General features: G+C 66.0%; 103 protein-coding genes (2 of these 103 only partly in view). 61 read left to right on the forward strand and 42 right to left on the reverse strand.

What is annotated here, in order from left to right:
• On the reverse strand, nucleotides 1-423 hold the start of the coding sequence (locus tag ACUJ46_RS09760; RefSeq protein ID WP_445390291.1) for a LysR substrate-binding domain-containing protein. The gene continues 450 nt to the left of window position 1, outside the view; the window shows 423 of its 873 coding nt (coding positions 1-423); it begins with the start codon at nucleotides 421-423; the stop codon falls past the left edge of the window.
• Nucleotides 424-535: 112 nt separating this feature from the next.
• Here ACUJ46_RS09760 and phnX point away from each other — a divergent pair, with 112 nt between their 5' ends.
• Genes phnX through ACUJ46_RS09775 form a run of 3 tightly spaced genes read left to right on the forward strand, consistent with a single transcriptional unit; the run spans nucleotide 536 to nucleotide 3,824 of the window.
• Entirely contained in the window at nucleotides 536-1,387 is an 852-nt protein-coding gene (gene phnX / locus ACUJ46_RS09765; protein ID WP_445390292.1) for a phosphonoacetaldehyde hydrolase, read from the forward strand.
• Nucleotides 1,384-2,487, forward strand: a complete 1,104-nt coding sequence (gene psrA / locus ACUJ46_RS09770) for an iron-containing alcohol dehydrogenase PsrA (protein WP_445390293.1) — start codon at nucleotides 1,384-1,386, stop codon at nucleotides 2,485-2,487. Before phnX ends, psrA begins: the two co-directional genes overlap by 4 nt.
• A 23-nt stretch (nucleotides 2,488-2,510) precedes the next feature.
• Nucleotides 2,511-3,824: an MFS transporter gene (locus tag ACUJ46_RS09775; RefSeq protein ID WP_445390294.1), complete on the forward strand. Its 1,314-nt coding sequence runs from the start codon at nucleotides 2,511-2,513 to the stop codon at nucleotides 3,822-3,824.
• A 147-nt stretch (nucleotides 3,825-3,971) separates the two neighbouring features.
• Here ACUJ46_RS09775 and ACUJ46_RS09780 read toward each other — a convergent pair whose 3' ends face one another.
• Entirely contained in the window at nucleotides 3,972-4,880 is a 909-nt protein-coding gene (locus ACUJ46_RS09780) for a LysR family transcriptional regulator (RefSeq protein ID WP_445390295.1), read from the reverse strand.
• Between the two features lie 88 nt (nucleotides 4,881-4,968).
• Here ACUJ46_RS09780 and ACUJ46_RS09785 point away from each other — a divergent pair, with 88 nt between their 5' ends.
• The 3 genes from ACUJ46_RS09785 to ACUJ46_RS09795 are packed head-to-tail and all read left to right on the forward strand — an operon-like array spanning nucleotide 4,969 to nucleotide 7,006.
• Entirely contained in the window at nucleotides 4,969-5,763 is a 795-nt protein-coding gene (locus ACUJ46_RS09785) for a DODA-type extradiol aromatic ring-opening family dioxygenase (RefSeq protein WP_445390296.1), read from the forward strand.
• Between the two features lie 31 nt (nucleotides 5,764-5,794).
• The gene (locus tag ACUJ46_RS09790; RefSeq protein WP_445390297.1) at nucleotides 5,795-6,346 is read left to right on the forward strand and encodes an NADPH-dependent FMN reductase; all 552 of its coding nucleotides are present in this window, start codon (nucleotides 5,795-5,797) and stop codon (nucleotides 6,344-6,346) included.
• Nucleotides 6,347-6,379: 33 nt separating this feature from the next.
• Entirely contained in the window at nucleotides 6,380-7,006 is a 627-nt protein-coding gene (locus ACUJ46_RS09795) for a YceI family protein (RefSeq protein ID WP_445390298.1), read from the forward strand.
• Between the two features lie 160 nt (nucleotides 7,007-7,166).
• On the opposite strand, the gene ACUJ46_RS09800 is transcribed toward ACUJ46_RS09795, so the two are convergent.
• A complete protein-coding gene (locus ACUJ46_RS09800; RefSeq protein ID WP_445390299.1) occupies nucleotides 7,167-7,541 on the reverse strand; it encodes a VOC family protein in 375 nt (124 codons plus the stop codon).
• A 147-nt stretch (nucleotides 7,542-7,688) separates the two neighbouring features.
• Here ACUJ46_RS09800 and ACUJ46_RS09805 point away from each other — a divergent pair, with 147 nt between their 5' ends.
• From ACUJ46_RS09805 to ACUJ46_RS09815, 3 genes are all read left to right on the forward strand, one after another.
• Nucleotides 7,689-8,537, forward strand: coding sequence for a phytanoyl-CoA dioxygenase family protein (locus tag ACUJ46_RS09805; RefSeq protein ID WP_445390300.1), 849 nt, complete (start codon nucleotides 7,689-7,691; stop codon nucleotides 8,535-8,537).
• Entirely contained in the window at nucleotides 8,534-9,349 is an 816-nt protein-coding gene (locus ACUJ46_RS09810) for a phytanoyl-CoA dioxygenase family protein (protein ID WP_445390301.1), read from the forward strand. The genes ACUJ46_RS09805 and ACUJ46_RS09810 overlap by 4 nt, the downstream gene beginning before the upstream one ends.
• 139 nt (nucleotides 9,350-9,488) lie before the next feature.
• Nucleotides 9,489-10,178 (forward strand): TetR/AcrR family transcriptional regulator, encoded by a 690-nt coding sequence (locus ACUJ46_RS09815; RefSeq protein WP_445390302.1) that lies wholly within the window; start codon nucleotides 9,489-9,491, stop codon nucleotides 10,176-10,178.
• Nucleotides 10,179-10,270: 92 nt separating this feature from the next.
• Here ACUJ46_RS09815 and ACUJ46_RS09820 read toward each other — a convergent pair whose 3' ends face one another.
• The 5 genes from ACUJ46_RS09820 to ACUJ46_RS09840 all read right to left on the reverse strand — a co-directional run bounded on the left by ACUJ46_RS09820 (nucleotide 10,271) and on the right by ACUJ46_RS09840 (nucleotide 15,796).
• Nucleotides 10,271-11,314, reverse strand: a complete 1,044-nt coding sequence (locus tag ACUJ46_RS09820; RefSeq protein ID WP_445390303.1) for a zinc-binding dehydrogenase — start codon at nucleotides 11,312-11,314, stop codon at nucleotides 10,271-10,273.
• A gap of 37 nt (nucleotides 11,315-11,351) precedes the next feature.
• Entirely contained in the window at nucleotides 11,352-11,879 is a 528-nt protein-coding gene (locus ACUJ46_RS09825) for a cupin domain-containing protein (RefSeq protein ID WP_445390304.1), read from the reverse strand.
• A 10-nt stretch (nucleotides 11,880-11,889) separates the two neighbouring features.
• Nucleotides 11,890-12,681 carry an SDR family NAD(P)-dependent oxidoreductase gene (locus tag ACUJ46_RS09830; RefSeq protein ID WP_445390305.1) on the reverse strand — a complete coding sequence of 264 codons (792 nt, stop codon included), beginning with the start codon at nucleotides 12,679-12,681 and terminating at the stop codon, nucleotides 11,890-11,892.
• 25 nt (nucleotides 12,682-12,706) lie between these two features.
• The gene (locus ACUJ46_RS09835) at nucleotides 12,707-14,995 is read right to left on the reverse strand and encodes a TonB-dependent receptor (RefSeq protein WP_445390306.1); all 2,289 of its coding nucleotides are present in this window, start codon (nucleotides 14,993-14,995) and stop codon (nucleotides 12,707-12,709) included.
• A 135-nt stretch (nucleotides 14,996-15,130) separates the two neighbouring features.
• The gene (locus tag ACUJ46_RS09840) at nucleotides 15,131-15,796 is read right to left on the reverse strand and encodes a TetR/AcrR family transcriptional regulator (protein WP_445390307.1); all 666 of its coding nucleotides are present in this window, start codon (nucleotides 15,794-15,796) and stop codon (nucleotides 15,131-15,133) included.
• A 619-nt stretch (nucleotides 15,797-16,415) separates the two neighbouring features.
• Here ACUJ46_RS09840 and ACUJ46_RS09845 point away from each other — a divergent pair.
• The 10 genes from ACUJ46_RS09845 to ACUJ46_RS09890 all read left to right on the forward strand — a co-directional run bounded on the left by ACUJ46_RS09845 (nucleotide 16,416) and on the right by ACUJ46_RS09890 (nucleotide 27,746).
• The gene (locus tag ACUJ46_RS09845) at nucleotides 16,416-17,282 is read left to right on the forward strand and encodes a LytTR family DNA-binding domain-containing protein (protein WP_445390308.1); all 867 of its coding nucleotides are present in this window, start codon (nucleotides 16,416-16,418) and stop codon (nucleotides 17,280-17,282) included.
• Nucleotides 17,283-17,425: 143 nt separating this feature from the next.
• Entirely contained in the window at nucleotides 17,426-18,928 is a 1,503-nt protein-coding gene (locus tag ACUJ46_RS09850; RefSeq protein ID WP_445390309.1) for a flavin monoamine oxidase family protein, read from the forward strand.
• A complete protein-coding gene (locus ACUJ46_RS09855) occupies nucleotides 18,928-19,857 on the forward strand; it encodes a hypothetical protein (RefSeq protein WP_445390310.1) in 930 nt (309 codons plus the stop codon). The genes ACUJ46_RS09850 and ACUJ46_RS09855 overlap by 1 nt, the downstream gene beginning before the upstream one ends.
• Before the next feature lie 65 nt (nucleotides 19,858-19,922).
• The gene (locus ACUJ46_RS09860; RefSeq protein WP_445390311.1) at nucleotides 19,923-22,181 is read left to right on the forward strand and encodes a TonB-dependent receptor; all 2,259 of its coding nucleotides are present in this window, start codon (nucleotides 19,923-19,925) and stop codon (nucleotides 22,179-22,181) included.
• Between the two features lie 7 nt (nucleotides 22,182-22,188).
• Nucleotides 22,189-22,614 carry a c-type cytochrome gene (locus ACUJ46_RS09865; protein WP_445390312.1) on the forward strand — a complete coding sequence of 142 codons (426 nt, stop codon included), beginning with the start codon at nucleotides 22,189-22,191 and terminating at the stop codon, nucleotides 22,612-22,614.
• Nucleotides 22,611-24,074: a flavin monoamine oxidase family protein gene (locus ACUJ46_RS09870; protein WP_445390313.1), complete on the forward strand. Its 1,464-nt coding sequence runs from the start codon at nucleotides 22,611-22,613 to the stop codon at nucleotides 24,072-24,074. Before ACUJ46_RS09865 ends, ACUJ46_RS09870 begins: the two co-directional genes overlap by 4 nt.
• Complete coding sequence (locus ACUJ46_RS09875; RefSeq protein ID WP_445390314.1) at nucleotides 24,071-24,940, forward strand: DUF1838 family protein; 870 nt, start codon at nucleotides 24,071-24,073, stop codon at nucleotides 24,938-24,940. Before ACUJ46_RS09870 ends, ACUJ46_RS09875 begins: the two co-directional genes overlap by 4 nt.
• Nucleotides 24,941-25,064: 124 nt before the next feature.
• Nucleotides 25,065-25,469 (forward strand): type IIL restriction-modification enzyme MmeI, encoded by a 405-nt coding sequence (locus tag ACUJ46_RS09880; protein WP_445390315.1) that lies wholly within the window; start codon nucleotides 25,065-25,067, stop codon nucleotides 25,467-25,469.
• 266 nt (nucleotides 25,470-25,735) lie between these two features.
• Nucleotides 25,736-25,945, forward strand: a complete 210-nt coding sequence (locus ACUJ46_RS09885; RefSeq protein WP_445390316.1) for a UrcA family protein — start codon at nucleotides 25,736-25,738, stop codon at nucleotides 25,943-25,945.
• 247 nt (nucleotides 25,946-26,192) lie between these two features.
• Nucleotides 26,193-27,746 (forward strand): hypothetical protein, encoded by a 1,554-nt coding sequence (locus ACUJ46_RS09890; protein WP_445390317.1) that lies wholly within the window; start codon nucleotides 26,193-26,195, stop codon nucleotides 27,744-27,746.
• A gap of 69 nt (nucleotides 27,747-27,815) precedes the next feature.
• Here the strand turns inward: ACUJ46_RS09890 and arsB are convergent, their stop codons facing one another.
• Nucleotides 27,816-28,904 carry an ACR3 family arsenite efflux transporter gene (arsB, locus tag ACUJ46_RS09895; protein ID WP_445390318.1) on the reverse strand — a complete coding sequence of 363 codons (1,089 nt, stop codon included), beginning with the start codon at nucleotides 28,902-28,904 and terminating at the stop codon, nucleotides 27,816-27,818.
• Nucleotides 28,905-29,085: 181 nt separating this feature from the next.
• On the opposite strand from arsB, the gene ACUJ46_RS09900 reads away from it, so the two are divergent.
• The 3 genes from ACUJ46_RS09900 (at nucleotide 29,086) to ACUJ46_RS09910 (ending at nucleotide 32,809) form a co-directional block, all read left to right on the forward strand.
• Entirely contained in the window at nucleotides 29,086-30,174 is a 1,089-nt protein-coding gene (locus tag ACUJ46_RS09900) for an alkene reductase (RefSeq protein WP_445390319.1), read from the forward strand.
• 114 nt (nucleotides 30,175-30,288) lie between these two features.
• Nucleotides 30,289-31,218, forward strand: coding sequence for an oxygenase MpaB family protein (locus tag ACUJ46_RS09905; protein WP_445390320.1), 930 nt, complete (start codon nucleotides 30,289-30,291; stop codon nucleotides 31,216-31,218).
• Between the two features lie 34 nt (nucleotides 31,219-31,252).
• Nucleotides 31,253-32,809 (forward strand): fatty acid--CoA ligase, encoded by a 1,557-nt coding sequence (locus ACUJ46_RS09910; RefSeq protein ID WP_445390321.1) that lies wholly within the window; start codon nucleotides 31,253-31,255, stop codon nucleotides 32,807-32,809.
• Between the two features lie 91 nt (nucleotides 32,810-32,900).
• Here ACUJ46_RS09910 and ACUJ46_RS09915 read toward each other — a convergent pair whose 3' ends face one another.
• Nucleotides 32,901-33,266: a carboxymuconolactone decarboxylase family protein gene (locus tag ACUJ46_RS09915; RefSeq protein ID WP_445390322.1), complete on the reverse strand. Its 366-nt coding sequence runs from the start codon at nucleotides 33,264-33,266 to the stop codon at nucleotides 32,901-32,903.
• 149 nt (nucleotides 33,267-33,415) lie between these two features.
• Here ACUJ46_RS09915 and ACUJ46_RS09920 point away from each other — a divergent pair, with 149 nt between their 5' ends.
• From ACUJ46_RS09920 to ACUJ46_RS09930, 3 genes are all read left to right on the forward strand, one after another.
• Nucleotides 33,416-34,225 (forward strand): TlpA family protein disulfide reductase, encoded by an 810-nt coding sequence (locus ACUJ46_RS09920; RefSeq protein ID WP_445390323.1) that lies wholly within the window; start codon nucleotides 33,416-33,418, stop codon nucleotides 34,223-34,225.
• Nucleotides 34,226-34,308: 83 nt separating this feature from the next.
• Entirely contained in the window at nucleotides 34,309-34,758 is a 450-nt protein-coding gene (locus ACUJ46_RS09925; RefSeq protein ID WP_445390324.1) for a (2Fe-2S)-binding protein, read from the forward strand.
• 10 nt (nucleotides 34,759-34,768) lie between these two features.
• On the forward strand, nucleotides 34,769-36,922 hold the full coding sequence (locus ACUJ46_RS09930) for a molybdopterin cofactor-binding domain-containing protein (protein WP_445390325.1): 2,154 nt from the start codon (nucleotides 34,769-34,771) through the stop codon (nucleotides 36,920-36,922).
• A 65-nt stretch (nucleotides 36,923-36,987) separates the two neighbouring features.
• On the opposite strand, the gene ACUJ46_RS09935 is transcribed toward ACUJ46_RS09930, so the two are convergent.
• On the reverse strand, nucleotides 36,988-37,665 hold the full coding sequence (locus ACUJ46_RS09935) for a hypothetical protein (RefSeq protein WP_445390326.1): 678 nt from the start codon (nucleotides 37,663-37,665) through the stop codon (nucleotides 36,988-36,990).
• A gap of 231 nt (nucleotides 37,666-37,896) precedes the next feature.
• Between ACUJ46_RS09935 and ACUJ46_RS09940 the strand changes: the two genes are divergently transcribed.
• From ACUJ46_RS09940 to ACUJ46_RS09955, 4 genes are read left to right on the forward strand one after another with little or no spacing between them, the layout of a single operon-like run.
• On the forward strand, nucleotides 37,897-38,943 hold the full coding sequence (locus tag ACUJ46_RS09940; protein WP_445390327.1) for an efflux RND transporter periplasmic adaptor subunit: 1,047 nt from the start codon (nucleotides 37,897-37,899) through the stop codon (nucleotides 38,941-38,943).
• A 2-nt stretch (nucleotides 38,944-38,945) separates the two neighbouring features.
• Complete coding sequence (locus ACUJ46_RS09945; protein ID WP_445390328.1) at nucleotides 38,946-42,053, forward strand: efflux RND transporter permease subunit; 3,108 nt, start codon at nucleotides 38,946-38,948, stop codon at nucleotides 42,051-42,053.
• Entirely contained in the window at nucleotides 42,050-43,336 is a 1,287-nt protein-coding gene (locus tag ACUJ46_RS09950) for a TolC family protein (RefSeq protein WP_445390329.1), read from the forward strand. The genes ACUJ46_RS09945 and ACUJ46_RS09950 overlap by 4 nt, the downstream gene beginning before the upstream one ends.
• A 52-nt stretch (nucleotides 43,337-43,388) precedes the next feature.
• Nucleotides 43,389-44,255 carry a class I SAM-dependent methyltransferase gene (locus tag ACUJ46_RS09955; RefSeq protein WP_445390330.1) on the forward strand — a complete coding sequence of 289 codons (867 nt, stop codon included), beginning with the start codon at nucleotides 43,389-43,391 and terminating at the stop codon, nucleotides 44,253-44,255.
• Nucleotides 44,256-44,324: 69 nt separating this feature from the next.
• On the opposite strand, the gene ACUJ46_RS09960 is transcribed toward ACUJ46_RS09955, so the two are convergent.
• From ACUJ46_RS09960 to ACUJ46_RS09975, 4 genes are read right to left on the reverse strand one after another with little or no spacing between them, the layout of a single operon-like run.
• Nucleotides 44,325-44,972: a Tll0287-like domain-containing protein gene (locus ACUJ46_RS09960; protein ID WP_445390331.1), complete on the reverse strand. Its 648-nt coding sequence runs from the start codon at nucleotides 44,970-44,972 to the stop codon at nucleotides 44,325-44,327.
• Nucleotides 44,973-45,005: 33 nt separating this feature from the next.
• Complete coding sequence (locus tag ACUJ46_RS09965) at nucleotides 45,006-46,283, reverse strand: TolC family protein (protein WP_445390332.1); 1,278 nt, start codon at nucleotides 46,281-46,283, stop codon at nucleotides 45,006-45,008.
• Complete coding sequence (locus ACUJ46_RS09970) at nucleotides 46,270-46,473, reverse strand: YgaP family membrane protein (protein ID WP_445390333.1); 204 nt, start codon at nucleotides 46,471-46,473, stop codon at nucleotides 46,270-46,272. Before ACUJ46_RS09970 ends, ACUJ46_RS09965 begins: the two co-directional genes overlap by 14 nt.
• Nucleotides 46,474-46,524: 51 nt before the next feature.
• A complete protein-coding gene (locus ACUJ46_RS09975) occupies nucleotides 46,525-47,805 on the reverse strand; it encodes an NAD(P)/FAD-dependent oxidoreductase (protein ID WP_445390334.1) in 1,281 nt (426 codons plus the stop codon).
• A 182-nt stretch (nucleotides 47,806-47,987) separates the two neighbouring features.
• Here ACUJ46_RS09975 and ACUJ46_RS09980 point away from each other — a divergent pair, with 182 nt between their 5' ends.
• The 7 genes from ACUJ46_RS09980 (at nucleotide 47,988) to ACUJ46_RS10010 (ending at nucleotide 55,466) form a co-directional block, all read left to right on the forward strand.
• Nucleotides 47,988-48,329: a rhodanese-like domain-containing protein gene (locus ACUJ46_RS09980; RefSeq protein ID WP_445390335.1), complete on the forward strand. Its 342-nt coding sequence runs from the start codon at nucleotides 47,988-47,990 to the stop codon at nucleotides 48,327-48,329.
• A 15-nt stretch (nucleotides 48,330-48,344) separates the two neighbouring features.
• Nucleotides 48,345-49,403, forward strand: coding sequence for an efflux RND transporter periplasmic adaptor subunit (locus tag ACUJ46_RS09985; RefSeq protein WP_445390336.1), 1,059 nt, complete (start codon nucleotides 48,345-48,347; stop codon nucleotides 49,401-49,403).
• Nucleotides 49,400-52,699 (forward strand): efflux RND transporter permease subunit, encoded by a 3,300-nt coding sequence (locus ACUJ46_RS09990; RefSeq protein WP_445390337.1) that lies wholly within the window; start codon nucleotides 49,400-49,402, stop codon nucleotides 52,697-52,699. Before ACUJ46_RS09985 ends, ACUJ46_RS09990 begins: the two co-directional genes overlap by 4 nt.
• On the forward strand, nucleotides 52,696-53,064 hold the full coding sequence (locus ACUJ46_RS09995) for an ArsR/SmtB family transcription factor (RefSeq protein WP_445390338.1): 369 nt from the start codon (nucleotides 52,696-52,698) through the stop codon (nucleotides 53,062-53,064). Before ACUJ46_RS09990 ends, ACUJ46_RS09995 begins: the two co-directional genes overlap by 4 nt.
• A 26-nt stretch (nucleotides 53,065-53,090) precedes the next feature.
• Nucleotides 53,091-53,543, forward strand: a complete 453-nt coding sequence (gene trxC, locus ACUJ46_RS10000) for a thioredoxin TrxC (protein WP_445390339.1) — start codon at nucleotides 53,091-53,093, stop codon at nucleotides 53,541-53,543.
• The gene (locus ACUJ46_RS10005) at nucleotides 53,533-54,435 is read left to right on the forward strand and encodes an isoaspartyl peptidase/L-asparaginase family protein (protein ID WP_445390340.1); all 903 of its coding nucleotides are present in this window, start codon (nucleotides 53,533-53,535) and stop codon (nucleotides 54,433-54,435) included. The genes trxC and ACUJ46_RS10005 overlap by 11 nt, the downstream gene beginning before the upstream one ends.
• A 155-nt stretch (nucleotides 54,436-54,590) precedes the next feature.
• Nucleotides 54,591-55,466, forward strand: a complete 876-nt coding sequence (locus ACUJ46_RS10010) for a TetR/AcrR family transcriptional regulator (RefSeq protein ID WP_445390341.1) — start codon at nucleotides 54,591-54,593, stop codon at nucleotides 55,464-55,466.
• A gap of 15 nt (nucleotides 55,467-55,481) precedes the next feature.
• Here ACUJ46_RS10010 and ACUJ46_RS10015 read toward each other — a convergent pair whose 3' ends face one another.
• Nucleotides 55,482-56,591 carry a PQQ-dependent sugar dehydrogenase gene (locus ACUJ46_RS10015; RefSeq protein ID WP_445390342.1) on the reverse strand — a complete coding sequence of 370 codons (1,110 nt, stop codon included), beginning with the start codon at nucleotides 56,589-56,591 and terminating at the stop codon, nucleotides 55,482-55,484.
• Between the two features lie 65 nt (nucleotides 56,592-56,656).
• Here ACUJ46_RS10015 and ACUJ46_RS10020 point away from each other — a divergent pair, with 65 nt between their 5' ends.
• Nucleotides 56,657-57,097 (forward strand): hypothetical protein, encoded by a 441-nt coding sequence (locus ACUJ46_RS10020; RefSeq protein ID WP_445390343.1) that lies wholly within the window; start codon nucleotides 56,657-56,659, stop codon nucleotides 57,095-57,097.
• A 13-nt stretch (nucleotides 57,098-57,110) separates the two neighbouring features.
• On the opposite strand, the gene ACUJ46_RS10025 is transcribed toward ACUJ46_RS10020, so the two are convergent.
• Nucleotides 57,111-58,037 (reverse strand): NAD(P)H-dependent flavin oxidoreductase, encoded by a 927-nt coding sequence (locus ACUJ46_RS10025; RefSeq protein WP_445390344.1) that lies wholly within the window; start codon nucleotides 58,035-58,037, stop codon nucleotides 57,111-57,113.
• Between the two features lie 149 nt (nucleotides 58,038-58,186).
• Between ACUJ46_RS10025 and clpB the strand changes: the two genes are divergently transcribed.
• Complete coding sequence (clpB, locus tag ACUJ46_RS10030; RefSeq protein ID WP_445390345.1) at nucleotides 58,187-60,760, forward strand: ATP-dependent chaperone ClpB; 2,574 nt, start codon at nucleotides 58,187-58,189, stop codon at nucleotides 60,758-60,760.
• 118 nt (nucleotides 60,761-60,878) lie between these two features.
• On the opposite strand, the gene ACUJ46_RS10035 is transcribed toward clpB, so the two are convergent.
• The 5 genes from ACUJ46_RS10035 to xseA all read right to left on the reverse strand — a co-directional run bounded on the left by ACUJ46_RS10035 (nucleotide 60,879) and on the right by xseA (nucleotide 67,175).
• Nucleotides 60,879-61,151 carry a hypothetical protein gene (locus ACUJ46_RS10035; protein WP_445390346.1) on the reverse strand — a complete coding sequence of 91 codons (273 nt, stop codon included), beginning with the start codon at nucleotides 61,149-61,151 and terminating at the stop codon, nucleotides 60,879-60,881.
• A 119-nt stretch (nucleotides 61,152-61,270) separates the two neighbouring features.
• On the reverse strand, nucleotides 61,271-64,162 hold the full coding sequence (locus ACUJ46_RS10040; RefSeq protein WP_445390347.1) for a TonB-dependent receptor domain-containing protein: 2,892 nt from the start codon (nucleotides 64,160-64,162) through the stop codon (nucleotides 61,271-61,273).
• 218 nt (nucleotides 64,163-64,380) lie between these two features.
• Complete coding sequence (locus ACUJ46_RS10045) at nucleotides 64,381-65,319, reverse strand: M23 family metallopeptidase (protein ID WP_445390348.1); 939 nt, start codon at nucleotides 65,317-65,319, stop codon at nucleotides 64,381-64,383.
• Between the two features lie 45 nt (nucleotides 65,320-65,364).
• On the reverse strand, nucleotides 65,365-65,583 hold the full coding sequence (locus ACUJ46_RS10050) for a DUF2093 domain-containing protein (protein ID WP_445390349.1): 219 nt from the start codon (nucleotides 65,581-65,583) through the stop codon (nucleotides 65,365-65,367).
• Between the two features lie 41 nt (nucleotides 65,584-65,624).
• On the reverse strand, nucleotides 65,625-67,175 hold the full coding sequence (gene xseA, locus ACUJ46_RS10055) for an exodeoxyribonuclease VII large subunit (protein WP_445390350.1): 1,551 nt from the start codon (nucleotides 67,173-67,175) through the stop codon (nucleotides 65,625-65,627).
• A 111-nt stretch (nucleotides 67,176-67,286) separates the two neighbouring features.
• Between xseA and purD the strand changes: the two genes are divergently transcribed.
• The gene (purD, locus tag ACUJ46_RS10060) at nucleotides 67,287-68,600 is read left to right on the forward strand and encodes a phosphoribosylamine--glycine ligase (protein ID WP_445390351.1); all 1,314 of its coding nucleotides are present in this window, start codon (nucleotides 67,287-67,289) and stop codon (nucleotides 68,598-68,600) included.
• Between the two features lie 3 nt (nucleotides 68,601-68,603).
• On the forward strand, nucleotides 68,604-69,686 hold the full coding sequence (locus ACUJ46_RS10065; RefSeq protein ID WP_445390352.1) for a phosphotransferase family protein: 1,083 nt from the start codon (nucleotides 68,604-68,606) through the stop codon (nucleotides 69,684-69,686).
• A 205-nt stretch (nucleotides 69,687-69,891) separates the two neighbouring features.
• Here the strand turns inward: ACUJ46_RS10065 and ACUJ46_RS10070 are convergent, their stop codons facing one another.
• Nucleotides 69,892-71,619 carry a right-handed parallel beta-helix repeat-containing protein gene (locus ACUJ46_RS10070; RefSeq protein ID WP_445390353.1) on the reverse strand — a complete coding sequence of 576 codons (1,728 nt, stop codon included), beginning with the start codon at nucleotides 71,617-71,619 and terminating at the stop codon, nucleotides 69,892-69,894.
• Nucleotides 71,620-71,629: 10 nt separating this feature from the next.
• Here ACUJ46_RS10070 and ACUJ46_RS10075 point away from each other — a divergent pair, with 10 nt between their 5' ends.
• Nucleotides 71,630-71,803: a hypothetical protein gene (locus tag ACUJ46_RS10075; RefSeq protein WP_445390354.1), complete on the forward strand. Its 174-nt coding sequence runs from the start codon at nucleotides 71,630-71,632 to the stop codon at nucleotides 71,801-71,803.
• Nucleotides 71,804-72,112: 309 nt separating this feature from the next.
• On the opposite strand, the gene ACUJ46_RS10080 is transcribed toward ACUJ46_RS10075, so the two are convergent.
• Together ACUJ46_RS10080 and ACUJ46_RS10085 are read right to left on the reverse strand one after the other, a co-directional pair.
• On the reverse strand, nucleotides 72,113-72,472 hold the full coding sequence (locus ACUJ46_RS10080) for a hypothetical protein (RefSeq protein ID WP_445390355.1): 360 nt from the start codon (nucleotides 72,470-72,472) through the stop codon (nucleotides 72,113-72,115).
• Nucleotides 72,473-72,498: 26 nt separating this feature from the next.
• Nucleotides 72,499-73,797 (reverse strand): hemolysin family protein, encoded by a 1,299-nt coding sequence (locus ACUJ46_RS10085; RefSeq protein WP_445390356.1) that lies wholly within the window; start codon nucleotides 73,795-73,797, stop codon nucleotides 72,499-72,501.
• Between the two features lie 82 nt (nucleotides 73,798-73,879).
• On the opposite strand from ACUJ46_RS10085, the gene ACUJ46_RS10090 reads away from it, so the two are divergent.
• Nucleotides 73,880-74,659, forward strand: a complete 780-nt coding sequence (locus ACUJ46_RS10090; protein ID WP_445390357.1) for an alpha/beta fold hydrolase — start codon at nucleotides 73,880-73,882, stop codon at nucleotides 74,657-74,659.
• 51 nt (nucleotides 74,660-74,710) lie between these two features.
• Nucleotides 74,711-75,397 (forward strand): OmpA family protein, encoded by a 687-nt coding sequence (locus tag ACUJ46_RS10095; protein ID WP_445390358.1) that lies wholly within the window; start codon nucleotides 74,711-74,713, stop codon nucleotides 75,395-75,397.
• Between the two features lie 91 nt (nucleotides 75,398-75,488).
• On the opposite strand, the gene pheT is transcribed toward ACUJ46_RS10095, so the two are convergent.
• The 5 genes from pheT to ACUJ46_RS10120 all read right to left on the reverse strand — a co-directional run bounded on the left by pheT (nucleotide 75,489) and on the right by ACUJ46_RS10120 (nucleotide 80,367).
• Nucleotides 75,489-77,852, reverse strand: coding sequence for a phenylalanine--tRNA ligase subunit beta (gene pheT / locus ACUJ46_RS10100; RefSeq protein WP_445390359.1), 2,364 nt, complete (start codon nucleotides 77,850-77,852; stop codon nucleotides 75,489-75,491).
• Nucleotides 77,849-78,922, reverse strand: a complete 1,074-nt coding sequence (gene pheS / locus ACUJ46_RS10105) for a phenylalanine--tRNA ligase subunit alpha (protein WP_445390360.1) — start codon at nucleotides 78,920-78,922, stop codon at nucleotides 77,849-77,851. The genes pheT and pheS overlap by 4 nt, the downstream gene beginning before the upstream one ends.
• A 137-nt stretch (nucleotides 78,923-79,059) precedes the next feature.
• A complete protein-coding gene (gene rplT, locus ACUJ46_RS10110; RefSeq protein ID WP_445390361.1) occupies nucleotides 79,060-79,416 on the reverse strand; it encodes a 50S ribosomal protein L20 in 357 nt (118 codons plus the stop codon).
• A gap of 13 nt (nucleotides 79,417-79,429) precedes the next feature.
• The gene (rpmI, locus tag ACUJ46_RS10115; RefSeq protein ID WP_445390362.1) at nucleotides 79,430-79,633 is read right to left on the reverse strand and encodes a 50S ribosomal protein L35; all 204 of its coding nucleotides are present in this window, start codon (nucleotides 79,631-79,633) and stop codon (nucleotides 79,430-79,432) included.
• A 173-nt stretch (nucleotides 79,634-79,806) separates the two neighbouring features.
• Complete coding sequence (locus ACUJ46_RS10120; RefSeq protein ID WP_445390363.1) at nucleotides 79,807-80,367, reverse strand: YqgE/AlgH family protein; 561 nt, start codon at nucleotides 80,365-80,367, stop codon at nucleotides 79,807-79,809.
• A 105-nt stretch (nucleotides 80,368-80,472) separates the two neighbouring features.
• On the opposite strand from ACUJ46_RS10120, the gene ACUJ46_RS10125 reads away from it, so the two are divergent.
• Both ACUJ46_RS10125 and ACUJ46_RS10130 read left to right on the forward strand, forming a co-directional pair.
• The gene (locus ACUJ46_RS10125) at nucleotides 80,473-80,955 is read left to right on the forward strand and encodes a peroxiredoxin (RefSeq protein WP_445390364.1); all 483 of its coding nucleotides are present in this window, start codon (nucleotides 80,473-80,475) and stop codon (nucleotides 80,953-80,955) included.
• Between the two features lie 10 nt (nucleotides 80,956-80,965).
• Entirely contained in the window at nucleotides 80,966-81,679 is a 714-nt protein-coding gene (locus tag ACUJ46_RS10130; protein ID WP_445390365.1) for a dienelactone hydrolase family protein, read from the forward strand.
• A gap of 92 nt (nucleotides 81,680-81,771) precedes the next feature.
• Here the strand turns inward: ACUJ46_RS10130 and dapD are convergent, their stop codons facing one another.
• Together dapD and ACUJ46_RS10140 are read right to left on the reverse strand one after the other, a co-directional pair.
• Nucleotides 81,772-82,614, reverse strand: coding sequence for a 2,3,4,5-tetrahydropyridine-2,6-dicarboxylate N-succinyltransferase (gene dapD, locus ACUJ46_RS10135; RefSeq protein ID WP_445390366.1), 843 nt, complete (start codon nucleotides 82,612-82,614; stop codon nucleotides 81,772-81,774).
• Nucleotides 82,611-83,303, reverse strand: a complete 693-nt coding sequence (locus ACUJ46_RS10140; protein WP_445390367.1) for a pyrimidine 5'-nucleotidase — start codon at nucleotides 83,301-83,303, stop codon at nucleotides 82,611-82,613. The genes dapD and ACUJ46_RS10140 overlap by 4 nt, the downstream gene beginning before the upstream one ends.
• A gap of 27 nt (nucleotides 83,304-83,330) precedes the next feature.
• Here ACUJ46_RS10140 and ACUJ46_RS10145 point away from each other — a divergent pair, with 27 nt between their 5' ends.
• From ACUJ46_RS10145 to ACUJ46_RS10165, 5 genes are all read left to right on the forward strand, one after another.
• Nucleotides 83,331-85,598: a S8 family peptidase gene (locus ACUJ46_RS10145; RefSeq protein WP_445390368.1), complete on the forward strand. Its 2,268-nt coding sequence runs from the start codon at nucleotides 83,331-83,333 to the stop codon at nucleotides 85,596-85,598.
• Between the two features lie 110 nt (nucleotides 85,599-85,708).
• Nucleotides 85,709-87,208, forward strand: a complete 1,500-nt coding sequence (locus ACUJ46_RS10150) for a replicative DNA helicase (RefSeq protein ID WP_445390369.1) — start codon at nucleotides 85,709-85,711, stop codon at nucleotides 87,206-87,208.
• A 112-nt stretch (nucleotides 87,209-87,320) separates the two neighbouring features.
• On the forward strand, nucleotides 87,321-88,337 hold the full coding sequence (locus tag ACUJ46_RS10155; protein WP_445390370.1) for a threonine aldolase family protein: 1,017 nt from the start codon (nucleotides 87,321-87,323) through the stop codon (nucleotides 88,335-88,337).
• Entirely contained in the window at nucleotides 88,334-89,269 is a 936-nt protein-coding gene (locus tag ACUJ46_RS10160) for a DMT family transporter (RefSeq protein WP_445390371.1), read from the forward strand. The genes ACUJ46_RS10155 and ACUJ46_RS10160 overlap by 4 nt, the downstream gene beginning before the upstream one ends.
• A gap of 3 nt (nucleotides 89,270-89,272) precedes the next feature.
• A complete protein-coding gene (locus tag ACUJ46_RS10165) occupies nucleotides 89,273-90,022 on the forward strand; it encodes a TonB family protein (RefSeq protein ID WP_445390372.1) in 750 nt (249 codons plus the stop codon).
• A 4-nt stretch (nucleotides 90,023-90,026) separates the two neighbouring features.
• On the opposite strand, the gene ACUJ46_RS10170 is transcribed toward ACUJ46_RS10165, so the two are convergent.
• The 5 genes from ACUJ46_RS10170 to ACUJ46_RS10190 all read right to left on the reverse strand — a co-directional run bounded on the left by ACUJ46_RS10170 (nucleotide 90,027) and on the right by ACUJ46_RS10190 (nucleotide 97,242).
• A complete protein-coding gene (locus ACUJ46_RS10170) occupies nucleotides 90,027-90,830 on the reverse strand; it encodes an enoyl-CoA hydratase-related protein (protein WP_445390373.1) in 804 nt (267 codons plus the stop codon).
• 114 nt (nucleotides 90,831-90,944) lie between these two features.
• The gene (locus ACUJ46_RS10175; protein WP_445390374.1) at nucleotides 90,945-92,522 is read right to left on the reverse strand and encodes a DEAD/DEAH box helicase; all 1,578 of its coding nucleotides are present in this window, start codon (nucleotides 92,520-92,522) and stop codon (nucleotides 90,945-90,947) included.
• A 145-nt stretch (nucleotides 92,523-92,667) separates the two neighbouring features.
• Nucleotides 92,668-95,526, reverse strand: coding sequence for a TonB-dependent receptor (locus ACUJ46_RS10180; RefSeq protein ID WP_445390375.1), 2,859 nt, complete (start codon nucleotides 95,524-95,526; stop codon nucleotides 92,668-92,670).
• Nucleotides 95,527-95,822: 296 nt separating this feature from the next.
• A complete protein-coding gene (locus tag ACUJ46_RS10185; RefSeq protein WP_445390376.1) occupies nucleotides 95,823-96,215 on the reverse strand; it encodes a DUF6491 family protein in 393 nt (130 codons plus the stop codon).
• 163 nt (nucleotides 96,216-96,378) lie between these two features.
• Nucleotides 96,379-97,242 (reverse strand): class I SAM-dependent methyltransferase, encoded by an 864-nt coding sequence (locus ACUJ46_RS10190; RefSeq protein ID WP_445390377.1) that lies wholly within the window; start codon nucleotides 97,240-97,242, stop codon nucleotides 96,379-96,381.
• A gap of 114 nt (nucleotides 97,243-97,356) precedes the next feature.
• Between ACUJ46_RS10190 and ACUJ46_RS10195 the strand changes: the two genes are divergently transcribed.
• Nucleotides 97,357-97,551 (forward strand): hypothetical protein, encoded by a 195-nt coding sequence (locus ACUJ46_RS10195; RefSeq protein ID WP_445390378.1) that lies wholly within the window; start codon nucleotides 97,357-97,359, stop codon nucleotides 97,549-97,551.
• Between the two features lie 33 nt (nucleotides 97,552-97,584).
• Here ACUJ46_RS10195 and ACUJ46_RS10200 read toward each other — a convergent pair whose 3' ends face one another.
• Nucleotides 97,585-98,298 carry an SIMPL domain-containing protein gene (locus ACUJ46_RS10200; protein WP_445390379.1) on the reverse strand — a complete coding sequence of 238 codons (714 nt, stop codon included), beginning with the start codon at nucleotides 98,296-98,298 and terminating at the stop codon, nucleotides 97,585-97,587.
• Between the two features lie 115 nt (nucleotides 98,299-98,413).
• Between ACUJ46_RS10200 and ACUJ46_RS10205 the strand changes: the two genes are divergently transcribed.
• The 5 genes from ACUJ46_RS10205 (at nucleotide 98,414) to gltX (ending at nucleotide 101,865) form a co-directional block, all read left to right on the forward strand.
• Nucleotides 98,414-98,857, forward strand: a complete 444-nt coding sequence (locus tag ACUJ46_RS10205; protein ID WP_445390380.1) for an acyl-CoA thioesterase — start codon at nucleotides 98,414-98,416, stop codon at nucleotides 98,855-98,857.
• Between the two features lie 56 nt (nucleotides 98,858-98,913).
• A complete protein-coding gene (locus ACUJ46_RS10210) occupies nucleotides 98,914-99,330 on the forward strand; it encodes a VOC family protein (RefSeq protein WP_445390381.1) in 417 nt (138 codons plus the stop codon).
• A complete protein-coding gene (gene gloB, locus ACUJ46_RS10215; RefSeq protein WP_445390382.1) occupies nucleotides 99,297-100,052 on the forward strand; it encodes a hydroxyacylglutathione hydrolase in 756 nt (251 codons plus the stop codon). Before ACUJ46_RS10210 ends, gloB begins: the two co-directional genes overlap by 34 nt.
• A complete protein-coding gene (locus tag ACUJ46_RS10220) occupies nucleotides 100,042-100,482 on the forward strand; it encodes a DUF6491 family protein (RefSeq protein ID WP_445390383.1) in 441 nt (146 codons plus the stop codon). The genes gloB and ACUJ46_RS10220 overlap by 11 nt, the downstream gene beginning before the upstream one ends.
• 63 nt (nucleotides 100,483-100,545) lie before the next feature.
• Nucleotides 100,546-101,865: a glutamate--tRNA ligase gene (gene gltX, locus ACUJ46_RS10225; RefSeq protein WP_445390384.1), complete on the forward strand. Its 1,320-nt coding sequence runs from the start codon at nucleotides 100,546-100,548 to the stop codon at nucleotides 101,863-101,865.
• Between the two features lie 67 nt (nucleotides 101,866-101,932).
• On the opposite strand, the gene ACUJ46_RS10230 is transcribed toward gltX, so the two are convergent.
• Genes ACUJ46_RS10230 through ACUJ46_RS10245 form a run of 4 tightly spaced genes read right to left on the reverse strand, consistent with a single transcriptional unit; the run spans nucleotide 101,933 to nucleotide 106,458 of the window.
• On the reverse strand, nucleotides 101,933-103,195 hold the full coding sequence (locus ACUJ46_RS10230) for a cytochrome P450 (protein WP_445390385.1): 1,263 nt from the start codon (nucleotides 103,193-103,195) through the stop codon (nucleotides 101,933-101,935).
• On the reverse strand, nucleotides 103,192-104,790 hold the full coding sequence (locus ACUJ46_RS10235; protein WP_445390386.1) for a Dyp-type peroxidase: 1,599 nt from the start codon (nucleotides 104,788-104,790) through the stop codon (nucleotides 103,192-103,194). Before ACUJ46_RS10235 ends, ACUJ46_RS10230 begins: the two co-directional genes overlap by 4 nt.
• Nucleotides 104,787-105,809, reverse strand: a complete 1,023-nt coding sequence (locus tag ACUJ46_RS10240) for a hypothetical protein (RefSeq protein WP_445390387.1) — start codon at nucleotides 105,807-105,809, stop codon at nucleotides 104,787-104,789. Before ACUJ46_RS10240 ends, ACUJ46_RS10235 begins: the two co-directional genes overlap by 4 nt.
• Nucleotides 105,802-106,458 (reverse strand): hypothetical protein, encoded by a 657-nt coding sequence (locus ACUJ46_RS10245; RefSeq protein ID WP_445390388.1) that lies wholly within the window; start codon nucleotides 106,456-106,458, stop codon nucleotides 105,802-105,804. Before ACUJ46_RS10245 ends, ACUJ46_RS10240 begins: the two co-directional genes overlap by 8 nt.
• A 126-nt stretch (nucleotides 106,459-106,584) precedes the next feature.
• Here ACUJ46_RS10245 and ACUJ46_RS10250 point away from each other — a divergent pair, with 126 nt between their 5' ends.
• From ACUJ46_RS10250 to ACUJ46_RS10270, 5 genes are all read left to right on the forward strand, one after another.
• Nucleotides 106,585-107,370: a prepilin peptidase gene (locus ACUJ46_RS10250; protein WP_445390389.1), complete on the forward strand. Its 786-nt coding sequence runs from the start codon at nucleotides 106,585-106,587 to the stop codon at nucleotides 107,368-107,370.
• A 192-nt stretch (nucleotides 107,371-107,562) separates the two neighbouring features.
• On the forward strand, nucleotides 107,563-108,177 hold the full coding sequence (locus tag ACUJ46_RS10255; RefSeq protein WP_445390390.1) for a type II secretion system protein N: 615 nt from the start codon (nucleotides 107,563-107,565) through the stop codon (nucleotides 108,175-108,177).
• Entirely contained in the window at nucleotides 108,177-110,270 is a 2,094-nt protein-coding gene (gene gspD / locus ACUJ46_RS10260; RefSeq protein ID WP_445390391.1) for a type II secretion system secretin GspD, read from the forward strand. Before ACUJ46_RS10255 ends, gspD begins: the two co-directional genes overlap by 1 nt.
• Entirely contained in the window at nucleotides 110,267-111,886 is a 1,620-nt protein-coding gene (locus ACUJ46_RS10265; RefSeq protein ID WP_445390392.1) for a GspE/PulE family protein, read from the forward strand. The genes gspD and ACUJ46_RS10265 overlap by 4 nt, the downstream gene beginning before the upstream one ends.
• On the forward strand, nucleotides 111,883-111,973 hold the 5' portion of the coding sequence (locus ACUJ46_RS10270) for a type II secretion system F family protein (RefSeq protein ID WP_445390393.1). The gene runs 1,058 nt beyond the window's last position; only the first 91 of its 1,149 coding nucleotides appear in the window; it begins with the start codon at nucleotides 111,883-111,885; its stop codon lies beyond the right edge, outside the window. Before ACUJ46_RS10265 ends, ACUJ46_RS10270 begins: the two co-directional genes overlap by 4 nt.

A 111,973-nucleotide genomic window follows, 5' to 3' on the forward strand; every position in this document is an offset into this window, starting at 1 on the left:
CGACACATATTCAGCAAGATCCTTCATGACCTTGTCAGAATTCCCCAGGGTCATGGAGGTGTAGATGTCAGGGTAGCGCCCGTGAAACGCCTCGATCATCTCGATCACATGGAAAGGGCTTACCGCCCCGATCTTGATCGTCCCCTGGCGCAAGGCGCCGCTGTCTTTCAGCATGATGGCTGCGTCATATTCCAGTTCCACCATCTGGCGGGCGAACTGCAGAAACTCCGAACCCACAGGGGTCAGATCGATACGCCGCCCACGCCGTTCGAAAAGCCGTACCCCATGCTCTTCCTCCAGCGCCTGGATCTGGGATGTGATCGTCGTCTGACTGGTCTGGAGGGCGCGGGCGGCAGCCGTAAATCCATTGTACCGGGCAACCGCAATAAAGCTGCGAAGCTGTGTGAGCGTCACATTCGACATCCAACGAAATTTCCGATGGGTTAAACGTAGTCACACGGATGTTTCAGAACCATGACTGTCACGAAACTGCTTTAATCAGAGCTCAGAAAAGAATTTTGAGCCTGAATAAAAAATGAAATCAGTTACTTATAAAAATGTTAGCGCCGTTGAGGCGGTCATTTTCGACTGGGCCGGCACTGTGCTCGATTTCGGGTGCATCGCGCCCGTTGCCGCCTTCCGCGAGGCCTTCGCCAACGCCGGCGTCAGCATTACCGAGGCTGAGGCGCGGGGACCGATGGGCGCCGCCAAGCGCGTGCATATCGAGCAGATCCTGGCCCAGCCGGATGTGCAGGGCCGCTGGCAGAAAACACATGGAAAACCATCCGGCCATGCTGATGTCGACGCCCTCTACGCCGATTTCCTCGCGATCGATGCCGTCAATTGCGCGCGCTACAGTGACCTGATTCCGGGCGCCCTGGCCTGCATCACCGGCCTGCGCCAACGGGGCATCGCGATCGGAAGCACCACCGGCTATCCGCGCAGCATCATGGATGGCCTGATCCCGCTGGCCGCCGCGCAGGGCTATGAGCCGGACTGCTGCATCACCGTCAGCGAAGTCGAGCGCGGACGCCCGTTCCCCGACATGATCTGGGCCAATGCGCTTGCGCTGGGCGTCGCCGATGTGCGCGGCGCCGTGGTGGTCGATGACAGTCCCACCGGCCTGACCGCCGGCCGTGCCGCGGGCATGTGGTCGATAGGGATTGTCGCCAGCGGAAACGAAGTCGGCCTCTCGCTGGCCCGGTGGGAAGCGCTTGATGAAGGCGAGCGCGCCCAATATCGCCAGAAGGCGTCAGCTGCCCTGCTGGCGTCAGGTGCGCATTATGTGATCGACACCGTCGCGGATCTTCTGCCCGTGATCGACAGGATCGAAGCCCGACTGATCGCCGGAGAAGCGCCCGGATCAGCGCCCGGAGAAGCGCCATGAGCCAATGGCGCTATTACAATCCGGTCGATGTGCGCTTCGGCCCATCGATCCTCGATCAGGTCGGCAAGAGCATCGGCCAGCGTGGCTGGATATTGGTCACGCATCCGGATGCGGCCCTTTTGCCATGGCGGGAAATCCTGCTGGCCCACAGCCCCAGGCCGCTCGCGATCATCGAGGGTGTGCAGCCCAACCCCTCCCTGAACATGCTGCGCGAGATCTGCCATGGCCTGGCCGACATCTGTGAACAGATCGAAGTTGTCGTGGCGCTTGGCGGTGGCTCGGCCATGGATACGGCCAAGTTCCTGGCCGCAGGCCACGGACGTTTCGAACCCGTTCACCTGTTCATGGAAGGCGCCACGCGCCTCGACCATCCGGCGCTGCCGCTGATCGCCGTGCCGACAACCGCCGGCACGGGCAGCGAACTGACCAAATGGGCGACCATCTGGGATCCGGAACAGGGCAGGAAACTCTCGCTGGTCCGCGAGGATCTCTACCCGGAAATCGCCTTCATCGACCCGCTCATCACGTCAAGCCTGCCCTGGCCGATTACCCTGGCCAGTGGACTGGATGCGCTGTCCCATGCCCTCGAAAGCATCTGGAACCTCAACGCCAACCCGCTGACCCGCGGCTACGCCGTTGCGGCGGCATGCGATGTGCTGGCTAGCCTGCCACGATTGCAGGCAGACCTTTCGGATGGGGATGCGCGCATCCAACTGGCCCGTGGCGCAATGCTGGCCGGCCTTGCCTTCTCAAACACGCAGACCGCACTGGCGCACAATATTTCCTACCCGATCACCCTCGATCATGGCGTGCCGCATGGCATCGCCTGCTCCTTCTGCCTGCCGGAAGTCATGGCCGCATCCATCGGCGTGGATGCCGCATGTGACGCGGCCCTCGAAAGCCTCTTCGGGGCAGATCTGGCATCGGCGCCGGCACGCCTGCGGGCCACCCTTAATCAACTGGGTCTGGCCAGCAGCCCTCAGGCCCTTGGAGTCTGTGATGCCGAATGGCGCAGGATCGTGGCCGACGCCTTTGCCGGACCGCGCGGCCGCAACTTCCTTGGCAGCGCGCAGCGCTTCCCGAGCAGCCCAATCCTCTGAACCCAGGCGCAGGAACACAGACCGTGAAAACCGACGCCAAGGCGCTGCAGACCGGCCCGACAGCGATTGTGCCCGCATATTCCGAAATGTCCTACAAATGGGCAAGGCGCAGGATTCTGTTTGCCGCCATGTTCTGTTACCTGTTCTTCTATACCGGGCGGCAGACCTTCGGCTTTGCCATTCCCGGCATTCAGGCAGAATTCAACGTCAGCAAGGAAGCGCTCGGCTGGGTCAGTGCCGGCATGCTGTGGTGCTATGCCATCGGGCAGGCCATCAATGGCAATCTCGCCGACAAATTCGGCGGCCGGCGTGTCATGAGCGCGGGCGCTATCCTGTCCTGCATGGCCAACTGGGTCGTCAGCTTCTCCACCGGCATCCTCAGCCTCGGCGCCTTCTGGAGCTTGAATGGCTATTTCCAGGCGATGGGCTGGGCGCCCGGCAGCCGCATCCTGTCCAACTGGTTCGGCAAGCATGAGCGCGGAAAGGTCTTTGGCTTCTACGTCTTTGCCGCTGGCATGGCGTCTGTCCTCAGCTTCGTCACCTCGATTCTCATCGTGCATATCTTCCAGCTGGACTGGCGCTGGATCTTCCGCCTGCCGGTCCTGCTGATGCTCCTTGGGGGCATCACCTTCTATCTGGTGGCCCGGGAATATCCGGAAGACCTCGGCTTCCCCTCGCCCCACTCGGACACGGATGACACCGAACATGCGCACGTGCCTGATGGTGAAAGTTCGGCAAGCCGGTACAGGGCGGTGCTCTCCAACTGGCGTATCTGGATGGGCGGGCTTGCCATCGGGTTCCAGAATGCCGCGCGCTACGGTCTGCTCGTCTGGGTTCCAGTGCATTTCCTTGGCGGAGACGGCAGCTCGAACGGCGAGACCGAAAGCCTGATCGCACCCGAGTGGATCAGCCTTGCCCTGCCGATCGGCATGGCCCTGGGGGCTGCCACCAATGGCTGGGTTTCAGATCGTTTCTTCGGGTCGAAACGCTACATCGCCATCGCCCTTTACATGGCACTGGCAACCGTCACCTCGCTCGCCATGTACACAATTCCTTCTAGCGAAGTGTATCTTGGCCTTTCGGTCCTGTTTCTGTGCGGCTTCTTCGTCTATGGCCCGCAATCCTCCTTCTGGGCCCTGTGCCCGGACCTCGTCGGCCACAAACGTGCCGGCACGGCCATCGGGGTGATGAACTTCTTTGCCTATCTTTTCGCAGGCCTGGGCGAACCCACCATCGGAATGTTCATGGACAGCTACGACAGCACGTCGATCATCTTCCTGCTGGTGGCGATTGCAAGCGCGGCGAGCGCAACCGTCGCACTATTCATCCGCCGCTGACCATAATCGTCAGCTGCTCCGCTTCGCCGGCCTGTCCCGGGGCTGTCCATGCGCATGGTATCGGCACCGACCATCTGCCCCGGGCCAACAGGGCGCCACGTTCAGCCTGAACTGGCGATAGTCGAACGGCCGATGGCGTTGGCCCTGCTACCAGTCCGCGCCCATCGCGCCGATCTCACGCACCAGGAAATCGACCCAGGCGCGGGTTTTCGCGGCCGGGCGTCGGCTGGGGTGCGTGATGGCGTGAATGGCGCCCAGATCCATCATGGGCTGATCCAGGGTGATCGCCATGAGGCGGCCATCCGACAAGGCTTCGGCCGTGAGGAAGCGCGGCGCATAGACAAGGCCCTGACCGGCGATCGCCGCCTGCACCAGCAATTCACCGCTGTTGACGCGCAGCACGGTACGCACCGCTACCCGGATGCGGCCGTCGCGACCGAAGCTCCAGTGCGATACGCCGGTATGGGGTGACAATGTGTAGCCAAGGCAATCGCACGTCTGCAGATCATGCAGCGTGCGCGGCAGGCCGTGGGTTGCCAGCCACGACGGGGCAGCGCAGAGGCTGAGACGCACCGGGGCAAGGCGCCGGGCAATCAGGCTGCTGTCGGCAAGATGGCCGATGCGGATGGCCATGTCCCAGCCCTCCTCAAGCAGATCGACATAGCGGTCGTTGAGGCCGAGCTCGATGGTGACGGCCGGGTACTGCCGCGCGAACTTCGCCACAAGGGCGGCAAGATGGCGCGTGCCGAACGCCGCCGGAGCACTGATCCGCAACAGGCCTTCCACCGCCACCGTACGCGCGGCAATTTCGGCTTCCACCTCACCAAGCTCGGCCAGAATGCGCTCGGCCCGGTCGAGATAATCGGCGCCCGCCTCGGTCAGGCTCAGGCGGCGCGTGCTGCGGTGCGCAAGCGTCACGCCCAGCCGGGCCTCCAGCGCGTTGAGGTGCCGCGCCGCCATCGCCGGCGACATGCCCATCGCCCGTGCCGCAGCCGAAAGGCTGCCAAGCCGGCTGGCACGCACGAAGACCTCGATCGCGGTCAGCCTGTCGCTCATGATCTGATACCCTCAGTTGAAACTGATTTCACTTACTGTCTTATTATCAATCATCATCATGCTCTCTAGATGGATTGCGAGCAGGAGGATGAGCCCAATGCAACAACCCGCCTTCTACATACCCCACGGGGGCGGCCCGTGCTTCTTCATGGACGACCCGCAGCGGATCTGGACAGGCATGGGCGATTTCCTGCGTAGCCTGCCCCGCCAGCTGAGCGCTGCCCCAACCGCCATCCTGCTGGTGTCGGCGCATTGGGAGACCGATGGCTTTGCCTTCACCGGAGCACAGAGGCCTTCGCTGATCTTCGATTATTACGGCTTTCCGCCGCACACCTACCAGCTGCGCTGGGAGGCACCGGGGGCACCTGATGTTGCCCGCAAGGCCGCCAGCCTGCTGACCGGAGCCGGGCTTGCAGCACGGGTCGATGCCAGCCGCGGCCTTGATCACGGCGTGTTCGTGCCGATGATGCTGGCTTTTCCGGATGCCGATGTTCCGGTGGTCGAAATGTCGGTGGAGCGCGGGCTTGACCCGTCCTTGCATCTGGCCGCCGGCCGGGCGCTGGCACCGCTGCGCGATGCGGGCGTGCTCATCATTGCGTCGGGCATGAGCTTTCACAACATGCGGGCCTATGGCGACCCGCGCTTCTCCGCACCGTCAGAGGCGTTCGATGCCTGGCTGTCGGATGCCATCGCCCAGCCTGCCCAATCGCGCGCAACGCTTCTGGCAGACTGGGAGGCCGCACCCTTCGCCCGCCTGTGCCACCCTGAAGAAGAGCATCTGATACCATTGATGGTTGCCGCCGGCGCCGCCGCTGCGCCGGGGCGAAGCATCTACCGGGAGCGGGTGCTGGAAACAGCCATCTCCGCCTTCCGTTTCGATTGATCCCACAAGAAGATACAGAAAGAGACACGGAATGACCCACGAAATCGCCGTTATCGCCGGCAGCCTGCGTCGCGAGAGTTTCAACCGCCGCCTCGGGCAGGCGCTGGCCGGTCTGGGCCCGGCCGACATGGCATTTTTCAATGTGCCGATCGGCGATCTGCCTCTTTACAATCAGGATGATGATGGCGCGCCAACGGCTGCCGTATCCGCCTTCAAGGCGGCAGTGGCGCGGGCCAGCGGCGTCATCTTCCTGACGCCGGAGTATAATCGCTCCGTCCCCGGTGTACTGAAGAACGCCATCGATCATGGTTCGCGCCCCTATGGCCAGAGCATATGGGCCGGAAAGCCGGCCGGGATCATAGGCGTATCGCCCGGCAAGGTCGGTGCGGCAATGGCGCAGGCGCATCTGCGCCCCATCCTCGCCTTCCTCGACATGCCCACGCTGGGCCAGCCCGAAGCCTTTGTGCAATGGACCGATGACCTTCTGGAATCGGATGGTTCCATCGGCCCCGGCAGCCGTGAATTCCTGGCGGGATGGATGGAACGCTTTGCCGCCCATGTCCGCCTGCACGCAGCGCGCTGACCAGTAATCCCGCCCTACACCCGGAGACCCGTCATGACCGTTCGCTCAGCCATCATCGCCGCCGTCACACTTGCGGGGCTTTCGCTTCCGGCAGCAGCACAGCCGGCCAGCCCGCTCACCAGCAACCCGGCCGAGGTGCAGCCGGGTCGCTACACGCTGGATGCCTCGCATGGAAAGATCAGCTGGTCGCTCAGCCACCTCGGCTTTTCGACCTATGTCGGACAGTTCCATGACGTGGCCGCCACACTGGTGCTGGATGTGAAGAACCCGGCCGCCAGCCGGCTGGACGCGACGATCGCCATGAACAGCGCCGGCACATTCAACAAGGGCCTTGACCAGCACCTGCAGTCGGCGGACTTCTTCGATGTCGCCAACCACCCCACGGCGCGCTTCACCGCCAGTCGCATCACCCTGCTGGACGCCCGCACCGCCCGTATCGATGGCCAGCTCACCCTGCGCGGCGTTACCCGCCCGGTCAGCATGAAGGCGCAATTCAACCAGGCCGGGGTTAACCCTGTCAGCAAGCTCTATACAATCGGCTTCGATGGCGAGGCGACCATCAGGCGTTCGGAGTTCGGCATGCAATATGGCCTGCCGCTACTGGGCGACGACGTGACGCTGAAGCTGGAAGCCGAATTCGTCGCCGCATCCGGAGACTGAGCCGACAGCCACGACGCCCTCGTGCGTTCCAGCCCGCCAGATGGCGCCAGGACACGCACGGAGGCGATGGTTGCCGCCGAAAGCCCGGCATCAGGGCACGAGGGAGGGCATGGGCGGCGCGCAAACATGCCGGCGCCACGCGATCATCCCAGGCACGCGATCATCCCAGCCACGACAAAGCCTCGATCACATGCCCTTCCGGATCCCTGATCATGGCAAAGCGCAAGCTATGTGCGCTGAGGGTTTGCGGCGCCTGCAGGATCGCGCCGCCAGCCTGCACGGCCCGTTCGACAAACGCATCGACATCGGCTGTCTCGAAGACCGTGACAGCCTCGCCGTGGCCGGGGTCGACGCCGTCTGTCTTCATCAGCACCAAAGCAGCGCCATCTTCGCTATCACGCGGCCGCATGATGCGCTCGGCAAAGCCCGGCGCCTCGAATGCGTTCACGACAACGAAACCGGTGACTGCCTCATAGTAGCGCACCTGCGCGTCAAGGTCCGAAACCGCGATCTTGGTCATTGCCAGCTTCGTCATCGGATAGTCCTCCCCTGTCGCGCCTGCCACTCCAGAGCGCCCTGTTGCACCCCACATATTGGAGCACGCTACAAACTTGTTGACAAGGAAAGACGGCGGGCAGAGCATCGGCCAAGACCCTCGAAGAAGGGCAGCATGGGAGGACTTATGGCGAGTCAGACCGCGTCGACCGACGTGCGTTCCGGCATTGACCGGACGGCATGGGAAGCCGCAGTTCAGCAACTCGGGCAGCAAGGGTTCTGCATCATTCCGGACGTGCTTGACGCCGGGGCCACATCCGCAGCGCTGGCCGCCTTGCACGCCGCCGCCGTGAAGAGCCGGCAGCAGGGCAATCCCACCTTTCTTCCCCAGCTCGACCCCAATGATCGCAATGTCCGGGTCTTCTATCTTCTCGCACTCGATCCGATCTTCCGCGCGCTGATCCAGCACCCGCTGGCGACCCGGCTTGCGGCAGCCCTTCTGGGGGATGCGTTCATCATCTCCAACTTCACGGCCAACACAGCCCTTCCGGGCTCCGGCTCGATGGCAATCCATTCGGATCAGTCGCTTGTCGTGCCGGAGCCATGGGTCTCGCCATGGGCAATGAACGTCATCTGGTGCCTGACCGACACATGTTTCGAGAATGGCGCCACCCTTTACATCCCCGGAAGCCACCGCTGGACAGGGCGTGCCGATGTTCCCGAGGATGCCCATGAGCAGTTGCAGCCCTTCGAGGCGCCCGCCGGCTCCATCATCTGCATGGATGCGCGGCTCTGGCACACATCGGGCCGCAACATCACGAAAGACCAGGAACGCGCGTTGCTCTTCGCTTACTACAGCAAGCCTTTCCTGCGCCCGCAGGTGAACTGGAATGCGCTGCTCGGAGCAGACCTGCAGGCCGGCTTCGATGACATGATGCGCGAACGCCTCGGCCTGAACATCACGGCCAATGTGGGCGAAGGCGTGAAACTTTCAACGAAGGCGCAATCCGGCACGGCGAAGGGACAAGCGGGATGATGATGGATAGCGAAGAACGCGAGGGCCTTGTCGTGCCTACACCGACGAGGGACTTTGAAGAAGGACTGGAAAATCTTCGCCGCTACGGCCTCACCATCGTTCCGGATGCACTCAGTGCGCGTCAATTGATGGAGGCCCGCGATGCCCTTTATCGCGCTGCGGAATCGGATGCGCAACGCAAGCGCAGCACCCGGTTCAGCCTGGACTATGAAACCGACTTGTCCAATCGTCGCGTGTGGAATGTGCTCAGCCGTGACCCGGTCTTCGAGGATCTGGCCTTTCATGACATTGCCGTTTCCCATGTGAAGGCAATGCTGGGCTGGCCTGCCCTTCTGGGCAACCTGTCCGCCAACATCACCGGTCCGGGCGGGGGGGAGATGATCCTCCATGCCGATCAGATCTTCGTGCCGGAGCCCTGGCCCCCTGTGCCCCAGGGGCTGAATGTCGCCTGGTGTCTGGACGATTTCACCGACGAGAATGGCGCCACACGCTTCGTCCCCGGTAGCCACAGGCTCAACCGGGCGCCGCGGGAAGATGAATTGCAGAGTGAAACAGTGGCCATGGAGGCGCCAGCCGGTTCCGCCCTGATCTTTGAAAGCAGAGTGTGGCACAAGACGGGCCACAACCGCAGCAGGAACATATTCCGCGCAGGCGTTTTCGGCTGGTATCACAACCACATATATCGCCCGCAGGAGAACTGGTTCCTGTCTCTAAGGCCAGAAATACGGCAATTCGCAAGCGATGACGCACTCACGCTCCTTGGATGGAAGAGCGAGGGACTGGGGCTCGTCAATGGCATGTCACCCGCTTGAGGGCAGATGCCCGCACCTGCAGGGAAAGGGGGCTGCCCGAACAAGGGTCGCAGCCTTGCGACGCTGCGGCCCATGATCAAAAAATCACTTGTTGGGCATAGGCTTGCCAGCTCAGGGGTTCCACAGATAAGCCCCTGCCATGCACGGTAGTGAGGGAGCGATGGTGCCGAATTCGGATGAGCATCAAGGCCAGACCCGTCGAGAGCAGGGCAAGGCCTCCCGCAAGCAGCACATCATCCGGACAGCCAGACAAATGCTTGAAGAAACGGGCGAGGACGGCTTCTCGATGCGGGTGCTTGCAAAGCGTGCAGGTTGCAGCCCGACAACGCCCTACAATCTCTTCGGCACAAAGACCGGCGTCCTGCTTGAGGTTTACAACGCCGACCTGGAAATGTTCCTGAAGAAATTCGATTCAGTGGAGTCTGAAAACAGGGTTTCGAGAGTATTTGACTTCATCGACATGGTTTGCGCGCTTTATTCCCGGGAGCCCGGTTTCTACAGAACAATGATGCAGCTCATTTCAGCCCCGACGCCTACGGAGCTGCGAAAAGGGCTTATCGAGCCGCGAACAGAGATCTACCATAAGCTGGTATCCGGAATGGCGGCGCAAGGAGCACTGAAGAAATCCGTCAACCTGCACCTTCTGGCGCGAACCATGGCTCACATCATGACGAGCGGAATCCTAGGCTGGTCAAGCGGCGATATCAGTATCGATGAATTGCGCCACGAACTCTTCGGAGGATTTGCGCTGCTTCTTCACACCTGCTGCCTATCAAGCTACAGTTCTTACCTCTCTGAACGATTCGCAGCAACGATATCGCCTCATTAGCAAGACATTATTAGCAAGACATTGGGTGAACCTAAAGCTGGATCCGACAGACATGCGATCCAACACATGATACAGAATCTGCAGATCTGGCTTCATCGCCAGGGCTGAACCATGATCTTCACGTCGTTACCCGGGGATTCAAGCCGGGCGAAGGCGGCAGCTGTTTCTGCCAGCCCCACTTCACCGGTGAGGAAGATGTCAGGATCGATCACGCCCTCCCCAAGTGCCTGCAATGTCTCCGCAAACTCGTCCGGCGTGTAGGCGAAGACAAATGTGAAGCGAAGCTGCTTGTTGATGGCTATAACGGGCAGGATGCGGTCATCTTCCTGGCAGGCGCCGACCACGACCACATGCGCCGTCGGCGGGGCATTCTCGATCAGGTTCTGGAGCATGCCGGGAACGCCGACGCACTCGAATATCAGCGCGTCCCTGAGCGAGCGGCCTGAAAGTTGCGCCAGGCTGAATTCCGCCAGTGTCGCTGGCACGTCAAGCGAAGACCAGTTCGCATGCGGGGAGGAAACCGCCGGATCCACCACGATGTCAGCGCCCAGTTTCTCCGCACGGGCCCTTCGCGCCGGCGAAAAATCCGCTGCGATGATCGGTCCGACTCCGCGACGCCTGAGCGCCACGATCACTGCCAGCCCGATCGGCCCGCACCCGACGACAAGTGCAACCGAATTCCTGTCGGGGTTTGCCACGGCGACAGCGTGTGTACCGACCGATAGCGGCTCGGTCAGGGCTGCTGCTTCTGCCTTCAGGCCATTCGGAACAGGCAGCAGCAAGGCCTCGGTCAGAACCAGCCTTTCAGCGAACGCCCCGCGATAGCGTGTGGAAAAGCCGATCAGTTCCGGACCGATGGGCCCGAAGTTGAAAGGGGTCGAGACAACCCTGGTTCCCGCCCGAAGCCGCCTGTCCGTGCCGGGGCCATGATCCAGGATCTCAGCGCAGAATTCATGTCCCAGCACGAGGTCCATGGATGGATCGATGGTGTCCGCAGCGCCGGAGCGCAGGCTCATTTCCACGCCATGCTCGAGATGATGCACGGCGTGAAGGTCTGATCCACAAATTCCGCAGGCAAGGGTCTTCGCCACCACCTGCCCCTCGCCGGGCACCGCATCCGGGACATCCGCCAGCATCAGCGTCGGTCCCCGCCGTACGACTGCACGCATCGCCTCAGACCCCCGCCGGCAGTTCGGACGGACGAGGTTGCCCGATCCAGTTGGGATGCTCCGCCTTCAGGGCCTGCACGGTCTTGTCCCAGAAGACCTTCGTCTTGCCCAGGAAACGGATGTCGAACCTGTCGGATGTCCGGAACTCGAGCACCTCCACCCCATTGGGCCCGGGCTTGTAGCTGTATGGAACGTCGCTTCCTACAAAGAAGCCGTCACCCGGCCCCAGTTCCTCGGTTCCCATCCGCAGGCTGCCGGCAATGATGTAATAAAGGCAGTCCGCGTTGTGAGTGTGGAGCGGCAGGGGGAATCCGCTCTTGAACCATGCATAGGTAAGGCTCATGCCGGGCATCGAAAAAAGCAGCCTCACCTCCTGCCCGTCACTGTCCCCGGCCTCGCCGGCGCGCGCGATCCCATTCTCGATGATGTCGGTAAGCCCCACCATCTCTATGCATTCGGTCTCGGAATAGGCGGGTGCGTCGGCACGACGAAAGATGCTGAAGCGGGGTGTGTTTTCAGTCCTGGTTTCCATGAGAACCTCCTCAGGCAGATGCAGCGGCCGCCATGCGATCCCGAAGATCTGGCTGGCCGGTATGGGCGGTGAGGCCGCCGTCGACCGGAATAGCGGCGCCAGTGATGGCGCTCGCGTCATCCGAAGCGAGAAAGGCGGCAACGGCCGCAATCTCGTCCGGCGTGGCAAAGCGCCTGGACGGTACTACGGCCTCCCACTCGGCGCGAAGGCCGGGAATTGCGTCCACGCCCGTCGTCAGGATCGGGGTATCGACAGGGCCGGGACAGATGCTGTTGGCGCGAATTCCATCCCGTGCGTGATCGATCGCGAGGCTGCGCGTGTAGTTGATGACACCTGCCTTCGCTGCATTATAGGCTGTAAAGCCATAGTCGGCGGCGAGGCCCGAGGCTGAAGCCGTGTTGACTATGGCTCCGCCTCCGCGGCTGCGCATGTGCGGAATGACAGCGCGGCAGCCGAAAAATACCGCGTCGAGGTTGACAGCAAGACAGCGCCGCCACTGCTCGACAGGCAGGTCCGGTGTCAGGCCGAAATTGCCGATCCCGGCATTGTTGTAGAGGATGTCGATGGCGCCGAACTGCTCGACAGTAGCATCGGCGAGCGCCGCGAGCGCCTCGGCATCGGCCACATCGACAGTGCGAAAGGTGGCCCGGTCGCCAAGGTTCGCGGCCAGCGCCGCACCTTTGGCACCATCGATATCGGCAATCATGACCGACCCACCTTCCCGGTGCACACGCCTCGCGAAGGCTGCCCCTATACCCGAAGCGCCACCTGTCACGATGGCAACCCTGCCTTGAAACCGCATTTCAGTTCTCCCCACCCCTCGTTGATCAGTAACGCCAGCCCAGGCTTATACCGTAGGTGGCCGGCTTCCCGGCCATGCGCCAGACACTGTCGGCCTGGAACGTCGTGTGCCAGTAATAGCTGTTGAAGATGTTGCGCCCCCACAGTTGCAGGCGGAGTTTCCGGTCGGCACTTTCGATGCCGGCACGAAGGTCGACAAGGGTGCGCGCATTGATTGACAGTATGTCCGGGTCGCCGAAGGTGGAACTGGAAGTGCTGTTCACATTGACGCTTGCCCCGACAGTGGCATCCCATTCACCGTTCAGGGACCAGCGATAATCGACATCGGCCATGCCCTGCCATTCAGGCGTGAAAGGCATCGGGGACCCTGACCAGTCCGCGTCGATCCCGACGCCATTGTAGCCCGAGAATGTATCGATCTCTGCCTTGAGCCAGGTGCCGGCGATGTTCGCTGTCAGGCCATTGCCCGGGTTGATCGACACACTCGCCTCTGCCCCCAGAACATGGGATTCCGGAACATTCACAAGGCGTTCAAGCAAGCCGAAGATCGGATCGAGAATGCGGCCCCTGACCTGCTTGTCATTGTAGTCATAGTAAAAAACCGACGCATTCAACTGCACCGCGCGATCTGCCAGGGGCAATTTCACACCCGCTTCATAAGCCAGAAGCGATTCCTGCGTGGCAGCCTCGAATCCGACAAAGGACGAAGCCGGAACTGTAGGAAAACCACCCGCCTTCCAGCCCTGGGAGATGTTGGCGTAGATGATCGCACGGTTCGGGAACGTGTAGGTCAAGCCGCCGCGCCAAGAAACATTGTCCTGCGAGAGACGGTCTTCGATGAGCGATGGCTGAAACTCGGGGCTGAAGGTCAGGCAACTTCCGGGCCCGATTGCATTGATGGGCGGCGCTCCGGTGAAGAGCGTCGTCAATATGTTGAAGCTCAGATGCGTGGTGCCATCGGCGTCATACCCGCACCCTTCGAATTCACGGATGTTGCGGGTGTAACGGATCCCGGCCTGCGCGGTAAGCTGCTCGCTCAGGTCATATTCCAGGTTTGCATATCCGGCATAGGTTCCGATCCGCTGGTCAGTGTAAACACCGGAACGGCTGAGGATCGGCAGACCCGGAATGATGACATTGCTGCTGAGATCATATGTGTCGAGGATCTGCTGCTCATAGGCCGCCTCGCGCCCGTAGTTGGCGCCGACGATCCAGCGTGCCGGCCCCGAATCACCAACCAGGCGCAGTTCCTGATAGAAACTGCGGATTGTCCCGGGCGTATTGCTGTCAAGTTGCCGATACTGCGTCGCGTCCATGTCCTGGGTCGCGTCGGTGGTGAAACGCAGCCAGGAAGAAATGGAGGTCAGCTTGATGTCCGCGTTCAAGGCATAATCCACACGGACGGACGCCTGATAGAAATCGTCATCGCGTCGCATGGGCAGGCTGTCGGTCCAGTTTGACGCCCGAGCATCCTCGGGCGCCAATGGCACCGCCAGAACATAGGGATATGCACCGGCAGGGTTATAGGATGTGTGCCCCAGCAGTTGCGGCGCCTGCACGTCCGAGCGGTCGCGCCAGCCATTGACGTTTGCTGTCACGACAAGCCCGTCCACGGGCTCCCAGACAGCAATTGCCCGACCTGTGAAACGGCGTGAGGCGCCAAGGCTGTCGTCGCGCAGATAATTGCGTTGCCAGACACCGCCCTGCTCGGTTTTCGCAGCAACCCTGATACCCAGCGTGCCCGTGACAGGCGCGCTGACAAATCCGGCTATGTCATAGGCGCCGAAACGGCCGAGGGTGGCATCGATGCCTGCCTCGCGCATGTCGGACGGCTTGGCCGAAATATAATTGATGGCGCCGCCTGTCGCATTCTGGCCGTAGAGCGTGCCTTGTGGCCCCTTGAGCACTTCGACACGCGAAATGTCCAAGCTTGCGCCGGCTGTCAGGATGGCAAAAGGCAGCGGCACTTCATCCACATAGACACTGACCGCTGGCGAAGCGGAAAGGGTCGAATCGTAAAAGCCGACACCTCTGAGCGAGTAGACCGGTGTGGAAACCTGGCTCTGCGTAAAGGTCAGGCCCGGCACCATGCGGACGAGGTCGGCGGTGGAATTGATGCCGCGCGCAATGAGATCATCCCCGCCGATCGCGGTAATGGACATCGGGACGGAGTTCACGGACTGCGCGCGCCTCTGGGCGGTCACGATGATATCTGCCGAGACACCGGAGGCTTCCGCCGTGTCCGCCGGGGTGGTGGCAGTGCTGCCGTCGACCCCAACCGACTCCTGCGCGTACGCCGGGGCCGAAAGAGCCACCAGAGCCGCGCCGACGCACAGATATGCCTTCGAAACTGACACTTGCATCGATTTTTCCTCCCCATGGCCAAACTCCCCTTTGGCCTATTCCGAATGGGGATAAGGATGCGCAGAATTCTAGTCAAGAAAGACTAATCAGGTTTGACCACAGCCTCTCTCTTCCGCCAGTGTTGCCAGCCGCTGGCAGTAACGACGGTGGCTTTCCTTCATCTCGGCAATGGCCTGCTCGATCATGGGGCGCTCGAACCCGAGCCGGCTTTCTATGATCAGGCCGCGCGCGCTCGCCACCAGAAGCCAGCCTCGGGCAATCATCACCTCGGGGTCTGGAATCCCGGCATTCCTTGCAAGCGCAACCAGTTCGATTGCCACCTGTGCCTCGGCTTCCCGGATGATCGGCATGATCGCCAGTGCCAGTGCCTTGTCCCAGCGTGTCGCCTGCAGGATCTCCGTCAGCGCCAGACCTTCCTTCATGGCGTGGGTTTCCCAGACGATCTGGCCATATTCGCAGAGCCTCTGGAACGGATCCTCGATCCGGGACGCCAGTTCGCGCGCCTTGCGGACAACGGCTGCCATCGCGACCTTCGCTGTTTCGACGGACAGTTCGGTGCGATTGGGAAACTGGTGCAGAACAGACCCCCGGCTGATCCCGGCCTCGGCCATCACATCCTCGATTGTCATGGTCGCGAAACCCGACCTGACAATGCATGTGATGGTCGCATCCAGGATGCGGGCGCGCGTATCGGCTCCGCGTGGCGTCAGGCGACGCTCTCGTGACGCTGTGCGGGTTGAGCTGGGAGGCATGAAATACCTATGACTGGCTCAGCCGCATGTGCCAACCATCCAATAAACATGCACGCGCCATCTGAATTCTGCCTCCAGGGAATTCTCGCCAAGGACCGAGGCTGCGTGTTCGACCCAAGCCAGGGCGACGCCATCCGGACCCTATGTCGGACTCTCAATGGCACTGCTCTCGCAGCTGATGACTGGAACTGCCGCTCATACCTGACCTGCCCGATCTGCGCCTGCACGCGCTTAAACAGCGCGCAGTCGACGATGGCTGCAGACTGACCGGCGTACGCGGTCGTTGCCAACTCCTGGAGTCGCTGGATGAAGGCGCTGCGGCGATCGGGGTCGACCCAGATGGCGCGTCACGCTTCTTCAACTGCATCAGGCACTTTTGAACCATCGCAACCCGCTACGACAAGTGCCCCTAAAGCCATTTCGCTGCCGTTCGACCGGGAGCGGGGCATTCCGGGTTTTCGGGAAACAGCAGAAGGGCCATCAGGAGTGTCATCGGATGACCGCCGAGTACGGAGAATTTGTCCAGACAAAACGGCTGTGATATGCAGACGCTTGAGCCGCGGGACTGGCTAGCGGTGAGAAAGTTCAGGCGAACTATCGAGGCATAGTGACGACAGTAATGGGATATGGCGTTGCCGGCCAACTCAGAAAGGTGCCGGATCTGCATCTGAAGATCACCTTCCTGCTGCTCGTCCCGCTGTGCATGGCTCTGATCCTGGGTTGGAACGGCGTGGGGATGCTCAAACCGTGGCCGGCGCGCAGCGTCGGGCTGCTCTACTGGACCCTGATGACCCCGGGAATCTGGCTTTTCACCTATGCGATACAGGTGGCAGGGCGCAGGATCATCGACGCGCCAGTGACCGGGCGGCGCTTCGTGCTGCTGAGCGTGGCGAGCGCTGTGATCTCGCTGAACCTATATCGTCCGATCAACAGCTATTTCGCGTTCGCTTTCGCGCGGCTTTTCGACCTTTCCATAGAACGGGTCGCGCCGCCATTCCCGACCGGGCTGGGCAATTTCATCGACTGGCAACTGGCGTACCTCGCCTTCGTTGCCTTGTGGGTGTTGGCGACCCTGGTGGCGGATCGGCTGAGCAGCGACCGTTTCCTGTCGGGCGAACGCGCAGTTGAAATGCAGGCTGGCGGATCGCGCGCGGCTACATCGCTGCGTAAATATCTGGACGGGCTCCAAGAGGGCGCTCTGATCTCGGCGTCGGCCGAGGACCATTATGTCCGCGTCCATTCGCTGAATGGCAACGCGCGCTTCCATGGCCGCTTCGCGCAGGCGCTTGAGTTGCTGGAACGTTGCGACGGGATGCGGGTTCATCGCTCGCACTGGGCGGCGCGCAGCCACATACGCGGCCTCGAAGGCGGATCGGGCCGGTCGTCGCTGCATCTCAGCGACGGGCGCCGCCTTCCAGTGAGCGCCGCCTATCGCGACGCAGTGCTTCTCGCTGTGGCGAGCACCGAAACGGCCGCGCAGAAATAGCCAAACGGGCCTTCGAAATTCGCGAAAAACAGCTTCGCGAATTTCTAACTCACGAAAATCCGCCGGTTTTACGTGCAAGCCCGGAATAACCTTGCAAGCCTGCTGACACGACATTGTCAGATTTACCTGTCGCCAGAAGGATCATGGACGTGGCCACGTATGAGCTAGACACTGCACCGCAGGTGGAAGGATCGGCAATCGGCCGGCGATCGCTTTTGCAGAGCGGCGCGGCGCTGCTGGCAACAGGGCTGATCAGCACGGGCGCTCAGGCCAAGGGCGGGAAAAAGCGCCATGACGTGATCGTCATCGGCGCGGGGCTTTCGGGCCTCCATGCAGCATTGATGCTGGAAGAACAGGGCGCTGACGTGCTCGTGCTGGAAGGCCGCAAGCGCGTGGGCGGTCGCGTTTATACGCTGATGGACGTGCCGGGCCGCCCCGAGGCCGCAGGCGAGCTGATCGGCAGCAATTATGCACGCATGATCGATCGCGCCCAGTCGCTGGGCATGAAGCTGATCCCGGCGCGGGGCAGCAACATGAAGCGCGAGTGGCTGTTCAACATCCGTGGCGAGACGATCCGTGAGGCGGAATGGGCCGACCACCGGCTCAACCCGCTCCAGGGCGACGATCGCCGCATCCTGCCCAACGTGATGCTGCCGGTGCTTTCCAACCGCAACAATCCGCTGGCCGACCAGCCGCTCGATGCGTGGCTGAGACCGGAAATGGCGAAGTACGACATTCCGCATTCGGACTATCTGCGCCAGCGCGGCTTATCGGACGAGGCGATCCGGCTCATGGACGTGGTAATCCACACCGGGCGGATCGATACGACTTCGGCGCTGCACGAACTGCGCCGATACAATGTCGGCAGCTTCAACTCCAACTTGTCGGCACAGCGCAAAGAGCCCGAAGCCTACATGATCGAGGGCGGAAATTCGCGTCTGCCGGCGCGGATGGCAGAGGCGCTGCAAAAACCGGTGGAACACGGCAAGACCGTGGTCTCCGTCTCGCAGCGCGAAGGCTATGCGATCGTCGGCTGTGCCGACGGCAGCCGCCATGAAGCGAAACGCGTGATCTGTTCGGCGCCGCTGCGGGTGTTGCGCGACATGCTGTTCGATCCCCCCATCAAGGGCGAGCTCTGGCGCGCAATCAACGAGGTTGATTACGGCCTCTCGCTCCAGGTCTTCTTCAAATATCTGCGCCCGTGGTGGCCGCATGCGGACAGCCCGCGGTCGATCTGGACCGACACGCCGATCGAGCGCTTCGCTTCGCTCGAATGGGGTGTCGAGGGCGGCCAGATGCCGCAAGTCGGCATCGCCTTCATCAATGGCGAGCAGGCGCTGAAGTTCAGCTTCATGGACGATCGCCAGGTCTATGACTGGACGATGAAGACGCTGGCCGAAGTGCTGCCGGCGACGGAAGGTGCGCTGGAGCCGATCACCATCCAGGCCTGCCACCGCGATCCGCATGGGTCGGGCGACTGGGTCTATTGGCAGCCCGGCCAGGTAATCCGCTTCGCGCCGTTGATGCGCGACAGCCACGGACTCACCCATTTCTGCGGCGAGCATACCGCTGTGCTCGAGCGCGGCATGGAAGGTGCGTTCGAATCCGGCGAGCGCGTGGCGCTCGAAGTTCTGGACGTCCTGTGATGCTGGCACGCGGTCTTCTGGCTCTGCTGGCGGCAGCACTGGTCCCGGCTGCTTCGACGGCTGGCCCCGAAGGGCTGACCGACGATCGCAACGCGCGCGACCTGACGCTCGCCACCGAATGGTTCGAAGGCGAATTCAACAACGACCTTCAGGTCTGGTTCGAAACCGATCCGCGCTCGAAGATTCCCGCGCAAGCTCGCCGCGGGCGCGTCCACCGCATCCATAGCCGGCTTCCCGAGGGCGTGTTGGGGGGCAGCGCATTCCTCGTCCGGGAATATCCCGACGATGATCGGGCGCAGCCTCCTACGGCATATGTCGTCCTCTTCGAATCGATGAAGCCGGCCGAAGGGATCGCAGTCCGCCATTTCCGGCTGAACGGCGCGGCGGATCCGGCGGTTATCCGGGCGACCATGCTTGCGCCGGAACCGGCCTGCGATATCGTTTTGTACAACCGCGGCGCGCAGCTGGAGGGCACCGCGCCCGGGGCATGCGGAACGGCGACCGGCGTGCAGGCCGACAAGCAGATGTGGCTGGGGCCGGAGACCTATCTGCGCGAGCGAACCACCGGCAAGGCCGAGCTGACGCCGACGGCCTTCTACAAGGCGCGGACCTTTACCTGCACGGCAAACATGTTTGCCGACAGCTATCTGCGCCCCTCGAAAGCGGACAAGGCCTACGTCTTCGAGAACCGGCACGATCTAGGCGACGTGATGGATCTGGATAGCCCGCGCGACGGCAAGCGCTACCAGCTCCAGCTCCGTCGCCAGCGTTATCCCTATTATCAGCGAGACGGTGAATTCCTGCTGCTGCGTCTGCGCGAAGCGGGCGCTGCAAGCTCTGTCGCGCTCGTCACCAGCGACACCGACAACAACAGCATCAGCCTGAATCTCGGCTGGGCAATGATCAACTGCAATTCAAGACCAGCCTGAACGGGCGGAGAGATTCAATAACGAAAACAAAAGACAGGGAACGGGATTATATGCGAACCAGATTCATGCTTTTGACCGCCGCCAACGCGCTGATATTCAGCGCTGCTCCGGCATATGCCCAGAATTCGGAATCGTCTGCGTCGCCTGCTGCGGAAAATAGCGGCTTCGCGCTTGGCGAGATCGTCGTTACTGCCCGCAAGCGTTCGGAATCACTGCAGGATATCCCGCTGACGATCACAGCAGTCGATTCGAAGAAGATCGAGGAAGCCGGCATTGCCAATGTCGAGCAACTCACCCAGTTCACGCCGGGCTGGCACTTCGAGAATGCCGGTTCGCGCCAGGGCAGCGCTGCGCGTATCCGCGGCCTCGACATCAACACCAACAATCCGACGCGCCAGAACGCATCGTTCTTCGTCGACGGAATCTATTTCCCGGGCACGATCCAGTCGCTGGACTTCAACGACATCGCGCAGGTTGAAGTGATCAAGGGGCCGCAGAGCGCCTTCTTCGGGCGCCAGACCTTCGGCGGTGCGATCAACTTCACGACCAAGGATCCTGGCAACCAGATCGAAACGCGCATCACCGCGACGGCGGCAACGATGGGCTATTACGACGTGTCGGGCAGCATCTCGGTGCCGCTGATCGAGGACAGGCTCTTCTTCCGCGGCTCGGCACGCTATTACAGCAACGAGGGTCCGTTCACGAACAGCGTCACCGGCGGTAAGCTTGGTGCGCAGGAGAGCCGGAACTTCAACGCATCGCTGATCGCACGTCCGACCGACACCCTGGAGCTGAAGCTCCGCTACATCAACATCAAGGACGATGACGGCTCCATCGCTTCGGCGCAAATCGGCTCGAACATGCTGAACTGTGGTCCGTTCGGCACCGGCACACGTAAATTCTATTGTGGCGAGTTGCCTGTCATCAAGGCGTTCGCACTCAATACCGTCGTCGCGCCGAACCGCTGGAACGTCGAGGAATTCGGCTTCAATCGTGACGCCGACCTGTTCAGCGCGCAGGGAAGCTGGGACTTCGGGGGCGGCTACACGCTTACCGGCTCCTATGCGCACTACAAGGACAACAACGTCGATACAATCGACGCCGACCTGACCGCGCAGCCGCTCTACGGCCTCGCCACATTCCAGAACTTCCGCGACAATTCGTTTGAAGTTCGCCTGTCCTCGCCCGACGATCAGCGCCTGCGCTGGCTGGTCGGCGCCTATTATTATGACGGCCATTTCTCGCAGAACGCCATCTATTCCTTCGGCCCCGATTTCTCGACGACCCCGGCTTCGCAGATCCCGGATGTCGCGCGAGCGAAGAACCTTGCAATCTTCGGCTCGGCAACGTTCAGGATTCTTGAAAACCTGTCGATGAGCGGCGAACTGCGCTGGCAGAAAGACGAGGTCAGCAACGAAGGTGGCCAGGGCGCGGCGCGGCGTACCCTTTCGGGCGAGAACAAGGTGGTTCTGCCCCGCGTCATCCTCGACTGGAAGCCGACCGAGGACATCATGGCCTATGCCTTGTTCAGCCAGGGCAACAAGCCGCAGCAGTTCAACGCAAACATCGCCGGCCTGACCGCAACACAGCTTGCGTTCATTGCCGATGAATATGGCGTCGGCATCGCGCTGGAGGAAGAGAAGCTGAACAACTATGAGTTCGGCCTCAAGACCAGCTGGCTCGACAATCGCCTGACCGCCAATTTCGCCGTCTATCAGATGAACTGGCAGGATCAGGTGTCGCGCGTGCAGGTGTTCCGTTCGCCTGAGGATGCAGCGGGCCAGATCGGCCAGCTTGATGTGGCGGCGAACAGCGGTTCCTCGCGTATCCGCGGCGTTGAGCTGGAATCGAGCTTCGCGGTCACTCCGCAGCTCAGCCTCGAAGGCAGCTTCGCGTTCACCGATGCGAAGTACACCGAGTTCAACTCGGTCTATATCGAACAGGTCACCGGCAATGCAGACGCGACCGGCAAGCAGGGCCCGCGCTTCCCGAAGGTCCAGGCATCGTTCGGCGCATCGCACACCGCTCCGCTGACCGACGACTGGAACGTCACGACGCGCGCTGACCTGACCTACATGGGCAAGCGCTACACCGACGAGAGCAACCTTGCCTGGATGGGTGACTATGCGCTGGTCAATGCCCGCGTCTCTGCGCACAGCGAAAAGATCCGCGTGAGCCTGTTCGTCGAGAACCTGTTCAACAAACAGGGCTTCGCGTCGGCACAGCGTTACCGCGATCTGACCGCTGGCGGAACGCCGTTCGCGTTCGCCTATACGCTACTCACGCCGCGCCGCGTAGGCATCACCACCTCCGTCAACTTCTGACCATCGAATGCGCCGGGCCTTCCGGCCCGGCGCAGACCAAAGGACAGTGCATATGCGAAAGACCCTCGCGCTCCTGACCCTGCCCGCCTTCTTCGCGGCGCAGCCTGCATCTGCGCAGGTTTCCGCCGATCCCGGCCAGCGCGCCTGGCTGCAATGCCGCGCCTGCCACACGCTGAAGAAGGGCGAGCCCAATAAGGTCGGCCCCAATCTGTACGGGCTGTTCGGCGCGAAGGCAGGCACGCTTCAAAAGCAATTCCGCTATTCGGATGCGCTGAAGGCATCGGGTCTCACCTGGAACGACAAGACGCTCGACGCATGGATTGCGAGCCCCGGCAAGACAGTGAAGGGCAATCGCATGGCCTATGCGGGTATGGCGCGCCCCGAGCAGCGTGCTGCTCTGATCGCCTATCTGCGCGCCGAAACCAGCAAATGAATACGGCAAGCGTCTCGCGCAGGACTGCTCTGAAGCTGGCGGCTGGCACTGCCGCTGCCGTGCCGCTTCTGCGCACGGCGGGTGCGAGCGCAAAGGTGGACGAACGCGCCGACGTCATCGTGCTGGGCGCCGGGCTTGCCGGCCTCAACGCCGCGCTGCTGCTGGAAGAGCAGGGCTACAAGGTGCTGGTGGTAGAAGGCCGAGACCGTGTTGGCGGGCGGCTCTACACCATGGACGACGTGCCTGGCCGCCCCGAGGCCGGCGGCAGCGGCGTTGGCACCGGTTATGCACGGCTTTTCGATCGCTGCAAGCAGCTGAATGTCGCCTTTGAAGAGCATCGGCCGCGCACCGAAGGCACCGCCGCAAATACTGCGATCCACGTCGACGGCAAGACGATCCTTGCCAGGGACTGGCCCTCCTCGCCGCATAATCCCTTTGCCGGCGATACGCGCAAACTGCCGCCCTGGCTGGCCGGCCCCTTGTCGCTTTTGCCCTTCAATCCGCTTCCAGATGCCACAAGCTGGCGCGATCCGGCGTTTGCGAAGCATGACCGCTCGGTTGCCGAAGTGCTCGCCGAGCAGGGCTGGACCCCGGCCCAGATCCGGCTCGCCTATGCCACCAACCCGAGCTACGGAAATTCTGGCCACGACCTCTCCGCGATGATGTGGTGGCATATCGCCCGCAACGCCGAAGTGATGGCCGGTGACGGCAAGGTCCATGCCAGCGTGGGCGGCAACCAGCGCATGCCGGAAGCCATGGCGCGTGCGGTCAAGGGCACTATCCACAAGAACCAGGCCGTGATCGGCATCCGCAGCGATGCGGATGGAATCGAGGCGGTGTGCGAGAATGGCAGCCTGTTCTGCGGGAAGGCGCTGGTCTGCACACTTCCGGCAACGGCGCTGCGCCTGATCCGCATCGATCCGGCCCTGCCGCCCAAGGTGCAGACCGCCGTCGACACCATCAGCTACAACCGTGTCTTTCAGGTGCATTTCGTACCGACGCGGCGCTTCTGGGAAGCTGACGGCCTGCCGCCGTCAATGTGGACTGATACGCTGGCCGGGCGCTTCATGGCGCTGAATTATGGCAGCGACCCTGCCGATGTGACGACCTTCCTCGCATTCGTGAACGGCTTTCAGGCGGACCGGCTGGACCGGATGCCGCCCGAGGCCGCAGCGGTGGCGGTGCTGGCCGAGGTCGAGCGTATCCGTCCATCGGCAAAGGGAGCGCTTCGCCCGATCAAGGTATGGAGCTGGCAGCGCGACCCGTTCGCAGGCGGGGCCTATGCCTGCTGGCAGCCGGGCCATATCGCCACTCAGGCACACGCCTTCGACGAACCCGTCGGCCGCCTGTTCTTCGCCGGTGAGCACACGGCCGCCGTCGCGCGCGGAATGGAGGGCGCAATGGAATCGGGCGAGCGCGCCGCATTGCAGATCATCGAGCGCTTCCAGGAGACACTATGACTATCGATTTCCCGCTCAATCGGCGCAACGCCCTGCTCGGACTGGGTGCAGCCGCAGCAGCCCTGCCCCTTGCCGGCGCTGCACAGGCGCGTGGAGGCCTGACAAGTCCCGCTGCCAAGGATCCGGCCTGCACCATGCGCCTGCTGGCGCGGCTGCAGGGCGATATCTCGGGCCGCACCGTCTATGCCTATTCATCCGGACAGGTCTTTGGCCTGCGTTCGGGGCCGGGGCTGGAGATCGAGGATTATGGCCGCCGCCTCTATGGCTATGAAGGTTGCAGCGTGCGCCGCTCTCAGGTGCTGCCAGACGGCCGGATCGAGACCCGCCAACGCTCCTGGCTGTTCTACAAGGATCTCGACCGCAACACCTTCCTCGACACATTCACCAACCCCTACAGCGGAAAGGTGCTGGACGTGCCGCTGTTCCGGGCGGGAATTACGGGCGAAGTGCTGGGGCCGAACGGGCTGGAGCTGAAGGCCAATTTCGGAATGAAATCGAGCGTATTCGGAAAGCCGGTCGAACTCGACATCGTCCGGATCGGTGATCGTGCGGTGGTAAAACGCCATGGCTTCACGCAGTGGACGCCGGCCGGCACGAATGTGCCGCGCACCGAATTCACCAATGACTGCTGGTCATGCTCGACCGCAGCGCTCGAAGATGCCGATACGCCGGCAATCAAGTCGACGCATTCATGGACCAGCCAGACCGAGTGGCAGACCTGGCTGGAGATGCCCAGGGACATCGAAGGCTCGCTGCTGTGGCGGGCCGAAGGCGGCAATGTCTATTCGATCCAGGAACTGCCGCAGGACTTCGTGCAACATTGCATGGCGCACGACCCGGCATTGCTGACCGCGTCGCTCGACTGACAAGGCCTGCGCTCCCGGGCTGCGACACCAGGAGGGCGGATACGTCTTTTCTCGTGCCGCAATGGCCGGCGATGGCGCCGCAGGCTCTGATGCCAGCGGCATTTGCCCTGTCTATCCCCTCGGCATGGAAGATCTGGCCGGAATAGAGCGCTTCATTGCCCATTGGCGCGAAACGTGCGGGTGTGAGCTTGCGAACACGCAGAGCTTCATCAACGGCCTGTGCACGCTGCTGGGGGTGGAGCCGCCCGCCGGCAGCCGCGCCGACGATGCGCACAATGATTATGTGTTCAAACGCCGCGTCTTCCAGGACAATGGCGACGGCACGCAAAGCTTCGGCCGGATCGATTGCTACAAGCGCAACTGCTTCATCCTTGAGGCGAAGCAAGGCAGCGAGGCTGACCGTGCGGCGGCCGACAAGGACGAGGACGATCTCGACATCTTCGGCCAGACCGCGGCCGCGCTTTCCGTGCTTGAGAAGGTAAGCGTTACCGCTCGCGCCAGAATTGGTCGCCAACAGTTGGCGAAATAGACCAGATTTTTGAATATAATTCATCCCGCATTCAGGGCCATTCAGCGCTGAAAATGCTCAAGCTGCTGATTTAAATAGAATTCGTCTGCTCGCTCGAACCTGGCACGCCCCCTGCATTGCAGGTGGCATCAACCAGGAAACAGGAGCGGACAATGACCAACGGCATCGAAAACAACCTTCGCAACATCTTCCTCGCCACACTCGCCAGCGCCGTCATGCTGGCCCTTGCGGCAGCCCCGGCACAGGCCGCCGGCGTTGAGGTGTAGGTGGCCTCCCACGAACTGCTCAGCGCCGAGGGCAGGGCGGCTGTCGAAGCCCGCGTGGGGCATGCGGCCCGCATGGTTTGCAGCAGCGGCACGGAGTGGAAGGATCTGAGGGCCCGCGCCAGCTATCGTGCCTGCGTCGCCTCGGCGATGGAAAGCGGCAAGACCCGCATCGCGGACCTGCGGGCCAGCAGCCAGATGGCGAGCCGCTGAGAGATTGGCGCCGGCCGGCAGGCACTGCCGGCACGGCCCTCAGCGGAAGGCCCCCTGCACGAAAACACTGCCAGGCGGCACGGCTTCTTCCCTCGGAAGCCGTGCCGTGCCGTATGGCGGAACCGGGCGTGCGCCAGTCGCCAGGGGCATGGGCATGGTCTATTTTCACACATGGTTCGCGAACAGGGCGGAAGCAGCGCCTTATCAGGGCCAGATCAGCCCGGTGAGGGCCTGCGGGGAGGGTGGCATGAGACTATGGCATGCAACAGTGGCAGCAGCGGCACTGGCATGGGGGCTGTCTGCACAGGCGGCATTTTCGCGAACGGGCGAGGACGGGACTGCCGGCCATGTGCTTCTGGAACCAGTCCGGAACGCAAGTGGCGAACCCCTCGTGCGCAACGAACCCGATGGAACAGGCTGGCCTGTCCTGAAGCCGGCGTCGTCCACACCTGTTACCGAAGCTGCCCGCAAGATACTGGCCACGGGCCTGTCCGCCCGCATTTCGGCACTCGACCAGGCGGCACGCAAGGCCGCACCAATTAAAGCGCACTGCCCTGCCCTTCCGGAAGCCGTCTTCATCCTGCTGTCCGACGAGGATGGCGGCTATGCGCGCCATGGATTCCATCTGCAGGGCCCAGATGGCCGGACGAGCCGGTGCAACGATCATTTCATCGACCTGACCGCCGATGAGGCCTCCATTGCCAGCGGTGAATTCGAGGAGGTGCTGGCGCATGAATGGGGACATGTGCTGCTTCGCAGGATGTGGGGGCCTGTTCCGCCTGCGCCATCGCGCAAATTCCACAGCACGAGGGCCATCACCGACCCCATGAGCGCCTTTGACGAGGGCCTGGGTATCGCCCTGCAGCCGCTTTCCGCCCGGATGACCGAAACGCCAGGCTATGCGGCGCGAACCCTGGGGATGCGGGCACCGCAACTGGCGGACATGTGGTTCAGCCGGCAGGAGGGCTGGCTGCGCCAGACATTCGTGCCGCAGAACATGTTCGCCTTCGAAAAGCGCGCGCCGGCTGTGGCCGACCCCCATGCGCGCTGGCTGGCCGATGAAGCCGCTTTCGACATCGACCCATGCCGTCTGAAATCAGGCAACCAGATGGTGGCATCCGAAGCTGTGGTCGCGTCCTTCTTGCACAAGCTGCTTGCCGCCGAGGCGGAACCGCTGGAGGCACGCCACGACAAGCTGCTGCGGACCCTGTCCGCCATGGGCGGCTGGCCGGCGGGGGAAGCCCCCGTCGTCGCGCTTGTGCGCACATGGGGCACAGTGCACCCGGCGGAGCGTGAAGCGGTGACACGCCTTTTCCTGCAGACCACCCATGGCGCAACCGCCTCCGCCAGCACGGCCGCCCTTGCCGCCCGGGCCAGTTGCGCTGGCGCCAGCGGGGACATCGGAGCCTTCATGGCCGCCCGGAAGGACGCGCAGGTCGCGCAGGATGGGCTGCTGGCCGCCATCCTGGAAGGGCGGCAGGGTCTTGGCGATGCGTTGAAACCGGGCATCTGGATCGCCAACGACCGGGTGCGGGTATCGGCAGCGCCATGGCAGAATGCGCGGACCCTGCCTGCCATCACTGATCTCAACAGCGCACGCGAGGCGGAGCTGGAGCTGCTGTTTCAGGGAACCGCCCTCGCCGGACTGGGCGGCGCCTTCATTGCTGAACGCCAGACAGGCGGCGCCTTCCCGGATCTGGCGCAGGCGGCCAGCCGGCTCGGCCTCGCCGCCCCGGCGCGGGAGGCCCTGCTGGAGCTGCAGTGGCAGTGGGAACAGCTGGGACCGGCCCGGCGAAAATAGGCCGGGGAATCCGGCAATTCCGCGAACTGGCCGGTTGACCTGCGCTTGTCGCGATGGGCAGCACGGCCGCTAGGCCGACTGATCGCCTGCATCCCCCTTCGCCGCACGGCCCGCGCGGGCTTCCACCAGCGGACGGGTGCGGTTGGCAAGGGCCACGAGCGACAGCATCACCGGCACTTCCACCAGCACGCCCACCACGGTCGCCAGCGCCGCGCCGGAACCAAGGCCGAACAGCGAAATCGCCACCGCGACGGCCAGTTCGAAGAAGTTGGACGTACCGATGAGGGCGCAGGGAGCGGCCACCGCATGGGGCACCCGCCATGCCCATGCCGCCGCATAGGCCAGCGCGAAGATCAGGTAGGATTGCACGAGGATGGGCGCCGCGATCAGCGCCACCACGAGCGGGCTTTCGATGATGGTGCCCGCCTGAAAACCGAACAGCAGCACCACTGTCAGCAGCAGGCCGAGCATGGACCATGGCCGCACCCTGGCCTTGAAGGCATCGAGCGCCCTGTCCCCGCCGCGCGCCAGCAGACGCCGGCGAACCCATATGCCCGCCAGCAAGGGCAGCAGAACATAAAGGACCGTGGACAGGATCAGCGTTTCCCACGGCACGACGATATCGGTGATGCCCAGCAGCAACCCGACGATGGGCGCAAAGGCAAGCACCATGATGGCATCGTTCACGCCCACCTGCGCCAGCGTGTAGTTGGGGTCGCCACGCACCAGCTGCGACCAGACGAACACCATCGCCGTGCAGGGCGCCGCCCCCAGCAGGATGAGCCCGGCCAGATACTGGTCGGCATCGGCCGGTGGAATGAAATCGGCCAGAAGGTGGCGGAAGAACAGCACGCCCAGAAGCGCCATGGTGAAGGGCTTCACCAGCCAGTTGACGGCAAGAGTGATCACCAGCCCCTTCGGCTGGCGGAAGGCGCGGGCGATGCCGGTGAATTCCACCCCCACCATCATCGGGAACACCATCGCCCAGATGAGAAGGGCGATGGGCAGGTTCACATTGGCAACCTCGAGCGCCGCCATCAGGGAGAAGACCGAAGGGGCCGCCAGCCCCAGCCCGATGCCGGCCAGGATGGCGCCCAGCACCCAGAGGCTGAGGAAGCGTTCGAACAGCGGCAGCCTCGGCCGTGATTCAGTCTGCAAGGTCCGTCTCCTGCGCGGGGGATGCGGGCCTGCCTATTTCAGCGTCTCCCCGCCCGCAAGGCGCCGCCCGGATGCGCCTGCCTATCAACAAGCCCCGTTGTGCCGGGCAGTGGCAGGGGCTTCATTCGGGTGCACAAGGTTTTTCACCCACCCGGAATTTCACCCAGCAAAGGAGCATCGCATGGCCGGAACCGACCTGTTCGCCCCCGTTACCTTCAACGGGCTTTCGCTTCAGAACCGCATCGCCATGTCCCCCCTTACCCGTGCGCGGGCGGACATGGCCGGCCGTGTCGGCCCGCTGCAGGCCACCTATTACGGCCAGCGCGCGTCCGCCGGGCTGATCATCACCGAAGCCACCGCCGTGGTGCCCGAAGGGCGCGGCGGGGCCTTCATTCCGGGCCTGTGGGATGACGGGCAGATCGCCGGCTGGAAACAGGTGACGGATGCCGTCCACGCCCGTGGCGGCCGCATCTTCTGCCAGCTCTGGCATGCAGGCCGCCTCTCGCATTCCTCGCTCGACCTTCAGGGACGCGCCCCCGTCGCGCCCTCGCCCTACAAGCAGGAAGGACAGGTCTTCACCGAAGGCGGAATGGTCGATTTCGAGGAAGCCCGCGCCCTCAGCCTGGAAGAGATCGCCGGGGTCGTCACCGCCTTCGCCGATGCCGCCCGCCGCGCGAAGGACGCCGGCTTCGACGGCGTGGAAGTGCATGGCGCCCACAGCTATCTGCTCGACGCCTTCCTGCGCGACATGACCAACAAGCGCACCGACGCCTATGGCGGCTCCATCGAAAACCGCGCCCGCCTGCTGCTGGAAGTGATGGAAGCGGTGGTGAAGGTCTGGGGGCCGGAACGCACGGCTGTCCGCCTTTCCCCCATCGGCCATGCCTATGGCGCATGGGATTCCAACCCCGAGCCGCTGTTCACCCATGTGGTCGAAAAGCTGAACGACATGAAGATCGGCTGGCTCGACATGGTGGAAGGCGACACCGGCATCACGCGCGAAATCGAGCCTAGCTTCGACCTGCAGAAGCTGCGGCGCCTGTTCAAGGGCGTGCTGATCGCCAACAACCTCTACACCCGCGCGATGGCGATCGAGGCTGTCGAAGCCGGCCGGGCCGACATGATCGCCTTCGGGCGGCCCTTCATCGGCAACCCCGATCTGGTGGAGCGGCTGAAGGCCGACGCGCCGCTCGTGGATGCGGACCTGCGCGCCTATTATGGCGGCGGCGAGCGCGGCTACACCGATTTCCCCGCAATGGACGCCGCCTGAGGGAAAAGATGAATGCCGGGGGCCCGCGCCCCCGGCACATCTGTCAATTGTGCATGCACCCGCACTGCGGCAGACAGCCGCAAACCCCGTCCGGGGCAAGGGGGAGGATGCACCATGAGCCAGACACCGAAAGCGCGCGAGATCAGCGTCGATTTCTCGAAGCCGGCGGGCGAGCCCTGCCTGCTGGAGCCGGATTCGTTGCACTGGCGCATCTATCGCAACCCCATCGCGCTGGGCATCGGCGGGGTGGCCGCAGTGCTGCTGGAATTCGCCGACGCGCGCATCCGCTCGGGCGTGTGGGATCATTCCATCTATAAGGTCGATCCCATCGGACGCTCGAAGCGTACTGGCGCGGTCGCGCAGGTCGGGGTCTATGCGCCGCGCTCGGTGGCGCGGCAGGTGATCGGCGGCGTCAACCGCATGCACGCGAAGGTGAACGGCGAAACGCCGAAGGGCGAAGCCTATCGCGCGCTGGAACCGGAACTTCTGAACTGGGTGAGCGCTACCGCCGCCTATGGCTTTCTGAAGGCCTATCACAACTTTGTCACGCCCCTGAGCGCCGCCGATCAGCTGCGCTTCTGGAACGATGGCGAGAAGATCGGCAGCCTCTATGGCGTGACCGAAAGCCCGAAATCGGAAGCGGATTTCCTCGACATGATGAACCGGCTGCTTCCCCGCTTCGAGCCGCACCCCATCGTTATCGAATTCCTCGACATCATCCAGTCGGGCACGGCGGCGCCCAGCGTGCCGCGCTTCCTGCACCGGGCGCTGGCGCGCGCCGCCGTTTCGCTGCTTCCGCCCATCGTGCGGGAAAAGCTGGAACTGGGCGCGCAATATGACCTCTCCACCTTCGACCGGCTGGCGCTGAAGATGATGGCGCGCGCCGCCGACCGGCGGAAAGACCCGCGATCGCCTCCGGCCATCGCCGCCGGGCGCCTGGGCCTGCCCTGGGATTTTGCCTGGATGAAGCCCGCCGCCCAGCAGCGGCTTCTGGCGGGACAGCAGAACCGACAGGCTGACAGCGCCACCGCACAGGCGGCATGAAGGCTCGGAACCGACATCGGGGAAGAGGGGCCAGATGACGAACCCGGCAGTGAATCTCGACACGTTTGACGACTATGTCCGCCACTGGGCAGCCGACCGGCCGGCGCGCGTCGCGCTCGACCATGAGGACCGGGTGACAACCTATGCCGGGCTGGAGGAAAGGACCGCGCGCCTTCTTGGCCTTCTGCATGCCCATGGCGTTAAGAAGGGCGACCGCATCGCCTGGTTCGGAAAGAACAGTGACCTCTACTTCACGCTGCTGTTCGGCGCGGCGCGCGAAGGCATCGTGATGACGCCCGTGGGCTGGCGCCTGGCGCCAGCCGAGGCCGTCTGGATCGTGGAAAATTCCGGCGCGAAGATCGTCTTCCTGGGCGAAGGCTTCGAGGGCCTGGCCGCCACCTTCGCCGCCGTGCCGGGGGTGCTGAAGGTCTATACCGATACCGAAGCGCGCGTCGCGATCGACCAGTCCCCGCGGGCGGATTTCGTGCCCGCCGGGCCGGATGACCCTGTGCTCCAGCTTTACACCTCGGGCACCACGGGCAAGCCCAAGGGCGCGATCCTCACCAACGCCAACATGTTCGCGCTGCGCAAGAATGCCGTTGGCCTCGAACAGCCCTACAGCACCTGGGACGAGGACGAGGCCGTGCTCGTCGCCATGCCCTGCGCCCACATCGGCGGCACCGGCCTTGGCGTGATGGCGCTGGGCGTCGGCCTGCCGGGCATCGTCCTGACGGAATTCGAGCCGGGCGCCATCTTCGACAGCGTGGAAATGAAGGGCGTGACCCGCTTCTTCATGGTGCCGGCAGCGCTCCAGATGCTGCTGAACCACCCGCGCTGCGCCCAGACGGATTTCAGCCGGCTGAAATACATCCTCTATGGCGCGGCGCCGATTCCACTGGAACTGCTGCGCGAATGCATCGCCATGTTCGGCGCCAGCTTCATCCAGACCTATGGCATGACGGAAACCACCGGCACCATCTGCATGCTGCCGCCCGAAGACCATGACCCGGCCGGCAACCGGCGCATGCGCTCGGCCGGAAAGGCGCTGCCGGGCGTGGAAATCCGGATCTGCGATTCCGAAGGCCGCGAACTGCCCGTGGGCGAAGTGGGCGAAGTGGTCACGCGCTCGTCGAACAACATGGCAGGCTACTGGAGCCTTCCCGAGGCGACGGCCTCCACCCTGTCCGCCGATGGCTGGGTCCGCACCGGCGACGCCGGCTACATGGACGAGGATGGCTATCTCTACATCCACGACCGGGTGAAGGACATGATCATTTCCGGCGGCGAAAACGTCTATCCGGCTGAGGTGGAAAGCGCGATCTATGGCCACCCCGACGTGCTGGAAGTGGCAGTGATCGGCGTTCCCGACGACAAATGGGGCGAAGCGGTGAAGGCCGTGTGCGTGCCGAAGCCCGGCCACAGCATCGACGAAGCCAGCATCATCAGCTGGGCGCGCGACCGCATCGCCGCCTTCAAGTCGCCGAAATCGGTGGACGTGATCGAGGCGCTGCCACGCAACCCTTCCGGCAAGATCCTGCGCCGGGAACTGCGCGCACCCTATTGGGAAGGCCGAGAGCGGCAGGTGAACTGAGCCTCCGCCACGCGGACGGCGGCAGCCTTTTGGCCCCGCGCCCCTTCCGGGGTGCGGGGCCCTTGCCTTCAGGCCCGGCCGGCTTTCCGATTCAGCCTGCTTCAGGCCCTTCCAGTTCCTGCCGCCACTGGCCGGCCGCCTCCAGGGCCTGGGCGGCGTACATGGCCGACGGACCTGCCCCCATATAGACGGCAAGGCCCATCGCCTCCGCCAGTTCGGCATCGGTCGCGCCGGATTTCACCGCCGCCTTGGCATGATAGGTGATGCACGGATCGCAGCGGATGGCGACCGAGATGCCCAGCGCGATCAGCTCCTTCGTCTTCGTGTCGAGTGCCTCGGAGCGGGTGGCCGCCTGCGCCATCTGCCCGAAGGCCTTCATCACATCGGGCTGCGCCTTGCGCAGCGAGGCAACCAGCGGGTTCAGCTTCTCCGCCATTTCGGGCCAGTTCTTCAGCATAGTGCATCTCCCTCAGTCCTGCGATGACCGAAGCTTCGGCCAGACAGAGGATTTCCGCAAGAACCCCGGCCGGGCATGCCAGCCATGCAGGCCGGGCGCCCTGCAAGCCGATGGCTGGCCCCGTCGCGCCGGTCATGCCAGGGGGGGCCATGCTTCCCGCCGTCCTTTCGCTTGGCCCGCTGGCCATCCCCACCGGGCGCGCGGCCGCCCTGCTGCTCATCATGCTGTTCCTTTGGAGCGCCGACAGGCTGGCCGCGCGCCATGGCAGGCCCGCCTCCACGGGCCTGCTGGCACTGGGGGCCGGGCTGCTGGCGGCCCGCATCGCCCATGTGGCAGCCATGCCCGATGCCTATGCCGCCGAGCCGCTGACAGCGCTGATGCTATGGCAGGGCGGGCTGAATGCCCCGGCCGGGGCCGCCGCCGCCGCGCTGGTGCTGGGGCTTGGCTTGCGCGGCACGCCCGGCCTTGCGCCGGCCCTGCTGCTGCCTGCCGCCCTTGCGGCACTGTGGGTGCTCATCCTCGAGCCGGCACTGAAGCCGGAGCCGAGGCCGCTGCAACTGCCGCCGGGGCTGGTCGCGCTGGATGGGCAGACCATGGCGCCGGCGGGCAAGCCGATGGTCATCAACCTGTGGGCGACATGGTGCCCGCCCTGCCGCCGCGAGCTGCCGATGCTGGCATCCGAAGCCGAAACAGCCCCGGTGCCGCTGCTGCTGGTCAATCAGGGAGAGCCGGCCGATAGCGTGCGCCGGCATCTGAAGGCGGCCGGGCTGGCCGAGGCCGGGCACCTGCTCGATCCCGGGGGTCGGCTGGGGGCGGCCATCGGTCAAAAGGCCTTTCCGACTACGCTGTTCGTCAGCGGCGACGGCATGATCCTTGATGAAGTGGCCGGCGAAATCAGCCGCGCGCGCCTGCGGGAAGGAATGAAGCTGCTGGAGGCCGCACGGCAAACGGATCGCTGAACCTGCCGCTTCCGCTTGCAGGCGCCGGGCGCTGCTGCCATCCTTTGCGCCCGCTTGCCCACCCAGCACCGGAAAGGACAGCCATGATCTCCGTCACCATCAACGGCCGGGCCCGCCAGCTCGATGTCGACCCCGAGATGCCGCTCCTGTGGGTGCTGCGGGATGTGCTGCAGCTGAAGGGCGCGAAATATGCCTGCGGCATCGCCCAGTGCGGTGCCTGCACGGTGCTGGTGGATGGCCAGGCCGTGCGCGCCTGCGTGCTGCCGGTGGAAGCGGTTGCCGGGCAGCAGGTCGTGACGATCGAGGGGCTGGGCAAGAATGGCGACCATCCGCTGCAGAAGGCCTGGATCGACATGCAGGTGCCGCAGTGCGGCTATTGCCAGACCGGCCAGATCATGCAGGCGGCAAGCCTGCTGGCGGAAAACCCGAACCCCACGGACGACGAGATCGACGCCCATATGGCGGGCATTCTGTGCCGGTGCGGCACCTACATGCGGATCCGCAAGGCGATCCGCGAAGCAGCGAAAGCCTGAGGAGAGCCGCATGACAGCCATCTCCACCCCCGCCCTCAGCCGCCGACAGCTGCTTGCCGGTTCAGGCGCGCTCGTGATCGCCATGGCCGTTCCCGCGCACAAGGCGCTGGCGGCTGCCGGAATCGCCACGCCCATGCTCACCGCCTATCTGGAAGTGCGGGGCGACGGATCGGTGAAGCTCTGGTCCCCCACGACGGAAATGGGCCAGGGCATCCACACCGGCCACGCCATGCTGATCGCCGAGGAACTGGGCGTGCCTGTCGAGGGCATCCGGATCGAGACAGCCCACCCCGCCCCCGCCTTCCGGCGTGGCGGCAAGGCGCCGATGAGCTCCGGCGGAAGCTGGGGCATGCGCGGCTGGCACGAAACACTGCGCCGAGCTGGCGCTGCCGCGCGCATGATGCTGCTGGCCGAAGCCGCCGAAAGCCGGAGCCTGCCGCTTGCCGAACTCGACATCGCGGATGGCAAGGTCATGCACCGGGACCGTGTGATTGCCCCCATCGGCGCGCTGGCCGCAGGCGCCGCCGCACGGCCCGTGCCGGAAGAGCCGGTGCTGCGCCCGCTGTCCGCCCGCACGCTGACAGGCCGCATCGTGCGCCGCCACGACATCCCGGCCAAGGTGCGCGGCGAGCCGGTCTACAGCATGGACCTGTCCCTTCCCGGTGAGGTCTTTGCCTGCGCCCGGCTGTCCCCGGTCTTCGGGGCGGCGCTCGAAGGCTTCGACGAAGCATCTGCCAGGGCGGTCGCGGGTGTCCTCCAGGTGGTGCCGCTGCCCACGGGCGCGGCTGTTGTCGCCACCAGCATGTGGGCAGCGATGAAGGGCGCAAAGGCGCTCGACATCCGCTTCAGGCCCACGGAAAACGCGACGCTGGACAGCGCCGCCATTACCGCCGGCATGACGGAAGCGCTCGGCTCCGCGACATCGGCCATGGCGCGCGAGGACGGCGATTTCGATGCCGCCCTGAAAGAGGCCGCCAGCACAGTCGAAGCGGATTATGAAGTCCCCTACCTCAGCCACACGCCGATGGAGCCGTGGAACTGCCATGTGCGCTTCAACGCCGATGGCACGCTGGAAGTTTGGGCGCCGACACAGGCGCAGGACAGGCTGATGGGCGCGATCACCGCAGCATCAGGCTTGCCTGCGGAAAAGGTGCGCATCCACACGACGCTGCTGGGCGGTGGCTTCGGCCGGCGCCTGCGCGACAATGAGGGCATGCGCGACGCCGTGCTGGTGGCGCTGGCCGTCGGAAAGCCGGTGCATTTCGTCTGGCCGCGCGAGGAGGAAATCGGCCAGGGCTGGTATCGCCCGGCGCAGATGGCGCGGATGAAGGCCACGCTTTCGTCTGACGGGCGGCTGACGGGCCTGTGGGTGCGAACCGCCGGGCCGTCGATGGCGCTCGACATGGCGGCGCCCGCCACCCCCATCCCCGAAGGCGGGCTGGACGGCAGCAGCGTGCAGTCCCTTGCGGACACACGCTACAAGCCCGGCGCCTACAGGCTCGATTATGTGATGAAGCGCTACCCGGTGCCGACAGCGCCCTGGCGCGCTGTCGGTTCCACGCAGAATGGCTATTTCCTCGAATGCTTCCTCGACGAAGTGGCGAAGGCGGCGGGCAAATGCCCCTACCGGCTGCGGCGCGAGCTTCTCGCCCATGATGCGCGCGCCCTCAACGTGCTGGACACGGCGGCAGTGCAGGCCGGCTGGGGCCAGCCGCTGCCCCCGGGCCGGGCGCGCGGCATCGCCTATGTGGAAAGCTATGGCAGCCTGTGCGCCGAAGTGGCCGAAGTGAGCATCGCGGACGGCCGCCCGCTGGTGCATCGCATGGTCGTGGCGCTCGATTGTGGCTCCATCGTCAGCCGCGACGGCGCCATCAGCCAGATCGAGGGCGGTGTCATCCAGGGCCTGTCATCGGCTTTCGGGGAAGCCGTCGAGATCGCGGGCGGCGCTGCCGTCAACCGCAACCTCGATGGCTATGAGCTGTTGCGCATGCCAGACGCGCCACGCTGGATCGAGGCGCACATCATCGAATCCGGCGCGCCCATGGGCGGCGTTGGCGAACCGCCCCTGCCGCCTGCGGCCCCGGCGGTGGTGAACGCGCTCCATGCGCTGACCGGAAAACCGATCCGCCGCCTGCCGCTTCTGAAGGACGGCCAGCTGGCCTGACCCGAATCCGACATGAGCCGGGCCTGCCACTGTGAAAGCGGCAGGCCCGGAATTGGAATCAGCCATCAGTCGCCGGAAGGCTGGCCATACCAGTCGGGCACGTCGATCCCCATGTCCTGCGCCCGCTTGCGGGCTTCCGTCTGCATTTCCGTGCGCAGGCGGGCACGCTCTTCCTCGGATGTCGCGGCACGGATGCGCTCATGATATTCCAGCCGCTCCCGCTCGGTCAGCATCTGGGACATGCGTTCGGCCTCGCCCGCCGATATGCCGGCGCCCTTGCCGCTTCCTGCCTTGGGCGCACCGACGCCCAGATCCTGCTGCCGCTGGCGGATGGTTTCCTGATGTTCGGCGCGAATGCGGTTGCGCTCCTCGGCCGTCTGGGCGGATTGCATGCGCTGGTGGAACTGCAGCCGTTCGCCATCGCCAAGCATGCGCCAGCCCGACATCTGGCCGTCAATCGCGCTGTTCAGTTTCACCCGGTCCTGGTCCCGAATCTGGCTGCGGGTCTGCGCGCGCGTCTGATCCTTCGCGCCCGTGCCATCCTTCAGGCGGGTCTGGTTCTGCTGGCGCGCCCGGTCCATGTCGCCGGCCCGCTGGCTGCCCATCACCGGCGGGCTGCCCGCCCGGGAACCCATGCCGGCACCTCCTCCACCACCGCCACCATGCTGGGCCACGGCCGGCGTGAGACCGGGCGCCATGGCTACAAGGGCAATGGCAATGATGCGATACATGCCTGTCTGCATAATCCTTCTCCTCCATCCCGCCATGGGCGCGCATATGAAGACCTGCTCGACGCCACGACGAAATGACATTAATGCACATTATGTTTTGATTTCTTGATATGAATCATCAGTGCATGTTCATGTCTCATGCATCATGAAATCCTTGGATTTTCGCAGGCCGTTTCCGGGCCGCCTTGCAAGGCGGCGGAACCCACGTTGACAGCATGTGGCTGTGGCCATGAAAGGAAGTGGATGAAACGCGCCCTGTTGCCCCTTCTTCTGGCCGTTGCGGCCTGCGCACCCGAAGGTGCGCCAGAAACTGAATCCACCGCCAAAGGCGCGGAAGCGGCGGTCCAGTCCGTCCCGCCCGAAACTGCGGTGGCACAAGCCGCGGGCGAAGTGCCGATTGCCGTCGTTCCGGCTACCATCAGCCTGCCACCCGGCGCCCGCATGGCCGTGACCACGCCCTTTTCCGGCTCCATCGCGCAGATCGAGGTGCAGGAAGGCGATGCCGTGCGGCAGGGCCAGCGCCTTGCCACCATGGTAAGCCGCGAAGCGATGGAACTGGCCGCTGCCCGCGCCCGCGCCGATGCCCGGCTGAAGCTGGCCGAAGCCGAGGCAAGGCGAGTCACGCAACTGGCGGAAGCCGGCATCGTTGCTGGCGCACGCAATGATGCGGCACAGGCAGCCCTTGCCGAAGCGCGGGTCGAGGCAGCACAGACTGCGCAGATGATGGCACGCGGCGGTGCGGCAGCCGACGGCCTCGTCCATCTGAAGGCCCCGATTGCCGGCCGGGTCTCCAGGATCTCGGTCGAAACCGGCGGCCCTGTCGAGGCCCATACGGCGCCCTTCGTGATCGATGCCGTCAACCGCTACAGCCTGGAACTGCAACTGCCTGAACGGCTTGCCGGGATTGCACGGCCCGGCATGGCGGTCGAACTGGCCGGCGGTTTCCGCGGCACGCTGGTATCGGTTTCGCCGGGTGTCGATCCTAAAACCCGCTCCGTGCGGGCACGGGCGTCCATCGGCGCCGCGCCCGGGCTTGTTTCGGGGCAGGCGCTCAGCGTCACCCTGATGGGCAACAGCGGCAGCGGGGCTGCAATCGTTCCCTCCGCCGCCCTCACCCGTATCGATGGCCGCGATGCCCTGTTCGTGCAGGCAGCGGAAGGATTCGCGCCGCGCACCGTTCGCGTCGGCAGCAGCGCGGCCGGCAGGGCTGTCATCCTCGAAGGCGTGAAGCCGGGCGAAACCGTTGCGATCTCCGGGCTTCCCGAGCTGAAGATGCAGGCCGGCGGCTGACCATGCTGCGCCAACTCGTCCGCTGGTCGCTGGACAACCGCATCGTCGTCGCCATCCTGTCGCTGCTGGTTGCAGCGGCCGGGCTATGGTCCTTCATCACGCTTCCCATCGACGCCTTTCCCGACATCGCGCCGACACAGGTGAAGCTGATCCTGAAGGCGCCGGGCATGACGCCGGAGGAGGTGGAAGCCCGGGTCATCACCCCGATCGAGCAGGAAATGCTCGGCATCCCCGACCAGCGCATCCTGAGGTCGGTCGCGAAATATGCCATCGCCGACATCACGATCGATTTCGACGACCGGACGGACATCTACTGGGCGCGCAGCCAGGTGGCGGAACGCTTCGCGGCCGTGCAGGCAGACCTGCCCGATACGGTTGAAGGCGGCCTCGCCCCCATTTCCACCCCCTTGAGCGACATGTTCATGTTCACGATCGAGGGGCCGTTGAGCCTGGCGGAAAAGCGCCGCCTGCTCGACTGGACCATCCGCCCGGCCTTGCGCACGGTGCCGGGCGTCGCCGATGTGAACGCACTGGGCGGCCGGGTCGAGACCTTCGAGGTGGTGCCCGATCTCGTCGCCATGGCGGCAGCCGGAATCAGCACGCGCAACCTTGCCGATGCCATCGAAGCCGGAAACCGCAACGACGGCGCCGGCCGGCTGGCCGACGGGGAATCCGCCCTGATCGTGCGGGCAGTGGGCGCTGTCACAACGCTTCAGGATCTCGCCGCCATTCCGCTGGCTGCTGCCAATGGCGCAGTCGTGCGCGTGGGCGATGTCGCCGATGTGCGCAGCGGCAGCCTCACGCGCTATGGCGCCGTCACCCGCGACGGCAAGGGCGAGGCGGTGCAGGGCCTTGTCATCGGCCTTCGCGGCGCCAATGCGGCCGATGTCGTCTCGGGCGTGAAGGCCCGCCTTGCCGAACTGGAACAAAGCCTTCCCGACGGTGTGACGATCGATGTCTTCTACGACCGCTCTGACCTGATAACCCGCGCCGTCCAGACCGTGGAAAAAGCGCTTCTGGAAGCAGTCGTGCTCGTCATCATTCTCCTCCTCCTGTTCCTGGGGGACTGGCGCGCCGCCCTCATCGTCACGGCGGCGCTGCCGCTTGCGGCGCTCATTACCTTCATCCTCATGCAGGGCTTCGGGCTGACTGCAAACCTGATGAGCCTTGGCGGTCTTGCCATTGCCATCGGCCTGCTGGTCGATGGCGCGGTGGTGGTGGTGGAAAATATCGTCGAGCGCCTGTCAGACCCCAGGCACCGTTCCGCCGGACGCCTTCACAACATCCTTGTGGCAACCAGCGAAGTCATCCGTCCCGTCTTCTCGGGCATCGTCATCATCTGCCTCGTTTTCCTGCCGCTCCTCACGCTGGAGGGGCTGGAAGGCAAGCTGTTCGCCCCCGTCGCGCTCACCATCGTGATGGCGCTGGCCGGCTCGCTTCTGCTGGCGCTCACCATCGTGCCCGTCCTGGCGTCCTGGGGGCTGAAGGAGCAGGACGGCCATCATGACAGCTGGGCCATGCGCCGGATCGCACCCGCCTATGCCCGGCTGCTGGATGGGGCCTTTGCCCGCAAGCCGCTCGCTTATGGGCTGGCACTTGCTTCGCTCGCGGTGGCGGGCCTTGCCTATACACAGGTCGGCAAGACCTTCCTGCCCACACTGGATGAAGGCGCGGTGCTGATGCAGACGGCGAAACACCCCTCCATCGGCCTCGATCACAGCGTTGCCGGCGATCTCGCGGTGCAGCGGACCATTCTCGAAAAGGTTCCCGAAGTCCGTTCCGTCATTTCCCGCGTGGGCAGCGACGAACTGGGCCTCGACCCGATGAGCCTGAACGAGACGGATGCCTTCCTGGTGCTGAAACCGCTGGAGGAATGGCGCGTGCCCAGCAAGCCCTGGCTGGTGGAGGAACTTCGCCGGGCGATGGAAGCCCACCCCGGAATCGAGCCCAGCTTCACCCAGCCGATCGAAATGCGCATTTCCGAGATGCTGACCGGCAGCCGTGGCGACCTCGCCGTCAAGATCTTCGGCCCGGATCTGGAAACGCTCGGCCGGCTCGCCGGCGAGATCGAGGCCCGGCTGACGAAGATCGAGGGCGCGACCGAGGTGATCACCGTTGCCGATGACAATGTCGATTACCTGACGCTTGAAATCGACCGCCTCGCGGCCGGGCGCGCCGGCTTCCCGGCCAGCGACCTTCAGGATGCGCTGCGGGCGCAGGTGGAGGGCCTGCCAGCCGGTGTCGTGGCGGAAGGCACGCGGCGCACGCCCATCCTGCTGCGCGGGCCGGATGATGTCGCAGCCGACGCCCGGCTGTTCGCCGACCAGATCCTCCTCAGCCCCACGGGCGCCACCGCCCGGGCAAGCGACCTCGCCCGCGTATCCCGCACGGAAGGGCCGGTGAAGCTCGAACATGAAAACGGCTCGCGCTTCGCCCTTGTGCAGGCCTTCGTCTCGGGCCGGGACATCGTTTCCTATGTGGAAGAAGCACAGCGGCTGATCGGGGCGGAAGTGGTGCTGCCGCAGGGCTACCGCATCGTGTGGGGCGGCCAGTTCGAAAACCAGCAGCGCGCGGCAGACCGCCTGGCCATCGTGCTGCCCGTGGCGCTGGCGATGATCTTCGGCCTTCTCTACCTCAGCTTCGGCGCGGCGCGGCCGGCGATCCTCATTCTGCTGATGATCCCCTTCGCGCTGGTGGGCGGCATTATGGCCCTGTGGCTGTCTGGCGAATATCTGTCGGTTCCGGCCTCCGTCGGCTTCATTGCGCTGCTCGGCATCGCCGTGCTGAACGGGCTGGTTCTGGTAAGCCACATCCGCCACCTGCGCGAAGCAGGCCTGCCGCTGGAGGAAGCGGTGATTTCGGGCGCGAGGCGGCGGCTTCGGCCGGTTCTGATGACAGCCAGCATCGCCGCCTTCGGCCTTGTGCCCCTGCTGTTCCAGACGGGGCCTGGCTCTGAAATCCAGAAACCGCTCGCCATCGTCGTGATCGGCGGGCTGGTCACGGCCACATTCCTCACGCTGGTGCTGCTGCCGCTGCTCTATGCCCGCTTCGGGGAAGACCGGGGATGGGAAGACCGGGGATGGCAGGACCGGATCGGAGAAACCGAATGATGCGCGTGGCGTTCATCCTGATGGCACTGGCCGCGCCCGCCAGCGCAACCCCGGCGGCGGCAGCCACGCTCGAGGCCGGCCTGCCGCCTGCCGAAGCCGTGGAGGCAGCGCTCGACGGCCACCCCGCCGTTCTGGCCGCTCGCGCCCGCCTGGAAGCAGCCCGCGCCGAGGCGCGTGCGCTCAGGGCCGGCCCGCACGAGTTCGAGGCAAGCGTTTCCTTCATGCGCCGCCGGATCGACGGCGAGGGCGAATACAGCGAATATGATGCAGCGCTCACCCGCGCCATCCGCCTGCCGGGGAAGGCAGCCCTTGATCGCAGGATGGGCGCAGCGGGTGTGCGGATGGCCACGGACATGGCCGAGGATGCGCGCCACCAGGCGGCCGTCCAGCTTAACGACCTCTGGTGGGACTGGCTCGGCGCTGCAGCGGAAGCGCGCGTGCTCGATGCAGCCAGCAGCATCGCCGGGGCCGCCCTTGACGCGGCGCGGCAAAGGGTGGCGCTGCGCGATGCAGCCCCGCTGGAAGGCGACCAGGCCGAAATCGCCCTCGGCACGGCCCGCGCAGCCGCGCGCGCGGCGCATGGCCGGGCGGGCGCTGCACGGGCAAGCCTTGCAGCGCAATTTCCGGCCCTGCCCCTGCCCGCGCAAGCGCCGCCCCTGCCCGATCCGGCCCTGCCGCCCGAAGGGCTGGACCATCTGGCCCAACTTGTCGTTGAGCGCAGCCACGAGATCGGCGCGGCAGCCGCCGAGGCCGAGCGCATGGGCGCACGCGCCGAACGGGCAAGGCATGACCGGCTGGCCGACCCGTCGATCGGCGTTCGCGGCTTTTCCGAGCGCGGTGGCGAGGAACGGGGTGTCGGCCTTCTCCTTTCCGTTCCGCTGGGGGGCGCCCATCGCCGTGCGCGCGCCGACGAAGCGGGTGCCAGCGCCAATGCAGCGCAGGCGGACCTGGCTGCCAGACGGCATGACATCGCAGCCCTTGCCGCGCGGGACAGGGCGCTCGCCGAAGCCGCCCTTGCCGCATGGCGCGAAGCAGGCGCGGCAGCGCAGGCGGCGCAATCGGCCGCCCGCCGCATGGCGAAGGGCCATGCGCTGGGCGGGATCGACCTGACCGACCGCCTCTATGCCGAGCGGCAGGCACAGGAGGCAGCCCTCGCCGAAGCGTCTGCCCGCACGGAAGCCCTGCGCGCCATCGCCCGGATCCGGATCGACAGCCACACGCTGTGGATGCACGCCGAAGACAGGCACGAGGCCATGCCGTCACCTACAACCCTTGCACGCTGAAAAGGGCAATCCCGCGATTGCAAGCCGGCTAACCCCGGTGCAAGACAGGCGCATGAGCAAGGACAAGCAGAAAAACCCCGCCCCCGGCGCCGAAGACTGGGCCGGCATCCGTGGCGAGCGCTGGCTCGCCGATCTCGACCGTTTCGAAGCGATGCTCGCCCCGATCGGCGAAAGCCTGCTCGAAGCCGCCGAACTCGCGCCCGGCGCCCATGTGCTTGATGTCGGCTGCGGCGGCGGCTGGACGACACGGCAGATCGCGCGGCAGGTGGGACCTGACGGATCAGCAACCGGGCTTGACATCGCGCCCGTGCTGGTGGCCGAAGCCGCGCGCCGGGCCGCGGCCGAAGGGCTGCAGAACATCCGCTTCCAGCTGGGCGATGCCGCGCATATCGTGCCGGAAGGCGCGCCCTTCGACAGGCTGATGTCACGCTTCGGCGTGATGTTCTTCGAGGATCCGCACGCCGCCTATGCCAGCCTTGCGCAATTGCTGGCGGCGGGTGGCCGCATGGATCTCGCGGTGTGGGCGGCCCCGTCCGAAAACCCGTGGATGACGGAAATGCGCGCCGCTGTCGGCCGCCACCTGCCGCTGCCCAAGCCCGATCCGCGCGCCCCCGGCCCCTTCCAGCTGGCCGACGAAGCCTATCTTCTCGACATCCTGGCCAGTGCCGGGCTCGAATCCGTGTCGCTTGATCTCAGGCGGGCCAAGCAGGTGATCGGCGGACCGGGTCTGAATCCATCGGAAGTCGTCGATTTCGCGCTCAGGGCCTTTGCCGTGGCCGAGCTTCTGGACAATGCCTCGCCAGCCAGGCGCGCCGCCGTGCGCGACGATCTGGAACAGGTCTATGCCCGCCACCACAGGCCCGAAGGGGTGGTGATGGACGCGGCCTGGATCCATGTGAAGGCGCACAAGCCGGGCTGACCACCGGCCGGAAATGCCCTTCCCCGCCGCACAAGCCAGCAGCAGGGGGATCAGGCGGTGAAAGGCCCATCAGGCGGGCGGGATCACCCCGGCCGTCACGGCATCCCCTGTCCAGCGGATGGAAAAGGCGCCCCGCAGGTCGCCGGCCTCGAAGTCGATGGCCTTGTCTTCGGGATAGCGCGCGTCGATGGCCTTCTGCACATCGGGCGCAATGGCCTTGCCATGGCAGGCAAGGCACATGGACTGGGCCGGAATGGCGCGCATCCAGCGATATTCGGCCCCGCCACCACCGGCTTGCCCGGTTGCGGCGCGCACGACGGCCGCACGGACCACGGGCCGGCCTTCGGCATCAACGGGGCCGCGAATCCAGGCGGACATGGTCTCGCGCTCGAAGGCATCGGGTTTGGCGACAGGGTTGCGCGCCTTCAGGGCCGTGCGCCTGACAGTGGCGCCGCTTTCCTCGGAAAGCCGCTCGGCGATCGCGGGGGCGACGCTGGCGCAGGTATCGATGGCGCCGACATGGCCGCCCGCCGCGATGGCGGACTTCAGCGCCACCTGCAGTTCCTGCTGAAAGGCGTTGGCCAGCCCTGCGGAGCGGGCGGCGAGTTCGGCCTCACGCCCTTCGGGCAGGGTCGGAACGGCTTCACCGCACCCGGCAAGGCCACCAAGCAGGATCAGGGCAAGGGAAACGGGCCCGGCGCGTCTTTCTGCAGTCATCGATCCGTCCCCCTTCAGTCCGTCATTCGGTCGTCAGCTGGCCGTCAGTGCCTTCAGGCGCCATCCCGATGCAACGAGATTGCCTTCGGCATGGGCAGAGGCGACGGCGGCTTCCAGCGCCTCGCGCTCGGCATCCAGCAGGGCCAGTTGCGTCTTCATGCCCACCTTCACCTCCAGCCGGGTCGCGCGCAGCGCTTCGGCGGCGGCAGCCTCGCGGCGGCTGACGGCAGCAGCAACCTTGCGGGCTGCCATCACGGCTTCATAGGCGGCAACCGTCTCGGCTTCGAGCTGCGCACGCGCGCCATCACGCGCGGCATCGGCTGCCCGTCGGCCAGCCGAGGCTTCGGCAATCCGCCCGGCGCGGCCGCCATCGAAGAGGGTCCATTTCGCCCGCACGCCGACAATGGCCTGGTCCGCAGTATAATCGGGGAAGAACTGGTCGCGCACGGCAGAGGCTTCGGCAAAGGCGCCGACTGTCGGCAGCCAGTCCGCCCGGGCGGCGCGCTGCTGCGCTGCGGCGGCTTCGGCTGCCTTTTCCGACGCCCTGAGGCCGGGGTTCGCCGCAAGCGCCGCGGCCACGGCATCGGCGCGGCTGGGCGGCGCTTCCGGCGGGGGTGGCAGGGCGGCAAGGCCTTCCGGCTCAAGGCCGGTCAGGGCGCGGAACCGGGCCTTAACGCCCGCTTCCTGCCCGAGGGCCGCTTCCAGCCCGGCCTCGGCCTCGGCAAGGCGGGCGCGCGCCTGCGACAGATCCGTCGAGGCGGCCTCGCCTGCCTTGTAGCGCAAGGTGGCCTGGCGCTCGATTTCGGTCATCTGGGCAAGCTGGGCGCGCCGCAGGGTCACTTCGCGGCCAGTCGTCAGAACCATGGCATAGGTGCCAGCGACTTCGGCCGCCAGCATCGCGCGGGTCATGTCGCGCCCGGCTTCGGCGGCCTCGTGCCCGGCGCGCGCAGCGGCGCGCCCAGCCATGATGCGGCCACCGGCGAACAGGGGCTGTTCCAGCGTCACCTGGCCCATGCGGGGCGTAACATCATCCTCGACAAGGCCGAAATAGCCCTTCGGATCCAGACGGCCGGTGCCCACCATGCCCATGGCGCTGAGCGTCGGCAACGTGGCGCCGCGCGCCTGCGAAAGCCGCGCGCGCGCCGCATCGACACCCGCCTCGGCTTCGCGCGCCGTGGGGGATGACGCGAGCGCCGAAGCCACGGCTTCATCGAGCGTGACGGCCATGGCGGGTGTCGCAGCCAGAAGGGCAGCCAGGCCCGCTCCGAAAGCTGCCTGACGCCGCAGGCGGGCAGGGTCAGCGAAAGGCATTGCCGGACTGGATTCCAAGCTTCTTGAAGACGATGGCGGCAGGGCAGAAGCCCGTGAAGGCCGATTGCAGCAGGTTGAAGCCTGCAAAGGCCGTGAGCGCCAGCCACCAGATGTTGACCGTGACGGCCAGGGCCACGCTGAGCAGCACGACAATGCCCGCAAATGCAAAAACGGCGCGATCGAGATTCATGGCATCAACTCCTGCAAGATCAACAAAGGGAGAAGCCCGCCCGGCAACCGGTCAGCGGTCGCGCAGCTTGTTCACACCCATCACCTGAAGGGCCAGCTTCTCGTAGAAGGGTTCGCTCTCGCCGCGACGCACCTTCATCAGGAAATATTTCTCGAAGGCGATCTTGGCCAGATGGACCCACTTGCCGCTGGACGACCAGTTGGTGTTGCGCGGCGGGATCTGGGGCTGCGCCACGAAGGCGACACCGCCATCGCCGAAATCGGCAAGGCAGATGGCGTTCCAGCTTGCTTCCCAGCTCGGCTCCTTGCCGTCCAGCAGGTCGGAAAGATTGTGGGCGATGGCGGTCACCATCGATTCGATCATGAAGCCGGTTTTCGGAACACCGACCGGCACCGGAGTCGGGCCGGTGGGCGGAATGGCGACACAGACGCCAAGACCGAACACATTGGGGAATGCAGGGTTGCGCTGGTGCTTGTCGATCAGGACAAAGCCGCGCGGGTTCACCAGCCCCTCGATGCCATGGATGGCCGGCACGCCACGGAACGGCGGCATCAGCATGGCCAGACCGAAATCGAGGCTGTGCTCCTTCTTGACCGCGCCGTCCTCGCCCACCTCCTCGATGTGCATGGTGCCGGGCTCAACGGATTTGACGCGGCTGTTGGTGACCCACTTGATGTGGCGGTCGCGCATCTCGCTTTCCAGAAGCGCCTTTGTGTCACCCACGCCATCGAGGCCGAGGTGGCCGATATAGGGTTCGGGCGTGACGAAGGTGATCGGCACGCGGTCACGCACCTTGCGCTTCTTCAGCTCGGTATCGAGCAGCATCGCGAATTCATAGGCCGGGCCGAAACAGGATGCGCCCTGCGCCGCGCCGACAACAACGGGTTTCGGGTCGGCAACGATCCGGTCGAAAAGGTCCGCCGCCTTGTGGGCATGATGCGTCTCGCAAATGGAGACGGTGTTGGCATCCGGTCCGAAGCCCTCGATCTCGTCGAAGGCGAGGTGCGGGCCGGTGGCGATGACCAGCCAGTCATAGGAAACGTCGGTACCGTCGTTCAGCTCGATCCGGTTTTCGGCCGGATGCACGCGCTTCGCGCCGACCGATGTGAAACCGATCTTCTTGCGCTCCATCACGGGCCTCAGCTCGACCCTCAGCGCCTCGGGCTCGCGCATGCGCACAGCGACCCAGGGGTTGGAGGGAACGAACCAGTAATCCTCGCTGTTGGAAACGACCATCACCTCGGCCCGGCCCTTGACGGCATCGGCAATCTCGTAGGCGGCAATCGTGCCCCCGAGACCCGCCCCAAGCACAACGATCTTCGGCAACGCCATCGGAACCCTCCTTACGCTCTTCATTCATCGCCGCACCGAAGGCCGGACCGCGGTTTTCAGCGATGCAGCCTTACGAGCAGTTATGCTTGACTGTATATTAGGAATGTAAGATATAAGCAAGTCATAATTAGTACGGCCTGCCGGATACCGGGCGGCCAGCCAGAGACGAAAGGTTTGCCCCGATGTTCGGCTTCCTGCGCAAGACCTCCGAGCGCGACATCGCCCCCACGACGCTTGCCGGCCTGCTTGATGAAGGCAAGGCGCTGGTGGTGGACGTGCGCGAACCGCATGAATTCACGGCCGGGCACATACCGGGCGCCATCAACCTTCCGCTTTCCCGATTCGCGCCCGACCAGCTGCCGGACCCGCAAGGGCGGCTGCTGGTTCTCGCCTGTGCGGCGGGTGGCCGGTCAGGCCGGGCGATGGCCGCCTGCGACGCGGCCCGCGCCGCGGTCGAGGGGCATCTGGCCGGCGGGCTTGGCGCCTGGGTCTCGGCTGATCTTCCTGTCGAGCGGGGGGCCTGAGAAATGGTGCGGACGATGGCACTCAAGATGACACGCGCCCGCGCGGTTGCCCTGCTGGCCGTGGCGGGCGCCCTGGCGGCATGCGGCACGGATGAACAGCCGGCACAGGAAACGGCTGCCGTCGCGCCCACGGGCGAGCGGCTGACACTGCAGCCCGCCCGAATCGCGGACGTGGCCGAAGTCGGCGCCACAATCACCACGCGCGACATGGCCGAGGCCCGCGCCCGGATTCCGGGCATCCTCAGCGAACTGCGCGTCCGCGAAGGCGACCAGGTCGCCGCCGGCCAGACAATCGCCCGCATCACCGACACGCGCCTCGGCCAGGAACAGTCGGCGGCAGCGGCCATGGCCGCCGCCGCCGAAGCCGGAGCCGCCCGCGCCCGTGCCGATTATGAGCGCATCGCCTTCCTTCACGCCAACGGTGTCTATGCCAAGGCAAGGCTGGATGAAGCGACTGCGGCCGTGAAGGCGGCCGAAGCCCAGCGCGACGCCGCGCGCGCGCAGGCTGGCGCGGTCGGCGCCGTTGCCGGGCAGGGGGCCATCGTGGCGCCGGCCGCCGGCCGGGTGCTGCGCACCGACATTCCGCAAGGCTCGGCCGTGGCGCCGGGCATGGTGATCGCTACCATCACGGCAGGCCCGCCCGTCGTGCGGCTCGATGTGCCGGAGGCGCTCGGCCGTTCGCTGGCGCCAGGTGCCGCCGTGGGCGTTGCCGGTCTTGCCGGCCGCCCGGCAGACGCCAGCTTCGAGGGCCGTGTCACCAAGGTCTATCCCGGCATCTCGGGCGGGCGGCTGACGGCTGACGCCGAGATCCCCGGTATTTCGCCCATGCTGGTCGGTCAGCGCGTGACAGCTAGTGTCGATGTCGGAATCCGCGAGGCGCTGGTGGTGCCCGAACGCTTCATCACCCGCCGCTTCGGCCTGCATTTCGCAACCCTGCTGTCGGCTGATGGCAAGCGCGCCTCAGAGGTTCCGGTCGAGGTGCGCCCGCTTCCCGGTGGCGGCTTCGAACTTCTTTCCGGCCTGAAGGCCGGTGACGTGCTTGTGGCGCCAGCTGCGGCAGGGGCTGCGCAATGATCGCGCGCCCTCCCCTCGGCATCGCCGGGCGGCTCACCGCGGCCACGATCCAGTCACCGCTCACGCCGCTCATTCTGCTGGCCAGCATCCTCGTCGGCCTGCTGGCGCTGCTGTCGATCCCGCGCGAGGAGGAACCGCAGATTTCGGTTCCCATGGTCGATATCGAAATGATGGTGCCGGGCATGTCGGCTTCCCAGGTGGTCGAGCATGTCGGCAAGCCGCTCGAGGAAATCCTCATGGCGACGCCGGGGGTCGAGCATGTCTATGTGCAAGCGCGCGACCATGGCGTGATGGTGACGGCGCGCTTCATCGTCGGCTCCCGCCCCGAGGACGCAGCCGTGCGCGTGCACGAGCGGCTGCAGGCCAATGCCGACCGGGCGCCCCCCGGCACGCAATGGCCCAAGGTGACGGTGCGCGGAATCGACGACGTGCCGATTCTGGTGCTCACCCTGTCCCCTGAAGCCGACGTCTCCGACCGCTGGACAGATCGCGATCTGCGGCGCATCGCCGAGCGCCTGCGCACGGAAATGCTGAAGGTGCCCGACATCGGTCTCACCTTCATCGTCGGCGGGCAGACCGACGCCATCCGCGTCGTGCCCGACCCGGCCCGCCTGGCGGCCCATGGCGTGCCGCTTTCCGCCGTGATGGAAAGCGTCGGGCAGGCCGCCCGGCAGATGCCTGTCGGCACGGTGCGCCAGCAGGGTGATGCCACCATGCTGGTGGCCGGCAACGGCGTTTCATCGGCTGCCGAGCTGGAAAGGCTGATGCTTCGCTCGGTGACGGGCGCACCCGTCTATCTGTCCGACGTCGCCGATGTCTCCCTTGGTGCGTCCGACACACAGGCGCGGGTGTGGCGGCTGGAAGCCCCCGCTACAGGTGAAGGTGCGGGCGAAAAGCGCTGGTCCATGGCCCCGGCGGTATCGGTCGCCATCGCCAAGCGCACGGGCGCCAACGCCGTCACGGTCTCGCAGACGGTGGAGCACCGCCTTGAACAGATGCGCGGCCAGCTCCTGCCCGACGGGCTGAAGGTGGACATCACCCGCAACTATGGCGAAACCGCCAACGAGAAGGCGAACGAGCTTCTCTTCCACCTGGCCCTTGCCACCGTTTCCATCGTGCTGCTGGTCGGCTTCGCGGTGGGCTGGCGCGAGGCAGCGGTGACGGCGATCGTCATCCCGACGACGATCCTGCTTACGATGTTCGCCTCCAACCTGATGGGCTATACCATCAACCGGGTGAGCCTGTTCGCGCTCATCTTCTCGATCGGCATCCTGGTGGATGACGCGATCGTGATGATCGAGAATATCGCCCGCCACTGGGCGATGCACGACGGCCGGTCGAAGGTGAAGGCCGCGATCGACGGTGTCGCCGAAGTCGGCAACCCGACGATTGTCGCGACGCTGACCGTCGTTGCCGCCCTGCTGCCCATGCTGTTCGTATCCGGGCTGATGGGCCCCTACATGGCGCCCATCCCGATCAATGCGTCGGCGGCGATGATCTTCTCCTTCTTCGTGGCGGTCATCATCGCCCCCTGGCTGATGATCCGCTTCGCGCGCATCGCGCTGTTCGGAAGCGGCAGCCATGCCGATGACGCCCATGGCGGCAAGCTTGGCGCCCTGTACGACCGTTTCGCGCGGCCGCTGATCGAAACGCGCTCCAGGGCGCGCAACTTCCTCATTGCCGTGGGCATCGCCACGCTGGTCGCCGGCTCGATGTTCTACTTCAAGGCTGTCACGGTGAAGCTGCTGCCCTTCGACAACAAGTCGGAACTGCAGCTGGTGCTCGACATGCCGCAGGGCGCAAGCCTCGAGGATACGCAGCGCACGCTTCTCTCGCTAGCCGAGGTCACGCGGGGCCTGCCCGAGGTGACGGCGATGGACGTGCATGCCGGAACCGCTGCGCCCTTCAACTTCAACGGGCTGGTGCGCCATTATTTCCTGCGCCGCGACCCGTCGATGGGCGACGTGATGGTGACGCTGAAGCACAAGTCCGAGCGGGACCGGTCAAGCCACGAGGTGGCGCTGGCCCTGCGAACGGCGCTCAAGGCCGTGCCGCTGCCCGAAGGCGCGACGCTCCAGGTGGTGGAAACGCCGCCCGGCCCGCCGGTGATGGCAACCCTTCTCGCCGAGATATACGGCCCTGATGCGGAGACCCGCCGCAGGACGGCCGAGCAGGTGGAAAAGCTGTTCCGCGAGGTGCCCTTCATCGTCGATGTGCACAACAGCGTCCTGACCCCTGCGCCCGAGCTTCGGCTGCTGCCTGACCGGGCGACGATCGACCAGCTCGGCCTCTCCGAGCGGCAGATCCTCGACAGTGTCGGTGCGCTCATGGGTCGCCAGCTTCTGGGCTATGCCCCGCGCGACGGCGACCAGTCCCCGCTGCCGATCGAGTTCTCGATCGACCAGCAGGACCGGGTGTGGAACCAGACCATGAAGGCAACACCCGTCGCCATGGCGCAGACGGCCGCCGGCCCTCGCCTCGTGGAACTGGGCGAAGTGGTGACGGCTGAAACCGGCAGCGGCAGCCACATGCTGTTCCGCCGCAATGGCCGCTCGGCCGACATGGTGATGGCCGAGCTTGCCGGCGCGCAGGAAGCGCCCATCTACGGCATGCTGGCCGTGCATGACGCCATCGACGGCTTCGACTGGGAGGCCGCCGGCCTCGTGAAACCGGTGGTGCGGCTGAACGGCCAGCCGGAAGATGAAAGCGTGCCCACCCTGTTGTGGGATGGCGAGTGGGAAATCACCTGGGTGACGTTCCGCGACATGGGCGGCGCCTTCATCGTGGCGCTGCTGGGCATCTATGTGCTGGTGGTCGCCCAGTTCCGCAACTTCAAGGTGCCACTGGTGATCCTGACCCCGATCCCGCTGACGCTTGTGGGCATCGTGATCGGCCATATGCTCTTCCGCGCGCCCTTCACGGCCACCTCGATGATCGGCTTCATCGCGCTGGCCGGGATCATCGTGCGGAACTCGATCCTGCTGGTCGATTTCATCAACCATGCCAAGGCGCCCGGAAAGCCGCTTCGCGATGTGCTGCTGGAAGCAGGCCGCATCCGCTTCAAGCCGATCATGTTGACTGCGCTTGCCGCCATGATAGGGGCTGCCGTCATCCTGACCGACCCCATTTTCCAGGGGCTCGCCATCAGCCTCCTGTTCGGCCTTGCGTCCTCGACCCTGCTGACCGTGCTCGTGATCCCGGCAATCTATGTCGTGCTGCGCGATGACGGCCTGCCGGCGACCGGCCCGGGCATGGCGGCGAGCCACGACATGACCAAAGGAGTGCCTGCGCCATGATGCAGGAAAAGATCGCAGCCGGCGAACTGGCCCCTCTTGGCCGGGATGCCGATTCCATGGCCCGGGTGCTGCGCATCCTCGCCAACCCCGATCGCCTGAAGATGCTGTGCCGCATGGGCATGGCGGACGAAGGCGACGCGCCACACCCCACGGTGAGCGAGATGGTGGCCCTGACGGGCCTGTCGCAATCCCGCGTCTCCCAGCATCTCGCGCTGCTGCGGGAAGCCGGGGTGGTCGCGCCGGAGCGCGAGGGCCAGACCGTGCGCTACAGCCTGATCGACCGGCGGATCCGGGCCGTGATGGATGCCCTGTGCGACCTGTGCGAGACCGGCCTGCCGCCAACCAACCTCGAAACGGCAGCCTGAGCGGAGCCGATGAAACGGAGGGCGAAATGACCGAGGGCAAAATGACCGGCGCCGCGATGATCCCCTGCCCTGCCTGCGGAGCCGTGAATCGCGTGCCACAAGCGCGCATGACCGATGCGCCAAGATGCGGCCGCTGCAAGGCGGCGCTCTTCACTGGCCAGCCACTGGCGCTCGATGCCGCCGGCTTCGAGCATCACCTCACGCGCGGAAGCCTGCCGCTTCTCGTCGATTTCTGGGCGCAATGGTGCGGGCCGTGCCGCGCCATGGCCCCTGCCTATGCCGAGGCTGCCGCCGCACTGGAGCCGCATGTGCGTGTCGCCAAGCTCGACATCGATGCAGCACCCGCCATTGCCGCGCGCTTCGGCATACAATCGGTGCCCACCATGGTTCTGTTCCGCGGCGGGCGCGAAGCCGGGCGCGTTTCCGGTGCGCTTCCGGCAAGCCGGATCATCGCCTTTGCACACCAGCATGGCGGCTGAACCCGTGGATGGCGCCCCTGTGCTGCTGCTGCATGGCGGCGCCGGCGTCACCCCCGGCCGGGATTATTCCGAAGTCGAAGCGCATCTCGCCGATGTCGCGACCGGCGGGCGGGCGCGGCTGGAGGCCGGCGCGTCGGCGCTCGACGTGGTTGAATGGGCCGTGGCGCAACTGGAGGCTGCCGGCCTTTATGTCGCCGGGCGCGGCGCCTGCCCCAACCGTGCGGGCTGGTATGAATTCGATGCCTGCATCATGGATGGCGCCGGCCCGCGCGCCGGCGCCGTTGCCGCCATCCGCGATGTCGAAAGCCCGGTGGCGGCAGCGCGCGCGGTGCTGGACCATACGCCGCATGTGCTTCTGGCCGGCGAAGGCGCAACCCTGTTCGCCCGCGAACGGGGCCTGCCCGCCATCACCTCACCGGAACAGTGGTTCCGCCTGCCCGTCGGCGTGACGGCGGCTGAAATGCTGGCCGAAGGGGATGCGCTGTCCCATGGAACGGTGGGGGCGGTCGCCCTCGATCTGCGCGGGCGGCTGGCGGCGGCCACCTCCACCGGGGGTGTTTTCGGCAAGCGGGCCGGCCGCGTGGGGGACACGCCGATCCCCGGTGCCGGCACCTGGGCCGACGGCACAGTGGCCGCCAGCTGCACAGGCATCGGCGAACATTTCATCCTGGCGGGCGGCACCGCCGAGGTGGCCGCGCGCATGCGCCTTCTGGGCGAGGATGTGGAAAGCGCCTCTTCGGCCCTCCTCGACAGGGTGAAGGCGCTGGGCGGCAATGGCGGAATCATCGCCCTCGATCACCGGGGCCGTGCTGCCATCCGCTGGAACTCGGGCGGCATGAAACATGCCATCGCGCGGGCTGGACGCGATGTATTTTCAGGGATTGGCGCCTGAAATCATCACTTGGTGACTTGCCAAGTCTCACGGCCTGTTCCACTAATTGCTCATGAGCAGTGCTCAGTGTTGCGTATTGGGGTTCAAGTGTCTGATATGACAATGTACGTCAGAGTTCATGCTCGCCTCCGCAATTGCGAGGCAATAGCCACCCCATGGTGAATAAGGGTGACAAGCTCCGGGCTGGCGGCAAAGGAAATTCCGGACAGAACAGAGGGGCTGCCGGAAGCCATGAGTCCCGGCCTCCGCAGGAAGACGCCAACCCGCTTCTTCCACCAGACCCGACACGCACGGGCAAGGGCGAACTGGCCAAAAGCGGGCGCACGCGCAGGCGCATTCTGGAAGCCGGAATCGCCGTTCTGGACACGGAGGGTTACAGCGGCTTTTCAACAAGCCTCGTGGCCGAAAAAGCCGGAATCACCCGCCCGGCCATGCTCTACCATTTCCGTTCCCGCTTCGATCTGCTCGCCGCGCTGACACAATATTGCGTGCGCCGGCGGCTGGAAATGTTCGAGGTCGCCATGGCGGCTCTGCCGCCGGTGATGGTTGGCACGGGTGATTATTACCGGGCCAGGGCCACCGAAATCGCGTGGGACCATCTCGACCTTCCGGAATACAGGGCCTTTGTCGAACTGACGCTTGCAGCCCGGACAGATCCGGAGCTGAAGGCCATCGTCGATCCGATCATGCTGACCTTCGATCTGGCACGCCTGAACCTTACGAAACGCACGCTGCCGCCCGAGGTGTTCGATCTGTCCGCCTATTCCCTCACGCGGGATGTGGTTCGCTTCCTTTCGGAAGGGGTGATGATGCAGGACGCTATCCTGCACAGGAAGCAGGAGCGCATCATGGCGCTGCGGCACTTCCTGTTCATGCTCACCTCCACCGAGGCCGGAAAGCGCTTCCAGGATGCGATCGCCACCGACCTGCGCGAACGCATGCGCGCCGTGGACGCAACGGACCAGGACGCGATGCCGGAGGACGGCCCCGCCGGGGAAAAGGCAGGGGCCAGGCCGGGCGCCGGCGCCTGAACCGTCAGCCCGGCTTCACGGCTGGCGGCTGATGCGGATTAGCCGGCCGGAAGCGGAATCGGTTGCCAGCCAGATGGCGCCATCCGGTGCGACGGCCACGTCGCGGATTCGCTCGCCCAGATCGGCGAAAAGGCTTTCCTGCCCGAGCACCCGCCCCTCGGCCGACAAATGCACCCGGCGCACCTCCCGGTCGACCAGTGCGCCAACCAGAAGATCGCCCTGCCATTCCGGGAACATCGCGCCGCGATAGACCGCAAGGCCGGACGGCGCGATCGAGGGAGTCCAGTGCAGGAGCGGCGCCTCCGTCCCGCGGTATCGGCTGTAGGGGCTGATGGTAGCGCCACTGTAATCGCGCCCGAAGGTCGCAACCGGCCAGCCATAGTTGCGGCCTGCCAGCAGCAGGTTCACCTCGTCCCCGCCGCGCGGCCCATGCTCATGCTGGAAGACAACGCCGCGCACCGGGTCATGCGCCAGGCCCTGGGGGTTGCGGTGGCCCAGCGTCCACACTGCGCCCAGTGCATCCGTCCGCCCGGCGAAGGGGTTGTCGGCCGGAATCCGGCCGTCGATGGTGAAGCGCAGCGTCTTGCCGAGGGCGCTTGCCTTGCGCTGCGCCTCCTCGCGCAGGTCGAAGCCGTCGCCAGTCGTCAGCAGCAGCGTGCCATCGGGCAGAAAGGCCATGCGACCGCCGAAATGGGCCGGGCCGCGCTTCATCGGGCTGGCGGTAAAGATTGTCGTCACCGATTCGAGCCGGTTCCCCACCAGCCGCGCCCGCGCCACGCGGGTGGCGTTGGCACGCGCCGTTCCATGCGCATAGGACAGGAAGATCAGGCCATTGGCCTCGAACCCGGGATGGATCCGCACATCGAACAGGCCGGCCTGCCCTTCGGCAAAGGGCCTGGGCACGCCGGAAATCGCCGTGACCTTGCCATTGAGGATGTGTTTCAGCCGGCCGGGCCGCTCGGTGACGAGCGCGCTGCCATCGGGCAGGAAGGCGATGCTCCAGGGGTGATCGAGGCCCGTCGCCACCACCTCCACCCGTGTCGGCGGGCCTGAGGACGCAGCCGGCAGGCTGGTGGCGGGCAATGCCGCCACGATCAGCAGCATCAAGGCCTTGAGCATGTGCATGAACCCCTCCCGCAATGTGAATTTCGCCGCTAGGCTAGCCGCAACTGCCTGAAGGGGACAAGCAGATGAGACGGATCGGGATGTGGCTTGGCAGCCTGCTGCTTGCAGCGCTTCTGACAACAGCACTGGCGAGCCTGGCGCACAGCCTGTTCGTGCAGGCGGAACTGGCAGCCCTTGGCACGGATCTGCCAGCGACAGTGCGTGCCGGGGCGATCCTGCGCGATTTCACCGGCCTGCTGCCGACACTGGGCGGGGTGCTACTGGTGGTTCTTCTCGTCGCCTTTCTCGTGGCTGCCTGGCTGCGGCCGCGTGCCGGGCGGATTGCATCGCTGGCCTATCCGCTGGCGGGCTGGGCGGGGGTCGCGCTTGCGCTCCTCGCCATGAAGCTGGCCTTCGGCTTCTCGCCGCTGGCCGGCGCGCGGACGACAGCCGGTTTCCTCATGATGAGCCTGTCCGGCCTTGCAGGCGGGCTTTTCCATGGCTGGATGCTGCGCGGCCGCCGCTGAGCGATTCCCGGCTTCACCCGGGAAGGCCGGCAACCACCTGTTGATATTCCTCCATGATGTCGTCCAGAATCGCCTTCACGGGCCGCACGCCATCGATTCGACCGGCCACCTGGCCTGAAAGCGCGATCGCTGCCTCCATGTCGCCGCCGAAATAGAGGTCCATGGCGCGCCCGAATTCGGCCATGATGGCGGGGCTTCCCTCCCGGTCCAGCCGGGTCGTGCGTTCGGTGCGCAGCGCGCGAAGGGCCGGCCCCGGGCCATGCCGGTTGAGGAACAGCGTGTCCGTTTCGGCCGCTTCGACGATGGCCTGCTTCCAGTTGTCGTGAACGGGCGATTCTGCCGCGCTCACCATGCGGGTTCCCAGCTGGATGCCATCGGCGCCGAGCGCGAAGGCCGCCGCCATGGTGCGCCCGCACAGCATGCCCCCGGCGGCGATGATCGGCTTGTCCGTATGCGCGCGGACCAGCGGCAGCAGCACCATGGAGGACACGTCGCGCGCATTCTTGAAGCCGCCGCCCTCGCCGCCTTCCACCACCAACCCGTCAACGCCCGCTTCCAGCGCCTTGAGCGCCCCGGCAAGGTTCGGCACCACATGAAAGACCGTAAGCCCCGCCGCCTTCAGCGCCGAGCAGAAGCGGTTCGGGTCTCCGGCCGATGTCGTAACGAAGCGCACGCCCTCGTCGATGATGAACTGCACGATGCCGGGATCCCGCACGAAGGCCTGGGCGATGTTCACGCCGAAGGGCCTGTCCGTCAGGCCGCGCATCGCCAGGATTTCCGCGCGGATCGTGTTGAGCTCGCCCGAGCTGGTTTCGATGATGCCCAGCCCGCCGGCGTTGCAGACGGCCGATGCCAGCCGGGACCGGGCGATCCAGCCCATGGGCGCCTGCACGATCGGTCGCTCGATTCCCAGCATCTGGCACAGGCGGTTGCCTTTCATCTTCATGCTCCCCAATTTCAGTCCAGTTCGATGAAAGACGCTTCCGAAACGGATTCCAGCACTTTGCGCCACCTCGGCATTTTCGGAAGACGCCCCATTGTGTGACATTAAAGACACACTACATCGGTCTGAAAGGAGTGACAGCGGGCATGAACATCGAGAAATTCACCGATCGGGCCAAGGGATTCCTTCAGGCAGCCCAGACTATCGCGCTTCGAGAAACGCACCAGCGGGTGACATCCGCGCATCTGCTGAAGGCGCTGCTGGATGATGAACAGGGCATGGCGGCCGGCCTCATCCGGGCGTCAGGCGGCGATCCGGCGCGCGCCCTGAGCGGCGCCGACGCGGCGCTGGCCCGCCTTCCGAAGGTGACCGGCGGCGGCCAGATGAGCTGGGATCAGGATGTCGCCCGTATTCTCGATCAGGCCGAACAGGTCGCGACAAAGGCCGGTGACAGCTTCGTGACCGTGGAACGGCTGCTGCTGACCATCGTGCTTGCCCCCGAGACCGAAGCCGGCAGGATCCTGGCCGACGCGGGCGTGAAGCCGCAGGCGCTCAATGCAGCCATCGAACAGTTGCGCAAGGGCCGCGCGGCCCATTCCGCATCCGCCGAGGAAAGCTATGACGCGCTGAAGAAATATGGCCGCGACCTTACCGAGGTGGCGCGGGCCGGAAAGCTCGACCCGGTGATCGGCCGCGACGAGGAAATCCGCCGCACCATCCAGGTGCTGGCGCGGCGCACCAAGAACAACCCCGTGCTGATCGGCGAGCCGGGCGTCGGCAAGACCGCGATCGCCGAAGGGCTGGCGCTGCGCATCGTCAATGGTGACGTGCCCGACGGTCTGAAGGAAAAGTCGCTCTTCGCGCTCGACATGGGTTCGCTGATCGCGGGCGCCAAATATCGCGGCGAATTCGAGGAGCGGCTGAAAGCCGTGATCGACGAGATCAAGGCCGCCGAAGGGCAGATCATCCTCTTCATCGACGAGATGCACACGCTTGTCGGCGCCGGAAAGTCCGAAGGGGCAATGGATGCCTCCAACCTGCTGAAGCCGGCGCTGGCGCGGGGCGAGATGCATGTCATCGGCGCGACGACCCTCGATGAATATCGCAAGCATGTCGAAAAGGATGCAGCGCTCGAGCGCCGCTTCCAGCCTGTCTTCGTGGGCGAGCCAAGCGTCGAGGACACCATCTCCATCCTGCGTGGCCTGAAGGAGAAATATGAGCTGCACCATGGCGTGCGGATCACCGACAGCGCCCTCGTTTCGGCGGCAACCCTTTCCAACCGTTATATTTCCGACCGATTCCTGCCCGACAAGGCAATCGACCTCATGGACGAGGCGGCCTCCCGCCTCAGGATGGAGGTGGAATCCAAGCCCGAGGAAATCGAGGCGCTGGACCGCCGCATCATCCAGATGAAGATCGAGCGGGAAGCGCTGAAGAAGGAAAGCGACGCCGCCTCGCGCGACCGGCTGGCCGTGCTGGAAGAGGAGCTGGCCCGGCTGGAAGCCGAGGCCGACGAGCTTGGCACGCGCTGGGCGATGGAGAAGGAAAAGCTTGCCGGCTCCACCCGCATCAAGGAAGCGCTGGACCAAGCCCGTGTCGAGGTGGAACAGGCCCAGCGCCGGGGCGATTATGCCCGCGCGGGCGAACTGACCTATGGCGTCATCCCCGAGCTTGAAGCCAAGCTGGCAGAAGCCGAGCAGGCAACCGGCGAAGCCATGGTACGCGAGGAAGTGACGGCCGAGGATATCGCCGCCGTCGTTTCCCGCTGGACCGGCATTCCGGTTGCCCGAATGCTGGAAGGAGAGCGTGAAAAGCTGCTCCACATGGAAGATGAGCTTGGCCGGCGCGTGATTGGCCAGCAGGATGCCGTGGTGGCCGTTTCAAAGGCGGTGCGCCGTTCGCGCGCCGGCCTGCAGGAACCGGGCAAGCCGCTGGGCAGCTTCCTGTTCCTCGGGCCGACGGGCGTGGGCAAGACGGAGCTGACCAAGGCGCTGGCCGACTTCCTGTTCGACAGTTCGGACGCGATGGTTCGCATCGACATGTCGGAGTTCATGGAAAAGCATTCGGTTGCACGGCTGATCGGCGCGCCTCCGGGCTATGTCGGCTATGATGAAGGCGGGGTGCTGACCGAGGCCGTGCGCCGCCGGCCTTATCAGGTGGTCCTGTTCGACGAAGTGGAAAAGGCCCATGCGGATGTCTTCAACGTGCTGTTGCAGGTGCTGGATGATGGCCGCCTGACGGACGGACAGGGCCGCACGGTCGATTTCTCCAACACCCTCATCATCCTGACATCCAACCTCGGCAGCCAGCATATCGCGGCCCTGCCCGATGGCGCGGATGTGAAACAGGCCGAGCCGCAGGTGATGGAAGCCGTTCGCGCCCATTTCAGGCCCGAATTCCTGAACCGGCTGGACGAAATCATCCTGTTCCACCGGCTGGCGCCCGAGCATATGGGCGCTATCGTCGAGATCCAGGTCAATCATGTGAAGGGCCTGCTGAAGGACCGCAAGATCACGCTGGAGCTGAACGAAGGCGCCAGGCAGTGGCTGGCACGGGTCGGCTACGACCCTGTCTATGGCGCCCGGCCGCTGAAGCGCGCGGTCTCGAAGCATCTCGTGGACCCGCTGGCGGAGCTTCTGCTGTCTGGCGAGGTGCCGGATGGCTCGACTGTGAGGGTGACGGATGGCGACGGCCGGCTGATGCTGGAGCCTGTTGCCTGAACCGGCCCAAGGGTGGTTAAAACGGAAAAGCCCCGGCGCAGACCATGCGCCGGGGCTTTTTCATGTCTGGCACAGGACAATCCGGCCAGCCGGATTATATTCCCGGTTCTGCAGCTGTTTACTGGCCCTGGATCGAGGCAATCCGACCTGCCTCGACAATATCGGTGGCCTGCTTGTTGCCGGCATCCGCAAGGCGGTTCCATTCGGCGTTGGTCTTGCAGACCTTGCTGGCACGCACCCGGCTTCCTGTTTCCGTGATGCGCACGCAACGCACGCGGTCAGGGTCGACATTGGCGGCCGTGCGCGAAACATCACTTTTGGGCGCCTCGTCATTGGCAAGGGCCGGGCTGGCAAAGGCCAGGGCTGCGAACAGCATCAGGCTGCTTTTCATGGGAACTCTCCTTTGCGGCAATGATAACCGCGATTGCCGCCGCGCTCAATCCTGCTGCAGCGCACAAAAAGAAAGGGGGGCAAAAGCCCCCCTTTCCCGTTCCGATGGTCAAGCCAGCACTAGAAGCGCAGGCGGACACCAGCCTGGAAGCGACGGCCCAGCGGGTCGTAGGTCGACGGATAGACGTTACCGCTGTTGTAGGCGGTGGAGCCGATATCCGAACCAACAACCTTCGGCAGCTTGTCGAACATGTTGAGCATGGCGAGGTTGACCGTGAGGTTCTCGTTCACCTCGAAGCGGGCCGACAGGTCGAAGTAGCTGGCCGCACCGATCTTGGTGAACTCGTCGAGCGGAGCACCGCCGGCATCGAGGTCAGCCTGATACTGCAGCGGCTCATACTTCACGCTGCTGATGTAGCGCCACAGCAGCGAGAGGGTGATGCCCGAGTCGAAGTTGAGCGAGGTGCGCTGGTTGAACGAGAACTCCGGCTGGATGGAGCCGCAGTTGATCGAGTAGAAACCGACGCATTCGCGGTTGATCGAACCCGGCGACGCCTTGAACCGCGAACGGTTCGTCCAGTTGCCGTCGAAGCTCAGACCCAGGTTGGCGAAGCCGATGTCACCGTTCCAGCGGGCCGACAGGTCGATACCGTCGGTCTGCAGGCGACCCTGGTTGGAGGTGAGCAGCGGAACGCCCGGGGTGTCAGCCGCAGAGCCGTCCAGCGCCCCGGTGAAGGGGTTCCGGCGAATCGAAAGGCACTCGGCCGAGGCCGGGTCGCGGTTGAACACGAAGCAGCCATCAAGCACGTCACCAACGGTCGGAGCCGTGATCGCGTCGTTCACGATGATGTTGTAATAATCAAGCGTGACGGTCAGCGACGGAACGGCAGCCGGCTGGATGACAACGCCGACAGTCCAAGTGTCGGACGTTTCCGTATCCAGATCCGGGTTTCCACCGTAGGTGATGTTGATCTGGCCGGCAGCCGGCGGGTTGATCGCACCGATCTGCGCGGCAGGTGCGCCCTGCGCGATGCAGATGGCGGTCAGCGTCGCATCACCGACGGGCTCGTCGTTCTGGCAGGGGTCGAACGCCAGGTTGTCGAGGCCGACCAGCTGGGGCTGGAACAGCTCGCCGATGTTCGGGGCGCGCGAACCACGCTGGTAGTTACCACGGAAGCGGAGCGATTCGACCGGAGCCCACTGGGCGCCGAGCTTCCAGGTGAACACCGTGCCAGCCGTCGAGTAATCGGAGTAGCGGGCACCGGCTTCGAGCGTCAGGTCGTGGAAGAACGGACGATCCTGCACGAGCGGCACGATCAGTTCGCCGAACACTTCCTTGACATTGTAGGTACCGTAGACGTTCGGATCGGCGCCGCCGGCACCGAGCACTTCGCCCGGGATCTGGCTGAGCGAGTCCGCGACCTGACGGGCGGTGTATTCGCGATATTCACCACCAAGGGCGAAACCAACGCCATCGCGCGCGGCCGGAATGGTGAAGAGTTCACCCGAAACCGCGCCCGAGACGGTGGCCAGGGTCACCTTCTGGATGCCGCCACTGTCGTTCTTCTGGACGAAGCCAAGCATGTCCGGCGTGATGGAACCGGCCGGGCCAAACAGGTTGATCGGAACGCAACCATTGCTGGTGTCGTGGCAGGCATCGGCGCTGGAAGCGCGCAGGGCCTGCTGCAGGAGGCTGTTCTGGCCCCAGCCCAGGTTGTTGTTGCGCTTGTCGCTCTCACCGTAGCTGCCATAGACGTCGAAGGTCAGGCTGTCGGTGATGTTGCCGCGCACGCCAGCCTTCATGTTGAACATGGTGGTGGCATATTCGGTGTCACGCGTGCCGGATTCGACGAAGCGACGACGGACCTGCGAACGGACTTCGGTGTAGTTGGGATCATCCGGACCGGCGGCGAGGGAGGCCGCAACGCAGGAGGCGGCATCGATGCCGGCGCCGGCGCAGAAGGCGTCACGCACGGCGACGGGCAGATAGGGGTTCGACAGCGGGATCAGGTAGCTGTTGGTGAAGCTGCCGCCCGGGGCGATGATGGTCGCAACCGTGTTCTTCGAGAAGAGCGCCTCGGTGTAGACCTCGACGTTGTCCGTCACTTCATAACGCGCAGCACCGTAGATGTTGAAGCGCTTGAAGGGCGTCTGGAAGATGTTGGTCGGGTTGAAGTTGTAGGGCTCGTAGAATGGCGCCAGGCCACCATCGTTGGTGAGCTGGAGCAGCGGCCCGCCGTAACCGGCGATGACCGAAGGCACGGCCGTGGACGAACCGCCGGCGAGACCCGAGTAGCTGCTGATGTTTTCCTGCGAGAAGTCGCGGTCGCCCTGATAGACCGGCTTGGTGTTCTGGAAGCCGATCGAGAGCACCGCGTTACCGCGGCCGTCATCGAAGTTGGCACCAACGGTGGCTTCGACACGGAAGTTGTGACCATCGCCACGGCCGGTGATGCCGTTGGAGACGTTGAGATCGACACCGGCGAAGTCGCGCTTCGTCACGAAGTTCACGACGCCGGCAACTGCGTCCGCACCATAGGTGGTGGTGGCGCCGCCGGTCAGCACGTCGGTGCGCTCGATCACGGCGAGCGGGATGACGTTGAGGTCGACCCGGGCCGCAAGGTCGGTCGGGACGATACGGACGCCGTTCAGAAGGACCAGGTTCCGGTTGGAGCCGAGGCCGCGCAGGTTGACGTAGGACGAACCACCGTTGCCGTTGTTCACGGCCGAACCGATGGACGGCACAGCGCCGGGCAGTTCGCGCAGGAACTGTTCGGCGTTGGTTGCAGCGCGAAGCTCGACTTCCTCGGCGCCGACGACCGAGACCGGGCTCGAGCTGTCGACGTTCGGGCGGGCAATGCGCGAACCGGTGACGATGATGGTTTCAGCGGGGGCGGCCCCAGCCGTTTCCTGCGCCAGGGCGACAGGGCCCTGCAGCATGGCAACGGTGAGAGCGAACGTCGCGGCGGAGCCTTTCAGCATCGCGCGCGTTTGCCAGTTAAGATTGGTCACGGTGATCAGTCCTTCCGTTCTCGGGCTTCATGAGGACCGGCCAGTTGTCCGGCATCCCCCCGCATGAAGCCACTTCGGTTTTCCGCCTCGCTGCCGGATTCCCTTCCATGCCGGTGGCATGACGAACGGAAGACGCACTGCGGGCGGGGGCCTTGTGGCTTGCCTGAAACCTTCATCAAAAAGACATGAGACTGTAAAGCGAAGGTTCAGCCTCGGCGCTATGTTGTCGGCACATGTTGCATTGGCGCCACAGTCAGCGGCTGCAACAGCAACGCCGGGTCGACAGGCACCGCCCGCACCGCCCCATCCTCATCGCCTTCGCACCAACCGTCTGCAGGAAGAAGGCGCAGGACCTCCCAGTGAAGGTGCGGACCCGTCGAGCGGCCGGTGGAGCCGACCGTGCCGATCGCATCACCCTGCCGCACCTTCTGCCCCGGCTCTGCGGCAAGGGTATCGAGATGCATCAGGCCGGAAACCAGCCCCGCGCCATGATCGAGAAGGATCATCCGCCCTTCTATCAGGAACGGGCCCTCGGCCAGCCGGACCACGCCATCGGCCGGCGCCAGCACGGGGGTGCCGCGCCGGGCAGCGATGTCGATGCCCCTGTGCGGGGGCTGGGGCACGCCGCCAAAGCTGCGCCCGACGCCAAAGCTGGCGGTCTGCCTTCCCTCCACAGGGCGGCGGAAGTGCTGGACATAGCCTGATGCCTCGGCTGGCGCGGCAAGCGCCACTTCCAGTGCCGCGCCGATGGCGGCCTCCTCGGTCGCGCGGCGCGCCTTCCAGGCAGGCGCGGGATCGGCGCTGGTGCCAAGGGCCGGCAACGCCTGCATGGCATAGCGGCGTTCCGGCACCTCCAGCCGCAGGCTTGCAAGCGGGCCAGGGGGAGCCAGAACATCGAGAATCAGCGGGCCGGACTGGTCGCGCCCGATGGCAATGAGAAAGCGGCCGTCAGGCGCGGGTGCCAGCGCTTCGCCATTCACCAGCAGGCCGGACGCGCCATCCGGAAGGCTGACATGCAGAAGCCCGCCCGGCCGGACGGGGCCAAGCAAGGCGATCGCGGCATCTGCCGGAGGGGTCGGGTTTGAAAGGGGCGCGGCGGGCCTGGCCGGCAAGGGCACGGCTGCCGCAAGCACAAGCATGGCGACGGCCTGCCCCATGGATTTCCTGACAGGCTTTGGGGATCGACTGGAAACGGGCACCCTCTACAACAGGCCCTGGTCCTTCGCCTCGGCATAGCGCCTGCTGGCCACTTCCGCCGAGGCATAGGGCTCCTGCAACTCGTGGCTCCAGTAGCGAAGCTGGGTGATCGGGATCTTCTGCCCCGTCACGGCGCAGAGCACATGGTCACCATCGGCGATCAGCCTGTAGCTTCCGGGAAGATATTGGATTCGGGCCGGGCGGCCGGCGGAAAGATTGAGCATCGGGTCGGTCCTGTCAGTCGAATTGCATCTGTTAGCGGCCCTCAGAACAATCGCCCCTGCCGGGTGGCGGCGGGGGCTTTCGGGCCGGATGGAGCGGAAGAAGCAGATGAGCCGGATGGGGGCCGGCCCGCCGGCACGGCGTTCACATCACCATCGGCGAACTGAAGCGTGAGGGCAGCAGCCGCAGCAGCATCGGCGGCGCGCTTGGCATATCGGCCATCGGGCAGGCGCACCAGGGCATAGCCGCGCGCCAGCACGGCCTGTGGTGAAACGCTTTCCGCAAGCCGGAAACCGGCATCGAGCGCCGCGCGGGCAGCCGCCAGCCGCGCCTTCAGCAAGGCCGCATTGGGCGTGACGCGCGGCGCTTCAAGGCGCGCCCTGTCGCGCGCGACGGCACGGACAAGCAGATGCGGCGCGAGGCGGCCGCCCAGGGCCGAAAGCCGGGCGGACTGAAGCGCCGTGCGCCCGGCAAGCGCGCGCGGCAGGCGGGCGGAAAGATCGGCAAGGCGCTGCCGGTGCGGCCGGGCCAGAAGCGCGGCGCGCGGCATTCCGGCGGCAATGGCGGACAGGCGCGCCCGTTGCAGGCCCGTGCGCGCGGCCATGGCGCGGGGCAGGCGTTCTCCGGCGTCATCGAGCCTCTGGCGCGCCAGCCCGGCCAGTGTCGCGGGGCGTGGCAGGCGGGCGGCAAAGGCCTGCAGCCGTTCGCGCCGCAGAAGCCGTGCGCGCCGCTCCCCGCGCGCGGCGCGCAGGCCGAGATCGGCGAGCGCATCAAGCAGGTCGGCGCGGACGGGCACGGCAAGCTCGGCCGCTGCCGTCGGTGTTGGCGCCCTGAGGGCAGCCGCGAAATCGATGAGGGTGGTGTCCGTCTCGTGGCCGACGGCCGAAATCAGCGGGATGGCGCTGGCAGCAGCGGCGCGGACCACGGCTTCCTCGTTGAAGGCCATCAGATCCTCGATGGAACCGCCGCCCCGCGCTACGATCAGCAGGTCGGGGCGCGTCCCTTCCGGCATGGCGTTGAAGCCGGCGATGGCGGCGACGATGCGCGGCGCCGCCGCATCCCCCTGCACCGGCACGGGCCACAATGTTACCCGGCGGGGAAAACGATCCTGCAGGCGGTGCAGGATATCGCGGATGACGGCGCCCGACGGCGAGGTGATGACCCCGATGTGGCCGGGCAGATAGGGCCGCTTCGGCTTGCGCGCCGGGTTGAACAGACCCTCGGCCTCGAGGCGGCGGCGCCGTTCCTCGATCTGCTTCAGCAGCGCGCCGACCCCGGCCACCTCCATCCGCTCGACGATGAGCTGATATTTCGATGTCTTGGGGTAGGACGAAAGCCGGCCCGTCGCCACGACTTCCAGCCCGTCTTCGGGGCGGAAGGCCAGGCGGGCCATGTTCGGCTTCCACATCACGCCGGCGATGTTGGCGTCGGCGTCCTTCAGGTCGAAATAGCCATGGCCCGAGGCATAGCGCTTGAAACCGGAAATCTCGCCGCGCACGCGGACGAGGCCAAACGCCCCTTCCAGCGTGCGGCGCACGCTGAGCGCCAGCTCGGACACGCTGTATTCGGGGACATTCGGAGCAGAGGAGGCCATCGCCAAGGCAGATAGACGCCCCGGCCGCCGACTTCAAACCGCAAAGGCATGAAGATGCCGGGCGCTGCTCCGGGCTGGCACCGGGCGCAGCCTGCCGCTATGCCCCCGCGCATGACCCAGCCCAAGAACGACGATGCGCTCTCCATCCTCCTCATCGGCTCCGGCGGGCGCGAGCATGCGCTGGCCTGGAAGCTGGCCAGCTCGCCGCGTTGCGCCAGACTGCATGCAGCGCCCGGAAACCCCGGCATCGCACGGCATGCCGACTGTGTGCCGGATCTCGACATTCTCGACGGCGCGGCCGTGGTTGGCTGGGCAAAGGCGCATGGCATTGGCCTTGTCGTGATCGGGCCGGAAGCGCCGCTGGCCGCCGGTGTCGCCAATGCGCTGCGCGACGCCGGCATTGCCGTTTTCGGCCCGGATGCAGCTGCCGCGCGACTCGAGGCCTCGAAGGGCTTCACCAAGGCGCTGTGCGACGAAGCCGGGATCCCCACGGCCGCCTGGCGGCGCTTCGATGCGCTGGAACCGGCACTTGCCTATGCATCCGCTCACCCGCTTCCCGTGGTGGTGAAGGCCGATGGCCTCGCAGCCGGCAAGGGCGTGACCGTGGCGGCAAGCCATGCGGAAGCCGAAGAAGCGCTGCGCGCGCTTTTCGCCGAACCCGGCGCCGAAGTCGTGATCGAGGAATGCCTCGTGGGCGAGGAAGTCAGCTTTTTCCTGCTGTGCGACGGCGCCACCGCCCTGCCCCTTCTGGCAGCGCAGGATCACAAGCGCGTCGGCGACGGGGATAAAGGCCCCAACACCGGCGGCATGGGCGCCTATGCCCCGGCGCGCGTGTTCACGCCCGCCATCGAGGCCGAGACGATTGAGCGGATCGTGCGCCCGACGCTGGCCGCCATGGCGGCGCGTGGCACGCCCTTCACCGGCGTGCTGTTCACCGGCCTGATGCTGACGGCGGATGGCCCCAAGCTCATCGAATATAATGTCCGCTTCGGCGATCCGGAATGCCAGGTGCTGATGGCGCTTCTCGACAGCGACCTCGTGGAGCTTCTGCTTGCAGGCGCGACCGGCGGGCTGGCGGGCCATGCGGCACGCTGGAAGCCGGGTGCGGCCGCCACCGTCGTCATGGCGGCGCGCGGCTATCCGGGCACGCCGGCCAGGGGATGTGCGATCGAGGGGCTGGAAGACGCCGAGAGCGAAGGCGCCCTCGTCTTCCATGCCGGGACCGCCCGTGATGCGTCGGGCCGTCTGGTGGCCAGCGGCGGCCGTGTTCTTGCAGTTACGGCCAGCGGTTCGAGCGTGCGCGAGGCTGCCGCCCGCGTCTATGGTGCAATCGAAAAGATCAGCTTTGCCGATGGCTTCTGCAGAGCCGATATCGGCTGGCGTGAGATCGCGCGCGAGCGCGCTGCGGAACAGACAGGAGAATAGGTCATGGCAAGCCGCCAGGAACAGTTTTCGGGCACAACCGAAGTCCGCGAGGCCCACCGTATCGACGAGGCCGCGCTCGCGGCCTGGATGGAAGCCAATGTGCGCGATTATGAAGGGCCGCTCGATGTCCGGCAGTTCAAGGGCGGGCAGTCGAACCCGACCTACAAGCTGATCACGCCGAAGCGTTCCTATGTGCTGCGCCGCAAGCCGCCCGGCCTGCTGCTGAAATCGGCCCATGCCGTCGATCGCGAATATCGCGTCATCAACGCGCTGTTCAAGGCCGGCTTCCCCGTGGCCGAGGCCTTCGGTCTGTGCATGGACGAAAGCGTCATCGGCACCATCTTCTATGTGATGGATTGCGTAGAAGGCCGCATCATCTGGGACGGCACCTTCCCCGACGTGCCGACGCCCGGGCGCCGCGCCTATTTCGAGGCCATGAACGACACCATGGCGAAGCTGCACATGATCGACCCGGAAAGTATCGGCCTTGGCGATTATGGCAAGCCCGGCAATTATTTTGCCCGCCAGATCGCGCGCTGGTCGAAACAATATGTGGAAGACGAAGCCGCCGGCCGCGTGGAGGCCATGGACCGCCTGATGGAATGGCTGCCAGCCAACATCCCGGCGGGCGATGAATCCTCCATCGTCCATGGCGACTATCGCTGCGACAACATGATATTCCACCCGACCGAGCCGCGCGTCCTCGCCGTGCTCGACTGGGAGCTGTCCACCCTCGGCCATCCGCTGGCCGACTTCTCCTACCATCTGATGATGTACCGGATGCCGCCCGGCACCGGTTCGGCTGCGCTTTCGGAAGTGGACTGCGCGGCGATGAACATCCCGACAGAGCAGGAGTATATCGAGCTTTACTGCCGCAAGACCGGGCGTGACACGGCCGAAGTGACGGCGAACATGGATTTCTACATCGCCTACAACATGTTCCGCCTGGCCGGCATTCTCCACGGCATCCGTGGTCGGGTGATCCGTGGAACGGCGTCGAGCGCCCATGCCAGGACGCAGGCTGCCAATGTCGAGCCGCTGGCGAACCTCGCCTGGGAACAGGCGAAAAAGGCGGGCGCCCGCTAAACCGGGCTGGCAGCACAGGGCTGGCAGCAACGGCCAACCAGCCACGAAAAGGCCGCACGGCGCCATGGCTGTGCGGCCTTTTTCATGGCTAGAATGTGATGAAGGCGCATCGCGCCCGACAGCCCCCCTGCCCCCACAAAGCTGGCGCCGGACCCGCATGGCTGCGGATCCGGCGCTGTTGCTTACAGGGATGTCTCCTGGAAGCTCAGATCGGGTTGACAGTCACCTGGCCCGAATAGCCCGAGGCGGAACAGCCGTTGAGCGAAAGCTGGGCGCCTTCGGCATCGGCGAGATCGGCCGCATTGTTGTTGGAGGCAACCAGCCAGCTGGACGGCTGCACGCCGGAGAGCAGGATGCCCGAAGTCTTGTTCTGCGACATGGTGACATTGCTGTCGCTGGCGTTCATCAAGATGCCGCCCCGGCCACCGAGCAGGATGTTCGACTGGATGGTGACGCCATCGGTCTTGGACCCCCAGCTGCTGAGCGCTGCCTGGCTGCCGCTCGTCCCGATGAAGATGTTGCGCAGGAACTTCAGGTTGTTCACCGTTTCGCCCACGCGATCTCCATGGAAGGTGGCCGGTCGTGTCGTATTGTAGACGCAGTTGTCCGAAACCGTGATGTTGGTGTTGGCGAGGTAGAAGCTCATGCCGTTGCCGTGCACGCCCTGGAGATCGGCGAGCACATTGTTCCTGACGGTCGCGGTCTTCACACCCTGCAGATAGATGCCGGTGCGGCCCAGCCGCTGGAAGCGGTTGCCATCGACCACGATGTTCGTGACGCCCGTGCCGAACCGCGCGCCGGACCCCTTTTCGAGATCGGTGAAGCGGTTGCCGCGCACCACATAGCCATTGCCCGCATTGAGCTGGACGATACCATAGCCGTTCGCGAGCGAGGCCGGGCCAAACCGGTTGTTCTCGATGCGGATGGCGTTGGGCGTTCCGCCCCAGTTGCCGATGGCAAGGCCTTCGCGGGTGGTGCCGTTGTTGGCGGTGCCGCGAGCGAAGTGGAAACCGCGGATGGTAACGTTCGACATGCCGGCGAGGTTGATCGCATGGCGGCCGGTGCCGATGTGGAACTGGGTGCCGCCACCCGAACGCGGATAGACTACCGCCTTGCCGGGCGCGGTGATGGCGAAGAGGCCCGGCTTCGTGACCGCCTTCACGCTGCCGACGATGGCGGCCCGGCCATCACGATCCGGATAGGGGCGGACACCTGTGGGATCGAAATAGATCGTCCCGCCCGAGACGGACTGGATCTCACGCTCGATCACGACATTGCCATAGTTCCAGATGGCGATGCGGGCCGAAGGCTGGCCGGCGGCGGCGGCGGCGAGCGCCGGATTGTAGAGACGGCCTGCCGCAAGCTGCTCGGCCTGGGACAGCGGCACCACGGCGAAGCTCGACACATCGTCGCTGAAGAAGGGGTTGGAAACCGTCGGCGCCTGGGCTTCGTGCAGGGCGCCAAGGGCGTCGAAGAGCTTGCGCGCGCCCGTCGAAGGCTCGGTAAAGCTGACAAGGCGCAGGCTCTGCCAGTTGCTTGCGCCGCCGCAGGCGATCTGGCTGGGACAGGGGATGGAGCTCTGGACAGGGTCGGCGCCATCGAGAATGGCGTTGCCCGAACCATAACCGGTGCCCTGATAGATGATGGGGGCGCCGCTTTCGCCGCTGAACTTCAGGTTGATGCTGCCACGATAGGGAACGCCGCCGCGGAAAAGCACGGTATCGCCACCGGCCAGCCGGATGGAGGCCGGCCCGCCCGTGGCCGCCGGATCGCCCGGCGCATGCTTCCAGGGCGCCGAGGCCGAGGTGCCGGCATTGGCGTTGTTGCCCGAGGCAAAGTCCACATAGAAGGTCCGGCCGTCACCAGCAGGCTGGCTTTCGGGCACGCTGACGGAGCCACCGGCATCGCCGACAGGCGTGATGCTTTCCGGCATCGAAGCCAGGATGAGACCCGAGGAGAGCGTGGGCCTGCTCGTGGTCGTGGTGACATTTGTCGTCGAAAGGCTCGGGGAAGAGGTGCCCGTGACAGTCGTCGTGCTCGTCGCCGGCTGCGTCACCGTGCTGATGATCGTTTCCGGAAGCGATGAGAAACTGGCGACAAGCAGCCTGCTCGTTTGAACGAAACGCGCAACGAGCGAATCCCAGCTGCTGGTCGTTGTGGAGGCGATGGCGGGGCTGCTGGCAGAGACCAGGAGCCCGCAGATTGCGAGACCTTTTGCGAGTTTCATTGTGCAACCCTTTGTTTTTATGTTGCGACCCACAAACTGGATCGCCGACAGACATTAAGGTTACAAGTTTGAAAGATTGTTACTTCGATGAAGCGTGCAAAACTGGCGATGAGTTGAGCCAAATGCCACGGAACAGGGCGCGCAAGCCGCCGCGGCGCAAATTTGCGCCGATTCAATGTGAAAATTTTTTCGTTATTTTCTAGTTATTTGGCGGTGTTTTTGTGATTCGTTTATCAGTTATTTCGCCAGAAATGGTGTCATTATCCGGCTGAATCCGCCCCCAGCGCGTATTTTCCGCCTGTTGCGCCAGATCGTTAACCGAGCCGATGGTTTTGCTGGCCAGCATGGCAAGAACGACAAGCACGCCAAGCCCGATCGCCCAGACCAGCAGGATGAACCATTGGGCGACACCGCCGGCAAAGGCCATGGTGTCGGCGATCCACTGGGTGCTGGCCGGATCGATGTCGAGCCAGTGGCTCACGCGCACCACGGCAACGCTGCCGGTGCCGGCTGCTGCATGCAGAAGCCAGGCCAGGGCCGACCATGCGAGGCCGAGCATACCGAAACAGCCCCAGGCAAGCGGTCTCATTCGGCCTCCAGCCTTGTCACCAGCAGCTTGTCGATCTTGCGGCCATCCATGTCGATCACCTCGAACCGGTAACCATGCGCCTCGAAGATTTCGCCGGTTTCGGGAATATGCTCCAGCTCCGCAAGCACGAAGCCGGCAACGGTCTGGTAATCCCGCTCCTCCTCCAGCCGGAAACCGAGAAGCTCCGCCAGTTCGTCGGCCGCCAGCCCGCCTGATACCAGGAAGGAACCATCCTCCCGCATCAGGAAGGCCGGATCATTGCCGATATCCATGTCCGACCGGAATTCGCCGGCAATGGCCGAAAGCAGGTCGGCCGGGGTGACGATCCCCTCGAAATGCCCATATTCATCGACGACGATCGCCATCGGCACATCGGAATCCCGAAGTGCCGCGAGGGCAACGGTCGAATCCGCAACATCCGGCAGCACGGGCGCCTTGCGCACCAGATCGCGCAGGCTGATCTCGCGCCCCTCGAGGATTGCGGCAAGCGCATCGCGCGCCTGGATGACCCCGACAATCCTGTCGATCGACCCTTCGCCCACCGCCAGCCGGCTGTGCGGCGTGGAAACGAGGCGCGCGCGAACATCCTCCGGCGGCGCATCGATGTCGATCCAGTCGACTTCCCGGCGCGGCGTCATCACGCCACGCACCTGCCGGTCCGCCATGCGCATGATGCCGGAAATCAGCTCCCGCTCCCTTTCCTCGATCACCCCGGCCACCTCGGCCTCGGCGACAACGTGGCGAAGCTCTTCCTCCGTCACGCTGATGTCGCCTGTCCGCTCCAGCCGGAGCATGCGGAAGATGAGGGCGGTGGAGGCGTCGAGCACGCTGACAAAGGGGCTGGTGATGCGCGTGACGACAACCATCACGGGCGCCACTGCCACTGCAATCGCCTCGGGTGAGCGCAGGGCCAGCTGCTTGGGCACCAGTTCCCCGATGATGAGCGAGAGATAGGTGACGACAAGGATGACAAGGCCGAAGCCGATCTCGCCGGCATAGGCGGCCGGCAGGCCCATCTGCTCCAGCATGTAGGCGGCCGGGCCGGACAGGCTGGCGCCGGAAAAGGCGCCGTTCGCCACGCCGACAAGAGTGATGCCGATCTGCACGGCAGACAGGAAGCGCCCCTGTTCGGACTGAAGGGCAAGGGCGGTGGTGGCGCCACGGCTTCCAGCCCGTTCCAGCACCTGAAGGCGCACCCGGCGGGCCGAGACGATTGCAAGTTCCGCGCCCGCGAAAAAACCGTTCAGCGCGATCAGGGCGAGGATGATCGCGACATCGGTCCAGGGAATGGCCATGGCTGTTGCCTCTATGCCCACAAGAGGCGCAAGTCTCAAGCGTTCAGAATGCGCCCGGAAACCCATTGGAAAGGGTATTGGAATGACAGGAACCCACAGGCTTCACATCGTCGATGTTCCCGGCGACGAAGCCCTTCCCTTTCTCCTCGTCCATGGCTGGTGCTGCAGCCACGAGGCCATGCTTCCGGTGGCCGAGGCCCTGCCGGAAGCGCCGCACCGTCTCGTGGATCTGCTGGGCCATGGGCAAAGCCCGAAAGCCGCGGATATTTCCATTCCGGCGCAGGCGAGGGCCGTTCTCGATGCCGCACCGGATCGCTTCATCGTCGTTGGCCACTCCATGGGCGGCCAGATCGCGCTGGAAATCGCTGCCCGCGCGCCCGACCGCGTGGCAGGCGCCGTCCTCCTCGATGCCGCCCATATCGTGGCGACGGACAAGGTCCGCGCCACGGGCGAGGGGCTGATGCGCCAGCTCGATGCGCGCGACCCGGTGGAAATCGTCGGCGCCTTCGCCCGCGCGCAGCTGGCCGGGCCGGTCGACGCGGCGCGCTACGACAGGCTGGTTGAGATCATGACCAGGACAGACCCGCAGGTGATCCGCGAGGCCTTCCGGCAGATTCTCGCCTGGAACGGCGCGCCAGCGCTCGCGGCCCTCGCCCGCCCGCTTCTCGCCATCGCCATCGACAAGCCGGTGAACCGCCTGACGGATCTCGCCCGCGCCAGCCGCCATGTCACCACTGGTCAGGTGGCCGCTTCCGGCCACATGGTTCAGTATGAAGCAATGGATCAGGTGGCAGCCATGATCCGACGCTGGCTGACGGTTAAGGCCGAAGCCATCGGAACAGCAGGCAGGCTTGACAGTTAGTTATTAAAGCAGATCATCCAGAAACATAGTCCAAGAAGGAGCACTCAGCCCATGCGCACGAAATTCACCATGGCCGCCGCCCTTTCCGCCCTCATCATCACGACAGGCTGCACGACCGACCCGGTGACAGGCGAGAAGAAGATGTCGAGCGCGGGCACGGGCGCGCTTATCGGCTCAGGCGCCGGGGCGCTTCTGGGCACCATCCTCGGCGGCCGCAACAGCCGCACGGAAACCATCCTCGGCGCCGGCATCGGCGCGATCGCAGGCGCCGGCATCGGAACCTACATGGACCGTCAGGAAAAGAAGCTGCGCGAGGAAACCGCCGGCACTGGCATCGAAGTCGACCGGGTGGGCGATGAGATCCTTCTGAAAATGCCGGACAATGTCACCTTCGACACCGGCTCCGCCATCCTGAAGCCCGAGTTCCGCCCGGCAATCCAGACCGTGGCGGACACGCTACGCCAATATCCCTCCACCTTCGTGGACGTGCTGGGCCATACCGATTCCGTCGGCTCGGCGGATTTCAACCAGCGCCTGTCCGAACAGCGGGCGCAATCCGTGGCGGGCGCGCTGATGGGCTTTGGCGTGCAGTCCGCCCGCATCGCTACGCGCGGCTTCGGCTTCACCTCGCCCGTCGCCTCGAACGACACGCCGGAAGGCCGGGCGCAGAACCGCCGCGTCGAAATCCGCATCTCCCCGGTTTCCGAGGGCGATGTGGCAGCCGCAAAGGCCAACTGACCAGGCCCGGCACCTGAACAGGAAAGGGGGGGCGAAGCACCGGCTTCGCCCCCCCTTTTTACTTGGGCATCATGGACGACCCGCCGGGGCATCAGCCCCGCAGCGTCGCCCCGAGCTTCGCGGCCGCCTTCACGATGGCCGCACCCACGGCTTCGATATCGGCATCCGTCAATGTCTTGTCCGCCGGTTGCAGGGTCACGGCATAGGCAAGGCTGATCTTGCCTTCGGGAACGCCCTGCCCCGCGAAGCGATCGAAAAGCTGCACATCGACAATGAGCGCCTTGTCCGCCCCACGGATGGCGCGGGCCAGGGCCTCGGCCGGCTGGTCTTCCGGCACAAGGAAAGCGAAATCGCGGTGGACAGGCTGCAGGCTGGATGGATTGAAGACCGGCCGTGCCCGCCTGGCCCGCCGTTCCGGCAGGCTGTCGAGGAAGATTTCCGCCGCCACCGCCCGGTCGAGATCACCCAGCACATCGGGGTGAAGTTCCCCATATTCAGCCAGAACGGCCTTGCCGAGAACCAGCCGTGCCGAACGGCCCGGATGATAATGGGCCGAGGCGGGCTGGATGGTCTGCAGCCGGTCAACCGGCGCACCGGCCGCCTGCAGGGCCGCCAGCACCTCGGCCTTCACGTCGAAGGCATCGAAGGGGCGCGCCTTGCCTGCGCGCCAGTCGCGCGGCCGGGCATCGCCTGCCAGCAGGATGGAAAGCGTCGGCCGTTCCCCATCCGCCAGATAACGGCGCCCATGCTGGAACAGCCGCACCGACTGCGCGCCGCGCGCCATGTTGCGCCCGGCAGCCGCCACCAGCCCGGGAAGGAGCGAGGGGCGCATCACGGCCAGCTCGGCCGAAAGCGGGTTTTCCAGACGCCAGTGATGGCCGCCGAACCGCGCGGCTTCGTCTTCGGCGATGAAGCTCCAGGTGATGGCTTCGTCGAGCCCGCGCGCCGCCATCAGCCGCTTCAGCCGCCGTTCCAGCTTCTGCGCCGGCGTTGCCGTCGGGGTCGCGACACCCTCGGCGCGCGGCAGCGGCACGGACCGGACCTTTTCCAGCCCGTGCAGCCGGACGACTTCCTCGACCAGATCGGCAGCGCCATCCACATCGCGCCGCCAGCTCGGCACTGTTACCTGCCAGGGCAGGCCATCGGCGGAGACGGAAAAGCCCAGCCGTTCCAGAATGGCCTTCTGTTCGTCGGCGGCAACCTCCAGTCCGCCCAGCGCCAGCGTGCGCGCCGGGTCGAAGGCGATGCGCCTTTCGGCGACCGGTGCTTGGCCGGCCTGCAGCGTTTCCGTGATGGTGCCGCCGCACAGGGCGTGCACCATGGCAGCCGCCAGATCGAGGCCCGGCTGCAGGAAAGCAGGGTCGACGCCCCGTTCGAAGCGCGCCCGGGCGTCGGATGTGATGCCGAGCGCGCGGCCGGTTTCCCCGATCCGCGCCGGGTCGAAATAGGCAGCCTCGATCAGCACGTCGGTCGTGGTTTCGGAAACGCCCGAATCCATGCCCCCCATGATCCCGCCAATGTCGTGAACCGCCGCATCGTCGGCGATCACCGTCATTTCGGGCGAAAGAGCATAGCTCTTGCCGTTGAGCGCCGCGATCGTCTCACCCGGCTTCGCCCGGCGGGCGACAAGGCCGCCCTTGAGCTTCGCGATGTCATAGACGTGCAGCGGCCGGCCGAAACCGATGGAGAAATAGTTGGTGACATCGACCAGCGCCGAAATCGGCCTGAGGCCCGCCTTTGTCAGCAATTGCTGCAGCCATTCCGGCGACTGGCCATTGGCAACGCCCAGAACGGCGCGCGCATGAAAGGCCGGGCAGCCATCGGGATCCTCTGTCGCGATGGAGACAGGCGATTGCGGCCCGGGGGCAATCACCGGCAGGGCCGGCGCCTTCAGCGTGCCGAGGCCGGCCGCCGCCAGATCGCGCGCCACGCCGTAAACGCCCATGCAATCCTGCCGGTTGGGCGTGATGGCGATATCGAACACCGGGTCGTCATGGCCGGCCCAGGCGGCATAGCCGGCGCCCACCGGCGCATCGGCCGGCAGGTCGAGAATGCCGTCATGGTCTTCGCCAAGTTGCAGCTCGCGGGCCGAGCACATCATGCCGTTGGACTGCACACCCCGGATCTCGGCCACCTTCAACGTGACATCGAGGCCCGGCACATGCGCGCCCGGAGGGCCGAACACGCCCACCAGCCCGGCGCGCGCATTGGGCGCGCCGCACACGACCTGCAGCGGCACACCGTCCCCGGCATCGACCGTCAGCACCTGCAGCTTGTCGGCCCCGGGGTGCCGCGCGGCGGTGAGCACGCGGGCGATGCGGAAGGGCGCGAGCGCCTCGGCCGGGTTGTCGATGCCTTCCACCTCAAGCCCGAGGCGGGTCATCGCCTCGGCCAGTTCGGCAGCGCCGGCATCCGTATCGAGGTAGCGCTTCAACCAGGACAGAGGAAATTTCATGCGCCCACTCCCGCCGAAAGCGTCGGCACGTCGAGCGCGGCGAAGCCGAAGTGCTTCAGCCACCTGAGATCCGCATCGAAAAAGGCGCGCAAGTCCGTCATCCCGTATTTCAGCATCGCAAGCCTGTCGATCCCGCAGCCGAAGGCAAAGCCCTGCCACTCGTCCGGGTCGAGGCCGCAGTTGGCGATCACGCGGGGGTGGACCATGCCCGCCCCCAGAATTTCGAGCCAGCTGGCGGTGCCGCCGACCTTCAGCGTGCCCCCTTCCCAGCTGCAGCCCACATCGACCTCCACCGAAGGCTCGGTGAAGGGGAAGAAGCTGGGCCTGAGCCGCAGCGTCACGTCATCCACTTCGAAAAAGGCCTTCACGAAGGTCTCCAGCGTCCATTTCAGGTGGCCGAGGTGGATGTTCCGGTCGATCACCAGCCCCTCCACCTGGTGGAACATCGGCGTGTGGGTGGCATCGGAATCGGAACGATAGACACGGCCCGGCGCAATGATGCGGATGGGCGGCTTCTGACTCATCATCGTGCGGATCTGCACCGGCGAGGTGTGCGTGCGCAGGACCATGCGTTCGCCGCCGGCTTCCGGGCGTGCGTAGAAGGTGTCGTGCATCGCCCGGGCGGGATGCTCGGGCGGGATGTTGAGGGCGGTGAAATTGTGCCAGTCCGTCTCGATCTCGGGGCCTTCGGCCACCGCGAAGCCGAGGTCGGCGAAGATTTCGGATAGCTCGTCCATCACCTGGCTGATGGGGTGGACGGTTCCCGGCTCGACTGGGGTGGCCGGAAGGCTCATGTCGACCCGCTCGGCGGCGAGGCGCGCCTCGAGCGCGGCGCGGCCAAGCGCTGCCTTCTTCGCTTCGATTTCGGCCGAAACGGTTTCGCGCAGGGCCTGATAGAGGGGTGCTGTTCGCAGCCGTTCGTCGGCGTCCATCCTGCCGAGCGATTTCATGAGCTGGGTGATGCTGCCGCTCTTGCCCAGGGCAGCCACGCGCACGGCCTCCACGGCCTCGGGGCTGGCGGCATCCGCCAGCGCTGCCAGAATTTCGCCTTTCAGGGCTTCGGTCGTCATCGGGGTCTCCGTCCGGGGCGGGGGCGCATTTTCACGGGGGCGGGCCTAGCGACTGGGGGCCGAAAACGCAAAGGGCGCGGAAGGGTCCTGCCCCACCGCGCCCGATTGCATCGGCATGCTGTGCCGGTGGCGGCGGATCAGGCCTTGGCGGCCATCACCTGGTCAAACACCGCCTTGAAGGCTGCCGGTTCGTTCATGGCGAGATCGGCAAGCATCTTGCGATCCAGCTGCAGGCCCGAATCGGCCAGCGCATGCATGAACTGCGAATAGGTCACGCCCAGTTCGCGGGTGGCAGCGTTGATACGCTGGATCCACAGCGCCCGGAACGACCGCTTTTTGACCTTGCGGTCGCGATAGGCGTACTGGCCGGCCTTCTCGACGGCCTGACGCGCAATGCGGATGGTGTTCTTGCGACGGCCATAATAGCCCTTCGCCTGTTCGAGAACGCGCTTGTGACGCGCACGGGCGGTAACGCCCCTCTTGACACGTGCCATAGGTCCGCTTCTCCTACTTCAGCCCGTAGGGCGCCCAGAGCTTGATCGTCGGCGTATCGGCCTCGGAAAGCACGCTGGTACCGCGGTTCTGGCGAATATATTTGCTGTTGTGGCTGATGAGGCGGTGGCGCTTGCCGGCCACGCCATGCTTCACCTTGCCGGTGGCGGTGATCTTGAAACGCTTCTTGACCCCGCTCTTGGTCTTCAACTTGGGCATTTTGGCTCCTTTCTGGCCGGGTTTCCCCGGAGGATGCGAGAGGAAGCGGCCACGGCAGCCCATTCAGCCGGGCGGCTTCGGTTTCTCTTGCGTGAAGGGCGGCCCCTTATCCCGTAGCCGCCGGCTTTGCAAGACACGGCTCGAATGGCGGGATCAGGTCAGGTCAGGTCAGCTCAGGCCCGGCCCGCCTCGCCCGACAGTAGCGACACATCCACCCCGGCGATGGCATAGCCGCGTTTCCAGCGTTCGGCCGGGGGGGTTTCCCACAGAAGGTCGATGGTGGCGGGCGTGGTGAACCAGCCGTTGTGCGCCAGTTCCTCTTCCAGCTGCCCCTCGCCCCAGCCGGCATAGCCCAGCGCCGCCATCCAGCGGCGCGGCCCCCGGCCACGGGCGATGGCTTCCAGAACGTCGCGCGTGCCGGTCAGCGCCCAGCGGCCCGATACATGGCGGGTATCCTGGCCGGCCCAGTCCGGCGTGTGAAGGACGAAGCCGCGTTGCGGCTCCACCGGGCCGCCCATCATCACCGGAATCTCGGGCGTGTCGCCGGGGTCGATCTCCAGCTGGCGCATCAGTTCGGGAACGCTGATGTCGTCCATCGGCAGGTGAAGGCAAAGGCCCAGCGCGCCGGCCGGATCATGCGCGCACATGGCAACGACGCTGCGCTCGAAACGCGGGTCGCCGATGCCGGGCATGGCCAGCAGGAACTGGCCGGAAAGATAGGGAATGCTCTGCACGCCCTTTAATCTAGGCGCTTCGGCCTCACATGAACAGTGCTGGACGCGAAGGTCCGCCGGGTTATACCCCGAAGCCAGAACCGAACACCGGAGAAGGAGGATCACATGACGATCAAGGTTGGAGATCAGGTTCCGCACGCAGTCCTGATGAAGATGACGCAGGACGGCCCCGCCCCCGTCGATACGAACGACCTCTTCAGGGGCCGCACCGTCGCCCTGTTCGCCGTGCCCGGCGCCTTCACGCCCACCTGCTCGGCCAAGCACCTGCCCGGCTTCATCGAGAAGGCCGGGGAATTCGCCGGCAAGGGCGTGGACGAAATCGTCTGCCTCTCGGTCAATGACGCGTTCGTGATGGGCGCCTGGGGCAAGTCCTCAGGGGCAGAGGACAAGATCAGCATGCTGGCCGACGGCAATGGCGATTTCTCGAAAGCGCTCGGCCTCACCATGGACGGCTCGAAGTTCGGCATGGGCACCCGCTCGCAGCGTTTCTCGATGCTGGTGAAGGACGGCAAGGTCGCCGAACTCAATGTCGAGGAACCGGGTGCGTTCAAGGTCTCTTCCGCCGAGCATCTGCTGGCCCAGCTGTAAGGACGGAGCCATGGATTTCGAATATTTCGACGGCGCGCAGCGCTGTCTCGGCGTGCTGGAACTGCCCGACGAATCGAAGTTTCCCGGCCCGCGCCCGGGCGTCGTGGCCGTGCATGAGGCCTGGGGCCTAGGCGCGCAGGTGCAGCGCCGTGCGAAGATGCTGGCCGAACTCGGCTATGTGGCGCTCGCCGCCGACATCTTCGGCGACCGCTACATCCCCGCCGACCCGCCGGCCGGCATGGCGAAGATCGGCGAGTTCCTCGACGACCGGCCGACCCTGCGCCGGCGCGCGGCGGCTGCCGTTTCGGCGCTGAAGGCCCACCCGCGCTGCAACGGCAAGGTCGCGGCCATCGGCTACTGCTTCGGCGGATCGACGGTGCTGGAACTGGCGCGCTCCGGAAACCCGGACGTGCTTGGCGTGGTCAGCTTCCACGGCGCGCTGGAAACGCCGATGCCGGCTGAAAAGGGCAAGGTCACGGCCCGCATCCTGGTCTGCCACGGCGCCGAGGACCCGCTGGCTCCGCACGACAAGCTGAACGCCTTCCTGTCGGAAATGGCGGATGCCGTGGCCGACTGCCAGACCATCGCCTACACCGGCGCCATGCACAGCTTCACCAACCCGGAAGCCAATGGCGCGATCATGCCCGGCATCATCTATCATGAACGCACCGACCGCCGTTCATGGGTGGCGATGCAGACGCATCTGGCCGAGGTGTTCGGCTGAAGCCGGCCCGAAGAGGAACTGAAACGCGAAAGGCCGGGGTCTCCCCCGGCCTTTCCTTTTGGGGCTGATGCCCCTTTCAGTCCCTGCGCGCCTCAGTCGCGCAGCAGGTCGTTGATGCTCGTCTTGGAACGGGTCTGGGCGTCCACCCGCTTCACGATGACAGCGCAGGCCAGCGACGGCCCCGGCGTGCCATCGGGCAGCGGCTTGCCCGGCAGGCTGCCCGGCACCACCACGGAATAGGCCGGCACCTCGCCGATGAAGACCTCGCCGGTCGCCCGGTCGATGATCTTGGTGCTGGCGCCAAGGAACACGCCCATCGACAACACCGCGCCTTCGCGCACGATCACGCCTTCGGCCACTTCCGAGCGCGCGCCGATGAAGGCGCCATCCTCGATCACCACCGGCCCGGCCTGCAGCGGCTCCAGCACGCCGCCGATGCCCGCCCCGCCCGAAATATGCACATTGGCGCCGATCTGGGCGCAGCTGCCCACGGTCGCCCAGGTATCCACCATGGTGCCGGAGCCGACATGGGCGCCGATGTTCACGAAACTGGGCATCAGCACGACGCCGGGGGCGATGTAGCTGCCGCGCCGGGCGACGGCGCCCGGAACCATGCGGAAACCGGCCTCGGCAAAGCGCTCTGCCGTCCAGCCTGCCGTCTTCTGGGGCACCTTGTCCCATGCCGGGGCGCAGGCGCCCTCGACAAGGCCGTTGGGCGTCAGCCGGAAGCTGAGCAGCACGGCCTTCTTCAGCCACTGGTTCACCGTCCAGCGGCCATCGGCGGCCCGCTCGGCCACGCGCACGGCGCCGGCGTCGAGCGCCGCAATCACTGCCTCCACGGCGTCAGCCGTCTCGCGGTCATCCGCTGTCAGGGTGTCGCGCCGGTCCCAGGCGGCTTCGATCGCGGCTTCAAGGCCGCGCCATTCGGTCGTCATGCAGTCAGTTCCTCCAGCCAGTCAGTAAGGTCGGCAAGTTCATGGTCGATGAAATCGGGCGAATGCCCATGGTCTCCGCGTTCGGATCCGTTGTTCACCCAGGCCGTCTTCATGCCCAGCGCATGGGCCGGCTTCAGATTATGGGCCATGTCGTCCACGAAGAGCGCTCGGGCCGGGTCGATCCCGTGGGCGGCGACCACACCGGCATAGGCGCGCGGATCGGGCTTGGGGTGGTAGGCCATGGCGTGAATGTCGTGGATCGCCTCGAACCGGTCGAGGATGCCGATGGCGGCCAGCACCTTTTCGGCATAGGCGAGGTCGCCGTTGGTGAAGACGATGCGCCGGCCCGGCAGGCTGTCGAGCGCCGATGCAAGCCGCGCATCCGGATCGAGGACGGACATGTCGATGTCGTGCACGTCGGCGAGGAAATGGTGCGGATCGACGCCATGGCTCAGCATCAGGCCCCGCAGCGTCGTTCCATGCTCGTGGAAATAGCGTTTCTGGACAAGGCGCGCTTCTTCACGGCCAAGGCCCAGCAGCCGTGCGACATAGGCTTCCATCCGCCGGTCGATCTGGGCGAAGAGATTGGCCCGCGCCGGGTAGAGGGTGTTGTCCATGTCGAACAGCCAGGCATCGACGCTTGCAAGAAGCGGCGCGGACTGCTTGGCAGGGGGACGAGGATGTTCCATGCGCCGCCCATAGACGAGGTTTCCCGAATGTGGCCAGTTAGCTTTGCACCGATCCGGCTTCCGGCCTCGCTTAGGGCCGCAGCTGGCCGGGCCGCCGGGCGTGCCGCGCTGCTGGCGGCGGGCCTTGCGCTTGCGGCCTGCGGCGGCGCGGGCGGCAGTGGCCCGGTGGCGCCCTCGGCCGTGCGGCCGCCCCCTGCCCCGCCCGCACCGGCGCCGGCGCCTGATTATGATACGGCCGAATACCGCCGCTCGACCGCCGCGGTTGCCGCCAATGTCCTCCCGGCATGGTCGGCCGGGGCAAGCGGCGCGGGTGTCGTCATGGGCTTCGTGGACAGCGGAATCGACGCGACGAGCGCGGAATTCGCCGGGCGCATCCTGCCCGCCAGCCGCGATGTCTCGGGCCTGGGGCGCGGCATCCTGGATGAAACGGGCCATGGCACGGCGGTGGCTGGCGTGGCGGCGGCGGCCCGCAACGCCTCCGGCCCTGTCGGAATCGCGCCGGAAGCCTCGCTGGCGGTAATGCGGGCCGACAATGGCGATTGCACGGACGGCTGCCGCTACAATGACAGCGCGATCGCCGCCGGGCTGGACGCCGCCGTCGCCGCCGGGGCGCGGGTCATCAACCTGTCGCTCGGCGGCACCAGCGGCTCTCCCGTGCTGCGCAACGCCTTTGCCAGGGTCACGGCATCCGATGTCGTGCTCGTCGTGTCAGCGGGCAATGATTCCAGCCCCGAAGTCGATCCGCTCGCCACCGCCGCCCTTGCGGCTGGCGGCAGGGGCGCGGTCCTTGTGGCAGGCTCGGTCAACAGCGACGGCAGCATCGCCGATTTCAGCAATCGCGCAGGCGCTGCCGCCACGAACTATATCGCAGCACTGGGCACAGCCGTCCGCAGCTTCGATCATCTGGGCACGGCCTATCTTTATTCCGGCACATCCTTTTCGGCGCCGGCCGTCAGCGCCGGCATAGCGCTTCTCGCCCAGCTTTTCCCCGATCTCGGCGCGAGCCAGCTCGTCTCCATCCTGCTCGATTCAGCCGATGACGCCGGCGCGCCGGGCACGGACGCGGTCCATGGCCGTGGCCTCCTCAACATCGGCCGCGCCATAGCGCCCGCCGGGCAGGCGATGCTGGCCGGCACGGCGGTTCAGGTTCCGCTGGGAGCGGGCGGGGCGCTTGGCAGCGCCTTCGGCACCGGGCTTGCCGGCGGCCGCGGCCTTGGCACTGTCGACATCACCGACCGCTACGGCCGCCAGTATCGCGTGGCGCTCGGCATGGGGCTGCGCCCGGCCACACGGGCGCGGCTTTCCGCCCAGCTGGAACGCCCGGCCATGGAATCAGCGTCCCTGGCGGCAAGCCTGGGCGGTCTTTCCGCCAGCATGGATCTGCGCGCGGCGCACAGGGCGACCGGCCTTGCCGCTGCGGGCTTTGCCCCGGACGATGTGGCGCACCTGGGCCTTGCCCAGCGTGGCCTCGATGCCCGGGCCGGGCTGCGCACGCCCCTGAGCGAAGCGCGGCTTCGCATCGCCCATGGCGGGATGACGATTTCGGCGGCCAGCGGCCAGCTTTCCGGCGCCCTGCTGCCCGGAAGCGCAGCTGGCGGATTCGTCACGCCCGATGCCTATGCAGCCGACGACGGTGCGGCGCGGGCGGGCAGCCGCGCGGTCGCCGCCGAAAGCCGGCATGGCGCCTTCACCCTTGCCTTTTCGGCCAGCGCTGCCCGGCTGATGCTGCCGCTTTCCCCCGGCCTTTCCCGCATCGCGCACCAGAGCCGTATGGCTATCGGTGCCCGCTATGCCGAAGGCCCGGTGGCGATGGGCCTGATGCTCGCGGACACGAACGACGATGGCGCATTCATGGGCACGCGCCTCGCCCCGGAATATGGCCTGAAGGGCGGACGCAGCCAGCAAATCGGCGTCGCGGCCGATATCGCGTTGTCGGGCCTGACGCTGCGGCTGGCGGCCACGCGCGGCTGGCACCGGCCCGACCTGTCAGCCGGCGGCCTGCTCGTCGCCGACGGCAGGCTCATTTCACAGGCCTGGTCCGCCATGGCCGAAACGCCGCTGGCGGGCGGGCTTGTCTCGCTTCGGGCATCGGGGCCGCTGGTGGTGGAATCGGGCCGGTTCCGCCTGGCGAACGGCGCCGGGGTGACAGCCGCCGCCGATGGCCGCGAACAGGCGTTCGAACTGGGCTGGGAACGCCATGGTCTCAGGCTCGCGGCCTATCACCGCGCCGATGCCGGCCATGTGGCGGGCCTGTCAGACAGCGGCGGCGCCATCACGCTGAGCCGCCGATTCTGACAACACCATCGGCCGGGACGGGGCCGGCGCGGAAGAGGGCCATCCATCCCCGTTATCCACAGGCAAGGCCCCTTCCATGGCGGGCGGATAAGGCGCAATAGGGTCGGCCCATGGCAACGCTTCCTTCCAGCACCATCAACCTCGCGCTTGTGCCCGGCGGCCAGGAACCCGCGCGCCTGCCGTTCAACCTCGAAGCGGAAAAGGCCCTGCTGGGCGCCCTGCTGCTGGAAAACCGGCTGCTCGAGGAAATCATCCTGCAACTGCGGGAAGAGCATTTCCATGAGCCGCTGCATGGGCGCATCTTCGGCCAGATCAAGCGGCTGGCCGATCTCAACATGGTGGCGAACCCGGTCACGCTGCGCCCCCTGTTCGAAACGGACACGGCGCTCACCGAGCTGGGCGGCCCCGCCTATCTCCTGCACCTGACCGAAGACCCCTCGGCCATGATCGCGGCCAGGGATTGCGCGCGCCAGATCTATGATCTCGCGCTGCTGCGCGCGCTGGTGCGGGTGGGCGCCGATCTCGTTCAGGCAGCAACCGACACGTCGGGCGAAGTCGCGCCGCAGAAACAGATCGAGGCGGCCGAGGAAGCGCTCTACCAGGTCGCCGAAACGGGCGACACCGCAAGCGGCGCCCAGGATTTCGCCGGCGCCGCCGCCAAGGCCGTGGCCATGGCCGCCAACGCCATGAAATCGGGCGGCCATCTTTCGGGCCTCACGACCGGGCTTGAAGGCATCAACAGCAAGATCGGCGGCCTTCACAATTCCGACCTTCTGATCCTTGCCGGGCGCCCGGCCATGGGCAAGACGGCGCTTGCCACCAACATCGCCTTTTCCACCGCCTATCAGTTCAAGAAGGACCAGCGCGACGGCATCCAGCCATCGACCGGCGCGCCTGTTGCCTTCTTCAGCCTGGAAATGTCGGCCGACCAGCTGGCCAACCGCATTCTTTCCGAACAGGCGCGCATCAGCTCGGAAAATCTGCGCATGGGCCGCATCAACCAGTCCGAGTTCAACGAACTCGCCCGTGCCGCGCAGGATCTGCACGACCTTCCGCTCTACATCGACGATACGCCGGCCCTGTCGATCGCGGCCTTGCGGGCGCGCGCGCGCCGGCTGAAGCGGCAGAAGAAGATCGGCCTCATCGTGGTCGACTATCTTCAGCTTCTGCAGGGAACGGGGCGCAGCGTATCCGATGGCCGGGTGGCCGAAATCAGCGAAATCACGCGCGGCCTGAAAACGCTGGCGAAGGAACTGGACCTGCCCGTCATCGCCCTCTCGCAGCTGTCGCGGCAGGTCGAAAACCGGGATGACAAGCGCCCGCAGCTTTCCGACCTGCGGGAATCCGGCTCGATCGAACAGGATGCCGACATCGTTCTCTTCGTGTTCCGCGAGGAATATTATCACGAATCGAAGAAGCCCGAGGACGGCAGCGAGAAGTTCCAGGCCTGGCTTGAAAAGGCCGACCGCCTGCGCGGCCGCGCCGAAGTGATCGTGGCAAAGCAGCGCCATGGCGCAACCGGCACGGTGCCCCTTGTCTTCGAGCGTGAATTCACCCGCTTCGCCGACCCTGCCGATGGCGCCTGGACAGGCGGCGACTGGGGCGAATGACAGGCCGCCGGATGAAGCCCGGCCTGCAACCGCCGCGACTGTGGGGTAAAAGCGCGCATGGCCGCGCGAAGCGGGCTGGCGCGCACCGCTTCCGGCGCTAAGGATCGCCCCCATGGACTTCACTTCCGACAATGCGGCAGGCGTTCACCCTGCCCTGATGCACGCCCTGGCAGCAGCCCAGGACGCCGAACCGCAAGGCTATGATTCCGACCGCTGGTCTTCCCGGCTGGATGGCGCCTTTTCCGACCTGTTCGGCACAGCCTGCCGTGTTTTCCCGGTTCCGTCCGGCACAGCAGCCAACGCCCTTTCCATCGCGGCCCTCGTTCCGCCCTATGGCGGGCTGTGGTGCCATGCCGAAGCCCATGTGGAAGTGGATGAAGCGGGCGCCATTCCCTTCTTCACCGGCGGGGCCAGCCTGATGCTGGTTCCGGGCGCGAACGGCAAGCTGACACCGGCAGGGCTGGACGAGGCCGCCGCCCGCCGCCGTGGCGACGTGCACCAGGTGCAGCCGGCAGCCCTCAGCCTGACGCAGGCAACCGAATCGGGCACCGTCTACACGGCCGCAGAAGTCGCCGCCCTCGGCCACTGGGCGAAGGGGCGCGGGCTTGCCGTTCACATGGACGGCGCGCGCTTTGCCAATGCCGTGGCCAGCCTCGGATGCCACCCGGCCGACATCAGCTGGCGCGCCGGCGTCGACATCCTGTCCTTCGGCTGCATCAAGAATGGCGGCATGTCGGCAGAAGCCATCATCGTCTTCGATGACCGGCTGGCATCGAGCCTGCCGGTCAGGCGCAAAAGGGCCGGCATGATGCCCTCCAAGGGGCGTTTCGCCGCCGCCCAGCTTCTTGCCATGATCGAAGGCGGGCTGTGGCTGGAAAATGCCCGCGCCGCCAATGCCGGGGCCGCACGGCTTGCCCGCGTGGCGGCAGGGCGGCTCATCCACCCCGTTGAGGCCAACAGCCTGTTCCTGCGCCTCGACGCCGCCGAACGCGAAGCCCTGCGGGCCGAGGGCTTCAGCTTCTACGACTGGGAGCTGGAAGGCCCGGACGCCATCCGCCTCGTCGTCCGCTGGGACCAGAGCGAACAGGCGCTGGCGCGGCTGGAATCGGCGCTGGGCCGGCTTTCATGACCCCCCGCGCCCTGCTGCAGTTTGCCATCGTCGTCCTCATCTGGGGAACGACCTGGATCGTCATCAAGGACCAGCTCGGTGTCGTGAACCCCAGCTGGTCCGTCACCTACCGCTTCACGGCGGGCGGGCTGGCGCTGCTGGGCTGGTGCCTCCTGCGCGGGCTGCCGCTGGCGGTTCCGCGCGCAAGCTGGGGCTTCGTGGCGCTGCTGGGGCTGTTCCAGTTCGTGCTCAATTTCAACTTCGTCTACCGCGCCGAAGAGCATATCCCCTCAGGCATACCGGCCGTCGCCTTCGCGCTTCTGATGGTGCCGAATGCGATCCTTGCCTGGCTGTTCCTCGGCCGGGGCGTCAGCGGCCGTTTCCTGATCGGGGCCATGCTGGGGATCGCGGGTGTCGGCCTGCTCTTTGCCCAGCAACTCGGCCCGGCGGGCGGCCGTGACGCCACGCTTCTGGGCCTTGGCCTCACCATTGCGGGCGTGCTGTGCGCCTCCATCGCCAATGTCATGCAGGCAAGCCCCGCATCCCTGCGCTTTCCGCCGCTGGCGGGCCTTGGCTGGGCAATGCTGACAGGCGCCCTGATCAACGCGCTGGTGGCGCTTGGCCTTTCCGGCCCGCCTCAATGGGACGCGCGACCGGAATATCTTGCCGGCATCCTCTATCTCGGGCTTTTCGCCAGCGCGCTGGCCTTCGGCATCTATTTCGATCTCATCCGCTCGGTAGGCCCGGCCGAGGCGGCCTGGACTGGCGTTCCCATCCCCATCCTCGCCATGGCCATATCGACCTTTGCCGAAGGCTATCGCTGGGACTGGCTGTCGGCGGCAGGGGCGGCATTAGCGCTGGCGGGGCTGGTGGTGGCCCTGATGCCCGGCGGCGGGCGCAAGGCAAACACAAAGCCGGTTCAAACTGCCGAAAGCCCGGTCCTGCGACAATGAGGCGTGACCAAGCCCCTGCCCTCGTCTGATTCGGCGGCGCGACGTCGCCGCGGGCTGTTGCTTGGCCTCGTGCTCGGCGCGCATGCCGGGGCAATCCTGCTGCTCCTGCGTCCCGTGGCGCTTCCGGTTCCCGTTATCGAAGCGGTGATGCTGGTGGTGGATATGCCGGCCCCGCAACCCGGCGAAGACCCGGCGCGCGCCGACATGGCCGGCCTGCCCGACCCGGAAGGCGAGGCCAGCCCGGAAGCGCCCCGCATGGAGCCCGTGCCGGTGTCGGTGCCGGAACCGGACATCCGGATCGAACCGCCAGAGCCCGCCACCCTGCCGCCCGTGCCGGCACAGGGGCAGGACAGGGCCGCAGGCGCAGCCACGGCCGATGCGAGGGGGAGCGGCGGCGGCGGCGTCGGAAAGGGCGCCGGCAGCGGTGCTTCGGGGGCCGGAACAGGCGGCGGTGGCGCTGGCATCAGCCGCGCGCGCTGGCTGTCCGGCAGCATCGAGCGGCGCGATTATCCGCGCAGCGCCAGCCAGGCAGGCCGCGGCGGCACCGTGATCGCCCATTTCGATGTCACGGCCGAAGGGCGCGTCAGAAACTGCCGGGTCGTGCAATCCAGTGGCGACCCTGCCCTCGATGCGACCACCTGCCGGCTGATCGAAGAGCGCTTCCGCTACACGCCCGCACGCAATGCAGCCGGCGAGGCCGTTCCCGACATCGCCGGCTGGAAGCAGGATTGGTGGCTGGCGCCGCGGCGCTGAGCCCTTATTTGCCGGTGAAGCGTGCCGGCCGCTTTTCGAGGAAGGCCATCACGCCCTCGGCGAAATCGGGGCTGCGACCAGCAAGAAGCTGGTGGCGGCGCTCAACCATCAGGCCTTCGGTCAGCGACTTGTCCATGCACTCGCGGATGCCGTGGCGGATGAGGGTGAGGGCGCGCGTCGGGCCGGCGGCCAGCTTCTTGGCCACCTTCATCGTCTCGTCCATCAGGGCTGCATCATCGACCACGCGGGTGACCATGCCCCATTCCAGCGCCTGCTCGGCAGGCACGCGCTCGCCCAGCATCATCATGGCCGTTGCGCGGGCGCGGCCGATCATGCGCGGCAGCATCCAGGTGGAGCCGACATCGGGCACGAGACCGATGTTGACGAAGGCCTGGAGGAAATAGGAGGATTTCGCGGCGATGATGATGTCACCGGCCAGTGCGAACGAGCAGCCGGCGCCGGCCGCAGGGCCATTCACGGCCGTCACGAACGGCACAGGCAGGGCGAACAGTCGCTCGAGCAGCACGTTGAAATGGGTTTCCAGCACCTTGCCCGCATCGATCGGGCCTGCGGCAGTCTCGCTGCCGCCGGCGGTGCCCGGCGCGAGATCCGCGCCCGAGGAAAAGCCGCGCCCGGCGCCCGTGAGCACGAGGCAGCGCGCATCCGACAGGCCGTCACGGATACGGTCGACGGCCTCGATCATCTCCTGGATGACGTCGGTGTTGAGCGAGTTCAGGCGCTCCGGCCTGTTGATGGTCAGGGTGGCGACGCCATCCGATTCCGACCAGGTGATGTTATTGTAGGTCATTCCAGCTCTCCCAGATTGCCGAATGATCTAGCCGCAGCCGGGGCAGCGGTCGTGCTCGGCATATGGGGAGGGTAAGACAGGGGAGGCCAGCCGGCGATGGCAGGCGGGGGCTGCTCAGCCCCGCGCCGAAAACATCAGGAAGGCCGGGATCTCGCCATCGGCGAAGCCCGGGCCGCTTGCGGCTTCGTCACCGTCGCGCCGGTCACGGCCGCCACGGCGCATGTCGCGGCCAGCATTGCCCGCGGTGTCATGGGCCGGACCTTGGCTGCCATCGCGCCTGCCTTCGGCACGGCCGCCGCGGCGTGGCGCACGTGCCTGCTCATGCCCCTCGCGGCTGCGTTCCGTTCTTGTGTCCGGCCTGCTTTCCGGCCGGGCTTCCCGTCTCGACTCCTGTGGCGCTTCCTGTGAGGATTCTGGCCGGGCCTCGGGGCGCGCCGCTACGTCGACACGGGCTTCCGGTCTGGTGGCTTCGGATTTGCGGGGGCGCTCTTCCTTGCGCCTGGATGCCTTGGCGGCCCCTGACTTCCGGCCCTCGGCGGCTTCCGCAGCCGGCTGCTCGGCGGAGCCTGCCTCGAAGGCCAGCGGCGCGCGACGGGGGATGGTCTGGCCCGTCAGCTTTTCGATGTTGGCGATCGATTCGATGTCGTCCGCCGTCACCAGCGAAATGGCGACGCCCTTCTGGCCGGCGCGACCGGTGCGGCCGATGCGGTGGACATAATCGTCCGGGTGCCAGGGAATATCGAAATTGAAGACGTGGCTGACGCCCTTGATGTCGAGCCCGCGGGCTGCAACATCGGATGCGACCAGAAGGTTGATTTCATCGGCCTTGAAGCGATCGAGCTCGCGGATGCGGTCGGCCTGCTCCATGTCTCCGTGGATCTGCCCCACCCGCAGGCGCGCGCGCTTCAGGGCGGCGGCAAGATCCCGCACCGTCGTCTTGCGGTTGCAGAAAATGATGCCGGAACGCACCTCTTCCGACTTCAGCAGATCCTTCAGCAGATCGCGCTTGCCGCGCGCGTCGGCCGGAACGAGAAGCTGGGCGATGTCCTTGTTGGTGGTCGCCGGTCGCGCTACCTCGACCATCTTCGGGTCGCTCATGAACCGGTCCGCCAGCTTCTTGATAGGCGGCGGCATGGTTGCCGAAAACAGCAGCGTCTGGCGCTCGGGGCGAAGCAGGGCGCAGATCTTCTCGACATCGGGGATGAAGCCCATGTCGAGCATGCGGTCCGCCTCGTCGATCACGAGCACGTCCACGCCAGACAGCAGGATCTTGCCGCGCGCATGCTGGTCCATCAGGCGACCGGGCGTGGCGATCAGCACATCGACGCCCTTTTCCAGCGCCCTGTCCTGGTCTCCGAAGGCAACCCCACCGATCAGCAGGGCCATCGAGAGCTTGTGATACTTGCCGTATTTCTCGAAATTCTCGGCTACCTGTGCCGCCAGTTCGCGCGTCGGCTCCAGGATGAGGGAGCGCGGCATGCGCGCACGCGAGCGCCCTTCGGCCAGGATGTCGATCATGGGCAGGACGAAGCTGGCCGTCTTGCCGGTGCCGGTCTGGGCGACGCCGATGAGATCCTTGCCCATCAGAACAGCCGGGATGGCCGCCGCCTGGATGGCGGAGGGCTCGGTGTAACCAGCATCCGCGACCGCTTTCAGAAGCGCGTCGGAGAGGTGAAGATCGGAAAAGGGCAACAGTATTCCTCAAGCCGGCAACCGCGCGCTGATCGCACGGCCCGGAAGCGCGCAATAGCCTGAAGCGGTGCATAAGGAAAGGGGAGCGGTTTCCCGCTCCCCTCCAGTCAGGCGGTATGTCCGCCTGTCCTCCCCATTGTTCCGATCAGAAGCTGAAGCCGACGGCAACGCCGTACCGGCGCGGCTCCAGGGTGAAGATGTTGGTGAAGAGGCCCGACGAGGCATCCGTCACATACTGGCCGCTGATCGAGTCCGAGTCGAAGAGGTTCTGCACGAACGCCTTCACATGGAAGCGGTTGTCAGGTGCGTTCACCTGCAGCTGCAGGTTCACCACCTCGTAGGACGGGATCTTGTCGATCGCCTTGTTGAAGGTGCGGGAATAGGATTCCCCGGTGAAGTGGACATCCCCGCGCAGCACCGCGTTCCAGCCATTCTGGAAATCAGCCGTATACTGGGCGCCCAGGCTCACCTTGAACTGCGGCGCGTTCGGCAGTTCATTGCCCGTCAGGTCGAACGGCACGCCCGAAGGCAGGACCGGGTTGACCGCGGCCGGATCGAACACCACCGGAACATTGGCGGCGGCCGCCGCCCCCGCGAGCTGTTCGCAGAGCGAGAAGGCGCCCGTGGTATTGGTGCCCGGAACCGGAACCGTGCCCTGGAGGCCGGCGCCCGGAACCGCCGCGTTGAAGGCATTGACGAACGCATTGGCGAGCGCCGCATTGCCCGGCACCTGGAAGACGCAGTGCGCCGCGCTGCCCAGATCCTTGATGATGACGGCATCGCTGAGGCCACCGGAAGGATCGCGGGAGTCGACCAGCTGGAGATCGCCCAGCTTCGTCTTCAGGTAGCTGAGGTTCACGTTGAACAGCAGGCTCGGCGTCGGCGCGACGATGAACTCGCCTTCAAGGCCCCAGATTTCGGCGTCGGTGTTGTCGTTGAAGCTGGTGCGGTTGATGATCCGGCTGACCTGAAGATCCTTGTACTTGTAGTAGAAGGCCGACAGGTTCGCCCGGAAGGCGCCACCCAGGAAGGTGTTCTTGGTGCCGATTTCGAAGGCATCGATGAATTCAGACTTGAATTCAGCCGGCGCCGAGAAAAGAGCTTCGTTGAACGGCGGGTTGAGGCCACCCGCCTTGTAGCCCCGCGAGTAGGAGGCATAGACCAGCGTGTCATCCGTGAAGTCGGTGACCGGCTTCCAGTCGATCACGAAACGGCCGGTGATGGCATCGCTCTTGACGACCTTGTTGCGATAACCGGGGAAGCCGGGCAGCACGGTCGCGTCGGGCGTGCCATAGGGCGCGAAGACGTTATAGAGCGGCTGGCGATCGCGGATATATTTGCGGTCGTTGGAATAGCGCAGGCCGGCCGTGAACTTCAGCGAATCCGAAGCCTCGAAATAGGCCTCGCCGAAGAGGCCATAGGCATCGAGCGTGAAGAGGTTTGTTTCGGAGTTGAAGAAGGGCGATGCATAGGCAAGGTTCGGGTCACCCGTGAATGCAGGGCCGATGACCAGGGCGGCATAGTCCAGACCGGACGAGTTCACCCAGTAGTTGACGTTCCGTGCTTCCGTGTTGAGGTAGATACCGCCAATCAGGAAGTTGAAGGGGCCATCGAACTTGGTGTCGATATGGGCTTCAGCCGACCAGGTGGTCACATCCGCGCTGCTCTGGTCATAGTTGGTCAGGCGGACATCGCAGCGCTCGACCTCGTCGTTGATGAAGCCGACATAGTTGAGATTGGCTTCGGAAACGCAGATCTGGTTACCGCTGAACAGGCGAGCGGCGCCCGGCGCGAACAGCGGCGAGTTGAGCACGTTGTAGACGCCGGTGCCCGGGCTGAAATCCAGCGGATTCTGGGCGCCGAGGAAGTAATCCACGCGGGAATCGACGCTGCTGTTCATCCAGCCGCCGGTGACGTTGAGGACCGCCGGGCCAAAATCATGCTCGATCTTGAGCTGTGCCTGCGTCTCGAACGACTTGTAGGTCGGCTCGAACGAGGTGTTGATGGTGCGCAGGTCGCGCGGAACAGTCTGGCCGGCGAAGCCGTCCGGGCCATAGATGTCGGTCAGGCCGAAGGGCGCGAGCGCGCCGCCGGAAATCGACCCCAGGAACTGCTTCGACGGAAACACCGAGCCGAGGGCATTGTTGGCATTGGTGTAGTCATAGCCAAGCCGGTCCGGCTGGCAGCCGAGGATGCCGGTCGGGTCGCGATGGCAGAGCTGCTTCTGGATCCGCGAGCGGTTGCTGTCCTCCTGATAGTGGTAGCCGATCAGGTCGATGGTGGTGTCCGGGCCGGGCTGCAGGCGCAGCGTGCCGCGGATCGACCACTGGTCGCGACCGTCGACATTGTTTCCGGTGAAGAGGTTCTTCGTATAGCCGTCGCGCTTCAGATAGGTGCCGGCGATGCGGATGCCGGCGAAATCGGCAAGCGGCACGTTGACCATGCCCTCGAGGCGCCAGCTGTCGTAATTGCCATATTCGACCGTGCCCTTGGCCTTGATTGCGGTCAGGTCAGGCCGGGCGGTGATGAGGTTGACCGCACCCGAGGTGGCGTTGCGGCCGAAAAGCGTGCCTTGCGGGCCGCGCAGAACCTCGATCCGCTCCATGTCGAAGAATTCGCTCTCGAACAGGCGGGTGCTGGAGAGCGGCACATCGTTCACATGGATGCCCGTCGCCGTATCGCACGAGGTGCCGACGCAGAGGTCGCCGATACCGCGGATGGTGAAGGAGGCCGCCGTGAAGTTGCCCTTGGTGAAAGTGACGTTCGGCAGCGAAAGCTGCAGGTCGGACGAGTTGTTGATCTGCTGCGTCTCGAGCGTTTCCGCCGAGAAGGCCGTGATCGCGATCGGCACGTCCTGAAGGCTCTGCGCCTGGCGCTGGGCGGTGACGACGATGTCGGCCACGCCCGAAGATGCGGTCTGTGCCCAAGCGCTTGCCGAGGCAAGGCTTGCGACGGAAACCGCGGAGATCAGCGCGGCACGCGCCGCCAACCTGGTTGATGTCATTCTGTCATTCCTCCCCATCCTGTGACGAGGCCACCACTCCCTGGGCGGCCCCCGGATCTGGTCTGGGAAGGTGGTACGGAAGCCGATTCCGGCATGACCGCATGAAAGCGGCTCTTTTTATCCCCGCCGGTCCTCCCCAGGCCGACCATTGCATTCAATCAGTCCACCAAGGGCTTGTCCAGCGCGATAGGGCCTTTCCGACCCTCTCGGAAATGATGAGGGGAAACGTGGTTTTCTTGCAACTGTGCCGCGCCGCGCGCGTGGGCCGGCCACCGGGCCAGGCCGTCCTTCCCGCTTCAGCGCCGCCGCTTTTCCACCTTGTGCAGCGGGGCGATACGGCTGACGCGGCAACTGCCGCCGGCGCGGCCGATGATATGGTCCTGGCCGGCGCAGAACTGCCCTGCCGTGCCCGGCTTGTAGTAGAAGCCGCCATAATAGCTGAGCTGCGGGCACTTGCCCGCAAGCGTCAGACGCCAGCGCTTTCCGCCACGCATCACCACATCGACCGTCTTCTGATCGACAACGACAGCAGCGGCGATGCGTGTCGCGTCGATGCAGGCGGTGCGGCTCGACCGGCCGGGCTTCCACTGCTCCGCCATCTCGGGCTCGGCCGGCCTTGCCTGCACCCGGCCCAGCTGCGCCATGGCCGGAGCCGGCAGAAGCCCGGTGGCCAGGACCAGCAGGACCATGGCGCCGGCGACCAGGCTGCGCCGCCGGGCAGCCGCAGGCGGGCAAAGGGCTGATGGCCCCACGCCCGTCACGCTGAAAGACTGTTGTTGAACCACGACACGGCCCCCGCCTGCGGGGTGCAGCTTGAACAGTCGCTGAACCCCGGCCGGGCGGTCTTACCGATTAGTTGGCGGGTTTCACGAACCTGAGCGTCATGCGGTCGCTTTCGCCGATGGCGGCATAGGCATCGCGGTCGGTGTCGCCCAGCGCCATGGTCGGCGGCAGGGTCCAGACACCCTTGGGGTGATCGGCCTTGTCCTTAGGGTTGGCGTTGATCTCGCTCGATGCGTCCAGCCGGAAGCCGGCGGCTTCGGCCATGCGGATCACGTCGCTCTGCTTCACATAGCCGGATCGCCGGCTTGCCTCGCTGTCGCGGTCTTCGGGCAGGCGATGGTCCACAATGCCCAGGACACCGCCGGGCTTCAGGGCGGTGTGGAAGGCGCGAAGGGCCTCCTCGGCGAAGCCCGCGCCCATCCAGTTGTGCAGGTTGCGGAAGGTGAGCACCATGTCGGCCGAGCCGGGGGCGGCGATGTTGTGCTCGATCCCCTTGCCGAAGCTTGTGACGACAGCCTTGCCGAACATGTCCGGGTTGGCGGCCAGGCGTTCCTTGAAGGCGGCGCGCTGGCGCTGCTGGCCGGCCGGGCCATTGGGGTTGTTGTGGGCGGCGATGTAGAGGCCCTTGTCCTTCAGCACGGGGGCGAGGATGTCGGTGTACCAGCCGCCGCCCGGCGAAATTTCCACCACCGTCATGCCGGGCCTGAGGCCGAAGAAGAGCAGCGTTTCCTTCGGGTGGCGATACTGGTCGCGGGCGCGGCTTGCATCGCTGCGATGGGCGCCGGCGATTGCGCTGTCGATCAGGGCCGCCGTTTCAGCCTTGCTGTCGGATACGCTGGCCTTGTGCGTGCCGTGATGGCGTGCATCCACAGCAAACGGCATGGCGAGCGCGGCGGCGGCGGCCAGCAGCGCGGCAATCTTGAAACGGCCCATCAATATCCCCTCTCTTGTTCCTGCCCGCCCTGAAATCCGGTCATCCGGTCCCTGCCCGGGCCTGAAGGAGATAGGGCCTCGAAAGCCGTGCGCAACCCGCCTAAGAGGCCGCGCATGAGCTTCGAAGCCACTATGGCCGCCTGTTTGGCGATGGCGCTTGTGCTGATCCTGTCCGCCTTCATGAACGCGCGGCGGGGAATCGGCCGCTGGTCGCTGGTGCCGTGGGATTATGCGATGCTGCTGTCGGCCCTGCTGCTGATCGTGAGCCTTGCCCATCTTGCCGGCCTGTGGCGGCAGGGCCTGCCCTGAAGAATGGCCTGAGAAATGGCCTGAAGAAGGCGCCTACTCCAGCGAGAAGTCGATCGTGGTGACGACACGGACCTTCTGATAGGGCGTGTCATTACCCATTCCGTAGTCGCCGTCACGCCCGGTGATGGAAAACAGGCCCTGGGTCGCCCGGCGGATTCCGCCCACATCCGTATCGCTGTCGCGGGCGAACTGGTCGGCCGCCTCGCGCGCACTCTTCGTCGCTTCGGCGATCATCTCGGGCTTCACGTCGTTCAGCCGGGTGAAGCTGTAGGCGACGCCGCCGCCGCCATCACTGTCCAGCGCGACACCGTTGCGGATGATTTCCGCCTGGCTGGCAAAGGCCTTCTGCATGCGCGCGATATCGGTGGTGCGGGCGAGGAAGCGCTGGCGGATGGTGATCTGCATCCGCCCGGCGTTCGAATCGAAATATTGCGAAACCGACGATCCGCGCGGCTGGATCTCGTCTTCCGTGAAACCGGTGCCGGCAAGAAAGCGGCGCACGGCCTCGGCATCCGCATCGGCCTTTGCCTGCACCTGCGCCAGATCGCTGCCATTGGCCTGGGTCGCGATGGTCCAGGTGGCCAGATCGGCCACGACATCGCGTTCCGAAAGGCCGCGCACCGTCACCACCGCCTCGGGCTTTCGAATCTGGCCAAGGCCATAGGCGATGAACAGGCCGGCAAGGGCGATGCCGCCGGCCACCAGTGCCGCCGGAACAGGGCCCGCGCTGTTTCCACTATTGGCCATCCGGCTTTCCTCCCTCTCCATCCCGCCGGTTTCATGCTGCGGGAACACGCCTATCCTGCCGCAGGCTGGCCGCCATGGCCAGCCTTCCGGCACGATCATGCCCCGAGGAGCCAGCATGCCCCGATCAGACTTCCGCTTCGCCTGTCGCAAACGTGTCCGCTATGCGGAAATCGACGCGCAGGCGGTGCTCTTCAACAGCCGTTATCTCGAATATTTCGACATCGGCCTCACCGAATACTGGCGCGCGGCCGGCATGTACGAAAAGACCAGCATGAGCGGCGGCGCGGAATTCCATGTCGCCCGCGCCCTGGTCGAGTTCCGCGCGCCCATCCTGCTGGACGAAGAGGTGGACATCTGCGTGCGCTGCGCCCGGATCGGCAATTCCTCCATGACCTTCCTGTTCGAGCTGCACGGCACCTCGGGCGAGGATCTGCGCGCGACAGGAGAGGAAGTGCAGGTGCATGTGGCCGAAGTGCGCGGCGCGCCCGCCCCCGTTCCGGGCTGGATCGTGGACCTGTTCGAGGCGTATGAAGGGCAGACGCTGAAACAGCCGCGCTGACGCTGGCGCGCTGAAATTGGCACGCTGACGATGACATTGATGACGGGACGGACATCTTGAAATATCTGCACACCATGATCCGGGTTTCCGATCCTGAGGAAACCATCCGCTTCTTCGGCCTGCTCGGGCTGAAGGAACTGCGCCGCTACGACAATGAGGCCGGGCGCTTCACCCTCATCTTCCTGGCCGCGCCGGGGGATGAATCCGCCCAGGTGGAACTGACCTGGAACTGGGATGAAAAAGGCTATTCCGGCGGGCGCAACTTCGGCCATCTCGCCTATGAGGTGGAGGACATCTACGCCGCCTGCCAGCGCCTTGCCGATGGCGGCGTCACCATCAACCGGCCGCCCCGCGACGGCCGCATGGCCTTCGTGAAATCCCCCGACGGCATTTCGGTCGAGCTGCTGCAGAAGGGCGCGGCGCTTTCGCCGGCCGAGCCATGGGCTTCGGCCCCGAACATCGGGAGCTGGTGATGGCGGCCCCCGTCCACCGCGTGCCCGCCCTGTCGGACAATTATGTCTGGCTGTTCGAATATGCCCCCGGCAAGGCCGCCGTGGTGGATCCGGCCGAAGCCGGGCCAGTGCTGGAAGCGGCGCGCACCCTCGGGCTTTCCATTACCCACATCCTGAACACCCACTGGCACCCCGACCATGTCGGCGGAAACCGCGCCATCAAGGAAGCCACGGGCTGCACCATCATCGGCCCCGCGCGGGAGGCGGACCGCATCCCGGGCCTCGACCACGCGGTCGACGAGGGTGACTCGGTGAAACTGGGCGAACACAGTGGCGAAATCCTGTTCGTAGGCGCGCACACGGCAGGCCATATCGCCTATCATTTCCCGACGGCAGACGCCCTCTTCCCGGGCGATACGCTGTTCGCCATGGGCTGCGGCCGTCTGTTCGAAGGCACGCCCGAAAACATGTTCGACGCCATGGCGAAGCTGAAGCGCCTGCCGCGCGACACGCGCGTCTTCTGTGCCCATGAATATACGCTGTCGAACGCCCGCTTCGCCATCACGGTGGAACCGGGCAACCTCGCCCTGCAATCGCGGCTGGCCGCAGTCGACGCCGCGCGCGCACGCAGCGAGCCGACCGTTCCCTTCACACTGGCCGAAGAGCTTGCAACCAACCCCTTCCTCCGTGCGGCCAGCGCCGAGGAACTGGGGGCAAGAAGGAGAGCGAAGGATGCGTTCTGACCTTTTCGCGGCAGGCCTTGCCGCAAGCCTGCTGCTGGGGGCCTGCGCCAGCCGGGAGGAAAGCCACGCAGCGGCCGCCGGCGCTCCCCTCAGCACCCCCGCCAGCGATGCCGCAGCGCTGGTGAAGGCCCTGCCGGCCACGGGCGAGGCCCGGCGCTGCCTGACGACCCGCCAGATCACGCAGATGCGCCCGGTCGATGACCAGACGATCCTGTTCCGCACCGGCGCGAACAGACGGTTCCGCAATGACCTGAAGGCAGGCTGCCCCGGCCTCGCCGCCGACAGGACGCTCAGGTTCCGCACCAGCATCGGCCAGCATTGCGAGATGGACATCTTCGACATCATCGACACTTCGACCGGCATGACCTTCGGTTCGTGCAGCCTTGGGGCCTTCACCCCGGTCGATCTGCCGAAGGGCCTGCGCTTCTAGGCCGGCAGCCCGGCTGGGCCGCCCGGCTGGACTGGCGCGCGGCGAGGGACTATCGCGCGCAGCATGATCGTCACCCGCTTCGCTCCGTCGCCCACGGGCCGCCTTCACGTCGGCAATGTCCGCACCGCGCTCCTGAACTGGCTGCTTGCCCGCAAGGAAGGCGGCCGGTTCATCCTCCGCCTCGACGACACCGACACCCAGCGTTCCACCGAGGCCTTCGCCCAGTCCATCCGCGATGACCTCGCATGGCTCGGCATGGCGCCCGACGCGGAAGAGAAGCAGTCGGCCCGCATGGACCGCTACGAGGCGGTGCTGTCCGAACTCGCCGCCGCCGGCCATGTCTATCGCGCCTACGAAACGCCCGAGGAACTGGAGCTCAAGCGCAAGGTGCTGCTGGGCCGGGGTCTGCCTCCCGTCTATGATCGCGCCGCCCTTTCCCTCACCGAGGCGGACCACGCCCGCTACGAGGCCGAAGGCCGGCGACCGCACTGGCGCTTCCGGCTCGACCCTGCGCTGCCACACCAGTGGGACGATCTCGTGCGCGGGCCAAGCCACATCGACCCGGCCTCCCTTTCCGACCCGGTGATCCGCCGCGCCGACGGCAGCTGGCTCTACATGCTGCCGAGCGTGATCGACGATGTGGACATGGGCATCACCCATGTCGTGCGCGGCGAGGATCATGTGACGAACACCGGCGTGCAGCTGCAGATGTTCGCGGCCATGGGCAAGCCGGCCCCGCACTTCGGCCACGCCGCCCTGCTGACCGGGGCTGACGGCGCCCTGTCCAAGCGCCTTGGCTCGATCGGCGTTTCGGAATTCCGCGCCCGCGGCATCGAGCCGCTGGCGGTGAAGGCACTGCTCGCGCGGCTGGGCACGAGCCTGCCTGTCGAGCCGGTCACATCCGACGAGCCGCTGATCGACAGCTTCGACATCGCCAATCTCGGCCGCGCCACCGCGCGCTTCGACGAGACGGAACTGGAACGGCTGAACGCCAGCATCCTGCACCAGACGGACCATGCCGCCATCAGCGGCCGCGTTTCGCTGACCGAAACGGAGTGGCTGGCGGTGCGCGGCAATGTCTCGACCCTTGCCGAAGCCGAAAGCTGGAAAGCCGTGATCACCGGCCCCATCATCGCCTCCGCCCCGGCCGAGGAAGACCGCGCCTATCTCGCCGAGGCCGCGCGGATCCTGGCCGGCCTTGCCTTCGGGCCGGAAGTCTGGGCCGAACTGACGGACGCGCTGAAGGCCGCCACCGGCCGCAAGGGCAAGGGGCTTTTCATGCCCCTGCGCCTGGCGCTGACCGGCAAGGCGAACGGCCCCGACATGGCAGCCCTTCTGCCGCTCATCGGCCGCGAGGAAGCCTTGCGCCGTCTGGCCGCCTGACCATCGGCGCCGGCTGGCGGGGACGGGACTTCATGGCCCCGGTCCTCCGTGGTCCTCCGTGCCCGCCTCAGTCCCAGGCCAGCCTGTAGTGGCGCGGAAAGGGCGTGCCCTCGCCATCGGGCGGGGAAACGGCCCTGAGGCCCGGTCTGGCCAGAAGGGGCAGCAGCATCGCCGGCAGCAGCGCCTTGTTGATCCGATCGCCCCAGCACAGGTGCAGCCCTTCGCCCCACAGCAGATAGACATTCCACGGTCGCCCGGCGATGAAGCGCCAGGGCTTCGGCACGGCCGCCTCGTCGAACATGGCGGAGAGGTTTGACGCCAACACCATGGTGCCGGCTGCGATCTCCGTATCGCCGAGCGTGGCCGCCCGCGCAGCGCGGCGGTAGAGAATGGGGTTCAGCGGGTTGAAGCGCAGCGCCTCCCACAGATGGGCGGCAAGGGCTGCTTCGTCCCCGCTTTCGGCAGCAGCACGCGCCCTGGCGAGGTCGCCCGGGCGGCGCAGCAGCTCCTCGACGGCCAGGCAGGCCGCCTTGGACAAGGTGGGGATTGCACCGATCAGGATTCCGATGATGTTGGCGCGGATTCCATCCGGGTCGAAGGCAGCCTCACCCGCCTTCCCGGCTTCGACCGCCCGGCCGAGCAGCGTTTCGGGCCCTGCATGCGGGATCGACGCATCGATCGCCGCATTCACCCGCGCGGCGGCCTCCAGCGCCCTGTCCGTCACGGCCGGGGCGGCATCGAGGTCGGAAAAGAGGAAGTGGAACATCGCCGTCGCATCCGCGATCAGCTGGTCCGTTTCCATCGCCACCCCGAAATAGCGCTGCACCATCAGCGCCGGTATCCGGGCCGACAGCGCCGGCGGCAGGTCAACCCCGGTGCCGGCGAGCGCGGCCGCCGCCTCGGCCCGCGCCATGGCGAGCACCGGCAGAAGGTCATCCGGGCGGACGATGCGGCGCATCGCATCGGTATCGCGGCGATAGGCGGCGCCATCCTGCATGCCGAGGAAGAAATCCCGCCCGCCCGTCAGCATGCGCATGCGCGGGCCATAGACGACTTCGAATTCGGCCTGCCGCTCGATCACGGCGTGGAAATCCCGCGCGCGGGTCAGCAGCAGCGCCCCTTCGCCTGCATAGCATTTCACCGGGTTCGCCGGCAGCGCAAGACGCGGCCGCCCGAGGCGCAGCACGGCCAGCGCATTGCGCTGGCCCGATGCCGACTGGAGCACGGCGGCAAGACGCGCGCCGAAACCGCCCCGCGCCCTGAGGAAGGCGGCACCCAAGCCCGACACGCCTTCGACGGCGGAAACAAACCGCTTGAGGAACAGGCTCATGTCGGGTCCACCATGCCCTGGCCGATCATGCGCAGGGCGGTCATAGAGGGTGCGAAGAAATAATCCCCGCCGCGCGTCGAAACGAACTGCGGCAGGCCCGATGCGATGAAGGGCGGCTTGCCCTTGCCGGGGGATGCAATGACGAAGCGTGCGCCTGGCGCATGGGCGCCGACGATCGGGCAGGCATCATTGCCGGCATTGAAATCGAGGCCGTAGTTCATCCACTGCTGCTGCACGAATTCGAACTGGCGGAACAGGTTGGCGCAATGGGAAAGCATCACGATCCCGTGCTCGCCATCCGCCCGCCCGCGGCCGCCATAGGGCAGGCCGCGCCGCAGGATCCGCCGCCGGTTGTTGAGCGCCGAGCCCATGCGCTTTTCGGGCGGGCGATCCCACAGCGGGTCCAGCATGTCGCGGGTGTTGGCGCGGCGGATATGGGCGGTGACGGGGCATTTCGCGCCATCCGTGTCATCCAGATAGGTGAAGCTGGTGATCGCCGCGAGCCATTCGGCGCTTCCCTGCGTCATGCGCTGGTTGAAGGCATGCCAGTCGGCCACGGTCGGCGCCAGCGAAAGCGGCACGCCATCGGGCCAGCGCCCGGCCATCTTCGCCTTCAGCATCGCCTCGGCTTCCGCGGGGTTGTCGATGCCCCATGTCACCGCGAGATCGCGGGCGCGTGCGGCGATCCACTGGTCCCAGGCATCCACATGCTGGTGCAGCTTGCGATAGGCGATGAAGCTGCCGTTGCGGCTGAAATCGAGCGGCATGGCGCCGCCCGCCACTTCCTGCGCCTCGTCAGGCCAGCCAAGGATGAACTCCCCCGTGGCGAGCGGACGCCAGTTGCCCCGGCCATCGACAGCCCCCTGCCCGATACAGCGCAGCGTCTCCTCGCCGCCGGGATACTGCCCCTCGAACACGGGGTCGCCGATCGCGTCGACGAAGCCGAAATGCTCGGTGGGTGTGGGGCGTGCCGTTCCATCCGCGTTGGGGGCGTAGATGGCTGTCAGGTCCTGCCAGCGGCTGTCATCGCCCCGATGCCCTTCCAGCAGGCGGACATCGCCGGCAGCTTCGGCTGCCTGCAGCACGAAGCGGGTCATTGCCTCCAGCGCCGGCAGGGGCTGGCCCCGTTCATCCGCGCGGGCATTCAGCATCACCAGCATATGGGGCTTCGGCGCGTCGGGCTGCCACACCGGGTCCCAGTGTTCCGGCTTGTTGTCGAGGATGTCATCGCCCAGGATGGGCGCGCGCGCGGCCATGCCGTCGATGAACTCGTCGGGCATGCCGCGCAGCGTCCGTGTCGGCACGTTCAGCGCCAGCAGGCCCCAGAAGGTGAAGGCGATGTTGAGCGTACAGTCCGGCCGCGCCTGCGGGTTGGCGCCGGTGGAAAGCCCCTTGCTCGACGGCCAGCGCCGGGCAGTGGTGATGCGCGGGCGCAGTGCCTCGACGAAGGCCCGCCCGTCGGCGCCGTTCCCGGCCTCGAACAGCATGTAGCGGGCCTTGGGAAAACCCATCTTCCCATAGGCGGAAATGATGCCCCCCTGGATGTCGCCCAGTTCGAGTTCCACGGGCGGAAATTCGGCCTTGCGCGGCTTCACAGCATCACCTGCCTGTCCTGAATGGTTTCGGGCCGGATTTCGGGGCGGATTTCGGGGCTGACGAGATCGACCCCGTCAGACCGGATGACCCCCGGCGGCTGCGTGGGGGCGGCGGCATCGGCCGGCCGCACGGTGGCGAGAAAGCTGCCGAAGGAGGCATGGAGCGCCCGGTCATCCATGCCCTGCACCACTTCGGCGAAGAAGGCGAAGCGCTGCTGCACGTGCAGCGCCTTCAGGATGCTGGGCAAGTCGCTGTCAGGCGCGGGCGGAAAGGATTTCCCACCCAGCGACCAGAGCCGCCAGATGGCGGCCAGAAGCCCGGCGACCAGCCCCGCCGGGACCAGCGCCAGCAGCCACCAGAGGCTATCTGGCCGCAACAGCGCCCAGAACAGCGCCACGAAACCGGCCGCGACCATCAGGATGCCAAGGCTGAGGCGTCCGAAACTTTCCCCCTTCAGCGGCGGGCGGCCCGGCCAATAGTCGTTGAAGCTCATGGTCGTTGAGACCTGGCAGCGCTTCACATAGGCGACAAAGCCGGCGGCATCCTGCACGCCGTCGAAGCCATGGCAGTGGGTGAAGATCGCCCGCATTTCGGCTTCGGCTTCCCGCCAAAGTCCTTCGGCCCAGCTGCCAAGCCCCTCGTCGGGCTCTTCGGGGCGGCGGTCGAAATCGGCGGCAAGCATCAGCCAGGGGCGGGACAGCGCATCGAAGGGCTGATGCACCAGCGGATCCACCCCGCGCAGCACATTCATGATGGGGTCCGAGGGGTCGCGGCCGTTGAACATCGGCTGGTCGATCACCACAAGCCGCAGGAAATGGGTGCGGGTGCAGCGGGCGAACGGGCTCTGCATGCCCGTCTCGATGCACACGGGGCTCTGCTGGGCGGTCGGCAGGGTCGCCAGTTCCTCGCGCAGCAGATTGCCATGGGTCGTGACCCGCCCGTCCTCCACCACGCTTTCGCCCGTCTTCACCGGGGCGAGCAGGGTGAGGAAATAATGGCCGCCGTCAATGTCAGGCATCTTCGCCTCCCCAGCGTCTGCGCACCAGCGGCTGGCGGTTGAGATCGGCGCGCGCCGTGTCGTTGGAGGCGACCGGCGCAAAACCGGGCGAGCCGAGATCATTCTGGATAGTCCGCAACTCTTCCACCCAGGCTGCCCGGAAGGCTTCCGGGCCACCGGCATGGGCGGCCTCAAGGCGCAGCACGGCAGCCCTGACCCTGAGCGCTGCCTTGATGTCGCGCTGCGCGGCGCCGGGCGTGGCATTGTAATAATGGCCGGTGTCGATCTGGTTGGCGCGGATATAAGCCTTGAAGGGCGAGATCGGGATGGATTTCGGATATTTGGTGGCGCCATACCAGAAGAGGTCGAGTCCCGAGGGCAGACCATCGGCGAAGGCGTCGATATACTGGTCCCAGGTGCCGTTGAAGTTGGAACAGAAGATCATGTAATCGTTCCGCAACTGTTCCGGCGGCTGGCCGAGATCGGGCCACTGGTCGCGCCGCACGATGATCCAGCGCGCGAAATGGATGATGGAAAGCCCGAGCAGGCCCATCAGCCTTTCAGGCAGCGCCCGTGCGGCACGAAACAGGAAATGGTTGAACCAGGTCCGGCGCGGACGCATCGGCGTCAGCACGTTCATGGCATAGGCCTTTCCGGCCACGTTCGACATCGGATTCCCCCCGCACATGCCCCGGCACCGGCCAGGCCGGATAGCTTTCCGGTTATTAACGCTTTGGCAAGGATTTATGCAACCTCTTGTCATGCAAATGCAAAATGCGCTTTCCATGAGCAGTCCATGATCGCGGCGCCCCTCCGGCCCTTTACAAGCCTTGCTGCCGGCTCCACCGCATGGGCGATGCCGCCGGCAGACGGAGTCTTCTGGCCCCTCATCGGCCTCTTCGCCGGGCTGGTCGCCGGCTCCTTCCTCGCGACCCTGGTGGTTCGCTGGCCGCGCGGGCAGTCGATGGGCGGGCGCTCCCGCTGCGACGGTTGCGGCAGGGGTCTTGGCTTCATCGATCTCGTGCCACTGCTTGGCTATGTCGTCCGGCGCGGGCGCTGCCAACGGTGCGGCGCGCGGATAGACTGGCGCCACCCCGCGATCGAACTGACGGCAGCCCTCGTCGGCCTCATGGCCATGCTGGCGGCCCCCGGCCCCGAAGGGCTTGCGGGCGCGCTGTTCGGCTGGATCCTCGTCGCCCTCCTGGCGCTTGATGCCGAACATATGTGGCTGCCCGACAGGCTGACCCTGCCGCTCCTCGCGCTGGGGCTGATCCTGGGGCGGGGCGAGTTCACCGACCGCCTGCTCGGCGCGGCGCTGGGCGGGGGCGGGCTGCTCGCGATCGGCCTGCTCTACAGGGCTGTTCGCAAGCGCGAGGGGCTGGGGCTTGGCGATGTGAAGCTTATGGCGGCGCTGGGGGCATGGCTAAGCCCCTGGCTGTTGCCGCCGTTGATGCTTGCAGCAGCCCTCGCAGGCCTGCTGCTGGCAGCCGCCGGCGGCGGTCGGCAGATCGCCTTCGGGGCATGTCTTGCCGCAGTGGCCTTTCCGCTGTGGCTGGCGGCCGTCACCCTCGGCCTGCCCTGACCGGCAGCGGAGGGAACACACGTTGCGAAAGGGCACAAAGCCTTGAATCGAATCATCAAGCGCCCTACCCCATCGGCAAGAGGATTTAGCGAATCCGAAAGGCCGCAGGGGCCGCAGAAGCCGTGAGGCCAAGCCAGACGTGACCAGTACAGAGCTTTCACGGATGTTGACGGGCAAACCCGGCAGGATTCCATGCTGAAGACCCGGCTGAACGCTGGCCATTTCCTGCTTGCGGCACTGGCACTTGCCTGTGCGATTCTGGCCTGGCGCGCCCTGCTCGTGGCGCAGGCGCCCTTGCCGGCGCCGCCTCCCTTCGTGCCCCATCCTGTCGCCGATCCGGCGGCACTCACAGGCCATGATCCCTTCTTTCCGGCCCGGATTGCCAGTGGCGAATCTCTTCCGGTGACGGCGCTGCCCTTCAGCCTGCATGGCATAAGGGCCGATTCCGCGACGGGGCGCGGCAGCGCCATCATCGCCGCCGGAGATGGCCAGCAGATGGTCTATTCCGTTGGCGACGCGCTGACCGATGGCGTGACACTCGCCGCCATCGCGGGCGATCATGTCGTCCTTGAACGCGACGGCACGCGCGAGACGCTGTGGCTCGATTCCGCCGGTGCCGAAAGCGTGCGCCGCTATGATCCCAACGCCATGGATGCCATGGCCGAGGCCATCGCCGATGCCGATGGCAACCTCGTGCCGCCAAGCGATGTGCCAGCCCCAGCCGCCGGGCCGGGTGCCGTTTCCGCAGCCACCGTTTCCGCATCCGATGCCGCGCTGATGCCGGCCGCCCCGGCGGAGCTTCCCTGATGCGCCGGCCCTCGCCCCATCTCGTCGCCCTGTCCATGGCGCTGATGCTGGCGCCCGCTGCCACGGCGCCGCTTGCTGCCCAGACCACGGTGAACCTGCGCGATGCCGACATCCGCGCCTTCATCGACGATGTCGCCAAGGCCACCGGCACCAGCTTCGTGATCGACCCGCGCGTGCAGGGCAAGGTTTCCGTGGTCACCGACAGGCCGCTCGGCCGTGCGCAATATTTCGAGCTGTTCCTCGCAACCCTCAGGGCGAACGGCTTTGTCGCCGTGCCCACCGGCACGGGCCAGTATCGCATCCAGCCGGCAGAGGCCGGGGCCGGGGCTGCCGCCGTCAGTGGCAGCCGCTTCACCACAGCTGTCATCCCCCTCACCCATATCGAGGCGCAGCAGGCGGTCGAATCGCTCAGGCCCATCATCAGCCGCAACGGCACCGCAACGGCCAACCGCGCCGGCAACGCCGTCATCCTCACCGATTTCGCCGACAACATCGCCCGCGCGCGGCAGGTGCTCGGCCAGATCGACCGTGACCGCACCGCAACCCAGATCGTGAAGCTGCGCAACGCCGGCGCACGCGACCTCGCCCAGTCCCTCCAGCGGCTGGCGCAGCAGACCGGCGAAGGCCAGACTGCGGCAACATCCCTCACCATCGTTCCGATCGACGCTTCCAACTCGCTCGCGATCAAGGGCGAGACGGCGCAGGTGAAGCGCATCGTCGGCCTTGCGCGAGAACTCGATCAGAGCGCGGCGGGCGGAACCGAAGCGCGCGTGATCTTCCTGCAGCATGCCGATGCCGCATCGGTGATGCCGGTGCTGCAACAGTTGATGGGGCAGGCGCCCACGGCAGGCGCTTCGGCGGCAGCCGGGCCTTCACTGGCCGGCACGCCCTTTGGCGGCCAGGGCGGCAATCAGGGCGGCCAGACTGCCGCGGCAGCAGCCCCTGTCGCCGGCAATGTCGGGGTCGCCTCGGGCGACCAGCGGCGCCGCGCCATCATCGCCCGCTACGAGGGCGCGAATGCGCTCATCATTTCCGCGCCGCCCGAAATCCAGCGCGAACTCGGCGAAGTGATCCGCCAGCTCGACACCCGCCGCGCCCAGGTGCAGGTGGAAGCGATCATCGTCGAGATTTCCGACACGGCGGCCAAGAATCTCGGCGTGCAGTTCCTGCTGGGCGGCAACAATGGGCAGGTGCCCTTCCTGTCGTCCAACTTCTCGAACGCTGCGCCCAACCTGCTGGCGATCGCCGGTGCCATCGCGGCCGAACGCGGCGCCTTTTCTGACAGCGCCACGGGCGATGCCTTCCGCGAGGCGGCGGTCAATTCGCTACTCGGCACCAACGGCGTCACAGGCGGTTTCGGCACGGTCGGCTCGAATGCGGTCTTCGGCTTCGTCATCAACGCAGTAAAAAGCGACGCCGATTCCAACATCCTCTCCACGCCTTCCATCCTCACGCTCGACAACCAGCCCGCGCGGATTCTCGTAGGCCAGGAAATCCCCGTGACGACGGGCGAGGCGCTGGGCGACAATCTTGAAAACAGCTTCCGCACGGTCCAGCGGCAGGATGTTGGCATCCAGCTCGCCGTAAAGCCGCAGATCAATGCGGGCGGCACCGTCACCCTCAATCTGAAACAGGTTGTCTCCTCGGTGGCGGCCACCGTCGCCGACAGGGATTTCGTGCTCAACAAGCGCGAGATCGAAACCTCGGTCACCGTGGGCGACGGGCAGATCCTGGCGCTCGGCGGTCTTCTCGACGACAGCGAGCGCCGCTCGCTTCAGAAGATCCCGCTTCTGGGTGACATTCCCGGCATCGGCGCCTTCTTCCGCTCGCGCACGACATCGCGGCAGAAGACAAACCTGATGGTCTTCATCAGGCCCACCATCATCCGCAGCCAGGCCGACGCCGATTCGCTGACAGCCAGCCGCTGGAACAATGTGCGCGAGCAGCAGGTGACTCGCGAGGGCTTCTCCAGCCTCGATGCGCTGGCCTGGCAGTATCTGCGCACGCCGCCGCCCTACCGCCCCGCCCCCTATCCGGCGCCGGCAGCCAGCCAGCCAGCCCCGCCGGCCGTGCCGCAGCCGGGACCAAGGTGAGCAGCCCAGCCCCAGAGTTCGGAAACATTGGTGGCCCGGCCCGGGCGGAGCCGGAGGGCAGCCCCGCGCCCCTGCAGCCTGGCCCGCAGCCCGGCCCACAGCTCAGCCAGGGCCTTCCCACGCCGCAGCCCGCGCGCCTGCCGCCCCGACTGCCCTATGCCTTTGCCCGCAGCCATGGCGTGCTTCTCGTTTCGGGAACCGAACGGCTCGTGCTGCGCCGCAATGCAAGGCCGCAGGCCGTGATCGAGGCCCGGCGCATCGCCGGTCACGCCCTTGTGCCCGAAACGCTGGGCGATGAGGCATTCGACCGGCTTTTGTCGGAAACCTATGCAACCGACGGCCTGGCCGCCGCCGCCGATGCCGCTGCGTCCTCCAACCTCGCGACACTGGCGCGTGACACTGCCGATCTTCTCGAAAATGATGATGCCGCCCCTGTCATCCGGCTGATCAACGCGATCGTCGCGCAGGCCGTGCAGCAGGGCGCATCCGATATCCATCTCGAGCCTTCGGACGAGGGCATGTCCGTGCGCTTCCGCCGCGACGGGGTGATGGAGGATGTGCTCGCCCTTCCGGCCGAAGTCGCGCCGATGCTGGTCTCGCGCGTGAAGGTGATGGCGCGGCTCGACATCGCCGAAAAGCGCCTGCCGCAGGATGGGCGCATATCGCTCACGCTCGGCAACCGCGGGCTCGACGTGCGCGTCTCCACCCTGCCTGCCCGCGGAGGCGAGCGGGTGGTGATGCGCATCCTCGACCAGGCCTCGGTCGCGCTGGAACTGAAGGATCTGGGCCTAGACCCGGAAATCCATGCCGCGCTCACCGAAGCGCTGGGCGCACCCAATGGCATCCTCCTCGTCACCGGCCCGACGGGCGCGGGCAAGACGACCACCCTTTACGCCGCGCTGAAGCTGCTGAACGATGGCCGCCGCAACATCCTGACCGTGGAAGACCCGGTGGAATATGCGGTGCCGGGCGTCGGCCAGACCCAGGTGGACACGCGCGTCGGCCTTACTTTCGCCCAGGGGCTGCGCGCCATCCTGCGCCAGGACCCTGACGTGGTGATGGTCGGCGAAATCCGTGACCGCGAGACGGCGGAGATCGCCGTGCAGGCCGCCCTGACGGGTCACCTCGTGCTGTCGACCGTGCACGCGAATTCCGCCGCAGGCGCCATCACCCGGCTGCGCGATTTCGGAGTCGAGCCTTTCCTGATCGCGGCCACATTGCGCGCCGTGGTGGCGCAGCGGCTCGTCAGGCTGGTCTGCCCCGTCTGCGCCACGGAAGAACCGCTGCCGGCCGCCGTCGCCGCGCGCATCGGGCTTCCGGCAGGGATCCCGGTGGCCAAGGCGAACGGCTGCCCGCAGTGCCGGCACAGCGGCTATTCGAAACGGCGCGGCCTGTTCGAACTGATCACCGCCGATGCCGAGGTGCGCACGCTCATCAATGACGGTGCGGGCGAGGGGCGGCTGGAAGTGGCCGGTCTCCACCGCTCCCTGAAGGACAGCGCCCGGGCTGCCGTGCGCGAACGGCGCACGACGCCGACCGAAGTGCTGCCCCTGTTCCAGGGCGAGCCCGCGCGCGCCAGCACGCAGGATGGCGGCGCTCCGGGTATTCCGGCATGAACCAGCCCGCCCGGCAGCCGCCCGCCGCGCTGCCCTTCTGGAAGCGGCCGATCCGGCTTGGCCGCGCAACGCCGCAATCCGCCGGGG

Source organism: Sandaracinobacteroides sp. A072, from assembly GCF_052616365.1.

Bases quoted from the DNA above. Each gene is read 5' to 3' on its own strand.
- ACUJ46_RS09970 (WP_445390333.1), bottom strand. From the start codon at position 46,473: ATGAATCTCGATCGCGCCGTTTTTGCATTTGCGGGCATTGTCGTGCTG.
- dapD (WP_445390366.1), bottom strand. From the start codon at position 82,614: ATGACGACCGAATGGCGCGGCCTTGAAGCCGCGATCGAAGCCGCCTGG.
- rplT (WP_445390361.1), bottom strand. From the start codon at position 79,416: ATGGCACGTGTCAAGAGGGGCGTTACCGCCCGTGCGCGTCACAAGCGC.
- ACUJ46_RS10090 (WP_445390357.1), top strand. From the start codon at position 73,880: ATGACAGGAACCCACAGGCTTCACATCGTCGATGTTCCCGGCGACGAA.
- rpmI (WP_445390362.1), bottom strand. From the start codon at position 79,633: ATGCCCAAGTTGAAGACCAAGAGCGGGGTCAAGAAGCGTTTCAAGATC.
- ACUJ46_RS09945 (WP_445390328.1), top strand. From the start codon at position 38,946: ATGCTGCGCCAACTCGTCCGCTGGTCGCTGGACAACCGCATCGTCGTC.
- clpB (WP_445390345.1), top strand. From the start codon at position 58,187: ATGAACATCGAGAAATTCACCGATCGGGCCAAGGGATTCCTTCAGGCA.
- ACUJ46_RS09795 (WP_445390298.1), top strand. From the start codon at position 6,380: ATGACCGTTCGCTCAGCCATCATCGCCGCCGTCACACTTGCGGGGCTT.
- ACUJ46_RS09900 (WP_445390319.1), top strand. From the start codon at position 29,086: ATGGCCGGAACCGACCTGTTCGCCCCCGTTACCTTCAACGGGCTTTCG.
- ACUJ46_RS10045 (WP_445390348.1), bottom strand. From the start codon at position 65,319: ATGGGGCAGGCCGTCGCCATGCTTGTGCTTGCGGCAGCCGTGCCCTTG.
- pheT (WP_445390359.1), bottom strand. From the start codon at position 77,852: ATGAAATTTCCTCTGTCCTGGTTGAAGCGCTACCTCGATACGGATGCC.
- ACUJ46_RS10200 (WP_445390379.1), bottom strand. From the start codon at position 98,298: ATGGCCAATAGTGGAAACAGCGCGGGCCCTGTTCCGGCGGCACTGGTG.
- ACUJ46_RS10170 (WP_445390373.1), bottom strand. From the start codon at position 90,830: ATGACCTACAATAACATCACCTGGTCGGAATCGGATGGCGTCGCCACC.
- ACUJ46_RS09815 (WP_445390302.1), top strand. From the start codon at position 9,489: ATGCACGGTAGTGAGGGAGCGATGGTGCCGAATTCGGATGAGCATCAA.
- ACUJ46_RS10075 (WP_445390354.1), top strand. From the start codon at position 71,630: ATGAGACCCGAGGAGAGCGTGGGCCTGCTCGTGGTCGTGGTGACATTT.
- pheS (WP_445390360.1), bottom strand. From the start codon at position 78,922: ATGACGACCGAAGCCCTGAAAGGCGAAATTCTGGCAGCGCTGGCGGAT.
- ACUJ46_RS09990 (WP_445390337.1), top strand. From the start codon at position 49,400: ATGATCGCGCGCCCTCCCCTCGGCATCGCCGGGCGGCTCACCGCGGCC.
- ACUJ46_RS10190 (WP_445390377.1), bottom strand. From the start codon at position 97,242: ATGGGCCGTTTCAAGATTGCCGCGCTGCTGGCCGCCGCCGCCGCGCTC.
- ACUJ46_RS09865 (WP_445390312.1), top strand. From the start codon at position 22,189: ATGCGCCGGGCCTTCCGGCCCGGCGCAGACCAAAGGACAGTGCATATG.
- ACUJ46_RS09805 (WP_445390300.1), top strand. From the start codon at position 7,689: ATGGCGAGTCAGACCGCGTCGACCGACGTGCGTTCCGGCATTGACCGG.
- ACUJ46_RS09910 (WP_445390321.1), top strand. From the start codon at position 31,253: ATGACGAACCCGGCAGTGAATCTCGACACGTTTGACGACTATGTCCGC.
- ACUJ46_RS09785 (WP_445390296.1), top strand. From the start codon at position 4,969: ATGAGCCCAATGCAACAACCCGCCTTCTACATACCCCACGGGGGCGGC.
- gspD (WP_445390391.1), top strand. From the start codon at position 108,177: ATGCGCCGGCCCTCGCCCCATCTCGTCGCCCTGTCCATGGCGCTGATG.
- purD (WP_445390351.1), top strand. From the start codon at position 67,287: ATGACCCAGCCCAAGAACGACGATGCGCTCTCCATCCTCCTCATCGGC.
- ACUJ46_RS10250 (WP_445390389.1), top strand. From the start codon at position 106,585: ATGATCGCGGCGCCCCTCCGGCCCTTTACAAGCCTTGCTGCCGGCTCC.
- ACUJ46_RS09780 (WP_445390295.1), bottom strand. From the start codon at position 4,880: ATGAGCGACAGGCTGACCGCGATCGAGGTCTTCGTGCGTGCCAGCCGG.
- ACUJ46_RS09840 (WP_445390307.1), bottom strand. From the start codon at position 15,796: ATGCCTCCCAGCTCAACCCGCACAGCGTCACGAGAGCGTCGCCTGACG.
- ACUJ46_RS10015 (WP_445390342.1), bottom strand. From the start codon at position 56,591: ATGCACATGCTCAAGGCCTTGATGCTGCTGATCGTGGCGGCATTGCCC.
- ACUJ46_RS09880 (WP_445390315.1), top strand. From the start codon at position 25,065: ATGGAAGATCTGGCCGGAATAGAGCGCTTCATTGCCCATTGGCGCGAA.
- ACUJ46_RS10070 (WP_445390353.1), bottom strand. From the start codon at position 71,619: ATGCCGGAAAGCATCACGCCTGTCGGCGATGCCGGTGGCTCCGTCAGC.
- ACUJ46_RS09800 (WP_445390299.1), bottom strand. From the start codon at position 7,541: ATGACGAAGCTGGCAATGACCAAGATCGCGGTTTCGGACCTTGACGCG.
- ACUJ46_RS10245 (WP_445390388.1), bottom strand. From the start codon at position 106,458: ATGTCGAACGTGGCCGGAAAGGCCTATGCCATGAACGTGCTGACGCCG.
- ACUJ46_RS09965 (WP_445390332.1), bottom strand. From the start codon at position 46,283: ATGCCTTTCGCTGACCCTGCCCGCCTGCGGCGTCAGGCAGCTTTCGGA.
- ACUJ46_RS10240 (WP_445390387.1), bottom strand. From the start codon at position 105,809: ATGCCTGACATTGACGGCGGCCATTATTTCCTCACCCTGCTCGCCCCG.
- ACUJ46_RS09915 (WP_445390322.1), bottom strand. From the start codon at position 33,266: ATGCTGAAGAACTGGCCCGAAATGGCGGAGAAGCTGAACCCGCTGGTT.
- ACUJ46_RS10080 (WP_445390355.1), bottom strand. From the start codon at position 72,472: ATGCTCGGCCTCGCATGGTCGGCCCTGGCCTGGCTTCTGCATGCAGCA.
- ACUJ46_RS10005 (WP_445390340.1), top strand. From the start codon at position 53,533: ATGGCGGCTGAACCCGTGGATGGCGCCCCTGTGCTGCTGCTGCATGGC.
- ACUJ46_RS10125 (WP_445390364.1), top strand. From the start codon at position 80,473: ATGACGATCAAGGTTGGAGATCAGGTTCCGCACGCAGTCCTGATGAAG.
- ACUJ46_RS09845 (WP_445390308.1), top strand. From the start codon at position 16,416: ATGGGATATGGCGTTGCCGGCCAACTCAGAAAGGTGCCGGATCTGCAT.
- ACUJ46_RS09980 (WP_445390335.1), top strand. From the start codon at position 47,988: ATGTTCGGCTTCCTGCGCAAGACCTCCGAGCGCGACATCGCCCCCACG.
- ACUJ46_RS09830 (WP_445390305.1), bottom strand. From the start codon at position 12,681: ATGCGGTTTCAAGGCAGGGTTGCCATCGTGACAGGTGGCGCTTCGGGT.
- ACUJ46_RS10195 (WP_445390378.1), top strand. From the start codon at position 97,357: ATGAGCTTCGAAGCCACTATGGCCGCCTGTTTGGCGATGGCGCTTGTG.
- ACUJ46_RS10155 (WP_445390370.1), top strand. From the start codon at position 87,321: ATGGACTTCACTTCCGACAATGCGGCAGGCGTTCACCCTGCCCTGATG.
- ACUJ46_RS09960 (WP_445390331.1), bottom strand. From the start codon at position 44,972: ATGACTGCAGAAAGACGCGCCGGGCCCGTTTCCCTTGCCCTGATCCTG.
- ACUJ46_RS10145 (WP_445390368.1), top strand. From the start codon at position 83,331: ATGTGGCCAGTTAGCTTTGCACCGATCCGGCTTCCGGCCTCGCTTAGG.
- phnX (WP_445390292.1), top strand. From the start codon at position 536: ATGAAATCAGTTACTTATAAAAATGTTAGCGCCGTTGAGGCGGTCATT.
- xseA (WP_445390350.1), bottom strand. From the start codon at position 67,175: ATGGCCTCCTCTGCTCCGAATGTCCCCGAATACAGCGTGTCCGAGCTG.
- ACUJ46_RS10095 (WP_445390358.1), top strand. From the start codon at position 74,711: ATGCGCACGAAATTCACCATGGCCGCCGCCCTTTCCGCCCTCATCATC.
- gltX (WP_445390384.1), top strand. From the start codon at position 100,546: ATGATCGTCACCCGCTTCGCTCCGTCGCCCACGGGCCGCCTTCACGTC.
- ACUJ46_RS10220 (WP_445390383.1), top strand. From the start codon at position 100,042: ATGCGTTCTGACCTTTTCGCGGCAGGCCTTGCCGCAAGCCTGCTGCTG.
- ACUJ46_RS09825 (WP_445390304.1), bottom strand. From the start codon at position 11,879: ATGGAAACCAGGACTGAAAACACACCCCGCTTCAGCATCTTTCGTCGT.
- ACUJ46_RS09905 (WP_445390320.1), top strand. From the start codon at position 30,289: ATGAGCCAGACACCGAAAGCGCGCGAGATCAGCGTCGATTTCTCGAAG.
- ACUJ46_RS10050 (WP_445390349.1), bottom strand. From the start codon at position 65,583: ATGCTCAATCTTTCCGCCGGCCGCCCGGCCCGAATCCAATATCTTCCC.
- ACUJ46_RS10255 (WP_445390390.1), top strand. From the start codon at position 107,563: ATGCTGAAGACCCGGCTGAACGCTGGCCATTTCCTGCTTGCGGCACTG.
- gloB (WP_445390382.1), top strand. From the start codon at position 99,297: ATGGGCTTCGGCCCCGAACATCGGGAGCTGGTGATGGCGGCCCCCGTC.
- ACUJ46_RS09925 (WP_445390324.1), top strand. From the start codon at position 34,309: ATGATCTCCGTCACCATCAACGGCCGGGCCCGCCAGCTCGATGTCGAC.
- ACUJ46_RS09940 (WP_445390327.1), top strand. From the start codon at position 37,897: ATGAAACGCGCCCTGTTGCCCCTTCTTCTGGCCGTTGCGGCCTGCGCA.
- ACUJ46_RS10185 (WP_445390376.1), bottom strand. From the start codon at position 96,215: ATGGTCCTGCTGGTCCTGGCCACCGGGCTTCTGCCGGCTCCGGCCATG.
- ACUJ46_RS09985 (WP_445390336.1), top strand. From the start codon at position 48,345: ATGGCACTCAAGATGACACGCGCCCGCGCGGTTGCCCTGCTGGCCGTG.
- ACUJ46_RS10065 (WP_445390352.1), top strand. From the start codon at position 68,604: ATGGCAAGCCGCCAGGAACAGTTTTCGGGCACAACCGAAGTCCGCGAG.
- psrA (WP_445390293.1), top strand. From the start codon at position 1,384: ATGAGCCAATGGCGCTATTACAATCCGGTCGATGTGCGCTTCGGCCCA.
- ACUJ46_RS10180 (WP_445390375.1), bottom strand. From the start codon at position 95,526: ATGACATCAACCAGGTTGGCGGCGCGTGCCGCGCTGATCTCCGCGGTT.
- ACUJ46_RS09935 (WP_445390326.1), bottom strand. From the start codon at position 37,665: ATGCAGACAGGCATGTATCGCATCATTGCCATTGCCCTTGTAGCCATG.
- ACUJ46_RS09790 (WP_445390297.1), top strand. From the start codon at position 5,795: ATGACCCACGAAATCGCCGTTATCGCCGGCAGCCTGCGTCGCGAGAGT.
- ACUJ46_RS09850 (WP_445390309.1), top strand. From the start codon at position 17,426: ATGGACGTGGCCACGTATGAGCTAGACACTGCACCGCAGGTGGAAGGA.
- ACUJ46_RS09975 (WP_445390334.1), bottom strand. From the start codon at position 47,805: ATGGCGTTGCCGAAGATCGTTGTGCTTGGGGCGGGTCTCGGGGGCACG.
- ACUJ46_RS10085 (WP_445390356.1), bottom strand. From the start codon at position 73,797: ATGGCCATTCCCTGGACCGATGTCGCGATCATCCTCGCCCTGATCGCG.
- ACUJ46_RS09920 (WP_445390323.1), top strand. From the start codon at position 33,416: ATGCTTCCCGCCGTCCTTTCGCTTGGCCCGCTGGCCATCCCCACCGGG.
- ACUJ46_RS09860 (WP_445390311.1), top strand. From the start codon at position 19,923: ATGCTTTTGACCGCCGCCAACGCGCTGATATTCAGCGCTGCTCCGGCA.
- ACUJ46_RS10150 (WP_445390369.1), top strand. From the start codon at position 85,709: ATGGCAACGCTTCCTTCCAGCACCATCAACCTCGCGCTTGTGCCCGGC.
- ACUJ46_RS09875 (WP_445390314.1), top strand. From the start codon at position 24,071: ATGACTATCGATTTCCCGCTCAATCGGCGCAACGCCCTGCTCGGACTG.
- ACUJ46_RS09950 (WP_445390329.1), top strand. From the start codon at position 42,050: ATGATGCGCGTGGCGTTCATCCTGATGGCACTGGCCGCGCCCGCCAGC.
- ACUJ46_RS09890 (WP_445390317.1), top strand. From the start codon at position 26,193: ATGAGACTATGGCATGCAACAGTGGCAGCAGCGGCACTGGCATGGGGG.
- ACUJ46_RS10140 (WP_445390367.1), bottom strand. From the start codon at position 83,303: ATGGAACATCCTCGTCCCCCTGCCAAGCAGTCCGCGCCGCTTCTTGCA.
- trxC (WP_445390339.1), top strand. From the start codon at position 53,091: ATGACCGAGGGCAAAATGACCGGCGCCGCGATGATCCCCTGCCCTGCC.
- ACUJ46_RS10205 (WP_445390380.1), top strand. From the start codon at position 98,414: ATGCCCCGATCAGACTTCCGCTTCGCCTGTCGCAAACGTGTCCGCTAT.
- ACUJ46_RS10010 (WP_445390341.1), top strand. From the start codon at position 54,591: ATGGTGAATAAGGGTGACAAGCTCCGGGCTGGCGGCAAAGGAAATTCC.
- ACUJ46_RS10020 (WP_445390343.1), top strand. From the start codon at position 56,657: ATGAGACGGATCGGGATGTGGCTTGGCAGCCTGCTGCTTGCAGCGCTT.
- ACUJ46_RS10130 (WP_445390365.1), top strand. From the start codon at position 80,966: ATGGATTTCGAATATTTCGACGGCGCGCAGCGCTGTCTCGGCGTGCTG.
- ACUJ46_RS09820 (WP_445390303.1), bottom strand. From the start codon at position 11,314: ATGCTGGCGGATGTCCCGGATGCGGTGCCCGGCGAGGGGCAGGTGGTG.
- ACUJ46_RS10025 (WP_445390344.1), bottom strand. From the start codon at position 58,037: ATGAAAGGCAACCGCCTGTGCCAGATGCTGGGAATCGAGCGACCGATC.
- ACUJ46_RS10035 (WP_445390346.1), bottom strand. From the start codon at position 61,151: ATGAAAAGCAGCCTGATGCTGTTCGCAGCCCTGGCCTTTGCCAGCCCG.
- ACUJ46_RS10230 (WP_445390385.1), bottom strand. From the start codon at position 103,195: ATGAGCCTGTTCCTCAAGCGGTTTGTTTCCGCCGTCGAAGGCGTGTCG.
- ACUJ46_RS10160 (WP_445390371.1), top strand. From the start codon at position 88,334: ATGACCCCCCGCGCCCTGCTGCAGTTTGCCATCGTCGTCCTCATCTGG.
- ACUJ46_RS09870 (WP_445390313.1), top strand. From the start codon at position 22,611: ATGAATACGGCAAGCGTCTCGCGCAGGACTGCTCTGAAGCTGGCGGCT.
- ACUJ46_RS09955 (WP_445390330.1), top strand. From the start codon at position 43,389: ATGAGCAAGGACAAGCAGAAAAACCCCGCCCCCGGCGCCGAAGACTGG.
- ACUJ46_RS09810 (WP_445390301.1), top strand. From the start codon at position 8,534: ATGATGATGGATAGCGAAGAACGCGAGGGCCTTGTCGTGCCTACACCG.
- ACUJ46_RS09855 (WP_445390310.1), top strand. From the start codon at position 18,928: ATGCTGGCACGCGGTCTTCTGGCTCTGCTGGCGGCAGCACTGGTCCCG.
- ACUJ46_RS09995 (WP_445390338.1), top strand. From the start codon at position 52,696: ATGATGCAGGAAAAGATCGCAGCCGGCGAACTGGCCCCTCTTGGCCGG.
- ACUJ46_RS09930 (WP_445390325.1), top strand. From the start codon at position 34,769: ATGACAGCCATCTCCACCCCCGCCCTCAGCCGCCGACAGCTGCTTGCC.